This window comes from Comamonas thiooxydans (assembly GCF_000964545.1).
Taxonomy (GTDB): domain Bacteria; phylum Pseudomonadota; class Gammaproteobacteria; order Burkholderiales; family Burkholderiaceae_C; genus Comamonas; species Comamonas thiooxydans.
Map to the genome: position 1 here is coordinate 454,983 of NZ_BBVD01000007.1, position 111,662 is coordinate 566,644.

106 protein-coding genes (1 of these 106 only partly in view) are annotated in these 111,662 nt (G+C 62.9%); 67 read left to right on the forward strand and 39 right to left on the reverse strand.

From position 1 onward, the window contains the following. Positions 1-25 precede the first annotated feature (25 nt). The 4 genes from tcuB to Cth01_RS12730 all read right to left on the reverse strand — a co-directional run bounded on the left by tcuB (position 26) and on the right by Cth01_RS12730 (position 5,755). Positions 26-1,237 (reverse strand): tricarballylate utilization 4Fe-4S protein TcuB, encoded by a 1,212-nt coding sequence (tcuB, locus tag Cth01_RS12715; RefSeq protein ID WP_045839431.1) that lies wholly within the window; start codon positions 1,235-1,237, stop codon positions 26-28. Positions 1,238-1,392: 155 nt separating this feature from the next. Then, positions 1,393-2,838, reverse strand: coding sequence for an FAD-dependent tricarballylate dehydrogenase TcuA (gene tcuA, locus Cth01_RS12720; RefSeq protein WP_045839351.1), 1,446 nt, complete (start codon positions 2,836-2,838; stop codon positions 1,393-1,395). Between the two features lie 279 nt (positions 2,839-3,117). After that, a complete protein-coding gene (locus Cth01_RS12725; RefSeq protein WP_045839352.1) occupies positions 3,118-4,503 on the reverse strand; it encodes a GntP family permease in 1,386 nt (461 codons plus the stop codon). A 313-nt stretch (positions 4,504-4,816) separates the two neighbouring features. Next, positions 4,817-5,755 (reverse strand): LysR family transcriptional regulator, encoded by a 939-nt coding sequence (locus tag Cth01_RS12730; RefSeq protein WP_045839353.1) that lies wholly within the window; start codon positions 5,753-5,755, stop codon positions 4,817-4,819. A 53-nt stretch (positions 5,756-5,808) separates the two neighbouring features. On the opposite strand from Cth01_RS12730, the gene mnmA reads away from it, so the two are divergent. Continuing rightward, positions 5,809-6,939: a tRNA 2-thiouridine(34) synthase MnmA gene (gene mnmA / locus Cth01_RS12735; protein WP_034350952.1), complete on the forward strand. Its 1,131-nt coding sequence runs from the start codon at positions 5,809-5,811 to the stop codon at positions 6,937-6,939. 14 nt (positions 6,940-6,953) lie between these two features. Here mnmA and Cth01_RS12740 read toward each other — a convergent pair whose 3' ends face one another. From Cth01_RS12740 to Cth01_RS12755, 4 genes are all read right to left on the reverse strand, one after another. After that, positions 6,954-8,150, reverse strand: a complete 1,197-nt coding sequence (locus tag Cth01_RS12740) for a hypothetical protein (RefSeq protein WP_045839354.1) — start codon at positions 8,148-8,150, stop codon at positions 6,954-6,956. 18 nt (positions 8,151-8,168) lie between these two features. After that, positions 8,169-10,061: a sensor histidine kinase gene (locus tag Cth01_RS12745; protein ID WP_045839432.1), complete on the reverse strand. Its 1,893-nt coding sequence runs from the start codon at positions 10,059-10,061 to the stop codon at positions 8,169-8,171. 48 nt (positions 10,062-10,109) lie between these two features. Then, positions 10,110-10,802, reverse strand: coding sequence for a LuxR C-terminal-related transcriptional regulator (locus tag Cth01_RS12750; protein WP_034350946.1), 693 nt, complete (start codon positions 10,800-10,802; stop codon positions 10,110-10,112). A gap of 61 nt (positions 10,803-10,863) precedes the next feature. Next, positions 10,864-11,082, reverse strand: coding sequence for a hypothetical protein (locus tag Cth01_RS12755; protein WP_055477383.1), 219 nt, complete (start codon positions 11,080-11,082; stop codon positions 10,864-10,866). Here Cth01_RS12755 and Cth01_RS12760 point away from each other — a divergent pair. Beyond that, positions 11,081-11,773, forward strand: coding sequence for a TerC family protein (locus Cth01_RS12760; RefSeq protein WP_045839355.1), 693 nt, complete (start codon positions 11,081-11,083; stop codon positions 11,771-11,773). The genes Cth01_RS12755 and Cth01_RS12760 overlap by 2 nt on opposite strands. Positions 11,774-11,847: 74 nt before the next feature. Here Cth01_RS12760 and Cth01_RS12765 read toward each other — a convergent pair whose 3' ends face one another. The 4 genes from Cth01_RS12765 to Cth01_RS12780 all read right to left on the reverse strand — a co-directional run bounded on the left by Cth01_RS12765 (position 11,848) and on the right by Cth01_RS12780 (position 17,192). Next, positions 11,848-12,273 (reverse strand): barstar family protein, encoded by a 426-nt coding sequence (locus tag Cth01_RS12765; protein ID WP_003072350.1) that lies wholly within the window; start codon positions 12,271-12,273, stop codon positions 11,848-11,850. 142 nt (positions 12,274-12,415) lie between these two features. Further along, positions 12,416-12,835: a guanyl-specific ribonuclease gene (locus tag Cth01_RS12770; RefSeq protein ID WP_003066953.1), complete on the reverse strand. Its 420-nt coding sequence runs from the start codon at positions 12,833-12,835 to the stop codon at positions 12,416-12,418. A 177-nt stretch (positions 12,836-13,012) separates the two neighbouring features. Continuing rightward, the gene (gene putP, locus Cth01_RS12775; protein WP_174447070.1) at positions 13,013-14,503 is read right to left on the reverse strand and encodes a sodium/proline symporter PutP; all 1,491 of its coding nucleotides are present in this window, start codon (positions 14,501-14,503) and stop codon (positions 13,013-13,015) included. A gap of 160 nt (positions 14,504-14,663) precedes the next feature. After that, on the reverse strand, positions 14,664-17,192 hold the full coding sequence (locus Cth01_RS12780; protein ID WP_052703315.1) for a penicillin-binding protein 1A: 2,529 nt from the start codon (positions 17,190-17,192) through the stop codon (positions 14,664-14,666). 212 nt (positions 17,193-17,404) lie between these two features. On the opposite strand from Cth01_RS12780, the gene Cth01_RS12785 reads away from it, so the two are divergent. Then, complete coding sequence (locus Cth01_RS12785; protein ID WP_034374741.1) at positions 17,405-17,890, forward strand: glutathione peroxidase; 486 nt, start codon at positions 17,405-17,407, stop codon at positions 17,888-17,890. Positions 17,891-17,951: 61 nt separating this feature from the next. On the opposite strand, the gene Cth01_RS12790 is transcribed toward Cth01_RS12785, so the two are convergent. After that, positions 17,952-18,863 (reverse strand): LysR family transcriptional regulator, encoded by a 912-nt coding sequence (locus tag Cth01_RS12790; RefSeq protein WP_080747040.1) that lies wholly within the window; start codon positions 18,861-18,863, stop codon positions 17,952-17,954. A gap of 131 nt (positions 18,864-18,994) precedes the next feature. Between Cth01_RS12790 and Cth01_RS12795 the strand changes: the two genes are divergently transcribed. Together Cth01_RS12795 and ycaC are read left to right on the forward strand one after the other, a co-directional pair. Then, the gene (locus tag Cth01_RS12795; protein ID WP_034350940.1) at positions 18,995-19,903 is read left to right on the forward strand and encodes a pirin family protein; all 909 of its coding nucleotides are present in this window, start codon (positions 18,995-18,997) and stop codon (positions 19,901-19,903) included. An 82-nt stretch (positions 19,904-19,985) separates the two neighbouring features. After that, the gene (ycaC, locus tag Cth01_RS12800) at positions 19,986-20,615 is read left to right on the forward strand and encodes an isochorismate family cysteine hydrolase YcaC (RefSeq protein WP_034350937.1); all 630 of its coding nucleotides are present in this window, start codon (positions 19,986-19,988) and stop codon (positions 20,613-20,615) included. Positions 20,616-20,718: 103 nt separating this feature from the next. On the opposite strand, the gene Cth01_RS12805 is transcribed toward ycaC, so the two are convergent. After that, a complete protein-coding gene (locus Cth01_RS12805) occupies positions 20,719-21,123 on the reverse strand; it encodes a winged helix-turn-helix transcriptional regulator (RefSeq protein ID WP_278043680.1) in 405 nt (134 codons plus the stop codon). 157 nt (positions 21,124-21,280) lie between these two features. Between Cth01_RS12805 and Cth01_RS12810 the strand changes: the two genes are divergently transcribed. Then, entirely contained in the window at positions 21,281-22,288 is a 1,008-nt protein-coding gene (locus tag Cth01_RS12810) for a zinc-dependent alcohol dehydrogenase family protein (RefSeq protein WP_045839358.1), read from the forward strand. A 904-nt stretch (positions 22,289-23,192) separates the two neighbouring features. Here Cth01_RS12810 and Cth01_RS12815 read toward each other — a convergent pair. The 3 genes from Cth01_RS12815 to Cth01_RS12825 all read right to left on the reverse strand — a co-directional run bounded on the left by Cth01_RS12815 (position 23,193) and on the right by Cth01_RS12825 (position 25,889). Further along, positions 23,193-24,257 (reverse strand): sensor histidine kinase, encoded by a 1,065-nt coding sequence (locus Cth01_RS12815; RefSeq protein ID WP_045839359.1) that lies wholly within the window; start codon positions 24,255-24,257, stop codon positions 23,193-23,195. Continuing rightward, positions 24,250-25,068, reverse strand: a complete 819-nt coding sequence (locus Cth01_RS12820) for a hypothetical protein (RefSeq protein WP_045839360.1) — start codon at positions 25,066-25,068, stop codon at positions 24,250-24,252. Before Cth01_RS12820 ends, Cth01_RS12815 begins: the two co-directional genes overlap by 8 nt. A gap of 245 nt (positions 25,069-25,313) precedes the next feature. Then, positions 25,314-25,889: a flavin reductase family protein gene (locus Cth01_RS12825; protein ID WP_034405657.1), complete on the reverse strand. Its 576-nt coding sequence runs from the start codon at positions 25,887-25,889 to the stop codon at positions 25,314-25,316. Positions 25,890-25,992: 103 nt separating this feature from the next. On the opposite strand from Cth01_RS12825, the gene Cth01_RS12830 reads away from it, so the two are divergent. The 8 genes from Cth01_RS12830 (at position 25,993) to Cth01_RS12865 (ending at position 32,888) form a co-directional block, all read left to right on the forward strand. Further along, entirely contained in the window at positions 25,993-26,367 is a 375-nt protein-coding gene (locus Cth01_RS12830) for a VOC family protein (RefSeq protein ID WP_034350925.1), read from the forward strand. Positions 26,368-26,620: 253 nt separating this feature from the next. Beyond that, positions 26,621-26,863, forward strand: a complete 243-nt coding sequence (locus tag Cth01_RS12835) for a hypothetical protein (RefSeq protein ID WP_019042688.1) — start codon at positions 26,621-26,623, stop codon at positions 26,861-26,863. A gap of 162 nt (positions 26,864-27,025) precedes the next feature. Further along, entirely contained in the window at positions 27,026-27,637 is a 612-nt protein-coding gene (locus tag Cth01_RS12840; RefSeq protein WP_045839361.1) for a class I SAM-dependent methyltransferase, read from the forward strand. A 72-nt stretch (positions 27,638-27,709) separates the two neighbouring features. Next, the gene (locus Cth01_RS12845; RefSeq protein ID WP_045839433.1) at positions 27,710-28,492 is read left to right on the forward strand and encodes a hypothetical protein; all 783 of its coding nucleotides are present in this window, start codon (positions 27,710-27,712) and stop codon (positions 28,490-28,492) included. 81 nt (positions 28,493-28,573) lie between these two features. Continuing rightward, positions 28,574-29,410: a tRNA-uridine aminocarboxypropyltransferase gene (locus Cth01_RS12850; RefSeq protein ID WP_034405652.1), complete on the forward strand. Its 837-nt coding sequence runs from the start codon at positions 28,574-28,576 to the stop codon at positions 29,408-29,410. A 155-nt stretch (positions 29,411-29,565) separates the two neighbouring features. Beyond that, a complete protein-coding gene (locus Cth01_RS12855) occupies positions 29,566-30,528 on the forward strand; it encodes a transporter substrate-binding domain-containing protein (protein WP_052703317.1) in 963 nt (320 codons plus the stop codon). 50 nt (positions 30,529-30,578) lie between these two features. Further along, a complete protein-coding gene (locus Cth01_RS12860) occupies positions 30,579-31,349 on the forward strand; it encodes a sterol desaturase family protein (protein ID WP_034382332.1) in 771 nt (256 codons plus the stop codon). A gap of 435 nt (positions 31,350-31,784) precedes the next feature. Then, entirely contained in the window at positions 31,785-32,888 is a 1,104-nt protein-coding gene (locus Cth01_RS12865; RefSeq protein ID WP_034350912.1) for an acyltransferase family protein, read from the forward strand. Positions 32,889-32,893: 5 nt separating this feature from the next. Here the strand turns inward: Cth01_RS12865 and Cth01_RS12870 are convergent, their stop codons facing one another. Next, positions 32,894-33,565 carry a DUF924 family protein gene (locus Cth01_RS12870; RefSeq protein WP_174447072.1) on the reverse strand — a complete coding sequence of 224 codons (672 nt, stop codon included), beginning with the start codon at positions 33,563-33,565 and terminating at the stop codon, positions 32,894-32,896. 277 nt (positions 33,566-33,842) lie between these two features. On the opposite strand from Cth01_RS12870, the gene Cth01_RS12875 reads away from it, so the two are divergent. Next, positions 33,843-34,373: a hypothetical protein gene (locus tag Cth01_RS12875; RefSeq protein WP_003066992.1), complete on the forward strand. Its 531-nt coding sequence runs from the start codon at positions 33,843-33,845 to the stop codon at positions 34,371-34,373. Between the two features lie 67 nt (positions 34,374-34,440). Here the strand turns inward: Cth01_RS12875 and Cth01_RS12880 are convergent, their stop codons facing one another. Further along, a complete protein-coding gene (locus Cth01_RS12880) occupies positions 34,441-35,250 on the reverse strand; it encodes a substrate-binding domain-containing protein (protein WP_034350909.1) in 810 nt (269 codons plus the stop codon). Positions 35,251-35,413: 163 nt separating this feature from the next. Between Cth01_RS12880 and Cth01_RS12885 the strand changes: the two genes are divergently transcribed. From Cth01_RS12885 to Cth01_RS12895, 3 genes are all read left to right on the forward strand, one after another. Next, positions 35,414-36,298: a LysR family transcriptional regulator gene (locus Cth01_RS12885; protein ID WP_003066996.1), complete on the forward strand. Its 885-nt coding sequence runs from the start codon at positions 35,414-35,416 to the stop codon at positions 36,296-36,298. Positions 36,299-36,348: 50 nt separating this feature from the next. Then, entirely contained in the window at positions 36,349-37,065 is a 717-nt protein-coding gene (locus Cth01_RS12890) for a glutathione binding-like protein (RefSeq protein ID WP_034350907.1), read from the forward strand. Positions 37,066-37,212: 147 nt separating this feature from the next. Further along, positions 37,213-38,259, forward strand: a complete 1,047-nt coding sequence (locus tag Cth01_RS12895) for a pirin family protein (RefSeq protein WP_045839363.1) — start codon at positions 37,213-37,215, stop codon at positions 38,257-38,259. A 180-nt stretch (positions 38,260-38,439) separates the two neighbouring features. Here the strand turns inward: Cth01_RS12895 and Cth01_RS12900 are convergent, their stop codons facing one another. Then, positions 38,440-39,327, reverse strand: coding sequence for a LysR family transcriptional regulator (locus tag Cth01_RS12900; RefSeq protein ID WP_045839364.1), 888 nt, complete (start codon positions 39,325-39,327; stop codon positions 38,440-38,442). 127 nt (positions 39,328-39,454) lie between these two features. Here Cth01_RS12900 and Cth01_RS12905 point away from each other — a divergent pair, with 127 nt between their 5' ends. The 4 genes from Cth01_RS12905 (at position 39,455) to Cth01_RS12920 (ending at position 42,808) form a co-directional block, all read left to right on the forward strand. After that, entirely contained in the window at positions 39,455-40,816 is a 1,362-nt protein-coding gene (locus Cth01_RS12905; protein WP_045839365.1) for an acyclic terpene utilization AtuA family protein, read from the forward strand. A 15-nt stretch (positions 40,817-40,831) separates the two neighbouring features. Next, entirely contained in the window at positions 40,832-41,206 is a 375-nt protein-coding gene (locus Cth01_RS12910; RefSeq protein WP_034382323.1) for an AtuA-related protein, read from the forward strand. A gap of 67 nt (positions 41,207-41,273) precedes the next feature. Continuing rightward, positions 41,274-42,245: a Bug family tripartite tricarboxylate transporter substrate binding protein gene (locus tag Cth01_RS12915; protein WP_045839366.1), complete on the forward strand. Its 972-nt coding sequence runs from the start codon at positions 41,274-41,276 to the stop codon at positions 42,243-42,245. Between the two features lie 77 nt (positions 42,246-42,322). Continuing rightward, positions 42,323-42,808 carry an FKBP-type peptidyl-prolyl cis-trans isomerase gene (locus Cth01_RS12920; protein WP_034350897.1) on the forward strand — a complete coding sequence of 162 codons (486 nt, stop codon included), beginning with the start codon at positions 42,323-42,325 and terminating at the stop codon, positions 42,806-42,808. Positions 42,809-42,954: 146 nt separating this feature from the next. Here the strand turns inward: Cth01_RS12920 and Cth01_RS12925 are convergent, their stop codons facing one another. After that, positions 42,955-43,872: a phosphoribosylaminoimidazolesuccinocarboxamide synthase gene (locus tag Cth01_RS12925; protein ID WP_003067010.1), complete on the reverse strand. Its 918-nt coding sequence runs from the start codon at positions 43,870-43,872 to the stop codon at positions 42,955-42,957. 441 nt (positions 43,873-44,313) lie between these two features. Between Cth01_RS12925 and hpf the strand changes: the two genes are divergently transcribed. The 3 genes from hpf (at position 44,314) to hprK (ending at position 46,299) form a co-directional block, all read left to right on the forward strand. Further along, positions 44,314-44,673 (forward strand): ribosome hibernation-promoting factor, HPF/YfiA family, encoded by a 360-nt coding sequence (gene hpf / locus Cth01_RS12930; RefSeq protein WP_003067012.1) that lies wholly within the window; start codon positions 44,314-44,316, stop codon positions 44,671-44,673. A 156-nt stretch (positions 44,674-44,829) separates the two neighbouring features. Continuing rightward, positions 44,830-45,303 carry a PTS sugar transporter subunit IIA gene (locus Cth01_RS12935; protein ID WP_034347954.1) on the forward strand — a complete coding sequence of 158 codons (474 nt, stop codon included), beginning with the start codon at positions 44,830-44,832 and terminating at the stop codon, positions 45,301-45,303. A 36-nt stretch (positions 45,304-45,339) separates the two neighbouring features. Further along, positions 45,340-46,299 carry an HPr(Ser) kinase/phosphatase gene (hprK, locus tag Cth01_RS12940; RefSeq protein WP_034350896.1) on the forward strand — a complete coding sequence of 320 codons (960 nt, stop codon included), beginning with the start codon at positions 45,340-45,342 and terminating at the stop codon, positions 46,297-46,299. Here the strand turns inward: hprK and Cth01_RS12945 are convergent. From Cth01_RS12945 to fur, 3 genes are all read right to left on the reverse strand, one after another. Next, complete coding sequence (locus Cth01_RS12945; protein WP_045839367.1) at positions 46,296-47,516, reverse strand: DUF1501 domain-containing protein; 1,221 nt, start codon at positions 47,514-47,516, stop codon at positions 46,296-46,298. The two genes, hprK and Cth01_RS12945, sit on opposite strands and share 4 nt — an antisense overlap. Positions 47,517-47,527: 11 nt before the next feature. After that, complete coding sequence (locus tag Cth01_RS12950; RefSeq protein ID WP_034350890.1) at positions 47,528-49,123, reverse strand: DUF1800 domain-containing protein; 1,596 nt, start codon at positions 49,121-49,123, stop codon at positions 47,528-47,530. Positions 49,124-49,285: 162 nt separating this feature from the next. Further along, entirely contained in the window at positions 49,286-49,711 is a 426-nt protein-coding gene (gene fur, locus Cth01_RS12955; RefSeq protein ID WP_003060349.1) for a ferric iron uptake transcriptional regulator, read from the reverse strand. Positions 49,712-49,857: 146 nt separating this feature from the next. Here fur and Cth01_RS12960 point away from each other — a divergent pair, with 146 nt between their 5' ends. The 5 genes from Cth01_RS12960 (at position 49,858) to Cth01_RS12980 (ending at position 53,175) form a co-directional block, all read left to right on the forward strand. Next, the gene (locus Cth01_RS12960) at positions 49,858-50,403 is read left to right on the forward strand and encodes an outer membrane protein assembly factor BamE (protein ID WP_034350888.1); all 546 of its coding nucleotides are present in this window, start codon (positions 49,858-49,860) and stop codon (positions 50,401-50,403) included. A gap of 106 nt (positions 50,404-50,509) precedes the next feature. Continuing rightward, positions 50,510-51,343 carry a 4-hydroxy-tetrahydrodipicolinate reductase gene (gene dapB / locus Cth01_RS12965; RefSeq protein ID WP_045839368.1) on the forward strand — a complete coding sequence of 278 codons (834 nt, stop codon included), beginning with the start codon at positions 50,510-50,512 and terminating at the stop codon, positions 51,341-51,343. A 60-nt stretch (positions 51,344-51,403) separates the two neighbouring features. Beyond that, positions 51,404-52,063, forward strand: coding sequence for a MotA/TolQ/ExbB proton channel family protein (locus tag Cth01_RS12970; RefSeq protein WP_045839369.1), 660 nt, complete (start codon positions 51,404-51,406; stop codon positions 52,061-52,063). Between the two features lie 11 nt (positions 52,064-52,074). Continuing rightward, positions 52,075-52,518 carry an ExbD/TolR family protein gene (locus Cth01_RS12975; protein WP_034350882.1) on the forward strand — a complete coding sequence of 148 codons (444 nt, stop codon included), beginning with the start codon at positions 52,075-52,077 and terminating at the stop codon, positions 52,516-52,518. A gap of 279 nt (positions 52,519-52,797) precedes the next feature. Continuing rightward, a complete protein-coding gene (locus tag Cth01_RS12980; protein WP_045839370.1) occupies positions 52,798-53,175 on the forward strand; it encodes an HPF/RaiA family ribosome-associated protein in 378 nt (125 codons plus the stop codon). A 124-nt stretch (positions 53,176-53,299) separates the two neighbouring features. Here Cth01_RS12980 and Cth01_RS12985 read toward each other — a convergent pair whose 3' ends face one another. Then, entirely contained in the window at positions 53,300-54,700 is a 1,401-nt protein-coding gene (locus Cth01_RS12985; protein WP_034350879.1) for an aspartate ammonia-lyase, read from the reverse strand. 286 nt (positions 54,701-54,986) lie between these two features. Next, positions 54,987-55,919, reverse strand: coding sequence for a pirin family protein (locus Cth01_RS12990; protein WP_045839371.1), 933 nt, complete (start codon positions 55,917-55,919; stop codon positions 54,987-54,989). Between the two features lie 233 nt (positions 55,920-56,152). Between Cth01_RS12990 and Cth01_RS12995 the strand changes: the two genes are divergently transcribed. Continuing rightward, positions 56,153-56,434, forward strand: a complete 282-nt coding sequence (locus tag Cth01_RS12995; protein WP_045839372.1) for a hypothetical protein — start codon at positions 56,153-56,155, stop codon at positions 56,432-56,434. A gap of 136 nt (positions 56,435-56,570) precedes the next feature. Here Cth01_RS12995 and Cth01_RS13000 read toward each other — a convergent pair whose 3' ends face one another. Then, on the reverse strand, positions 56,571-56,987 hold the full coding sequence (locus Cth01_RS13000) for an OsmC family protein (RefSeq protein WP_045839435.1): 417 nt from the start codon (positions 56,985-56,987) through the stop codon (positions 56,571-56,573). A gap of 661 nt (positions 56,988-57,648) precedes the next feature. Here Cth01_RS13000 and Cth01_RS13005 point away from each other — a divergent pair. After that, a complete protein-coding gene (locus Cth01_RS13005) occupies positions 57,649-58,611 on the forward strand; it encodes a hypothetical protein (protein WP_233425162.1) in 963 nt (320 codons plus the stop codon). A 17-nt stretch (positions 58,612-58,628) separates the two neighbouring features. Here the strand turns inward: Cth01_RS13005 and Cth01_RS13010 are convergent, their stop codons facing one another. The 3 genes from Cth01_RS13010 to tkt all read right to left on the reverse strand — a co-directional run bounded on the left by Cth01_RS13010 (position 58,629) and on the right by tkt (position 63,529). Next, positions 58,629-60,131 carry a rhomboid family protein gene (locus Cth01_RS13010; protein ID WP_045839374.1) on the reverse strand — a complete coding sequence of 501 codons (1,503 nt, stop codon included), beginning with the start codon at positions 60,129-60,131 and terminating at the stop codon, positions 58,629-58,631. 208 nt (positions 60,132-60,339) lie between these two features. Then, positions 60,340-61,338 (reverse strand): type I glyceraldehyde-3-phosphate dehydrogenase, encoded by a 999-nt coding sequence (gap, locus tag Cth01_RS13015; RefSeq protein WP_003060372.1) that lies wholly within the window; start codon positions 61,336-61,338, stop codon positions 60,340-60,342. Between the two features lie 142 nt (positions 61,339-61,480). Beyond that, complete coding sequence (gene tkt, locus Cth01_RS13020; protein ID WP_034350865.1) at positions 61,481-63,529, reverse strand: transketolase; 2,049 nt, start codon at positions 63,527-63,529, stop codon at positions 61,481-61,483. A gap of 153 nt (positions 63,530-63,682) precedes the next feature. On the opposite strand from tkt, the gene Cth01_RS13025 reads away from it, so the two are divergent. The 6 genes from Cth01_RS13025 to pyk all read left to right on the forward strand — a co-directional run bounded on the left by Cth01_RS13025 (position 63,683) and on the right by pyk (position 70,472). Further along, positions 63,683-64,450, forward strand: a complete 768-nt coding sequence (locus tag Cth01_RS13025) for a nucleotidyltransferase family protein (RefSeq protein ID WP_045839375.1) — start codon at positions 63,683-63,685, stop codon at positions 64,448-64,450. 3 nt (positions 64,451-64,453) lie between these two features. After that, on the forward strand, positions 64,454-65,482 hold the full coding sequence (locus Cth01_RS13030; RefSeq protein ID WP_045839376.1) for a hypothetical protein: 1,029 nt from the start codon (positions 64,454-64,456) through the stop codon (positions 65,480-65,482). A gap of 172 nt (positions 65,483-65,654) precedes the next feature. After that, positions 65,655-66,482 carry a TSUP family transporter gene (locus Cth01_RS13035; RefSeq protein ID WP_045839377.1) on the forward strand — a complete coding sequence of 276 codons (828 nt, stop codon included), beginning with the start codon at positions 65,655-65,657 and terminating at the stop codon, positions 66,480-66,482. Positions 66,483-66,513: 31 nt separating this feature from the next. Next, positions 66,514-67,923, forward strand: a complete 1,410-nt coding sequence (locus Cth01_RS13040; protein ID WP_034382307.1) for an aminopeptidase P N-terminal domain-containing protein — start codon at positions 66,514-66,516, stop codon at positions 67,921-67,923. Between the two features lie 22 nt (positions 67,924-67,945). After that, the gene (locus tag Cth01_RS13045) at positions 67,946-68,725 is read left to right on the forward strand and encodes a CPBP family intramembrane metalloprotease (protein ID WP_034350846.1); all 780 of its coding nucleotides are present in this window, start codon (positions 67,946-67,948) and stop codon (positions 68,723-68,725) included. A 310-nt stretch (positions 68,726-69,035) separates the two neighbouring features. Beyond that, positions 69,036-70,472, forward strand: a complete 1,437-nt coding sequence (gene pyk / locus Cth01_RS13050; RefSeq protein WP_004340286.1) for a pyruvate kinase — start codon at positions 69,036-69,038, stop codon at positions 70,470-70,472. Between the two features lie 157 nt (positions 70,473-70,629). Here pyk and Cth01_RS13055 read toward each other — a convergent pair whose 3' ends face one another. From Cth01_RS13055 to Cth01_RS13065, 3 genes are read right to left on the reverse strand one after another with little or no spacing between them, the layout of a single operon-like run. Beyond that, positions 70,630-71,205, reverse strand: coding sequence for a phosphatase PAP2 family protein (locus Cth01_RS13055; protein ID WP_034350844.1), 576 nt, complete (start codon positions 71,203-71,205; stop codon positions 70,630-70,632). Between the two features lie 26 nt (positions 71,206-71,231). Next, positions 71,232-71,987 (reverse strand): phosphatase PAP2 family protein, encoded by a 756-nt coding sequence (locus tag Cth01_RS13060; RefSeq protein WP_034382306.1) that lies wholly within the window; start codon positions 71,985-71,987, stop codon positions 71,232-71,234. A 47-nt stretch (positions 71,988-72,034) separates the two neighbouring features. Next, positions 72,035-72,625, reverse strand: a complete 591-nt coding sequence (locus Cth01_RS13065) for a phosphatase PAP2 family protein (RefSeq protein ID WP_034382305.1) — start codon at positions 72,623-72,625, stop codon at positions 72,035-72,037. 155 nt (positions 72,626-72,780) lie between these two features. Between Cth01_RS13065 and Cth01_RS13070 the strand changes: the two genes are divergently transcribed. From Cth01_RS13070 to Cth01_RS13195, 26 genes are all read left to right on the forward strand, one after another. After that, positions 72,781-73,476: a response regulator transcription factor gene (locus Cth01_RS13070; protein WP_004340295.1), complete on the forward strand. Its 696-nt coding sequence runs from the start codon at positions 72,781-72,783 to the stop codon at positions 73,474-73,476. Next, positions 73,473-74,831 (forward strand): histidine kinase dimerization/phospho-acceptor domain-containing protein, encoded by a 1,359-nt coding sequence (locus Cth01_RS13075; protein WP_080747197.1) that lies wholly within the window; start codon positions 73,473-73,475, stop codon positions 74,829-74,831. The genes Cth01_RS13070 and Cth01_RS13075 overlap by 4 nt, the downstream gene beginning before the upstream one ends. Positions 74,832-74,961: 130 nt before the next feature. Further along, positions 74,962-76,026 (forward strand): class II fructose-bisphosphate aldolase, encoded by a 1,065-nt coding sequence (fba, locus tag Cth01_RS13080; RefSeq protein ID WP_004340312.1) that lies wholly within the window; start codon positions 74,962-74,964, stop codon positions 76,024-76,026. 213 nt (positions 76,027-76,239) lie between these two features. After that, a complete protein-coding gene (locus Cth01_RS13085; RefSeq protein ID WP_045839378.1) occupies positions 76,240-77,916 on the forward strand; it encodes a long-chain-fatty-acid--CoA ligase in 1,677 nt (558 codons plus the stop codon). Positions 77,917-78,177: 261 nt separating this feature from the next. Next, positions 78,178-78,711, forward strand: coding sequence for a cupin domain-containing protein (locus tag Cth01_RS13090; protein ID WP_003072476.1), 534 nt, complete (start codon positions 78,178-78,180; stop codon positions 78,709-78,711). An 8-nt stretch (positions 78,712-78,719) separates the two neighbouring features. Next, the gene (locus Cth01_RS13095) at positions 78,720-79,598 is read left to right on the forward strand and encodes an alpha/beta fold hydrolase (RefSeq protein ID WP_045839379.1); all 879 of its coding nucleotides are present in this window, start codon (positions 78,720-78,722) and stop codon (positions 79,596-79,598) included. A gap of 5 nt (positions 79,599-79,603) precedes the next feature. Beyond that, positions 79,604-80,410 (forward strand): IclR family transcriptional regulator, encoded by an 807-nt coding sequence (locus Cth01_RS13100; RefSeq protein WP_034351506.1) that lies wholly within the window; start codon positions 79,604-79,606, stop codon positions 80,408-80,410. Between the two features lie 42 nt (positions 80,411-80,452). Next, a complete protein-coding gene (locus Cth01_RS13105) occupies positions 80,453-81,253 on the forward strand; it encodes an aspartate dehydrogenase (protein WP_045839380.1) in 801 nt (266 codons plus the stop codon). 206 nt (positions 81,254-81,459) lie between these two features. Beyond that, complete coding sequence (locus Cth01_RS13110) at positions 81,460-82,458, forward strand: Bug family tripartite tricarboxylate transporter substrate binding protein (RefSeq protein WP_045839436.1); 999 nt, start codon at positions 81,460-81,462, stop codon at positions 82,456-82,458. 119 nt (positions 82,459-82,577) lie between these two features. Next, on the forward strand, positions 82,578-83,336 hold the full coding sequence (locus Cth01_RS13115) for a 5'-methylthioadenosine/adenosylhomocysteine nucleosidase (protein WP_034382298.1): 759 nt from the start codon (positions 82,578-82,580) through the stop codon (positions 83,334-83,336). Positions 83,337-83,650: 314 nt separating this feature from the next. Beyond that, complete coding sequence (locus Cth01_RS13120) at positions 83,651-84,427, forward strand: SDR family oxidoreductase (RefSeq protein WP_034350824.1); 777 nt, start codon at positions 83,651-83,653, stop codon at positions 84,425-84,427. Between the two features lie 157 nt (positions 84,428-84,584). Next, positions 84,585-85,460: an IclR family transcriptional regulator gene (locus Cth01_RS13125; protein WP_034382297.1), complete on the forward strand. Its 876-nt coding sequence runs from the start codon at positions 84,585-84,587 to the stop codon at positions 85,458-85,460. Further along, positions 85,453-86,253, forward strand: coding sequence for an SDR family oxidoreductase (locus Cth01_RS13130; protein WP_034382295.1), 801 nt, complete (start codon positions 85,453-85,455; stop codon positions 86,251-86,253). The genes Cth01_RS13125 and Cth01_RS13130 overlap by 8 nt, the downstream gene beginning before the upstream one ends. Further along, the gene (locus tag Cth01_RS13135) at positions 86,246-87,940 is read left to right on the forward strand and encodes a thiamine pyrophosphate-binding protein (protein ID WP_045839437.1); all 1,695 of its coding nucleotides are present in this window, start codon (positions 86,246-86,248) and stop codon (positions 87,938-87,940) included. The genes Cth01_RS13130 and Cth01_RS13135 overlap by 8 nt, the downstream gene beginning before the upstream one ends. 11 nt (positions 87,941-87,951) lie before the next feature. After that, positions 87,952-89,427, forward strand: coding sequence for an aldehyde dehydrogenase (locus tag Cth01_RS13140; protein ID WP_034382293.1), 1,476 nt, complete (start codon positions 87,952-87,954; stop codon positions 89,425-89,427). A gap of 11 nt (positions 89,428-89,438) precedes the next feature. Next, positions 89,439-90,398 (forward strand): VOC family protein, encoded by a 960-nt coding sequence (locus Cth01_RS13145; RefSeq protein ID WP_034382427.1) that lies wholly within the window; start codon positions 89,439-89,441, stop codon positions 90,396-90,398. A gap of 162 nt (positions 90,399-90,560) precedes the next feature. Continuing rightward, entirely contained in the window at positions 90,561-91,538 is a 978-nt protein-coding gene (locus tag Cth01_RS13150; RefSeq protein ID WP_034350813.1) for a Bug family tripartite tricarboxylate transporter substrate binding protein, read from the forward strand. Positions 91,539-91,674: 136 nt separating this feature from the next. Then, positions 91,675-91,896 (forward strand): recombinase-like helix-turn-helix domain-containing protein, encoded by a 222-nt coding sequence (locus Cth01_RS13155; protein WP_003060438.1) that lies wholly within the window; start codon positions 91,675-91,677, stop codon positions 91,894-91,896. A gap of 24 nt (positions 91,897-91,920) precedes the next feature. After that, positions 91,921-92,946, forward strand: coding sequence for a Rieske 2Fe-2S domain-containing protein (locus Cth01_RS13160; protein ID WP_034382290.1), 1,026 nt, complete (start codon positions 91,921-91,923; stop codon positions 92,944-92,946). Next, positions 92,943-93,902 carry a PDR/VanB family oxidoreductase gene (locus tag Cth01_RS13165; protein WP_034350807.1) on the forward strand — a complete coding sequence of 320 codons (960 nt, stop codon included), beginning with the start codon at positions 92,943-92,945 and terminating at the stop codon, positions 93,900-93,902. The genes Cth01_RS13160 and Cth01_RS13165 overlap by 4 nt, the downstream gene beginning before the upstream one ends. A gap of 196 nt (positions 93,903-94,098) precedes the next feature. Beyond that, positions 94,099-95,163, forward strand: a complete 1,065-nt coding sequence (locus Cth01_RS13170) for a porin (RefSeq protein WP_034382288.1) — start codon at positions 94,099-94,101, stop codon at positions 95,161-95,163. Between the two features lie 152 nt (positions 95,164-95,315). After that, entirely contained in the window at positions 95,316-96,584 is a 1,269-nt protein-coding gene (locus Cth01_RS13175; protein ID WP_034394644.1) for an MFS transporter, read from the forward strand. 766 nt (positions 96,585-97,350) lie between these two features. Beyond that, positions 97,351-98,295: a dihydrodipicolinate synthase family protein gene (locus tag Cth01_RS13180; RefSeq protein WP_034382285.1), complete on the forward strand. Its 945-nt coding sequence runs from the start codon at positions 97,351-97,353 to the stop codon at positions 98,293-98,295. A 212-nt stretch (positions 98,296-98,507) separates the two neighbouring features. Beyond that, positions 98,508-99,140 (forward strand): TRAP transporter small permease, encoded by a 633-nt coding sequence (locus tag Cth01_RS13185; RefSeq protein WP_034382283.1) that lies wholly within the window; start codon positions 98,508-98,510, stop codon positions 99,138-99,140. 1 nt (position 99,141) lies between these two features. Next, the gene (locus Cth01_RS13190) at positions 99,142-100,407 is read left to right on the forward strand and encodes a TRAP transporter large permease (RefSeq protein WP_034382281.1); all 1,266 of its coding nucleotides are present in this window, start codon (positions 99,142-99,144) and stop codon (positions 100,405-100,407) included. Between the two features lie 45 nt (positions 100,408-100,452). Then, positions 100,453-101,445 (forward strand): TRAP transporter substrate-binding protein, encoded by a 993-nt coding sequence (locus Cth01_RS13195; RefSeq protein ID WP_012840222.1) that lies wholly within the window; start codon positions 100,453-100,455, stop codon positions 101,443-101,445. A 78-nt stretch (positions 101,446-101,523) separates the two neighbouring features. On the opposite strand, the gene Cth01_RS13200 is transcribed toward Cth01_RS13195, so the two are convergent. Both Cth01_RS13200 and Cth01_RS13205 read right to left on the reverse strand, forming a co-directional pair. Then, positions 101,524-102,234, reverse strand: a complete 711-nt coding sequence (locus Cth01_RS13200; protein WP_012840221.1) for a GntR family transcriptional regulator — start codon at positions 102,232-102,234, stop codon at positions 101,524-101,526. A gap of 170 nt (positions 102,235-102,404) precedes the next feature. Next, positions 102,405-103,487: an Ldh family oxidoreductase gene (locus Cth01_RS13205; RefSeq protein WP_224649236.1), complete on the reverse strand. Its 1,083-nt coding sequence runs from the start codon at positions 103,485-103,487 to the stop codon at positions 102,405-102,407. Positions 103,488-103,733: 246 nt separating this feature from the next. Here Cth01_RS13205 and Cth01_RS13210 point away from each other — a divergent pair, with 246 nt between their 5' ends. Continuing rightward, the gene (locus Cth01_RS13210) at positions 103,734-105,320 is read left to right on the forward strand and encodes an aldehyde dehydrogenase (NADP(+)) (RefSeq protein ID WP_045839381.1); all 1,587 of its coding nucleotides are present in this window, start codon (positions 103,734-103,736) and stop codon (positions 105,318-105,320) included. A gap of 84 nt (positions 105,321-105,404) precedes the next feature. On the opposite strand, the gene corA is transcribed toward Cth01_RS13210, so the two are convergent. The 4 genes from corA to tsaB form a co-directional block, all read right to left on the reverse strand. Beyond that, the gene (gene corA / locus Cth01_RS13215; protein WP_034350790.1) at positions 105,405-106,391 is read right to left on the reverse strand and encodes a magnesium/cobalt transporter CorA; all 987 of its coding nucleotides are present in this window, start codon (positions 106,389-106,391) and stop codon (positions 105,405-105,407) included. Positions 106,392-106,603: 212 nt separating this feature from the next. Beyond that, on the reverse strand, positions 106,604-107,515 hold the full coding sequence (locus Cth01_RS13220; RefSeq protein ID WP_045839382.1) for a uracil-DNA glycosylase family protein: 912 nt from the start codon (positions 107,513-107,515) through the stop codon (positions 106,604-106,606). Beyond that, on the reverse strand, positions 107,506-108,018 hold the full coding sequence (gene rimI / locus Cth01_RS13225; RefSeq protein WP_045839383.1) for a ribosomal protein S18-alanine N-acetyltransferase: 513 nt from the start codon (positions 108,016-108,018) through the stop codon (positions 107,506-107,508). The genes Cth01_RS13220 and rimI overlap by 10 nt, the downstream gene beginning before the upstream one ends. A 7-nt stretch (positions 108,019-108,025) precedes the next feature. Next, complete coding sequence (gene tsaB / locus Cth01_RS13230; protein ID WP_045839384.1) at positions 108,026-108,742, reverse strand: tRNA (adenosine(37)-N6)-threonylcarbamoyltransferase complex dimerization subunit type 1 TsaB; 717 nt, start codon at positions 108,740-108,742, stop codon at positions 108,026-108,028. A gap of 163 nt (positions 108,743-108,905) precedes the next feature. On the opposite strand from tsaB, the gene dacB reads away from it, so the two are divergent. Beyond that, positions 108,906-110,354: a D-alanyl-D-alanine carboxypeptidase/D-alanyl-D-alanine endopeptidase gene (gene dacB / locus Cth01_RS13235; protein WP_045839385.1), complete on the forward strand. Its 1,449-nt coding sequence runs from the start codon at positions 108,906-108,908 to the stop codon at positions 110,352-110,354. Between the two features lie 225 nt (positions 110,355-110,579). Further along, a protein-coding gene (locus Cth01_RS13240) for an SGNH/GDSL hydrolase family protein (protein WP_034351499.1) crosses the window boundary here: on the forward strand, positions 110,580-111,662 show its 5' portion. 93 nt of this gene lie beyond the right edge of the window; only the first 1,083 of its 1,176 coding nucleotides appear in the window; it begins with the start codon at positions 110,580-110,582; its stop codon lies off the right edge, out of view.

The following is a 111,662-nucleotide window of genomic DNA, read 5'->3' on the forward strand; positions in this document are numbered from 1 at the left end:
GGGCGTGCCTGTCATGGGGCTTGGCTCAATCGGCGCCCAGGCCGATGGGGCTGGGCTCGCGCTTTTCGGTGTTGTGGCGCAGCAGCGCAGCCGTGCGGAACACGCCGTGGGCAAACTTGCCGTAGGGCAGGGTGGCAAACAGCGCAATCACGGCGCCCAGGTGCAGGCACAGCAGCAGTGCCAGCGCCGGCGTGGCGCGGCCCAGCCATAGCGCCAGACCGCTGGCAGCCACCAGGAACAGCAGGGCGATGAAGGCTAGGTCCATGGGCTTTTGCCTGGCGTCGCCATGCAGCGGGTGACGGGCGCGGTTCAGCATCCAGAGGCCGGCCGTGCCGATCATCAGGCTCACGCCGCCCAGGGCGCCCAGAATCTTGGGCAGACTGGGCAGCTCGTAAGGCGCAGGCAGATCGAAGACATAGTGATAGACCGTGGCCAGGCCCGTGGCTGCAAAGCACAGCATGAAGCCGTAGAAGGTCAGGTGGTGGAAGCGGCGGCGCTTGAGCGTGTACTCGTCGTCCTCGTTGTGGCAGCCGTCGCCATGGCCGCCGTCCAGGTATTTCAGGCGCAGCACTTCGTGCGTGGCTTCGGCAGCGGCCGGGCCGCTGACATCCACATTGCTGGTGGCGGGCTTCACATCCTTCCAGAAGCGGCGCACGCCCATGGACAGCGCAAACACCACGAACAGGAACACCGGCGCAAAGATGCCGACCAGCAAATTGTGCGGGAACAGGTTGTAGAAGTTGTTGCCTAGATTGCCGTTCCACAGCTGGCCAATGCCGCCTTGCGCCGCGACGGCCAGCGCCAGGAACAGGAAGAGGCCGGCCACCAGTGCCAGGGACAGGGTCAGGCCGTTCTTCTGGTACAGCCTGCCCATGGCGGGTGGCCAGGCATAGTCGGCATAGGTCTGGCCGCGCACTTCGGCCATGGCCTTGGGAATGTTGATGCCGAACTCGTGCGGCGGTGCGTACTGGCAGGCGTGCAGGCAGGCGCCGCAGTTGTGGCAGAGATTGGCCAGGTAATGCACATCGGCCTTGCCGAACTCCAGACGGCGCGTCATGGCCGGGAACACGGCGCAGAAACCTTCGCAATAGCGGCAGGCATTGCAGATCTGCATCACGCGCGCCACTTCGCCCTCGGCAGCGGTTTCCGTTGGGGCGGGGAGGATGGGAATCACCTTGCCGGTGGCCAGGGTCTGGGCTTCCTTGCCCAGTTCTTGCAGGGATTTCAGGGTTTGCATGTCAGTATCAATGACGTTGGGCGTGATTCGCAGCACTTGAAACTGGCGTGCTCCAAGTCAGAGACGCCGAGCAAGGGCCGCCCCGCAGCGAGGGCGTTGTCCCCCTCCCAAAGAGGGAGGGGGAAGCGGCGAAGCCGCTCAGGGGGTGTTTCATTTCAGTCCTTTACGGCGCCATGAATAGCGGGTTTGCCTGCAGCCGCGAGAGCGGCATTGCGCCCGGCAATACGGCCAAAGGCCGTGCCTATCGACATGCCCACGCCAGCCGTGTAGCCCTTGCCCAGCACATTGCCGGCCATCATTTCGCCGGCCACGAACAGGTTCTGGCTGGGTTGATCCTTGAAGCGCACGGCGGAGGTGTCGTCCACCTTCAGGCCCAGATAGGTGAAGGTCACGCCGGGGCGCAGCGCATAGGCGTAGTAAGGGCCGGTATCGAGCGGGCGTGCCCAGTGCGTCTTGGCCGGAGCCAGGCCTTCGGTGTGGCAGTCGTCCAGCGCGGTATGGTCGAAATGGCCGACCTTGCAGCTGCTGTTGTAGGCGTCGAGCGTGGCCATGAAGGTGTCCACGTCCAGCCCCAGCTTCTGCGCCAGCTCGGGCAGGGCGTCGGCCTTCACGCCAGGGAACACCGGCGGCATGAAGCGGCCTATGGCCTTGCTGTCGATGATGGAGTAGGCGATCTGGCCGGGCTGCTGGGCTACCAGACGGCCCCAGATCGCATAGCGCTTGGGCCAGAAGTCCTCGCCCTCGTCATAGAAGCGCTGGGCATCGCGGTTCACCACCACGCCCAGCGAGACGCAGTCGATACGCGTGCATATGCCGCCGTCGTACAGCGGGGCGCGGGCATCGATGGCCACCATGTGCGCTTGTGTGGGATCGCCCAGGCCGTCGGCCTGCTGCTCTTGCAGCATATGCTTGAGCAGTACGCCCTGGTTGAAGGCCGTGCCGCGGATGATGAAGTTGTCGGCCGGCCATTCGCCGCGCTCGTTCTGGCCCCAGGCCTCGCGCAGCCATTCGCGGTTGGACTCGAAGCCGCCCGCCGCCAGCACGCAGCTTTTGGCCGTGATGCGCTGGCTGCCATCCTTGGTCTTGACCCAGGCAGCCTGGAACCGGCCATTCTCGATTTCGAGCTTGTCCACGGGGGACTCGTAGCGGATTTCCACGCCCAGCTTTTCGGCGCTGCGGAAATAGGCGTTCACCAGCGCTTTGCCGCCGCCCATGAAGAAGGCATTGGTGCGCGCCACATGCAGCGCGCCCGACAGCGGCGGCTGGAAGTGCACGCCATGCCTGCGCATCCAGTTTCGGCAGGTCGAGGAGGCCCGGATCACCATGCGCGCCAGATGCTCGTTGGTGATGCCGCCCGTGACCTTGAGCAAGTCCTGCCAGTACTCTTCTTCGGGATAGGCCTCGACCAGCACGTCCTGGGGAGCGTCGTGCATGCAGCGCAGATTGCGGGTGTGGCCGGAGTTGCCGCCGCGCCATTCGCGCGGTGCGGATTCGAGCAGCAGCACGCGGCTGCCGGCTTCGCGCGCCATTAGCGCGGCGCACAGGGCGGCATTGCCACCACCGATGACGAGTACATCGGTGTCAAAGGCTTCAGTTTTCATGATGGGCTGCCACGGGTCGATGCCTGCAGCGGTTCAACGTGGGGAAATGTCCTCTGTCATCTCCGCTGCCGGAGCGCGGCTGACAGGGTCAGATTGGAGTTGAACGCCACTGTAGTGAGCACCGCCTGACTCGTGCAGCGGGGCTAGGGGATGGGGGTATCACCAATCGTGATGTATTGCTTGTGCCGCAGGCGGAAGCCGGCGCGATGCGGTCATGCGCCACGGCTTGCAACCCCGGAGGGAGGCACCAGGGCCGCTGCGCTGCAGCCCCGGCCAGCCTTAATGCACGGTGACGAGCGCGTTGAAGAGCAGCACCATGAGCAGGCCCACCACGGCCACGATGGACTGCACGACCGAGATGGTCTTGGTGGCTTCGCCCATGGTCATGCCGAAGGATTCCTTGACCATCCAGAAGCCGGCATGGTTGGCATAGTTGAAGAACAGCGAGCCGCAGCCGATGGACAGGGCCAGCAGGGGCAGGTTCAGGCTGGGGTCAGCCCCCGCCAGCGGCGCGAGCAGGCCGGCAGCGCCCACGATGCCCACGGTGGCCGAGCCGGTGGAGACGGACAGCAGCATGGCGATCAGCCAGCCCAGGATCAGGGGCGGGAAGGCGAACTGCTGGGTCAGATGGACGATGGCATCGCCGACCTTGGCGCTGGTCAGCATCTGCTGGAAGGCGCCGCCGCCGGCAATGATCATGATGATGGAGGCAATCGGCTTGAGGCTCTTGCCCAGCGCGTCGCGCAGCTTTTCGGTGTCGCCGCCACGGGCCATCACCAGGGACACGATGGCGAACAGCACGCCCAGCAGCATGGCGATCAGGGGATTGCCCAGAAAGCTGGCCACATGCATGGCTGCCGCATCCTTGGGCAGCAGCATCTCGGCGACGGCATGGATCAGCATCAGAATGGCGGGCAGCAGGGCCGCCAGCACGCCCAGGGCGATGCTGGGCTGAGGGCCGGCCGCGGCTTTCTCGGTGATGGTGAACTGGTCCAGCAAGGCCTGGTCGGGCTTGGTGCTCATGCGCGGGGCGATGAAGGCGCCGTAGAGCGGGCCGCCGAGAACCATGGCCGGAATGGCGGCCAGAAAGCCGTACAGCATGGTCGGGCCGACCGTGGTCTTGAGGGTGGCGATGGCGGTCAGGGGGCCGGGGTGGGGCGGCACCATGCCGTGCATGGCCGCCAGTGCCGAGATCACGGGCACGCCGACGTAGACATAGGCCGAGCCCTTGAAGCGGGCCTGGCCTTCCAGCTTGCGCGCCACGCTGAAGATCAGCGGCAGCATGACCACCAGGCCGACCTCGAAGAACATGGGGATGCCGACGATGAAGGCCACCAGGGTCATGGCCCAGGGGATCATGCGATCGGAGGAGTGCCTGAGAATGGCTTCGGCGATCTGCTCGGTGATGCCTGCATCGGCCAGGATCTTGCCCAGCATGGCGCCCAGCGCGATCACGACGCCTACGGCGCCCAGCGTTTTGCCCGCGCCATTGGTCAGCTGCTTGACGATGGCTTCCGGCTCCATGCCGGTGGCAAAGCCGACGCCGACCGAGACTATGAGCAGAGCCAGCAACGGGTGCAGCTTGATGCGTGAAACGATCAATGCAACCAGCACCAGCACGCTGACCAGGGCGGTCAGCAGCAGCTGAATATCGAGAGATGTCATAAATGAACCTTGGTTTTGGCTGGCTGTCCTGAAGCGCACTCCACATCCAGCACGAGGCAAGGCTCATATTAAAAAAAGCGCACTCGCACCCGCTGTAGGCTGGCGTCGTCGGCGTGGTGCAAGTTGGATGTCGAGATGCGACCCAGGGGACGCAACAGCAATGTTGTAATGAAGATCTAGGTTTGCCATGAGGTATGAGCTTCACATGGCAACAAAGTTGCTGTGGAAATTACGTAAGGCCTGAGCCTTGATTTCCCGACATCGCCTATGGCCGGCCAGCTTCGCATTCATCCTCTGCACGGAAGATGAGGACTCATTCCGTCAGCGATGCTCCCCGCCAGACTCCGGAATGCACCAGCTGGCGTGCGCAATCCATCAGCACTATGCGGGCGGCAAGAGCTGCTGGCGAGAGCTCATCGTCCGACAGGCTGCACAGCGCGGCTTTGCGCCGCACCGAGTCATCGGCGATTTGGGACCACTGAAAACGCTCGGCAGCATCACGGTACATGCCCACGGCCGACCAGGGCTGGACTGTGGCGCCCATGCCGGCAGCGACCGCTTCCATCAGCAGGGACAGCGAGTCGATTTCCATGGCCATCTGCGATTGGAAACCGGCGCTGGTGAACGAGGCCATGATGGAGCTGCGCAGGCCGTGGCTGCCCGAGGGCAGGATCAGCGGCACTTGCTGCAACTGCTCCAGGCTGATGGGCACTTCATGCCGAATCTGCGGCGCCACCGGTTGCTGGCGCGACTGAATCAGAAACAGCTGCTCTTCGAGCAGCGGCATCACGCTCCAGCGCCGGGCGCTCTGAGTATCGAAAAGGATAGCCAGATCCAGCTGTCTGGCGTTGAGAAGACTCGTCAGATGCCCCGAGAGGGCTGACACCATGTGCAGCCTCACATCGGGGTAGCGTTCGCGCATGGCTCGCATCAGCGGCAGGCCCAGCACATTGGCAATCGTGGGCGACAGTCCCATGCTGACAGCGCCCGACAGCCGCGCCTGCTGGGCCGCATGTATGGCCTGCTGGGCATGGCGCAGGGTCAGTTGGGCCTGGTGAAAAAAGGCCTGGCCGGCCTCGGTGGGGATGACTCCGCGTGGTGTGCGCTGCAGCAGCCGGGTCGAGAGTTCCGACTCCAGGCGGCTGATCTGCTGGCTCAGCGCCGATTGCACCATGTCCAGATCCAGCGCCGCCCGGCTCATGGAGCCCAGTTCAACAATTCGTACAAAGTAGCGCAGCTGGCGCAGTTCCATGGCAAATCCTCACGCCCGCAGCAGTTGACGGGCGCTGGGATAATCGCATACCTATGAGCAACAAGCAGCGTGTCGTGGTGGGTTTGTCGGGCGGTGTGGATTCCGCCGTCACCGCCTATCTTCTCAAACAGCAGGGCCATGAGGTCGTCGGCATCTTCATGAAGAACTGGGAAGATGACGACGACAGCGAGTACTGCTCGTCGAATATCGACTTTGTCGATGCGGCGGCCGTGGCCGACGTGATCGGCATCGAGATCGAGCACGTGAACTTCGCCGCCGACTACAAGGATCGCGTGTTTGCCGAGTTCCTGCGCGAGTACCAGGCCGGTCGCACGCCCAATCCGGACGTGCTGTGCAATGCGGAGATCAAGTTCAAGGCCTTCCTCGACCACGCCATGCGCCTGGGTGCCGAGAAGATCGCCACCGGCCACTATGCACGCGTGCGCCAGAATCCGTCCACCCAGCTGTTCGAGCTGCTCAAAGGCCTGGACAACAGCAAGGATCAGAGCTATTTCCTGCACCGGCTGAACCAGTCCCAGCTGTCCAAGGCCATGTTTCCCGTGGGCGAGCTGCACAAGACCGAGGTGCGCCGCATTGCCGAAGAGATTGGCCTGCCCAATGCCAGGAAGAAGGACTCGACGGGTATCTGCTTCATCGGCGAGCGCCCGTTCCGCGACTTCCTGAACCGCTACATCAGCAAGGAGCCGGGGCCTATCCTCGACGACCGCAACCGCAAGCTGGGCAAGCATGTGGGCCTGTCCTTCTACACGCTGGGCCAGCGTTCGGGTCTGGGCATTGGCGGCGTCAAGGAAAAGGGCGCCGCCCGTGGTGCGGGGGACCATGCGCCCTGGTTTGTGGCGCGCAAGGAAATGGACAAGAACATTCTGCGCGTGGTGCAGGGCCATGACCATCCGCTGCTTCAGTCGCATGCCCTGCTGGCCGATCAGGTCAGCTGGGTGGCCGGCCATGCTCCGGCTGAGGGCAAGGCCTACGGCTCCAAGACCCGCTACCGTCAGCCCGATTCGCCTGCGCTGATTTCCCAGGCCACGGATGCCGGCTTCCGTCTGGACTTTCCAGAAGCGCAGTGGGCTGTCACCCCTGGTCAGTCCGCCGTGCTCTATGACGGCGATGTCTGCCTGGGCGGCGGCATCATTGCGCAGGTCGATCCTGCGGCCACTAGGTAAGCGCTAGGTAGGCGCTAGTAATCGCGGTTTTCATCAAACCACTGCTGGGCCTGCTCATCCGTCAGCTTCAGTGACAGTGCCGCAGGCAGTTGTGCCAGTTGCTGCACGGCCAGCCCCAGGTCTTCACGTTCGCTGGTTTCAATGCCCTTGACCGTGTTGAAGCGGGCGGCAAAGGCCGTCAGTGCAGCTTGCACATGGCCAAGGCTGCTGGCAGTGCCGATTTCCTGCTCTGCCAGCTCATAAGCCGCATGCGCAATCCTGGCGCGGGCTGCGGGCCAGCCCGCAAATGGCCGCCCATATTCCTTGGCCCACCATTCGGGCTTGCGCAACTGGCTGACGGATGTGTAGTCAGCCCAGGGTCGTGCCTTGGCACGGTCCTTGAGTTGCTGGCGCAGGTGTTTGCCAGTGGCTTCTTCCACGTTGTAGGCGATGAAGAAGTCCAGCTCCGGCCAGGTTGGCAGCGCAGGCAGTCCCGACAGATGGCGCATAAAACGCAGTGATAGCGCCTTGAGCTGCGTACATGATGAAAGCTGAGCCAAATCGCTGTGGTTTCCCCACAGGGAGAGCGATTCCAGCTTCGAAAACTGCAGCAGGTTTTGCAGCGAAATGGGTTGCTTTCCCGCTCCATTGCTCAGCTCCAGCGTGGTGACCTGTTTCAGGCTGCCCATGTCGGGCAGCTGGAAGGCTTCGTCGGCAGGGTTCTTGCTGGTGGCCGGGCTCAAACTCAGGCTTTCAGGCAGGCCTGCGGTGATGGTGATTTGCTCCAGATTGCCATGCAGATGAAGGCGCATGCCCTGCTGCGGCAGCTTCAGGTGGATGTGGCCCTGATTGCCCGCTTGCAGATGAATGCTCAGTTCGCGAATCTGTGACTGGCTGGCGTCGATATGTACATCTTGCTGCAGCTGTGGGTACCAGCTGAAGTTTTCGATAGCACGCAGCTGCGCCCATGTGAAGAAGCCGCTGTCATTGCCCGTGTAGTAGAAGCTGCGTGGCCAGGGCGAGCCGGCGGGCGTGGCAAAGGGGTCAAAGCAGGACCAGAGCACGCAGGCGTCGACAGGCAGCCACAGGTCCGCTGTTTTCAACAGCGTCCTGGGGCCAAGGGTCAGGCTGCCCTGACCGGGGCTGGTTTTGAGTCTGTGCGGCGCGTCAGGAGTCAGCTGTAGGGTGAAGACGCCGTCTTCATGCGGTGTTCCGTCGATAAGCAGGGGCATGCAGAAAGCTTAGCGCAGTTACCAGATGCTCTGGGGAGACGGCATGGAGCTCTGTACATCGGTGTGGCGTTGCACCTTGCCGAACAGCGGCAGGCTGGCCCGCAGCTCGGTGCGGCCGGGGCGGGACTGTATGACCAGAGTGCCTTGCAGGCGCTCCAGTCGCGCCAGCATGCTGCGCATGCCCACGCCCATGCTGTTGATCTGTGTGCTATCCAAATCAAAGCCTGTGCCGTTGTCCTCGATCTGCAGCTGCAACTCCCTGGAGTCGGGAATCTCCAGCCGAACCTGGACTTGGCTGGCGCGGCTGTGCTTGATGACATTGGTCAATGCCTCTTCCAGCACGCGGGTCAGCGTCAGGCACTGAATGGGGCTGGGCGCGTGAGTCCAGTATTCGGGCAGACACCACTTCACCTGAATGTCCAGCTCCTCGAACAGTCGTGCAAAGCGGTGGCGCAGTGGAGCAAGCCACTGCATGGGTGTCTCGGGAACCTGGATGGCGGTGCTGGTGCCGGTATCAATCATCTGACGCAGGTCGTCACGCATGAGCTTGAGCATGGACAGCACCTGGGCATTGGGCAGCGGGGCGCTGCTTTGCTCGACCAGGGCAATGGAGCGCACCAGAGAGCCGCCCAGACCGTCGTGCAGATCCTGGGAAATGCGCAGACGTTCCTGCAGGCGGGAGTGGCTCAGAGCCAGATGATGCTCTCTCTCCAGGGTCTGGCTCAGGTCGTCGCAGGCCTGTGTGACGGTGAGACTGAGTTCGTGGTTGAAGTGCTCGATGCGGCGCATATTCCACACGACCTGCCGACCCAGCAACCACGCAATCACCAGCATGCTCAACAAGGTGGTGTAGGGAGTCAGCGTCAGATTGTGATCCAGGGTCTTGGTCAGCAGCAGCAGGTCGTGCACGCCGATGGCCAGGTAGAGCACGAAGCAGAGGCTGAAAGCGATGTGGGCTGGCGTGCGTGTCTGCAGCGCGCGCAGTGGAAACAGCAGGCAGACCAGAGCGCAAAGACAGAACATCAGCAGCCAGACGGCCTGGCTCAGCGCCATCTGTGCATCGGGGACAGACAGGGCGAATACAGCGCAGAGGCCGCATATGCCGGTCAGCGTACGTTCCAGACGCATGAGGCGTAATTCGGCAAAACGCAGGGTAAAAATGCAGAAAGTGTAGGTAAAGGCAATGAAAACCAGCAGATTTCCCTTGGCAAAGGCCGGCGTGCTGCTGAAGGGCCAGGGATCAGTCATGACCATAAAGCAGAGCATCAGTGCCCAGCACATCAGATTGAGTGCGTACCAGCCATAGAGTTTTTGATTGCGGTTGTGGAGCCAGGCAAACGAAAACAGCAGGCATAGCACTAGGCTGACCGTGATGCAGACCATATAAATGGTGCGCAGGTTCCAGGTGGCCTGTGCCGTCCATTGCTTGAGCTCGGCTGGATGGCCTATGCGCAGCCGCCCCAGGCCTGGCGTCTGGCTGCTGAGCCCGTGGACGCGCACCCAGATGCTGTTGCCCTGCTCCTTGAGCAGCGCCTTGGGCAGCAGCCAGTAGCGTGGCATATTCCAGCTGCGGCTCAGCGGCTCCACCAGCGATTGATCGCGCCAGATCAGTTCTGAATTCACGAACACTTCGCCCGCCATCACGATATTGACGACGGCCAGCGCCACGGGCTGATCGCGCCCGCAGGGGCTCTCCCAATCGATGCGGTACCAGGCTGCACCGTCATAGCCGGGCCAGCGTTGACTCCAGTCATCCAGCCCCGGCACATCCACCCATTTCAGCAAGGCCGCATCGGGTGGAGGCCCCTCGGGCAGTGCCTTGGCCGATTGGCGGGCCACAATGCGCGGTTCACAGAGCAGATCCTGAGGCCTGGGCTCCTGTGCCCAGGCCACGCCGCAACTCCAGCTCATGACGAGCGCAAATATCAGGCGGAGCAAGAGAGCCGACCGCTTGAACATTCAGCTCAGCAAACCGCGTGCCCGGGCCTCGCTGACCGCCTTGGTGCGCGAAGGCACGGCCAGCTTGCGGTAAATGTTCTTCACATGGCACTCCACGGTGTAGCGCGAGAGAAAGAGCGACTCTGCGATCTCCCGGTTGGTCATGCCGTCTGCGACCAGCTTGAGGATCTGGATTTCGCGGGCGCTGAGTATGGCTTCGGGCGGCATCTCCTTGTGCGCTTCCGTGGGCTGGGAGGGCTGCAACTCGGCAATGATGCGCCGTGCAATGAAAGGGTCGATGGGGGCGCCACCGCGCAGCACACTGCGTATGGACAGGGTGACCTCCAGGTCGTCGCGCTCCTTGAGCACATAGCCGTTGGCCCCGGCACGCAGCGCCGACAGAATGGCGTCCTCGGTGCTCCAGGCGGAGATGACCAGAATTCCCATGCCGGGATCGGCGGCGCGCAGCTGGCTGATCAGCTCTATGCCGCTGCCGTCGGGCAAGCCCAGGTCCACCAGTGCCATGGCGACTGGATGCTCCGCCAGCCGGGCGCGTGCCTGCCCCAGGGTTGCAGCAAAGATGAGGGCATCATCCGCATATCCGAGGCCATGCAAAATGTTTTCCAGCCGATTGCGGATCAACGGCTCATCCTCCACCACGATCAAGGGGCTGGGGAGAATGGACTCTGTAGGGAGGGAAAAAGTCTCTGCCATATTGTGTGAGGTGCCGCTGGTTTTCGTGTCCCACTGTTACCGAGATCAAGTCGCTTGGCTATCACTGAAAACTGGTAATTTGAGGTGCCTGCGGAGTCTGTCCCAAAACGGAAGCGAACTCCGCGGCCTGCAATTCCCATGACGTCAGAAGCAATACGCCGATAGCGGCTCCAAGAGGCAGTTGGCTAAACTTCCCTGCATTGATCACGCCTGGCTTTGCAATGCCGGGCGTTTGTCCGTTCAAGGTGCAATGGACAGAGAACTCAGGAATATTTTCCATGGATGCCATGCTCGGTGCCGATTTCTGGATCGGCTTGTTCAAGATCGTCTGGATCAACATCATTCTCTCGGGTGACAACGCGGTGGTCATTGCTCTGGCCGCACGTGGCCTGCCGCCGGAGCAGCAGAAAAAAGCGGTGCTGTTCGGCTCCGGTGCCGCCGTGGTGTTGCGTATTGTCCTGACGGTGGTGGCTGCCAAGCTGATGCAGCTGCCATTCGTCGAGGTGATCGGTGGCCTGCTGCTGCTGTGGATTGGCGTGGGCCTGCTCAAGGGCGAAGATGAAGAAGAGGATTCCGGCAGCGTGGCCAGGCAGGGCATGATGGCTGCCGTTCGCACCATTTTGCTCGCCGATCTGGTCATGAGCCTGGACAATGTGATCGCCGTGGCTGCGGCAGCGGGCGGCGATATGCTGCTGCTGATTCTGGGCCTTGCCATCAGCATTCCGCTGGTCATCTTTGGCTCCACGCTGATGATCAAGCTGATGGAGCGTTTTCCGGTCATCGTCACTTTGGGCGCGGCACTGATTGGCTGGGTGGCCGGCGAAACCATCACCAGCGACCATATGCTCGAAGGTTTTGTACGGATCAATCCCTGGGCGCATTACGCAGCGGCCGCCTGCGGCGCCGTGCTGGTGATTGCAATGGGCAAGTGGATGCAGCTCAAGGTCGCCACTCAGGACAGCACTGCCTGAGCCCTTGGTTCTGAAAGCAAAAACGCCCGCATTCAAGGCGGGCATTTTGTGTTGTGTGCGCCGCAGCAGCCGGCCTATAGGAATGAGTAAAAGCAGCGGAAGGGAATCTTGCGCTCTGCCCAGAAGTCCGCGGTATCGCGGAACACGTCCAGCAACTGCTCGCGCACTTCCTTGTCGAACTTGGGAGTGGTCGGAATCTGGTCGAGCACCACCACAAAACCGGGTTGCGGGCCGGATTTGTTGATCGGGTCGGTCATGCAGTCATACAGCGCATCCCAGTTCTTGCCAAAGTGTGCCGGCAGGTAGAACTGTGTGGACAGCAGCTCGAAAACATCGGCCTTGGTCTGGGCATGGGCCAGGTTGGCATAGAGGAAATGGGAGCCCAGCGCCTCTGCTGCTGCCTGAAGATCAGGAATGCGATAGGCGCGAATGGATTGCACGATGTTCGGGCGAACATTGCGCAACGGTGTTTCCGAGGGCTTACGAAGTGGCGTGTCCATCTCCGTGATTCTTTCTAAAAACATCAAAACTGGTGGCAGAGTCGGTACTGACAGCGCTGTAGGCTGTCTGCGCAAACCGCCGCTGCAGAATTCAAGAGGTCAAAAGCCGCTGTATGGCGGGCCTGGAGGGCGTCTTTTAACTTCATTGGACGATTTGCTGAAAGCTGTTGTAGTGGTCGCCCGTGTAGAAGCAGGCATCGGGCACCTGGGGCTGCAAGCCGCCACAGACTATGCGTCGCGCACCCCGGTTTTTCGCGCCTGGAGTGCGCACGGTGTATTCGCGGTAATAGCCTCTGGCCTGGCGCGGAAGTATGCGCTCACGGTTGCCGAAGACTGTGCCGTCCTTGTCGCTGGAGAACGGACCACCCTGGAGGATGCGACCATAGGTGGTGCGGCCTTCGCGCGGCAGTTCGGCCAGGCTCACGGTCTCAAAGCCGGGAACGGTAGCACCGACTTCGGGCGCTTTGCGCGCCAAAGCCGCAGGGGATGCCAGCGCAAAAGCGGCACCCAGCATCAACGCTAAACCCGTCTGATATACCTTGGCTGCAGCGGCCTTGAGCATTCACTAAACCTTTCAGAATCTCAGGTAATGCCTGAAATTTCGACCCGTAAGTGTGACGGATAGGCCTCGAAAATGCAAGTTGCGCCTATTTTTTGTGCAGTCTGTCGAGCGGTTTTCGACGACAAAAAAGCCCTGTCGGCATGGCCGGACAGGGCTTTGGCAGGGGCGTGGCAGCTTTTATTCGCCATGGGCAGCGATTTCAGCCTCCACCTCGCGGTGCTTGGCCATGATCGTGGCCGAAGGCGCTTTGTCCAGCAGGCTGACCACTATGATTGCGATAGCGGAAAACGCAAATCCGGGAACGATCTCATAGAGCTTGAACCACTGGTAATGCTGCCAGACCAGAACCGTGACCGCACCCACGACCATGCCGGCCAGTGCGCCGTTGCGTGTCATGCGGGCCCAGAGCAGCGATATCAGCACCAGCGGGCCGAAGGCGGCACCGAAGCCGGCCCAGGCATTGCTGACCATGCCCAGCACCTTGGCCTTGGGGTCCTGCGCAATGAGGATGGCGATCAAGGCAATGGCGAACACCATGGCGCGGCCAAACCAGACCAGCTGCTTCTGGCTGGCGTTCCTGTGCAAAAAGGTTTTGTAGATATCTTGCGTGAGGGCGCTGGAGCAGACCAGCAATTGGCAGGACAGGGTACTCATCACGGCCGCCAGCACGGCGGCCAGCAGCACACCGCTGATCCAGGGGTTGAACAGCAACTTGGCCACTTCCAGGAACACGAGTTCATGGTTGCCGTTGACGTTTGTCGCAATATCGGGGCGGCTGGCAAAGAAGGCAATGCCGAAGAAGCCCACGGCCACGGCGCCGCCCAGGCACAGCATCATCCAGCTCATGCCGATGCGGCGCGCGTTGGGAATGGTCTTGATCGACTCGGCCGCCATGAAGCGCACCAGAATGTGGGGCTGGCCGAAGTAGCCCAGACCCCAGGCCAGCAAAGAGATGATGGCAATCGCCCCCTGACCCTTGAACATGTCGAAGGCGCCGCTGCGGGCGGTTTCGATGATGGCTGCGCTGGCCCCAACGCCGCCATCGGCATAGATCACCATCAGCGGCGCCAGAATCAGCGCGGTGATCATCAGCGAGGCCTGGATGGTGTCGGTCCAGCTCACGGCCAGAAAGCCGCCGATGAACACATAGGCCATGGTGGCCACGGCACCCACCCACAGGGCTGTCTGGTAGTCCATGCCGAACATGGATTCGAACAGGCGGGCGCCCGCGACCACGCCGGAGGCGCAGTAGACGGTGAAGAACACCAGAATCACCAGCGCGGTGACGATGCGAAGCAGACTGCTGCCATCCTCGAAGCGGTTGGTGAAGTAATCGGGCAATGTCAGCGCATTGCCCACCTTTTCGGTATAGACGCGCAGGCGTGCCGCCACAAAGCGCCAGTTGAGCCAGGCACCGACGCACAGGCCGATGGCAATCCACGAGGCCGACAGGCCGGTGGCAAACACCGCCCCGGGCAGGCCCATGAGCAGCCAGCCGCTCATGTCCGATGCCCCGGCCGACAGGGCCGTGACCACCGAGCCCAGACTGCGCCCGCCCAGGATGTAGTCGGACAGGTTGGACGTGGCTTTGTATCCCGCCCAGCCGATGAGCAGCATGCCCAGCAGGTAGATGGCAAAGGTGACTATGGTTGGCGTATTGGCGGTCATGTCGGCTCCGGATCGGCGCAGCGCCATCGGCATGTGGGTTACATGCCCGGCGAAAACAAATCCGCCAGCGGCCTCCTGGTGGGAAACCTGCTGGCGGGTATCAGTCTGCAATTGGACCAGTTATTCGACAGCCCAGTGGGGTATGTGGCTGAAAACCGTGCTACTGGTTGTCCTGCGGCGCATTCAGTGGCGCCGCAGGCGGCAGTGGTGTGCCTACGTCGCTCCAGCTTGAAGGCGCGGGGGCTTTGCTCGGTGCAGGCGCAGACATCATCTCGCCGGGAGCCAGCCCGGGGCTGCTGTCGAGGTCAGGCGGCTGGGCGCTGCTGTCGGCTGGCGCGGGCTGGCCGCCTGTCGAGGGCGGTGCAGCGGGCGTACTCTCGATGATGTCCACCTCGCTGCCGTTGCTTCTGTTGGGCGCTGGATGGGCGGGAGCTGTCGGCGCTGTGCGATCAGGGTTGTTGCCCTCATCTGCGGGCCCGCTCCATTCCTGAACCTTGTCGCGCAGACGGCCCACCAGATCGCTCCACCAGTGGCTGGTGTTGGGCTCGGTGAACCGGGCCTTGGCATTGAGCAGCGGGCTGCGCATGGCGCGCGACATGAAGTCCCCCACCATGGGCAGGGCGCTGCGCGAACCCTGGCCCCACTGGTCGCTCTTGAGCGTGATGCGTGCATCGTTGAAGCCTGCCCAGGCACCGGCCACGATCTGCGGGTGCATGAGGATGAACCAGCCGTCGGCATTGCCCTGGGTGGTGCCGGTCTTGCCGGCCACGTCGGCGCGAATGCCATATTGCTTGCGAATCGCGCGGCCTGTGCCCTTGTCGATCACGGCGCGCATCATCTCCAGCAGACCGTAGTTCTCTTCCTCGTCCCAGACCTGATCGGGCTTGGGCGGGGTGAATTCGGCCAGCAGCTCGCCGTCGGCATTCTCGATACGGGTGACCAGCTGGGGCGGTATGTAGCGACCGGAGTTGGCAATGCTGCCGTAGGCGTTGACCATTTCCAGCAGCGTGACGGGGCTGGAGCCCAGTGCCAGCGAAGGCACGGACTCCAGCGGGCTCTGGCGCACGCCCAGGCCGCGGGCCAGCTTGATGACGCGGTCCATGCCCACTTCCTGACCCAGCTCGGCCGTGATGGTGTTCTTGGAATAGGCCAGCGCGTCGCCGAGTTTCATGGGCACGCCCGTGGGCTCGACGGCATCGCTGGGACGCCATACCTCGCCGCCAGGCAGCTGGATTTCCACGGCTTCGTCCTTGCGTGTGTCCTCGGGCCTGGCGCCACGCTGCAGGGCTGCGCCATAGACAAAGGGCTTGAAGGTGGAGCCGGGCTGGCGGCGTGCCTGGGCCACATGGTCGAATGCATCCTGGGCATAGTCGCGGCTGCCCACCCAGGCCAGTACGGCCGAGGTGCGCGGGTCTATGGCCAGAAAGCCGGCCTGCACGCGGGTCTTGTCCTCGCGCAGCTGCCTCATGAAGGTCTTGTCGGCCAGCAGCTTCTTGAGTGCCTCTTCCTCGCTGATGTCGGAAGGTTTGCCGCTTCTGGCGAGCTTGCGGAAGGCCTCCGTCTCGCGTACCAGCTGCAGCACCAGCGCGTTCTCTGCGCTCCAGCCGTCGCGGTGACTCCAGTTGTTGTTGGCAATGCCTTGCAGCGTATGCATCTGGCGGTTCACGGCCTGCTGCGCCCAGTTCTGCAGGCGCGAATCCAGGGTGGTGCGCACGACCAGGCCGTCGGTATAGATGTTGTAGTCGTGCTTGTCGGCCCAGGCGATCAGCCATTTGCGCAACTGCTGGGAAAAATGCGGCGCCATGCCTGTAGGTTCTTCCTGGCGCTCGAAGTCCAGACGCATGGGGCGTTTCCTGAGGCGCTCGAACTCATCGTCCTTGAGTTCGCCGCGCTTGACCATCTGGCTCAGCACGGTGTTGCGCCGCGCAATCGCGCGGTCGGGGTTGATCACCGGGTTGTAATAGGCATTGCCCTTGAGCATGCCCACCAGCGTGGCGCTTTCCAGCACCGTGAGCCTGGCCGCCGGTTTGTCGAAATAGGTGCGCGCCGCCATCTCTATGCCATAGGCGTTGTAGAGAAAGGGCACGGTGTTCAGATAGGTTTCGAGAATCTCGTCCTTGGTGTAGAGCGCTTCGATCTTGAAGGCCGTGATCGCCTCCTTGAGCTTGCGGTTCACATTGCGGGCGCGGCCGATTTCCGTGGGATAGAGATTGCGCGCCAGCTGCTGGGTGATGGTGGAGCCGCCCTGGGGATTGCCGCCCAGCGTGTGGATGGCCGACCCCACGGTGCGCGTGAAGTCCATGCCATGGTGCTCGTAGAAGCGGTGGTCTTCGGTGGCCACGAGGGCCTTGACCACGGCGGGCGAAATCTGCTCCAGCGGCACCCACTGGCGGTTGCTGCGCTTGAACTCGCCGATCAGCTTGCCGTCGGCGCTCAGGATCTGCGCGGGTTGCTCGAGCTTGGCCTTGCGGATGTCGCTGATGCTGGGCGTGAACGGAATCAGCAGCAGCACATAGACGACAAACAGCACCGGCAAGGCTGCGGCAAACCACAGCCATTCACGCCGCGTCGGCCAGCGACGCCACCAGGGCAGGGCCGCAATGCGCTGGCCAGCAGTACTGGCGCGAGCGCGCGTCCACAGAGCTGTGGCTTGAGCTACCCATTTTTCTTTCAATTCGTTCAAGGACAAACGCACGTTGCAAGGCAGCCCGCCAAGGGCCGCAAGAAGGCAAGACTGCGAAGAATGCCCAAAAAACAGGCGCTCTGCTTGCGGGGATCGGTTTTTCTATGGTCGCAGCCCCGGTATTGTCTCCGTGGCGCGGTTATGCAGGGTTGTTTCTAGCTGTGAGACAAGTTGCCGACTGCCTTAAGCTTGCGGCTTCGCATTGGCGGGAGAGCAGCATGGCAAACAGTGTTTATGACTTTGAAGCCACCGACATCCAGGGGCGCAGCGTCCCTCTGTCGCAGTACCAGGGCAAGGTGTTGCTGATCGTGAATACCGCCAGCGCCTGTGGTTTCACGCCCCAGTACAAGGGATTGCAGGCACTGCACGAACAGTATGCGGACCGGGGCCTGGTGGTGCTGGGCTTTCCCTGCAACCAGTTCGGTGCCCAGGAGAAAGGCTCGGATGACGAGATCGCGAGCTTTTGCGAGCTGAACTTCGGCGTCAGCTTCCCGCTCATGCACAAGATCGAGGTCAACGGTGACGGTGCGCATCCGCTGTACCGCTGGCTCACCTCCGAAGCGCCGGGTGTGCTGGGCACCAAGTCCATCAAATGGAATTTCACCAAATTCCTCGTGGGCCGCGACGGGCAGGTGATACGCCGCTACGCGCCTCAGGACAAGCCCGAGAAGCTGGCCGGAGATATCCAGGCGGCTCTGGGTTGATGGACTTGCAATCCATAGCTGCCAGCGCTTGCTGGATAAGCGCTGCAGCCGTTTTTGATGCTTAGTCCTCGGACAGGGCGCTGAAGGATTGGGCCAGATGGTCAAGCAGGGCGCGCACGGCAGGCAGCTGCCCGCGGCGCGAGGCATAGACGGCGTGGATGATCTCGGGCCGCGGCTGCCAGCCCGGCAACACCTGTACCAGCGTGCCGCTGCGCAGTTCCTCGCGCACAAACATATTGGGCAGCTGAACCACTCCGGCACCCAGCACGGCAGCGTCGCGCAGGGCCAGCAAGGACTGCGTCACCAGCCTTGGCTGGTGCCTGACCTCGGCGCGAACGGCGTCGGGGCCGTGCAGCACCCAGCGGTGGGTTTCCTGCACGCCGCCCATGTCCAGGCTGGGCCAGGCCGAGAGGTCCATGGGGCCGCCGGGCTGACCCAGGCGCTGCAGCAGCTCGGGTGCGGCCACCAGGCATTGCCGGCGCTCGGCCAGCGTGCGCAGCACCAGATCGCTGTCCTGCAGCGGCGGCGGGCGCACGCGCAGGGCCAGATCTAGGCCTTCGCCGACCACGTCCACGCGCCGGTTGGTCTCGTCCACCTGCAGCTCCACGCGCGGATACAGGCGCATGAATTCGCCCAGCATGCGGCCCACGCGTGAGGCCAGCAGGGCCACGGGGCAGCTCATGCGCACCTTGCCGCAGGGCTCGGAATGCACCAGCGCCACCGACTCTTCGGCGGCCTCGGCCTCGGTCAGCATGGCGCGGCAGTGCTGGTAGTAGCGCTTGCCCACCTCGGTCACGGCAAAGCTGCGCGTGGAACGCAGTAAAAGCTGCGCGCCCAGGCGCTCTTCGAGCAAGGCCACGCGGCGGCTGAGCTTGGACTTGGGCAGGCCCAGGGCGCGGCCTGCAGGCGCGAATCCACCATGCTCGACCACTTGGGCGAAGTAGTAGAGCTCGTTGAGATCTGGCAGCTTCATCGTTTTAAAAATAGAACTCTGAGACTGAATATTGTGGACTACTCAAGTTATCGTTCCAAATTCATACTTTCTCCATGTTCAACGCCTACGGTCTCCATAGGGACTGCAGGCCAGCCGCAAGGAGAAATGTCATGCTCAAGAAAATCCTGGGTGTCTACGAAGCTCCCCGTCCCCACTGGGTGGGCAACGGTTTTCCGGTGCGCTCGCTGTTCAGCTATGGCGACCACGGCAAGGCCCTGAGCCCTTTCTTGCTGCTCGATCACGCCGGTCCCCAGAGCTTCACGCCCACCACGGCGCGGCGCGGCGTAGGCACGCACCCGCACCGCGGCTTCGAAACCGTGACCATCGTCTATGAGGGCGAAGTGGCCCACCGCGACTCCACGGGCGCCGGCGGCACCATCGGCCCCGGCGATGTGCAGTGGATGACGGCGGCCTCGGGCATCCTGCACGAGGAGTACCACTCCGAAGCCTTTGCACGCAGCGGTGGACCGCTGGAGATGGTGCAGCTGTGGGTCAACCTGCCAGCCAGGGACAAGATGTCCGCCCCCGGCTACCAGAACCTGCTGAATGCCGACATCCCGCAGGTCGCTCTGCCCGATGACGCGGGTCATCTGCGCGTCATCGCCGGTGACTACCGTGGCAGCAAGGGGCCCGCCTATCGCGGCCCGGCGAAAACCTTCACGCCCATCAATGTCTGGGATGTGCGGCTGAACGCCGGGGCCGCGACCGAGCTGCAGGCCCGGGTCGGTCACACGCTGGCGCTGGTGGTGCTGCACGGCACGCTGCTGGTCAACGGACAGGAGATTGCCCGCGCCGGACAGCTGGTGCATATGGATCGCGCTGCGGACAGCGTGCATCTGGAAGCCAACAGCGACGTCACGCTGCTGTGGCTGTCGGGTGAACCGATTGACGAGCCCGTGGTCGGCTACGGCCCCTTCGTCATGAACAGCGACGAGGAAATCCAGCAGGCGCTGGAGGACTTCCGCAGCGGCCAGTTCGGCCGCATCCCGGCGGTCGAGCGCCATGGCGCTGCGGCCTGAGCAGGTCGCACGGTATCGAGTTTTCCCACCGGCGGGCGCGCCCGCCGGCTTTCACCCACCTCCACTCTTGAAGGAGATTCCCATGAGCCAAAAGCCTTACGTTCGCCTCGACAAAGACAATGCCGCCGTGCTGCTGGTCGACCACCAGACCGGTCTGCTGTCCCTGGTGCGCGATATCGACCCCGACAAGTTCAAGAACAATGTGCTGGCCTTGGCCGACATGGCCGAGTACTTCAAGCTGCCGACCATCCTGACCACCAGCTTCGAGAACGGCCCCAATGGCCCGCTGGTGCCCGAACTCAAGGAAAAATTCCCCACTGCCCCCTATATCGCGCGTCCCGGCCAGATCAATGCCTGGGACAACGAGGACTTCGTCAAGGCCGTCAAGGCCACGGGCAAGAAGCAGCTCATCGTGGCTGGCGTGGTGACCGAGGTCTGCGTGGCCTTCCCCGTGCTCTCGGCGCTGGCGGAAGGCTTCGAGGTGTTCGTCATTGCCGATGCATCGGGCACCTTCAACAGCATGACCCAGCAGGCTGCCTGGAGCCGCATGGAGCAGGCCGGCGCCCAGCTCATGACCTGGTTCGGCGCGGCCTGCGAGCTGCACCGCGACTGGCGCAACGACATCGAAGGTCTGGGGACTCTGTTCTCCAACCACATCCCCGACTACCGCAATCTGATCAACAGCTACACCACGCTGACCGCCGGCAAATAAGCCCTGCGGCTTCAGACCAAAGCCCGCAAGCTTTTGCAGCCTGCGGGCTTTTTGCTGTCGATTTATTGGAATTGATAGCTGCTGACGTTTGATGGGTAAGCGCTCAAGCCTGTTTTTGCTTCAAATCTGGCAGGCAGCTTGCGCTGTTCTGATCTGTGTCGTGCATGGGCTCGGCCTGAGCAAAGTTCTTGCTGTAGGCGATGCCCCAGTTGCGCATGGCGATCAGCACCGGCTGCAGGCTGCGGCCCAGCTCGGTCAGCGCATAGTCCACGCGCGGCGGCACTTCGGCATACACCGTGCGCTCGACGATGCCGGCTTCTTCCAGCTCGCGCAGCTGCAGTGTCAGCATGCGCTGGGTAATGCCGGGGATGGCACGGCTCAGCTCGCCAAAGCGCTTTTTTCCATGCAGCAGCTGAAACAGGATGATGGGCTTCCAGGTGCCACCCATGACGGACAGCGTCACCTCCACGGCGCAGCCGCTCTTGCTGTTCAATCGTTTCATGGGCACCTCGCTGCAGTTCCAAAGTGCAAGCATCCTAGCGTCAGCCCGCATTCATGCATTGCTTACATTTTTAATACTACCCAACAAATATGTTGGTACTGGTGGTGGCTGCGCATTGAAGGCACCATGCGCAGCATCTGTTTCACCTCTTGAGGAGCACTCCATGAAAGTCATGCAACTGGCCGCGCCCGGCGGTTTCGAAAACCTGAAGCTTGTCGAGCTGCCCGCACCTGCGGCGCCTGCTGCGGGCGAGATCCAGGTGCGCATTCACGCCAGCTCGCTCAACTACCATGACCTGGGTGTGGTGCGCCGTCCCGGCGCGGCGGCCGACGGCCGCATTCCCATGGCTGACGGCGCAGGCCTGGTCACGGCAGTGGGCGCAGGCGTGAAGGAATTTGCCGTGGGCGATGCCGTGGTCTCCACCTTCTTCCCGCAATGGCTGTCGGGCCGTCACGTGCCCTCCGACTTCCAGCTCGTGCCCGGCGACGGCGTGGACGGCTTTGCACGCGAATTCGTGAACCTGCCCGCCACCAGCTTTACCCATGCCCCCGAGGGTTGGAGCCATGCCGAGGCCGCCACGCTGACCACGGCCGGCCTCACGGCCTGGCGCGCGCTGGTGGTGGACGGCCATCTCAAGGCCGGCGACACTGTGCTGGTGCTGGGCACGGGCGGCGTCTCCATCTTTGCGCTGCAGATGGCCAAGAGCATGGGCGCCACCGTCATCGCCACCACCTCCAGCGCGGCCAAGGCCGAGCAGCTCAAGGCATTGGGAGCCGATCTGGTGATCAACTACAAGGACCAGCCCGAATGGGGCGACGCCGTGCTGGCAGCCACCGGCGGTCGCGGTGCCGATATCGTGGTCGAGGTCGGCGGCCCGGGCACTCTGCCCCAGTCCATTCGTGCCTGCGCCGTGGGCGGCCATATCGCGTTGATCGGCGTGTTGACCGGCTTTGCGGGCGCCGTGCCCACGGTGGAGATGATGCGCAAGCAGCAAACCCTCAAGGGCCTGATCGTCGGCAGCCGCGAGCAGCAGCAGGACATGGTGCGCGCGCTGGAGAACTTCGGCTGGAAGCCCGTGATCGACAGCCGCTATCCGCTGGAGCAGATGGTGGCGGCCTTCGAGCATCAGGCAGCGGGCAGGCATTTCGGCAAGATCTGCCTCGAGTATTGATCGCTGATGGCGCTTGGTCTGCCTTGGGGAAAGGCTGATTTGGCTTGAGTTTTTGCTTTTAACGACATGCCCGATTGATGGACAGAGGGCGGGTCTCGGCCCGCCTGCCGACTCACTTTCTTGCTTGTGACGGAAGGCCGCCCCCAAGAAAGTGAGCAAAGAACACAGCCCCTGCTGCCCACGTCCCCTTCGCTGCGCTACGGGGCAACCTGCGCCGTCAACCTCTTGCTGCTTGCGGCAAAACTCACTGCGCGCTTTCAGCGCTCCGTTCAAACAGATTGCCGCAGATTTGAAGTTGAAGCGTCTGCACTCTACGGTGCAGCCGCCAGCACCAAGAGGCCGCCATCACAGGCGTGGGTACAAGGGGCAATACCAAATGCGGAATAGCTTCTTTGTGCTTTTGATAGCTGCTTGCGTTTGCTGAATAAGCGTTACGGCCCGATTTGCTCATAGCTCTCGCAGGCCGCCCGCATCCACCCGTGTGTCTGCGCCTGCGGCACGCGGTTCGGGCTGCGGGCAACGCTGCCGCAGGACAGCGTTGCATCGTATTCTGACTTGCCGCCGTATGTGTGAGCGAAGCGGCATGCCGCGCAGCGAGTTGGGCGGCACCGCAGCGCGAATGGCGTGACGCAGGTTTGCCCGCAGCGAAGTGCAGGGCCGCAGACAGTCGGGCCACGTTCTTTGGTTACTTTCGTGCGTGAACACGAAAGTAACTCGCCAGCCGGGGCGAAATCCCGGCTCCTGTCGTTAACGACATAGCAAACGCTGTTTTGACAGCTGTCGGCACTTGAAGCGCAGGGACCCAGACAGCCGGGCCGAGACCCGCCCTCTGAACTCAAACCAAGCAAAGCGCTAAAAAGAATAGCTATAGCCGCAAGCTAGGCAAGTCCCATAGCCCAAAAACTCAATCCTCAGAACCCAACACCACCCGCGCCGTCAAAGCAGTCCGCCCCGGCGACGACTCAATCCCCAGCAGTCCGCCGACCCGCGCAATGCGCACGGCCATGGAGCGCATGCCCACGCCCAGACCCGATGCATCCACGGCCTGCACATCAAAGCCTACGCCGTCATCCTCGATCTCCAGCAGCAACTCCTGCGCCTGCGGTTGCACCAGGGACAGGCGCACATGGCGGGCCTGGCTGTGCTTGATGACATTGGTCAGTGCCTCTTCGATCAGCCGGGTCAGAGCCAGGTATTGCAGCGCGTTGGGCGGCTGACTCCAGCTTTGCGGAAACTGCCAGTCGCAGCGCACACCCAGGGCCTCGAACAGATCGTTGAAGCGGCGGCGCAAGGGGGCCAGCCATTCCTGTGGAGTGGCTGGCACGCGCACCTGGGCCGAGGCGTTGCTGTCTATGCTCTGGCGCAGATCGTTGCGGATGAGCTTGAGCATGGACAGCACCTGGGGCCGGGTCATGGCATCGCTGCCCTGCTCGACGGAAGCAATCATATGGACCAGCTCGCCGCCCAGGCCGTCGTGCAGGTCGTGGGTCAGGCGCAGGCGCTCCTGCAGGCGCGCGTTGGAGAGCTTCTGGGCCTCCAGCTCGGCGCGCAAATGTTCGGATTTTTTCTGCTCGGTGATGTCGAAGGTGAAGCCGATCAGCGCTGTGGGCTGGCCCTGTTCGTCGCAGAGCACATGCACCACTTCCTTGACCCAGACAAAGCGGTTGTCGCTGGTCAGCGCCCGGTACTCGGCCTCGTGATCCACACCCGCCAGGCACAGCTCCACGCAGCGCGAGACGGTTTGCTCGCGCTCGTCGGGGTGGATGCGTTCGGCCCAGTCGTTCACGGTCTCCCAGCTCTCGGGGCTCCAGCCCAGCAGATCAGCGATCTGCGGGCCGATATAGCTGTATTTCTTCGTGGTCCAGTCAATCTTGAACGGAATCGCCAGGGTGGATTCCAGCAGCGTCTGGTAGAGGCCGTTGTCCGTGTCGGGTTCAAGGGTGCGCAGGCGGGGGCGGGCTTCAAGCATGGGACGCTCCTGTCAGATCGAGAAGAGGGTGGGTGGTGGGCAGCTCGTTCCAGAACCAGTAGAAATAGCCGCCTTCGGTCTGCAGCAGGGTCTGGGTTTTGACGCTGGAACGCTCTATCCCGCGCCAGCAGGCCAGGGCCGAGTTGCGGTTGCCGTGCAGATCCAGGCAGGTCTGTCCGGGCAGGCTGGGCCGGGGCGGCACATACAAGGCCATGCCGCGCGGCAGCCAGAGGTCTGCCAGGCAGATTTTCTGTTGCTCCGGCCAGTACTTTCCCACCGAAATCACCAGCGGCAGGTGAGGGTCGATGGAGGCGAAGACATGCGGGAAATCGTGATGCTCAAGGTCGGTACAGATCTTGCCCAGCAAGCGGTAGCCGGTTCCCTCATAGGGCGAGCGGTGCCCGGCAAACATGCCGTACTCATAGTCGACCAGCGAAAGATGTGGCTGGGGGCTGGTGATGCGAACTCCCTGGCCTGGCTCGATCAGCGTCATGCCGAACGCCGCTGCAGTTTGATGCGTGACTGCAATGGCTTCGTACTCGACCTGATCGGCCTGGAACTCCAGTTTGGTCTGATTGCCGTACTTGGGGTCGGGGTGGGTGGTGGTCGCAGAAAGGACGCGGTATGCGTTGCCGATGACGGCCGTGGGGTCACTGGTTGCAGGCTCAAGCAGCTGCAAGCCTGTGGGCGGCTCCGCGCAATAGTGCGGGAACCCGTGGATATTGCAGAAAAACGGTGTCTGCGACAGATCGACCGACGTCGGCGCATCTTCTTTGATGAACAGCACGGGATCAAAAAACTCTTGCGCCATTGCCTGTCACTTCACGGTGATTGATGCAGAGACCGCTGCCCTGTGCGGCGGTACGGCACCTGCAGTCGTGGGTTGTTGATATGTCAGCCAGTGATGCAGTCTAAATCAAGGCGGTTACAAAGACCTGGGTGCGCAGGCGCTGCGGGCCAGGGCGCCTGAGGGTATCAGTGGCCGTTACGGCAAGGTGCGCATTATTTTGATAGCTGCCAGCGATTGATGCATAAGCGATACAGCCATGAGAGCTTCTATTTCACGAGCACCGATTCGCCAATCGCGAAGAACTGCCCGCCCGCCACATAGTGCAGGGTGCGCAGCTCGGCAGGCGCGGAGCCGAACTCCCAGTGTCCATTGCGGAACACGCGCTCGTCGGCCCAGGCGGCGACGACTTCGGCGATGAACAGGTCATAGCTTTGCTGGTTGTGCGGCTCGGGGATCAGCTTGCAGACCAGCCAGGCTGCGCAGCCTGCCACCAGCGGTACAGCTAAGCCCGGTGCGTCGAACAGTTGCACGCCATGTTTGACGAGTTTGTGGGGTTCGGTGACGGCGCTGTCCGTACCTATGCCCACCGTCAGCGCGGCCTGGGGTACGGTGGGCAGTTGCACGGCAAAGAGGCTGCTGCCCTCGACCAGCGCACGCGTGCGCGTGGCCTTGTCGAGCACCACGCTGATCTTGGGCGGTGCGAAATCGAGCGCGCAGGCCCAGGCAGCGCTCATGGCATTGCGCTCGCCCGCATGCTGGGCCGAGACGATGACTGTGGGGCCGTGGTTGAGCAGGCGGTAGGACTTGTCCAGGGGAACCGGGGTGAAATGGTCTGGCAGCATGGCGGGCTGAATATGGGAGACAGAAGAGGACGGCAAGCTCCCGTTACGATGGCTTGCTGATTTCCCATCTTCGCCCGAAACAGGGCTTTTCCAGGAGACAACCATGTTTAGCCACATCATGCTGGGTGTAAATGATCTGGAGTCCAGCAAGCGCTTTTACGACGCGCTGCTGGGTCAGCTGGGCATTGCGCCCGGCGTTGCCAACAAGAACCGCTTCTTCTACCGCAGCCCCACGGGCGTGTTTGCCATCTCCACGCCCATCAACGGCGAGTCGGCCAGCTCGGGCAATGGTGCGACCACGGGCTTTCTGGCCCAGTCCACCGATCAGGTGAATGCGGCCCATGCGGCAGGCCTGGCAGCGGGTGGTGTGTCGATCGAGGACGCGCCGGGCTGGCGCGGCGACTCCATGTATCTGGCCTATCTGCGCGACCCAGACGGCAACAAGATCTGCCTGGCCTATCGCCCCGCGAAGGTCTGATCCAGGCTGCCTGAACCAGGGCCGCGCAAGCGGCCTTTTTTATCTTCAGTGGAGGGGGATCAAAAACAGGAGCTGTCTGCGCTTGCAGGGCAAGGCCTTGAACCACGAACGGCAACATGGAGTGCGGTCATGCCCGACCTGCAAGCGGTGATGCTGTGCCCGCTGCCGGTGCAAAACCGGGGCAGGCGGCACAATGGCTGCTTTGCAGCGCGGGCGTATGTCCGGGGCCTGCACCACATTCAGTAGTTTTTTCATGACCAACACCACCACTCCTGCCGAAGACCATCTGTGCGACGCCTGTGCCGGCATTCAGCGCAACTGGCGCAAAGCCCCCGGCCATGCCGAACTGATGCAGCGCGGCAACCGCAAGGAGGAGCGCGGCTCGACTACGGCGACGGTGACCCGCTATGTCTGCGAGCGCTGCGGCACGGTGTGGGACTATGAGAACAACAAGCAGGACCAGCGCAAGGGCTGGTCCGTGGTCGGCAGAATTTAACTCCCCTGAGGCGCTGCGCGCCTTGCCCCGGCGGGGGACGAAAGCCATCGCTGCGGGGCGGCGGGGCCGCCCAGGCCCTTGCTGGCTGTCTCTTTCCTGAGTCAGCGTCGGTTTTTGAAGTTTCGGCGTCTTCGGGCGCCGTTTGTTTTTGAAGGAGGCTGCGTGCAATCAGCAAGCAACGAGTGGTTTGACGAGGCGTATTACCAGCGCTTTTACTTTGACAAGAAGACCAGCGTGATCGACCCCGAGCACGCGCGGCGGCTGGGTGCGTTTGTCTGCTCGTATCTTGCGTATCTGCGCGTGCCCGTGCAGCGGGTGCTTGATGTGGGCTGCGGCATAGGCCTGTGGCGCGAGGCGGTGCAAAAGCACTTTCCGGGCGTGCAGTATCAGGGCGTGGAGTTCAGTCCCTATCTGTGCGAGCGCTATGGCTGGGAGCAGGGCTCGGTGGTGGATTGGCAGCCCAAAGATTGCCAGCCTTTCGATCTGGTGATCTGCCAGGGCGTGCTGCCCTATCTGAGTCCGACTGACCTGAAAAAGGCGCTGGCCAATCTGGGCCGGCTGTCGCGCGGCGGGCTCTACATCGAGGCTGTGGCACGCGAGGACTACGAGCGCGACATCATCGACGAGGAACTGACCGACCCGCGCCTGTATCGCCACCGCGCTGAGCTGTACCGCCGCGGCCTGCAGCCTAACTTCAAGGAGCTGGGCGGCGGCGTATGGCTGAGTCGTCAGGCCGATATGCCGCTGTTCGAACTGGAGTGCGTTGGGGGCTGAAGCCTCTGGTTCTTGGTGATTTCGGGGCCTGCACCTATATTGCGGGGCTTGCGAACTCACAAGGATATGCAGATGCCTCATCGCTGGATCAAACGCTGCGGAGTCTGGACCGCTGCCATGGCTGGCGCTGCCCTGCTTCTGGCCTGCTCGGACTCCAAGACCGAGGGCGCCGCGCCCTCGGCACAGGCCCCCGCAACTGCGCCAGCCCCTGCGCCGGCACCGCCTGCCGCAGAAGCCAGGCGCGTGATCGACCAGTTGTTTAGCACCGAGACCATAGGCATGAATCTGGCCTATGCGCAGAAGATCGCCGGCCCGGCCATGCGCTCGGAATTCCACCGCCACCAGTTCCGCACCGACGGCTGCGATATCACCCTGGTCAGCGACGAGGCCGACAAGGTGATCGAGTCTGTCGAGATCGATATCGCACCCAGCTGCAATCTCTCGCTCAAGAGCGTGCTGAACGTGTCCGAGGGCCAGCCCGACATCAAGCTCGGCGACCTGACCTTTGGCAGCTTCGAGCCCTTGCTGGACAGCCGTTACTACGCCGACTGCCTGACGCTGTGCGGCAATGCCGCCGACCCCGTGGTCTATCTGGAGGCCAAGGGTTCGCGCCTGACCAACTTCATCAATTATTCGGTGCAGGCCCCCATGGTGGACGGCAAGGTGCTGGATGCGACTGTCGCCTGGCGCGATGCCATGGTCAAGGCAGAGTCCGACGACTATGTGCTGGACACGCGCTTCAACTGCGAGCCGGACCGCTTCAGGAATGTGATTTCCGCCGGACTCAGGAATGCCAGGCCCACGGTGTTCAGTTTTGGCCGTGGTCCGACCTTCGAGCAGGGCGACTGCGACTAAGCGGCGCTCCTGCAGCATCAGCACTGGATTTGGCAAAGGCGGGACAATCCGGGCATCTGTCCGAACCTGCTGGTGTCTGTCTTGCCCGCTTCCACGCCTTTGTCCTCCGCCACTCTGACTCCGCAGAAAAGCGTTGCCTCCACGCTGTCTCCGCATGCCGTCTCGCGCTTGCGCCAGGCGCGGCTGGCGCGCAGCACGCGTCCGTTTCTGGCGCGTGGCGGCCCCAAGGGCGAGCGCTGCGAGGGCTGCCGTTTGCGCCCCTCCCACTGCATGTGCGCGCTGCGCCCCGAGCTGGCCACGCGCGCGGCCTTCTGCCTGCTGATGCATGATGCCGAGCCGCTCAAGCCCAGCAACACGGGCTGGCTGATTGCCGACGTGGTGCAGGACACCCATGCCTTCGGCTGGTCGCGCACCGAGCTGGACCCCCAGCTGGAGGCCTTGCTGGCCGATCCGCAATGGCAGCCCTATGTGGTCTTCCCCGGTGAATATGCAGAGCCTGCAGAGCGTGTGCTGGAGACGCTGGACGGCGGCGACAGCCGTGCGCTGCAGCCCGGCAGACGCCCGCTGTTCATACTGCTGGACGCGACCTGGTCGGAGGCGCGCAAGATGTTTCGCAAAAGCCCGTATCTCGATGGCTTTCCCGTGCTCAGCCTGCACCCGGACCTGATCTCTCGCTACCAATTGCGCAGATCCAAGCGCGACGATCATTTCTGCACCAGCGAGGTGGCGGCGCTGTGCCTGGAGCTGGTGGGCGATGCCGGCGATGTGCAGGCCGGCCAGGTACTGGAGAGCTATCTGGGGGTGTTTACCGAGCGCTATCTGCAGGCCAAGCACCAGCAGCCGGTCGATGAGGCCAGCAGCGCCCACCAGCGCCTGCGTGAACTGATGGGGGCCGTCCCCGCCAAACGCGACGCATGAAGCGCTGTGCAGGCATAAGCATTCCACTCAAAGCAATAAGCGAACAAGGACAATCGGGCCAGGGCCTCATGACTGCATGAGGTGTGTGCCGGATCGGGTTGGTGATGAGCGCCGATGACCAGGGGTCTCGGCGCTTTTGTTTTTGGGAGTGGGTGATGGGCATGTCCTTGAGATGGGTTGGGCTGGCAGCAGCGCTGGTATGTGCGGGTTCGGCCATGGCTGCGGGCAAGACTGAAGCGGCGAGTTCCACTATCGGTGCCAATATCGACACGGCCGTGGATCTGTCCGCATCGCCCACGCTGCAGCGCTGGCAGGCCGGCGGCACCGTGGTGCTGGGCGTGCGCGAAGCCGCTGTCCCCATGTCCTACGCGATCGGTGCCAACGAGAAGTTCGTCGGCTATCACATGGACCTCTGCGAGCGCGTGGTGCAGGCGATCGCGCCCAAGGCCCAGATCAAGTACATGGTGCTGACGCCGCAGAACACCATGCCGCTGATCAACAACGGCACGGCCGATTTCAATTGCGCCAGCATGACCAACAACCTCACGCGCCAGAAGCAGGTGGCGTTTGGTTTGACCACCTATGTCAGCGAGGTGCGCATGGCCGTGCGTGCCGACTCGGGCATCACCTCCTTCAAGCAGCTGCAGGGGCGTAATGTGGGCGCCATCACGGGCACGACGGCGGTGCAGATTCTGCGCAAATACGCCAGCGACAACGAGTTGAACTTCAAGACGCTGATGAGCAAGGACCAGTTCGAGAGCTTTCTGATGCTGGAGTCGGGCCGCGTCGATGCCTTTGTGCTGGATGACAACATGCTGGCCGGCGTGATCGGTCAGAGCAAGAATCCCAAGGGCTACAAGATCGTGGGCGAGGTGATTGGTGCCGAGCCGATTGCCATCCAGTTCAGCAAGAACGACTCGCAGATCAAGAAGGCCGTGGACGGAGCCATCTTGCAGATGATCCGCTCGGGCGAGATGCACAAGCTCTACGCCAAGTGGTTCATGCAGCCCATTGCGCCCAAGAACGTGAATCTAAACCTGCCCATGGGCGAGGTGCTCAAGAAACAGCTGGCCGCGCCCAACGACACGCCGCTGGAGCAGTTCGTATTGCCCCAATAAAGCACTGGAGCGGCGCCAGTCGATAGACTGCATGGCAAACCTCAAGGGGAATGATTGCCGTGCTGGAGTACCTGGTCTATCCGCTGATTGCGCTGCTGTTCGTGGCAGTCTTCACGCGCGAGGTGATTGCGCCCGCCTCGCGCAATCTCTGCGACCGGCGCTGGCTGATCTACAGCAGCGCCCTGGGCGCGCTGACGCTGGTCTGCACGCTGGTTCTGGGCTGGTTGCTGGAGGAGCGCATTCGCCAGCATGCGCTTTTCGATGTGGGGGCACGCTGGAACCCGATGCTGGTGGGGCTGCTGAGTTTTTTCATCACCAGCTTTGTCTTTTACTGGTGGCACCGCGCCACCCATGCCTCGGATCTGCTGTGGCGCGTGTTCCACCAGCTGCATCACAGCGCGCGCCGCATCGAGGTGCTGACTTCGTTCTACGCCCACCCGCTGGACTCCTGCGCTGCCATGCTGCTGAGCGTGATCTCCAGCTACTGGGTGCTGGGTGCCAGCCCGGCGGCGGCGGCCGTGGCCCTGGGACTGACGGCGGCCTTCGACTTGTTCACCCATGCCGACATGCGCACGCCGCGCTGGCTTGGCTATGTGCTGCAGCGCCCGGAAATGCATACCGTGCACCATCAGCATGGCCACCATGCGCAGAACTACGGTCTGCCGCTGTGGGACATGCTGTTCGGCACCTGGACCAACCCCGCCGAGCGCGCGCAGAAGCTGGGCTTTGATGACGACAAGTCCGAGCGCGTGGCCGAGATGCTGCTGTGGCGCGATGTTCACCAGAGTGCGCCCGCCTGCGGGCGCCGCAAGTCATCCTGAAGCTTCGAATTTGATAGCTGATGATACCGATGGGTGGAGCTCGGCATGCTGTTTTTGTTCTTAATTGTTAACACAGCTTGCCAAGACCCTGCCAGAGCCCGGCAAGCTCTGCCCCTGGTTTGGGACGGCGGCAAAAATCTGTTCAAATTGGCCCGGTCTGTTCACCTGTCAACAGACGCCAAGCCGTCTGGCTGTGGGCATCCATAACAATCTGCCGTCTCACCGTCAGTGAGCTGAAGCAGACAAATCGCCTGCCAGGTTCCGGCACCCCCGAGCGCGTTTTCATGCGCTCAGTGACCCCCGGGTCGCTGCAAAGAGCTGTTACTGCCTCTTTGCTCAAACTCTGAATACTGCTTCAGCCATGTCTTGTGCATGGCTGTGATTGTTTGTCTGCAAGCCCGGCCCGTGCCTGGGCGAAAGGAAAGGTGTCCGGTTTTGGTGGAGTCGGCGTTCAAGCTGCGCTACAACCCAGCGCTCGATGGATTGAGAGGCATAGCCATTGTGCTGGTGCTGCTCTCGCATGCACATGCCCCGATGTTCGATGGCGCCTTCTTCGGCGTCGATCTGTTCTTCGTGCTCAGCGGTTTTTTGATCACCTCCTTGCTGCTGATGGAGTATCGGCAGCATGGCAAGCTCGATTACTGGCGCTTTTACCGTCGCCGCTTCTTCCGGCTCATGCCTGCGCTGGCGCTGTTCCTTGGAGCCTACTGTGTGTTCGCGCCTTTTATCTGGCCCGATCTCACGGACATCTATTCGGACGCCCTGGTCTCCATTCTCTATCTGGCCGATTACGGCATTGCCTTCTTCGACAGTCCGGACACGCTGCTGCACATGTGGTCGCTGTCGGTGGAGGAGCATTTCTATCTGATCTGGCCGCCGCTGCTGGTTCTGCTGCTGCGCAAGGCCACGCCTGGCCGAGTCTGGGCGCCGCTTGCGGCGCTGTGGCTGCTGAGTACGCTGTGGCGCATCTTCTGGGTGGTGCAGGGCCAGCAGTTCTACGAAATCTTTTTCCGCTTCGACACGCGGGCCTCGGGTCTGCTGGCCGGCGCCTTGCTAGCGGCGCTGATGATGGAGCGCCCGCAATGGGTAGAGCGTCTGCAGTCGCTGCGCGCCTACACCATGTGGTTTGTGCTGGCCGTACCGCTGATCATGGAGCTGGAGTGGGACAACCAGCACGCCATGGTCTGGGGCATCACGGTGGTGGAATGCGCGGCCCTGGTCGTGCTGCTGGCCGTGCAAAAGCCCGCGGGACTGGTCTATGAGATGTTGACGGCACCGGTGCTCATCAAGCTGGGCCAGCTGTCCTATGGCATCTACCTCTGGCATTACCCGGTGGTGCGCTATCTGCGCGCCGATTACTCCTGGCCCGTGACCGTGGTCGCAGGCCTGCTGATCTCTACCGCGCTGTCGGCACTGTCGTTCTACACGGTGGAGCGCTGGGCCATGCGCCACCGCGATCTGGGAGCGAGCAAGAAGCCTGAGCGCCAGCCTCAGGCGCGCCAGGAGCCCGCGCTGCGCGAGGCTACGCGCGGCTCGTGATTGCTCTAGAAGCCTGAGCCGGGCTGGGCCAGGTACTCGGCCTCTTGGGCGGTGCTGGCGCGGCCCAGAATGTGGTTGCGGTGCGGGAAGCGGCAAAAGCGCTCTATCACCACCTGATGGCGATGGGCGTAGTCCAGCGTGCCGGCCAGATATTCGCGCAATTCGGTGTCCGTGGCGCTCTGCAGCAAAGCCTCGAAGGCGGCCACGCTGCGTTGCTGCATGGCCGGGTCTTCGGCATGCTCCAGCGGCAGATACATAAAGACGCGGACCACCTCGGGCAGCAGCCGGTCGCTGCCGGCGTCGATTGCCTGCAGCGCCAGTGCCAGGGCCTGCGCGTCACCGGCAAAGCTCTTGGGAGTGTTGCGGTGGATATTGCGCGTGAACTGGTCCAGCAGGATCACCAATGCCAGCTGCTGCCATGGACCCTGGGTTGCCCAGTGCTGCAGTGCACCGCCCAGGGCGGCTTCCACGGCAGTGCCAAAGCGCTGGCGCAGCTCCTCGTCGAAGGCCGCCGATTTGGTGAACCACTGCGCCTTGTGCTTCAGGGCATCGGCATTGCCAGGCCTGGGGCTGCCGAACCACTGGGTCAGAACTTGGTCGGGCAGGCTGGTGTCCTGGGCGGCGGCGGTCAGCGCCTCATGGCTGACGGGAAGGGAATTTGCAGTCATGCAAATCATTGTGCATGCACTGCCGCTAGCGTTGACAGTCAACCCTGGATGGCGTCGGACGTTAGATAACAGTCTTTTACCTGCAGATTGCATCAGATAGGGAACTGCGAACACCCATCGAGACTCTGTGGAATAGCAGTCTCAGAGACAATGGATTGATCAAAAACCATAGCTGACAGCGTTGGTTTATCAAGTGTTTGCATGGGTTTTGAATCAGGTTTTACGGAGTTCGGTGGTCGTGATGAATCGGCGCGCATGGTTGGCGGTGACAGTGTTGGGATTGGGAATGGCTGCCACGGGCTGCTCGGGCAAGTCCGTGCCCAGCAGCGTGAGCGTGAGCCAGCAGAAGCTGCAGGAGATGCTGGCCAGGCGTTTCCCCAGGCAGTTCCCCGTGGCGGGTTTGCTGCAACTGGACCTGAAGGCGCCGCAGCTGAGCATGTTGCCCGAGCGCAATATGCTCAACGCCGTGATCCCGGCCGAGCTCAGCGGTAAGGTGCTCAAGGAGCAGTACAGCGGCCTGCTCAATGTCGATTTCGCACTGCGCTATGAGCCCACTGACCGCACCTTGCGCGCCTACCAGATCAAGGTCAACCAGCTCAGCATGGACGGGCTGTCGCCCGCGCTCAGCGATATGCTGGGGACCTATGCCACGGCATTGGCTGAGCAGGCCATGGGTCAGGTAGTGCTCTATCAGTTGCAGGACCAGGATCTGGCCCTGGTGGATGCGCTGGCCATGGAGCCTGGCGCCATCACCGTCACCGCCCAGGGACTGACAGTGGCCCTGGTGCAGAAGGCCAGTGCGGGCAGCAAGCGCTGAGCTGCCAGGTGACAAAAAAAGCCCGCAGGCGTCTGCCTGGCGGGCTTTTTTGCGGGAACTGCGGCGCTCAGCGGGGCTTGGCGACGGGCTCCAGGCCGGTGTCACGAATCGTCTTGGCGGCGGCGGGCGAGGTGTAGTACTTGAGCAGTTGCTCCAGCCCCTGCGGGTTGGTGGAGGTACTGGCCGTGCCGGCCGAGAAGATGGTGTAGTGCTGTACCGAATCGGGCAGGGTGCCGACATAGCTGATGCCCTCGATGGGCAGCAGTTCGCTGACCTGCTGCAGGCCGATTTCGGCTTCGCCTCGCGCCACGATGGTGCCCACGCGCTCGGTCACGATCTTCTTGCTCTTGGGCATGACCTGATCGTGAATGCCGAGTTTCTTGAGCATCTGGGTTTCGTAGTAAGTGCCGCTGGCGCTGGCCGAATAGGCAATGCTCTTGGCATTGAGCAGCACCTGACGCAGCTTGTCCTCGCTGCTGATGTCGGGGATGGGGGCACCCTTCTTCACAGCCACGCCCACGGCAGAGCGCACCAGGTCGATCTGGGTGCCGTTGCGCACCAGGCCCTTGGCGGCCAGATCGTCGAGCGCACCGCGCGCCAGAATCACCACATCGGCCTTCTCGCCCTTGCTCAGGCGATTGGGAATGGAGGTGGGCGAGGCCCCCATGGACGAGCCATAGGCCGACTCCACCGCCAGGCCGGTCTGGGTCGTGAACTGCGGTGCTAGCAGCTTGTGCGCTGCGGTGAAGCCGCCCGAGGTCATGAGACGCACAGGCTCCTTGGGCGTGCTGCCCGGTTGCTGGGCACAGCCTGCAGCCAGCGCCACAGCGCTGATCAGCAGGGCTCGGCGGACGGTGAAAAGAGGAAACGGCTTCATCAATGTCTCTCTGTATTGGGCGGGCGGGATAGGCCTTGAACCCTTTTGGAATCAACGCAGGCAGCTACTTTCGTCATGGCTGCTGCGGCTGACCGGATTGTGAAAAGCTGCGGTTATTGCGTCCAATACCGTTTGCGTCTGGACTTGATACGAAAATCGTCCTATGGATTTGCGCCGTCTGACCTGTTTTCTGGCTGTGGCCGAGGAGCTGAATTTCAGCCGTGCGGCCCAGCGCTTGCATATGAGCCAGCCCCCGCTGAGCCAGCAGATCCGTCTGCTGGAGCAGGAGATGGGGGCGCAGTTGTTCGAGCGCTCGCGCCGCGCCGTGGCGCTGACGCCGGCAGGCCTGCTGCTGCAGGACAAGGCGCGGCAGATCGTGGAGCTGCACCAGCAGGCGGGCGAGCTGGTGCGCATGGCGGCTCATGGCCTGGCGGGGCGGTTGCGCATCGCCTTCACGGCATCGGTGCCGCTGTTTGACGAGTTCTCCACCATGTTGCGCGACTTTCGCAGCCGCCACCCGCAGGTGGAGCTGGATCTGCAGCATATGACCACGGGCGAGCAGATCGCGGCATTGACGGCGGGGCAGATCGACATCGGCTTCATGCGTCCCTCGCCGACGTTTCGCATCCCCGTGCCGATTAGGGAGCAGACGCTGTGGCGCGATGAGCTGAAGCTGGCCCTGCCGGTGGCACATGCCAAGGCGGCTGCGGGCGAAGCACTGGCACTGAGCAGCCTGGCCGACCAGCCTTTTGTGCTGCACCCGGCCGTGCTCGGCGGCGGCCTGCACGAACATATTCTGGCGCTGTGCAGCGAGGCCGGCTTTGTGCCGCGCATCGCCCAGCCGGCGCGTGAGACCTCGACCATGCTGGCACTGGTGGCCGCCGGCCTGGGGCTATCCATCGTGCCCAGCGTCTATGAGCGCATCTGCCCGCCCGGCGTGGTGCTGCAACCGCTGGCCGATGCCGCGCGCCACTCGCGCATTGCGCTGGTCAGCATGCAGCAGGCACCATCACCTTGCGTGCAGATGTTCTGGCAGTTGCTGCGCTGAGCGGCCTCTGCCGTTACGATGCGGCAAACCCTTTTTCAGGAGCCAGCCGCATGACCCGCACACTTGCCGATTTTTCCGTGACCCGCAAATGGCCCGCGCAGCACCCCGAGCGCATCCAGCTGTATTCGCTGCCCACGCCCAACGGCGTGAAGGTGTCGATTGCGCTGGAGGAAATGCAGCTGCCCTACGAGGCGCATCTGGTCAGCTTCCAGACCAATGACCAGCTCACGCCAGAGTTTGTCGGCACCTTCCCCAACAACAAGATTCCCGCCATCATCGACCCGCAAGGCCCGGGCGGAAAACCACTGGCGCTGTTCGAGTCGGCGGCCATCCTGATCTATCTGGCCGAGAAGAGCAGCAGCCCGCTGCTGCCCGCCGACCCCGCGGCGCGTTACGAGACGCTGCAGTGGTTGATGTTCCAGATGGGCGGCGTGGGACCCATGTTCGGCCAGGTCGGCTTCTTCCACAAGTTCGCGGGCAAGGACTTCGAGGACAAGCGCCCGCGCGACCGCTATATCAACGAGTCCAAACGCCTGCTGGGCGTGCTGGAGCAGCGCATGCAGGGCCGCGAGTGGATCATGGGCGAGCAGCTCACGATTGCCGACATCGCCATCTGGCCCTGGGTGCGCAATATGGTCGACGAGAACGGCTACAACGCCGCCGAGCTGGTGGGCTGGAACGGGTTTCCAGAGCTGCAGCGCGTGCTCAAGGCCTTCATGGCCCGCCCGGCGACGCAAAAAGGCCTGAACATTCCGCCGCGCGGCTGAGCGCCGACCAGGGCAGTACGGGCTTGCCGCTGTTGCAAAAGCGGCAAGTACTGTCCCAGCGGTGATGTCTTTCAAACCCATGGTCTGGCCTTATCTTCGAGACTTAAGGCCCTGCAGCTGGCTGCGGCCTCTCAAGAGGAGAACTCCATGACCACGAATCGTCAACCCATTCTGGAAAGTGCCCCGCTGGGTCCGCGCTGGCCCTGCCTGGACCCCTTTCTGTTCTGCGCTCACCACGATGACAGCTATCCGGCCAGCAACGGAAAGATGGGCGTGCAGGCCGTGGAGTTCGAGGGGCGCGAGATGGGCAGCGACTTCAGCGCCCGCAACGGCTTCTCCATGTACCACGGCGAGCCGATTCCGGGCTTTCCGGGCCACCCGCATCGCGGCTTCGAGACCGTGACCCTGGTGCGCAAGGGCCGCATCGACCATGCGGACTCGCTGGGCGCGGCCGCGCGCTTCGGCGGCGGCGATGTGCAGTGGCTCACGGCCGGCAAGGGCATCCAGCACTCGGAGATGTTTCCGCTGCTGAACAGCGACAAGCCCAATCCGCTGGAGCTGTTCCAGATCTGGCTGAACCTGCCCGCCAGGAACAAGATGGTGGAGCCCCACTTCACCATGTTCTGGAACGAGCAGATCCCGCGCCTGAGCTTCAGCGATGCGGCGGGCCGCAAAACCACCGTGACCGTAGTGGCTGGTGCCCTGGACGGTGCGGACAAGGCCTTGCCGCCTCCGCCCGAATCCTGGGCCTCCCAGGCCGGCAGCGATGTGGCCATCTGGACGCTGGAGCTGGAGCCCGGTGCCCGCTGGAGCATGCCCAGGGCAGCAGGTGACCAAACTCACCGCATGCTCTACTTCTTCGTAGGCAAGAGCATGACTGTGGGTGGCGAAGCCGTGAACGGACATCTGGCCATGCATGTCGACGCTCAGCGCGAGCTGGAGCTGGTCAACACCGGCGATGTCAGTGCAGAACTGGTGCTGCTGCAGGGCAAGCCGATTGGCGAGAAGGTGGCGCAATACGGCCCCTTTGTGATGAACACGCAGGAGGAGATCATGCAGGCCATGCAGGACTACCGCAGCACCCAGTTCGGCGGCTGGCCCTGGAAGGACAACGATCCTGTGCATGGCACGGAGAACCGCCGCTTTGCGCGCTACCCGGGGGCCGAGGTCGAAGAGCTGCCTCCCGGCGCCTGATACGGCTCAGGGCCTGAAGCTGGCAGCCTCCGGTGTGCGGCCCAGTTCCCTGAGCACCGGCCATGCCGGTATTGTTCGTGTTCGCGCGCGCGGGCATGGACTGCGTCCCTGCGGGCGGTGCCCAGATCCAAGGGGGCGCAGCCTGCTTGAATGTGCGCGGCAATGCCTGGGGGCATCCGCTCAGCCGAACTCCCCTGCGAGGAAATCCACCACGGCGCGCACGCGCGGTGCCAGGGATCTGCCGCGCGGATACAGCAGATAGAAGTGGTCGTCCTCGCTGCGCTCCTGGAACTGCTGCAGCAGCGGCACCAGGGCTCCGCGCTCCAGGTCGGCGGCGATATGGAAGTGGGCCAGCCGCACCACGCCGTGGCCCAGCAGCGCCAGGCTGCGCAACAGCTCGCCCTGGTTGGCTCCGATGTGGCTGGGAATGTCTATGGTCTTGAGCCCGCCTTCCTCGTGGAAGGTCCAGCGGTTCCACTGCGTGCGTATGGTGAAGTTCAGGCAGCGGTGCTGCAGCAGGTCCTCGGGCTGCTCGGGATGGCCGAAGCGCTGGAGGTACTGCGGCGCTGCGGCTATCACCCAGGGCCTGAGCATCAGCGGGCGGCCGATCAGCGTCTGCTCCGTAGGCCTGCCGCTGTGGATGGCTACGTCTATGCCTTGACGCACGAAGTCGCCGCGCTCCGTGCCAAGGACGAAATCCAGGTGCAGGCGCGGGTGCCGGTCCATCAGCAGATGCAGACGCGGCGCCACCAGGTACTTGGCCGTGGTCAGCGCCGTATGGATGCGCACCGTGCCCGAGATTTCGGCATCGGCCACGCGCACACAGGCCTCAGCCTGCTCCATGGCCTGCACCACGCGCTGGCTGGCGATGCGAAAGTGCTCGCCTTCCTGGGTCAGGCGTATGGCTCCGGCAATCCGCTCGAACAGCCGCACGCCAAGGCGTGCCTCCAGGCGAGCGATGAGCTTGCTCACCGCCGAAGGCGACAGCTCTAGCCTTCTGCCGGCACCGGAAAAACTGCCTTCTTCGATCACGCGCAGGAATACCGTCATCTCGCCGAACTGGTCCATCTAAGGTCTTCGCCCCCTGTGAATTTGATTCACATGCGCTGTGCGCGCGCATGCGTTGTCTCTTGAAAAACGACTGTACAGAATGGTCTCAGCCCCCGGGTCTGGGGGAACAACGGAGACAAGCGCAATGAATGACAGCAAGATCCTGCGCATAGGCGCGGGAGCCGCCTGGTGGGGCGACCGGATCGAGCCCGCCGCCCTCAATGCCGAGCGTGGCCGGCTCGATTACCTGTGCTTCGAGACCATGGCCGAGGCCACGGTCTCGGCCGCGCAGGTCCGGTCCCGACGGGACCCGTCCTTCCCGGGCTACGACACCTATCTCGACGACCGCATGCGCGCCGTGCTGCCTGCCTGCATGCGCCAGGGCACGCGGATCATTTCCAATCAGGGGTGGATCAACCCGCAGGGCGCGGCACGGCGCATCGTCGAGCTGCTGCGCGAGCTGGGCATCACCGGCGTCAAGGTGGCGGCCGTGGGCGGCAGCCTGATCACCGACCGCGTGCTGTCGCTGGCCCCGACCATCCTGGAGACCGGTGCCCCCACGCAGAGCATTGCCCACTCGTTGATCTCGGCCGAAGCCTATCTCGGGGCCGCTCCCATCGTCGATGCTCTGGCGGAAGGTGCGCAGATCGTGGTCACGGGCCGCGTGGCCGACCCTTCGCTGTTCCTGGCTCCAATGGTGCATGAGTTCGGCTGGGACCTGCTGGACCATGAGCGCGTGGGTGCCGGCAGTGCGATAGGCCATCTGATGGAGTGCGGGGCTCAGGTCACCGGGGGGTATTTTGCGGACCCCGGCCTCAAGGACGTGCCCGAGCCTTGGAACCTGGCCTTTCCCATCGCCGAGGTCGATGCCGAAGGCGGCGTGACCCTGTCCAAGGTGGACGGCACGGGCGGCATGATCAGCCCGCAGACAGTCAAGGAACAGATGCTCTACGAGGTGCACGACCCGGCGAACTACATCACGCCTGATGTGGTGGTCGACTTCACGCAGGCCCGCATTGAGCAACTGGCGCCGGACCGCGTGCGCGTGACGGGGCTCACGGGCAAGCCACGCACACCCACGCTCAAGGTCTCCATGGGATGCACGGAGGGCTTCATCGGCGAGGACATGTTCTTCTACGCCGGCCCCGGCGCGCTGCGCCGCGCCCAACTGGCCAGGCGCATCCTGGAGGAGCGCTTGCGCATCGTGAAGCTCGATGCCGAGGAGGTACGCATCGACTTCCTGGGCCTGAATGCCGTGCATGGCGCTGCCACGCCGGTGGATGCGCCCGAGCCCTATGAAGTGGCCGTGCGCGTGGCGGCACGCACCCGTTCGCGCGAGGAGGCAGTCAAGGTGGGGCGGGAAGTGGACGGCATGGCGGTCTCGGGGATTGCCCACACCGGCAAGCGCGTGCCGCACCAGGAGCGCACGCGCGAGGTGATAGGCGTGTGGTCCTCACTGGTGCCGCGCGAGCAGGTGACGGCGCATATCGACTACTTCACGAGCTGAGCAGGGGAGCAAAGCATGCAGGACATGAACCAGGACATCCGGGTGCCGCTGGAGCAGGTGGCGCATACGCGCTCGGGCGACAAGGGCAATACTTCCAACATCGCGGTGTTTGCCTACGAGCCCGAGCTCTATGCGCTGCTCAAGCAGCAACTGAGCGCCGAACGCTTCAAGGCCTTCCATGGCCGGGTCATCACCGGCGAGGTGCTGCGCTACGAGGCCGATAACCTGCACGCGCTGAACTTCGTGGCGCACGGTGCGCTGGGCGGCGGCGTCTCGCGCAGCCTGTCGGTGGACAACTACGGCAAGGCGCTGTCGGCGGCCATCTTGGGCTTCGAACTGCTCGTGCCCGCAGTGCTGGCGCCGCTGCTGCGCCGCCGTGCGCCGGGCTGAACTGGCGCCGACATCCAGTACGGGCATCCGCCGCATATTCCATAAAACTCCACCAGGAGACACCGCAATGACCTTGCATCTGTTTCGCGCCGCCGCGCTGGCCATGGCGGCCTGCGCGGGCGTGGCCCTCGCGCAGGCCACGGCCTATCCCGCCAAGCCCGTTCGCATCATCGTGCCCTATCCGGCAGGAGGCACCACGGACATCATCGCACGGCTGGCGGCGGCCCAGCTGTCCGAGCGGCTGCGCCAGCCCTTCGTCGTCGAAAACCGGGCCGGCGCCAGCGGTGCCATAGGCTCGGTGGCCGTGGCCCAGGCCGCCGCCGACGGCTATACCCTGGTCATGGGAACGGCCAGCTCGCACGGCATCAACTCGGCGCTGCAGAAGAACCTGCCCTATGACGCCGTCAAGGACTTCGCGCCCGTTACCGTGGTGGCCAGCACGCCCAACATCATCGTGGTCCATCCCAGCGTCCCCGCGCGCACCCTGGGCGAGTTGCTGGCGCTGGCCAAGGCCAGGCCCGGGCAGATCAACTTCGGCTCGACCAGCCCCGGCGGCTCTCCGCACATGAGCGCCGAGCTGCTCAAGATGATGGCGGGCGTGGACATGACCCATGTGCCTTACAAGGGCGCATCGCCCATGCTCACCGATCTCATGGGCGGGCAGATACAGGCAGGCTTCGACAACCTGCCGTCCACCATCGCCTTCGTGCGCAGCGGCAAGCTGCGGGCGTTGGCTGTGACCACGACGCAGCGCTGGCCCGGGGCGGCAGACATTCCCTCCGTCGCCGAAAGCGTGCCCGGCTACGAGGTCTCGGGCTGGTTCGGCCTGCTGGCTCCGGCGGGAACGCCCAAGGCGGTGCTCGACACGCTGCAGACCGCAGTCGCCCAGGCCGTGCGGGACCCTGAGGTGACCCGGCAGCTGCGCAGCCTGGGCGCCGAGCCCGTGGCCAGCAGGCCCGAGGCCTTCGCGCAGCAGATCCGCGCCGACGTGGACAAATGGCGCGGCGTGGTTAAGGCCACGGGCGTGACACTGGAATAGCCCGAGTCACCGACAATGGCAGCTTTGCGCGGTGGCGGACTCGGGGTCAGACACCGCACCACTCGAAATCCATTGTCATGAACATCACCAAAGACACTGCCGTCACCATCAACTACAAGATTCACGAGCTGCTCGCGGGCGGCGTGGCCGTCAAACTGCTGGACAAGGGCGATGTGGCCTATCTGCACGGCGGCTATGACAACATTTTCGCCAAGGTCGAAGCCGCTCTGGACGGCAAGCAAAAAGGCGATACCGTGACCGTGGATCTGGCCGTGGCCGACGCCTTCGGCGAGCGCGACGAAAGCCTCAAGCGCACCATTCCCAAGGGTGAATTCCCTGCTGGCGTGAAGGTGGGCGGCCAGCTGCGCGGCACCAATGACCAGGGCCTGCCCCAGATCTACAACGTGGTGAAGATCAAGGGCCCCGTGGTGCTGCTGGATGGCAACCACCCTCTGGCCGGTTTTGCGCTGCGCTTCAGCGCGGTGGTCAACGAGGTGCGTGCGGCCTCCGAAGAAGAAATTGCCCACAAGCACGTGCACGGCGGCCACGGTCATCACCACTAAAAACATAGCTTCAAGCGTATGCAAATAAAGGATTTCAGCATTATTTTCAGCTGAAATCCTTTGTCTGAAGGCGCAAGCTGCTATCAAAACAAAAAGGCCCCCGGATTTCTGTTCCGGGGGCCTTTTGTCTGCTTGGGACCGCTCGTTCAGGCGGTCAGGCGATCCAGCGCTTCGCGGTACTTGGCCGCCGTCCTGTCGATCACTTCCTTGGGCAGGCGGGGCGCAGGAGCCTTCTTGTCCCAGGCCTTGCCGTTGACCTGGGCCTGCTCCAGCCAGTCACGCACGAACTGCTTGTCGTAGCTGGGAGGGTTCTCGCCCTTGGCCAGCGCGTCCTCGTAGCCTTCCACGGGCCAGTAGCGCGAGCTGTCGGGGGTCAGCACCTCGTCCATCAGCACCAGGGTGCCGTCTTCGGTCAGGCCGAACTCGAACTTGGTGTCGGCAATGATCATGCCCTTGGTCAGCGCGATCTCGGCCGCTTCCTTGTAGATGCGGATGGCGGTGTCACGGATCTGGGCCGCGAGCTGCTCGCCCACCATTTCCACGGTGCGCTCGTAGGTGATGTTCTCGTCGTGGTCACCCATTTCGGCCTTGGCCGCGGGGGTGTAGATGGGCTCGGGCAGCTTGGCCGCGTTGGTCAGGCCGGCAGGCAGCTTCACGCCGCAGACCGATTGCGATTCCTGATATTCCTTCCAGCCGCTGCCGGCCAGATAGCCGCGCACCACGGCTTCGATCAGCACGGGCTTGAGGCGCTTGACCAGCATGGAGCGGCCTTCGACCTGCTTGACTTCCTCGGGCTTGACCACGGACTCGGGCGCTTCGCCGGTCAGGTGGTTGGGGCAGATATGGCCCAGCTTGTCGAACCAGAACAGCGCCATCTGCGTCAGCAGCACGCCCTTGCCGGGAATGGGCTCGCCCATGATCACGTCAAAGGCGGACAGGCGGTCGGAGGCCACCATCAGGATGCGGTCGTCGCCCACGGCGTAGTTGTCGCGGACCTTGCCACGTGCGAGCAGGGGCAGCGAGGCAATGTTGGAGGTATGCAGGGCGGAGGGCTGGGTGGTCATGGTCGAGATAGGGCTGTCAGGCAATTCAGGCGTGCAGTCGGTCAGCAGGCGCCTGAAAGCCCAAGGGGCTGCCAGCGTCGCAGGCCCGAGAGGCGGCTGCGTAAAAACGCGATTTTAATGGCGCAGGCAGGGATTTGGACGGTCACGGTCTTTGCCAGTGCGCGCCTGCTGCGATCGAGGCCCTGGGGCATGCTGGCGTATCCCTTGCATGCGGGCCAAAGCCACTCATTGTGGCGTCAAAACCGCCTGTCATCAAACCGACAAACAAGGCCCCTGGCGAGCCTGCGCTATCACGGTCATTTCGTTGCCTTTGGCGTGGGGCGGGCGCATAGTGGGTTCACAGCAAAGACGAATGCGCATTCCGAACTGCCAGGCTGCGGCACAGCCATCAGGCGCTGTGAAACCGCAGTGATTTCACCGAGAGCTAAGGAGTGTTTTGTTATGAATTTGACGATTAGCGGGCATCACCTGGAGGTCACTCCCTCGCTGCGCAGCTATGTCATGGCCAAGCTGGAACGCATTCTCAGGCACTTCGATCAGGTTGTGGACGTGAAGGTACTGCTCACAGTCCACAAGCAAAAGGAAAAAGACAAACGACAGCGCGCCGGTTGCACGGTGCGCGTGAAAGGGCAAGACTTGTTCGTAGAGACGCAGCATTTCGACCTCTATGCCGCCGTGGACGCCCTGGCCGACAAACTCGACCGTGTGGTGATGCGCTACAAGACTCGTCAGCAAGGCCCGCGTGCCACAGCCAAGCGACTGGACTCCGGGGGCTTGCAGCTGGCGCAGGTGTCAGCTTGATGAAAGCGAGGCGCAAACCTAGCTTTTGCGCCGGTTTGTTGCAGGGCTGTAGCCTTGTTACAACGCTAAAAGCGCCGCCCTACGGGGCGGTTTTTGATGGTGATCAGGGTTTCCCCACGGTTTTCAGCGCTGCGGTGCATAATTGTTGATCACACCATGAATCGCCTAGCCTCTATCCTTCCCGCCGCTCAAGTGCTTGTGAGCGTTGATGTCACCAGCAAGAAACGCGCTTTCGAGGAAGCGGGTTTGCTCTTTGAGAGCTTGCATGGTCTGTCTCGTGCCCTGATCACCGATAGCCTGTTCGCACGCGAACGCCTGGGCTCTACCGGTCTGGGGCATGGAGTTGCCATTCCCCATGGCCGCATCAAGGGCCTGACGGCTCCCATGGCGGCAGTGTTCCAGCTGGCCAACCCCATCGGCTTCGATGCGCCCGATGAGCAGCCGGTCGGCCTGCTGATCTTTTTGCTGGTGCCCGAGGCGGCGACGCAAAAGCACCTGGAAATCCTCTCCGAGATCGCCGAGCTGCTCAGCGACAGCCAGTTGCGCGAGCGTCTGAAGTCGTCCACCGATGCGCAGCAGCTGCACGGCATGATCGACAGCTGGCAGTCCTCAATCACCTCCCAGGCCTGAGTCCTGGCCCTTCTTTTTGACTGACAGGGCCTTGCCATGAGACCCAGCGCCATCAGTGCCGACGTACTGTTCGAGGCATTTCGCAACTCCAGCCTGCGCTGGCAGTGGGTAGCGGGGCTGGGTGCCTCCGAGCGCCGCTTTGACGAGATGGCCGTGCGCTCGGCCCGCTCGGGTGCCGATCTGGTCGGCTACCTCAACTACATTCACCCCTACCGCCTGCAGGTGCTGGGTGAGCGTGAGATCGCCTATCTGACCAATGCCACCTCGCAGGACTGCCTGCGCCGCATTGCCCGCATCGTCACGCTGGAGCCGCCGGTGCTGGTGCTGGCCGATGGCCAGGACGCTCCCGACGAGCTGATCTCCATGTGCGAGCGCGCGCATATCCCGCTGTTCTCCACCAAGGAGCAGTCGGCCTTTGTCATCGACGTGCTGCGTGCCTATCTGTCCAAGCATTTCGCCGATCGCATCACCATGCACGGCGTGTTCATGGATATTTTGGGCATGGGGGTGCTGATCACGGGTGAATCGGGCCTGGGCAAGAGCGAGCTGGGGCTGGAGCTGGTCACGCGCGGCAACGGTCTGGTTGCCGACGATGCGGTGGACCTGTACCGCATCAACCAGACCACGGTCGAAGGCAAATGCCCCGAGCTGCTGCAGAACCTGCTTGAAGTGCGCGGCATCGGCCTGCTCGATATTCGCTCCATCTTTGGCGAGACGGCAGTGCGCCGCAAGATGCGGCTCAAGCTCATCGTGCACCTGGTGCGCAAGGAAACCATGGAGCGCGAATACGAGCGCCTGCCCGCCGAGCCGCTGACCCAGGATGTGCTGGGCGTGCCCGTGCGCAAGGTGGTGATCCAGGTGGTGGCGGGCCGAAACATCGCCGTGCTGGTGGAAGCCGCAGTGCGCAATGCCATTTTGCAGCTGCGCGGCATCGACACCTACCAGGAATTCGTGATGCGCCACCGCCGCGCCATGGAAAGCGGCGAGTCGTTCTAGACCAGCTGCAGCCTGCCTGGCTGGGACGTCGGAAAGATCTGCTGCAGCTGCGCTGCGTTCAAGCCGTACATGCGCGCAAACAGGCCGCCGAGCAGGGAGCGGTATTCGTTGAGCACGGGGTAGTCGCGGTTCTGGAACAGCGCTTTTTCGGTGACTTCGATCTGCTCGCCCAGCACCTTGCCGCCGGCCTGGGCCGAGAGGCCGCCGCCGAGAAACCAGTAAGCCGTGCCATGGCCGTGGTCCGTGCCCTTGTTGCCGTTTTCGCGGAAGGTGCGGCCGAACTCGCTGATCACCGCCACCACGGTATGGCGCCAGGTTTCGGCTCCCATGGCCTCGGCGAAAGTCGCCAGGCCCTGGCTCAGGTCGCCGAGCCGGTTGGCCAGATTGCCGCTGGCGGCGCCCTGGTTGACATGGGTGTCCCAGCCTCCGATATCGACAAAGCCCAGGTCGAACTGCTCGCGCATCAGATGCGCCATGCGCTGGGCTACCAGGCTGAAGCCCTTGGCACTGATGGCATTGCGCCCGGCCTGGTCCATTTCCTCCTGCATGCTGCGCTGCACGGCACGCTGTACCGCAAAGCCTTCGCGAACCGGCGTCTCCAGTGCCGAGCCCTGATACATGGAGGCAATGATCTGGCTGCGCTGCTCATCCACGGCCGTCTTGCGCACGGAGGCCAGCGCCATGTTCGCCACCTGGGCGCTGCCGCGCAGGCATAGAGGCAGCTGGGCGGTGAAGGCCATGGGGCTGAGGCTGAGCCGGCTCTGGCTGTCGGCCTGCAGCACCCGGGTCAGCCGGTTCAGAAAGCCGCTCTGATAGCTTTTCCCGCCTTCCTGGGGCTGGCCCAGCTCGATCGAGTCCTGGGTTTCGAAATGGCTGCGCGAGAGGTCGTGGCTGCCTGCAAACGGCACAAAACAGGCCTGGCCCTGCTCGTACAGCGGCAGCAGACTGCTTTGCAGCGCGGGATGCAGTCCCCATTGAGAGCTCAGGGCCAGAGCCCCGTCGGCCGATCCCGAGCGGGCAATGGCGATGTTGGGCCTGGCCTGATAGTAGAAGTCGCTATGGGTTGGCACCAGCAGGCTGTTGCTGTCGTAGGCGCCGCGCAGGAAGACCAGCAGAAAACGGGGCGAGCCGCTTTGCAAGGGGGCGGCCAGGCCTTGGCCCAGCTGGCAGAACAGCGGCAGGGCAGCGCCGAGGCTGAGAAATTGACGTCTTTGCATGGCTGCCCTCCTTAGCGGTACATCATTTCGGGGGCAGAGAGGAAAAAGCTGTTCCAGTCCGCCGGGTTCCTGGTCTGGGCCAGTGCGGCGCGTGTGGCGGCACCCAATGCCGGCACGCGAGCCTGGACGCTGCTGCGCTTGTCCAGGTCGGGATAGGGAGGCTTCTCCAGCGGCTGCTGCGCGCTGCTGCGGAACAGCAGCGCGCCGCGACTGCCAATCTGCCTTGCGACCTCGAAGCGGGCATTCATCTGGCCGGAGCTGGACCAGTCCGACTGCGTCACGGGGTAGCCGTCGGGAGTTTCGTGGCCGTACAGCGGCTGGCCCAACTGATTGAGCCAGTTCTGTACCGGTGACACGTCGCTGGCCACGCGCTGGTCATAGGCCAGGCGTGTGGCGCCCAGCACATAGTGGACCGGGTCCTTGAAGCCCTGGCCGAACTGCTGAGCCTGCGGGTCGCTCAGCAGGGCCGCCAGCGTGGCGGCAATATCGCCATGGCTGCGCTCGAAGGCCTGGGCCGTGCGCTCGACCACGGCCTGGGGCGGCTTGTCGCCGAGAAAATAGACGCAGAGCTTGCGTGCTATGAAGCGCGCAGTGACGGGCGAGGCCACGATGCGGTCTACCGCCTCATTGACCTGGGCCAGTCCGCTTTTTTCCAGCGGCCTGCCGAGCAAGACCTGGGGCGTGTAGTCGTGGCGATTGGGGTTGAATTCGAAGAAGCCATGGCGCAGATAGTCGCCCTGGCGTTCGGGGCGCAGCCTGGGTGGTGGGGCATCGGCTTCCCGGGTGGAGAAGCCCACACCGGTCAGCACATGGGCCATGGCCTGCACATCGGCCTGGGTGTAGCCGCTGCCCACGCCCATGGTGTGTAGCTCCAGCAGTTCGCGCGCGTAGTTTTCATTGATGCGCCCGGCGGCATTGCTGGCATTGTCCAGATACAGCAGCATGGCCGGGTGGCGCATGCTGGCAGTCAGCAGCTCGCGGAATTTTCCCAGCGCATGGGGGCGAATGGCCTGCTCCTCGTAGTCGCCCACCCACATGCGCACATCGCCCTTGCGGGTGCTGACGTTGAAGTGATTCATCCAGAACCAGGTCATTTGCTCCTGCAACTGGTGAGGCGAATAAAGCGCGCGCCAGATATGGCGTTTCTGGGCTTCGCCGCCCAGCTGATTGAGCTGGCGTTGCAGCTCGCTGCGCAGTTTGGCGGCTTCCTCGGGATCCTGGCTGTTGCGAATGGCCAGGCGCTGGTCGGCAATTTCGCGCTGGATCTGCGTCATGGGCTTCTGGCTGATGCCCAGGGCATCGATGTGCTGCTGCACCTCGGTCGGCATGGGCGCGGAGGAGGGACTGAGCTGGGCGGCCAGCCAGCGCTTGAGGCCTTGCTGCTGCAGCCGGGCCGCATCATGGTCGGTGGCGCCCCAGGTGACCCGGTCCAGCCATTGCTGGCTTTGCTGCGCGCTGGGCTTGTCGGGCAGGGCGCTGCTGTGCAGCGTCTGCAGCACCTCGGGGCTGGGGCGGCCCGATGAGGGGGCCAGCGGTGCGCAGGCGGTCAAGGCGAGGGCTGCCAGACAGAGCAGGCCCTGGACAGGTGAAAACGGTAGCAGCCGCATGAACCGGGTCTCCTCAAGCGCGGGAATGACTGCAGCATACGCAGTCCGGCTCGATATTGGCTTGAGGCTTGATGGAGCTATGTAAAGAAGTCCTCACCAAATGTAAAAAGGGCAAGACATCTGCATGTCCTGCCCCTGGGTTCACCGTCGCGTTTTGCGTTCTTACTTGGCCGCGCGTGTGGCGCATTCGGCGCACTGGCCGTAGAGCGCCATGGAGTGATCCTGGATCACCCAGCCTTTTTCCTTGGCGATCAGGTTCTGGCGCTTTTCGATTTCGGCGTCATAGAACTCTTCGACCTTGCCGCAGCTGGTGCAGACGAAGTGGTCGTGGTGCTGGCCCTCGTTGAGCTCGTAGACGGCCTTGCCGCTTTCGAAGTTGCTGCGGATCAGGATGCCGGCCTGCTCGAACTGGGTCAGCACGCGGTAAACCGTGGCCAGGCCAATATCCGAGCGCTCGTCCAGGAGCACCCGGAACACGTCTTCGGCCGTCATGTGGCGCTGGGCGCCCTTCTGGAAGATTTCCAGGATTTTCAGACGCGGCAAAGTGGCTTTGAGGCCCGTGCTTTTGAGTTCATCAATATTTTTCATGTCGGCTCTCTTGGTGGACTACGGGCACATGGAAGGCTGGACTCACTTGTTTAAGGAGAAGCTTTACACGCAGATAAAGGGAATCTCCAAGTGTCTCCGGGGCCTGCCGCTACAATGAACCCGATCATATCCCTATGCCATTACCCATGCATGTTCAAGCCCGTAGCCGCGCAGGTCTGGCCCTGACGTTGGCAATCGCAGCGGCACTGGCCGGCTGCAACAGTATCGATGGCGCCGCGCACCGTGTCGCCAATGCCGTCACTCCTTACAAGATTGATGTCGTGCAGGGCAACTTCGTGTCCAAGGAACAGGTCGAGGCCTTGCAGCCCGGCATGAGCCGTCAGCAGATTCGCGACATTCTGGGCACACCCCTCGTGACCAGCGTGTTCCACGGCGATCGCTGGGAATACGTGTTCACCATCAATCGCCCCGGCGTGGAGTCGCAGATCCGCAAGCTCACCGTCTTCTTCAATGGCGACGCCTTTGCGCGCGCCGAGGGTGACGAGATGCCTTCCGAGTCCGAGTTCGTGGCCAGCCTCAAAGGCATGAAGGGCACGCCCAAGGTTCCGCAGCTGGAAGCCAGCGAAGCCCAGCTGGCCAAATACCCTGCACGCAATAACGCCGAAGCCGAGCAGGCTGCGGCCAATCTGCCGCCCGCCGCCACCAGCTATCCATCGCTGGAATCGCGTTAAGCATCAGAACAGGCTGTTCCCCGCTTGCAGAAAGCGGTGGATGCTCTCTTTTTGTGACGGCGTGGATGTGATCCTGCCGTCTTTCATTTGATCGAGTGATAGCGCCATGACCGCATCCACCACCCATTCCTCCACCCCTCAGCGCGTTGCTGTGGCGGGTGCCTCCGGCCGCATGGGCCATATGCTGATCGAAGCGATTCTGAACAGCAGCGACTGCGTGCTGGCTGCGGCACTGGACCGCGCCGACAGCCCTGCCATCGGCACCGATCCTTCTGCATTTCTGGGTAAGCCCAGCGGGCTGAAGATCGAAAGCGATGTGCGCGCAGCCCTGTCGAAGGCCGACTGCCTGATCGACTTCACGCGCCCCGAAGGCACGATGGAGCACCTGGCCGTGGCGGCCGATTTAGGCGTGGGCGTGGTCATCGGCACCACAGGCTTCTCGGATGAGCAAAAGACGCAGATCGCCGAGTTTGCCCAAAAAACTTCCATCGTTTTCGCCCCCAATATGAGCGTGGGCGTGAACGTGACCTTCAAGCTGCTGGAGATGGCGGCCAAGGCCCTGCAGCAAGGCGACTACGACATCGAGATCGTCGAAGCCCACCACAAGCACAAGGTCGACGCACCCTCGGGCACGGCCCTGAAGATGGGCGAAGTGATTGCCGAAGCCCAGGGTACCAAGCTGGCCGACCGCGCCGTGTATGAGCGCTTCGGCCACACCGGCGAGCGCAAGGCCGACACCATTGGCTTTGCCACCGTGCGCGGCGGCGATATCGTGGGCGATCACACCGTGCTGTTTGCCGGTACCGGCGAGCGCATCGAGATCGCGCACAAATCCAGCAGCCGTGCCGGCTATGCCAACGGCAGCCTGCGCGCCGTGGCCTATCTGGCCGACAAAAAGACTGGCCAGTACGATATGTACGATGTGCTGAATCTGCGCTGACCGCGCAATTTGCAAAGGGGCCGTGACGGCCCCTTGCTATTTCTGGGAGCGAGGTGAGCGATGTCTGCAGGAATGTGGCAATGGCTGGCAGAGGGCGATGCGGTCACATGGGCGACGGCGGCCTTGATGCTGCTGATGTCCGTGCTCAGCTGGGTGGTCATCCTCTACAAGCTCTGGTTTATGGCTGTTGCGCGCCGCAGCGTGCCGCAGGCCGTGGCCGCGTTCTGGCAGATGCCCGATCTGGTCCAGGCTAGGGCGCAGGTCAAGGCGCTGGATAGGCAGGGGCTGGTGCAGGCCATGGCCGATGCCGTGGCGCAGGGCGGAATGGCTGCGCAAGGCTCTCTGGCACAAAGCGCGGCGCAGGGGCAGCGGCTGTTGCGCAGCCTGCGAGAGGCTCTGGGCCAGGCATCGACCCAATTGCAATGGGGTCAGACCTTGCTTGCGACCATTGGTGCAACGGCACCGTTTGTGGGCCTGTTGGGCACGGTCTGGGGCATTCACCATGCACTGGGAACGCTGGCGGGCAGCGGTCAGGTCGATGTCGCTCAGCTTGCCGGGCCTGTGGGTGAAGCTCTGGTCATGACGGCCGCCGGTCTGGCTGTCGCTTTGCCAGCCGTGCTGGCCTATAACCTGCTCGGGCGTTCGGCCAGCCAGCTGGAGGCTGTGCTGGAGGGGTTTGCCCATGATCTGCATGCCCAGTTCGGAGTGGATGCTTCATAAAGGATGGCGTCATGGCATTCGGTCGCATGAGCCGCCGTCAGGGGGCGGAAACTCCGATCAACACCATCAATGTCACGCCGCTGGTGGATGTGATGCTGGTGCTGGTGGTGATCTTCATTCTGGCTGCTCCCATGCTGGCTGCCACTTTGCGCGTGCAACTGCCCAAGGCGCAAACAGCAGTGCAGCAGACTGCCGTGAGCAAGAGCGATGCCTTGATGGTGGAGGTCAGCCCCGCCGGCGAAATCTGGATTCAGGGAGTCGTGGCGGACGATGCGGCAGTGCAGCAGCAACTGGAAGAGCTGGGGCGGCGCAATCCTCAGGCCGAGGTGCAGTTGCGTGCCGACACGAGCGTTCCCTATGGTCGCGTGGTGCAGGTCATGGGCTGGGCCCACGCAGCAGGCCTGACGCGCATCGGCTTTGTCGCGGAGCCTGAATCGAAGGCTGGCATTAACTGACGGCCCGAGGCGTAAAAACGCTTACTTTTTGCAAATTACCGGTCGGCACTTTTTGCTTTGGCTCAAGGGCAAAGCTCATAGAACCTACCCTTGTTGCTATCTCTTTCAAATCCGGGAGAAGCTGCCTCCACAATGGTCAAAGCCCCTGTCCTTTGCTGGCGTAACAAGCCCCGATGGGCAGAACAAGGTTCTGGCGTTACGATGTTTTCGCCTGCCTTTATGGCACCCCTACAGATTTCGCCGCAGCGGTTGCGGCATTTGGTGACTAGGAGGATTTGCATGCAAGTACAGGTTCATGCCGACGATTCCATCCAGGGTGGAGAGTCTCTGGCTCAATGGGCGCAGGAGGAGATCAATGCCAAGCTGGCCCGCCTGAAGGAGTATGTGGTGCGTGTGGAGGTCTTCCTCACGGGCGTTGATGCCCTCAAGACCACGGGCGGCCCAGGCAAACGCTGTGTGCTCGAAACCCGGGCCACAGGTCGCCCCCCCATCGCAGTGAATGCGGAAGCCGAAAAGGTCAAGGAGGCCTTCAGCGCGGCGATTGAAAAGCTCAAACGCGCGGTGGAGACCGATCTTGGCAAGCTCAAGGACAAAAATCTGCGTGAAAGCGTGCGCGGCGTGGATGACCCCAGTGACGAGAATGCCGCTGTGGTTTGAATATGAAGCGTTTTTGGCTTCCTGCCCTTTGAATACAGGCATAGCAAGCTATTAAAAGCATATCAACCAAAAAGGGCATGTTCATGGCGAACATGCCCTTTTGCATTGTCGATAAAGAGTGCGCTTATGCAGCGGTCAATGCGCCGGCCTGGGTCAGCTTGTCGGCGACCAGCAGCTTGTTCATCTCGGTCCGGCTCATGATGCCCAGTTCTTCCGCCACCACGGCAATCTGCTTGCCGTTGGCAATGGCGGTCTTGGCAATTTTGGCGGCCTTTTCGTAGCCGATCAGAGGGTTCAGCGCCGTCACCAGCGTCACCGACTCGGCAATGCGGGAATCCAGCAGCGCTTCATTGGCCACAATGCCCTCCACGCAGTTGACTTGCAGCGTCTTGCAGGCGCTGCTCAGGTGGCTCAGGCTTTTATGCAGAGCCCAGGCCATCAGCGGCTCGAAGGCGTTGAGCTGCAACTGGCCGGCTTCCACGGCCATGGTGATGGCGGCATCGTTGCCTATCACTTCAAAGCAGACCTGGTTCATTACCTCGGGAATCACGGGATTCACCTTGCCGGGCATGATGGATGAGCCGGCCTGGCGCGCCGGCAGCTTGATGTCTGCCACTCCTGCTTGAGGGCCCGAGGAGAGCAGGCGCAGGTCATTGCTGATCTTGGATAGCTTGACTGCAACACGCTTCAAGATGCCGGAAATGTCGGCAAAGGCGCCGGTATCTCCCGTGGCGGCGATCAGATCTCCGGCTTTGACGACGGGGACGCCAGAGATTTCTGCCAAGGCCTTGGTCACGGCGCCGGCGTAGCCTACGGGAGCGTTGATGCCGGTGCCGATGGCCGTGCCACCCATATTCACCTCGGTCATCAGATAGGCGGATTCGCGCAGACGCTTTTCATCGTCGGCGATCATGGCTGCAAAAGCGGAAAACTCCTGGCCCAAAGTCATGGGCACGGCATCTTGTAATTGTGTGCGGCCGATTTTCAGGATATGGGCGAATTCGCCGGCCTTTGCTTCGAAAGCAGAGCGCAACTCGGCCAGGGCGATCAACAGCTTCTGGATGCCAGCGTAGGTGGCAAGCTTGACGGCTGTGGGGTAGGAGTCGTTGGTGGACTGCGAAGCATTGACATGATCATTGGGGTGGATCACGTCGTAAGTGCCTTTGGGCAATCCCAGGTGCTCGAGTGCACGGTTGGCGATCACCTCATTGGCGTTCATATTCGTGGAGGTGCCGGCGCCGCCCTGGATCACATCGACTACAAACTGCTCGTGCAGCTGGCCGGAAATCAGATCATCGCAGGCTTGGGAGATGGCGGTGGCTTGTTTGAGATTGATGGCGCCAAACTGCAGATTGGCCTGGGCCGCTGCCTTTTTGACAAAGGCAAACGCGCGGATCAGCTCGGGCATGTGCGCGACCGAGTGACCGGTGATGGGGAAGTTTTCCACTGCGCGTGCGGAATGAACGCCCCAGTACGCGTCGGGAGGGATGGTTTTGATGCCAATGAAGTCATGTTCTTGACGCATTGATCGGCTTTCTTTGCAAAGTTGAGTTGGGCAGGACGTGGCAACGCCCCGGACGAAAAGCGGCGGTCGCATTCTCGTGGCCAGGGCGTTGGCTCGATTATGAAAGCTTGGCGTGCATGAGTCCAAACGTTTCATGCATAACGTCCGGATTGCCTTCTCTTGAATAGAGTGCGTTGCCTCTAAAAGCTTTCAAAATCCATCAAAACTTGCAAAGATGCTTTTATTTTTCTTTTTGAGAAATTCAATTCGCACCAATTTGGTGCGAATTGAATAAGCGCCGGCAGGATTATCTGGAGGCGCGCAGGCTGACGCCAGCCAGCGAGGGAGAGTGCAGCGACTTCAGAGGCGAGGCCACGGGCTTGCCAAAACGGCGTGGCTGGCCGTTGACGAGTTCCGCATCGGTGGCCGCCTCTGCCTCCCATTGCTGCCGGGCCTGTTGCATCTCTTCGGTGGTGCGGGCCACAAAGTTCCACCACAGCAAGATGGCTTCATCCATGGGTTCGCCCCCGATGATGATGAGGCGGCTGCCGGGCGTACATTCCAGCTGCACTTCCTGCGTGCCCACGGGCAGGTAGATCAGCTCCTGCGAGGGCAACACCTGGCCTTCAACCTTCACCTCGCCTGACAGGCTCATCACCGCATGCTCGAAGTCGGCGCGCAGCGGCATGGTGGCGCACGCTTGGCCAGCCGTGCCGCAGGCCAGAAGGTCCACGCCCATCAGCGGGGAGTGGACTTCTGCGGGGGCCGCCAGACCGAGGGCTTCACCGGCCAGCACGGTCACGGCAAAGTCGCCGACCTCGGTCCTGGGCAGGTCGGGGTAATGCTGGAAGCGGGGCGCGATATGGCGATGGCTGTCGGGCAGGGCAATCCACAACTGGGCTGCATGCACGCCCAGTGTCTGGGCTTCTTCGGAGTGGGCAATGCCGTGGCCGGCCGTCATCAGATTGACCTGGCCGGGGCGGATGATCTGCTCGCTGCCCAGGCTGTCGCGGTGCAGTACTTCTCCCTCGATCATCCAGGTGAAAGTCTGCAGGCCGATGTGAGGATGGGGCCCGACCTGCATGCCGGGTGGAGGGGGGACGGCCGGGCCGGCGTGGTCGAGGAAGCACCAGGCCCCCACTTTGCGCAGCGCGGCCTGAGGAATGGCTCGGTGGATGGGGATGCCGCCGACATCGGCTATACGGGTGGGCAGACGTTGTAAGTTCTTTGATTCACTCATGACAAATCCTGACGGCGAGGGGATTCGAGTGTCAGGGATATGCGGTATTCGCGCAATCAGACGGCAGAATGCAGCAACGCCTTGCACGCAGTTACATCACTGTGAGGATTCAGCCAATAGGCTGACACGGGCTCCGCCAGGAGTCGGCTAAGTTAAAGGCGTAGGCCGCTAGCAGTGGCTTTCACGTTGCGCAATTCGTGCGCAGCGACCTAACAACTGCAGGAGGAATAAACATGAACGAACACAGCACTCAAGGCAACCAGATCTCGGCAGTCGAGATCCAGCTGTATCCCGAGCACTTTGCCGCTCGCGTGACAGGCAAGGTGGAGCATCGTGTCGGAGATGGTCCGTCCGAGCAGATTCCCATGGGCATGGAGATGAAGGTCGATACCGCCATCGCAAGCTATGTGCTGTCCTGGGTTGACCCAGAGGACCAGCAACCCGAAACCGCATCTCTGGCCAAACGTGAGTTCGAACACTATGTGGAAGTGGGGGCGCTGGAAGTGACGGTGTAATCCAGTTACACACAACAGCGACCAAAGCCCTGCCGGTGACTGCAGGGCTTTTTTTATCGCCAGGCAGTTCCCAAGATGAAGGCGGCCCTCCCTAAGGAGGCGAGCACCACGCGGTGGGGGCGTGAGGTGCCTTCTTTCATGCCTGTGCGGCTTCGGTCAAGGCGGTGGGGATGGAAACCTTGCCTTCGAGCAGCTTGTGCACGGGGCAGGCATTGGCAATCTGCAGCAGGCGCTGGCGCTGCTCGTCATCGAGCTCGCCATGCAAGGTGATGCTGCGCGTGATCTGGTTGGCGTCCGCAGGCTTGCCTTCGGGGTTGAGCTGCAGATCCACATCGACATGGCTTAGCGGCCACTGCTTGCGACCCGCGTACATATGCAGGGTGATGGCCGTGCAGGCTCCCAGGGCCGAGAGCATGAGCTGCATGGGGTTGGGCGCGGTGTCGGCGCCGCCATCATTCACGGGTTCATCGGCATGCCAGATATGGCCTTGGGCATCGGTCAGAGTGATGCGGTACGGGGTGGGGCTGCTTTGTGCGTGTGCGCTGTGAATCATTCGCTGCTTCTCCATTAAACCTGGGCCACTTTAAGCGCTGCCTGCAATTCTTGCAGTCATATCCGTTATCGGTTCGATGAGGTTTGGCCAGCCAGCACGGCTGCAAAAGCGTTTGCGGGGTTTCTGGCAAGCGAAAAAAGCAATATGCCGGCTGTTTATCGGTATTTGGATTCAGGGCGAATTTCTACCGCAGAATTCCGCAATGACCCGATTTCAAAGAAAAATCGGGCAATACCAGAGCGGATTAGGTCACTGCAAGCGGGCTTGCAGATGATTCATCAAACCGAGAGTGGGAGAGCAGACATTGAATTCGATACGTGGTGTTCACCAAAAAGGTGATTCTTCCGAGTGGAAAATCCCTCCGTTCTGGCAAAAGCTCAATAGCTTTTTTCTGTTTCCTCTGCAGACCGAGCCTTTGCTCTATGCCTTGCTGTTGTCGGCATGCAGTTATGGCTTGATGTTCGGGTGGATTGGAGTCTTGTTTGTGGGTCTGGGCTTGATGCTGGCAGTCAGCCGTTATGCATTCAAGGTTTCGGCACTCGCATCTCGTGGAATTACTCATAGCTCCGATTTCCGGTCCAGTCAGGTCGATGAAGACTGGAAATGGTTGCCCTGGAAATTCTTCGGGGTACTCGTCGTTTTCGGGATATTTGTGGGCTTTATGGCGACCCGCAGCCTGACCTTGGGCGTGGTTGCCAATCTGTTGGTGGCCTTCCTGATTCCTGCTACCTGGATGGTGCTGATCAATACCAATAGCCTGAGCTCGGCCGTTAATCCCTTCGAGCTGCTGGCGACGATTTTCGGTATCGGCAAGTCCTATCTGCTGCTGTGCTTTTTTCTGTTTCTGCTGCAGCAGGGCTCGCCCATGGTTCTGGCGATGCTGCTCAAGGTTGCGGCGCCCGGATTGGTGCTGCCCCTGGTGAGCTTTGTGATGATTTATTTCAGCTGGGTGATGGCGGCCATGATCGGCTATGTCATGTACCAGCATCATGCGGCTCTGGATATCGATCCCGTACAGGCACCCGAGGGGCCTTCGACCGTGCAGATCGACCCTGCGGCCCTGGAAGCCAAGCGTCGCGATGCGCTGGTGGCCAGACTGGTGCAGGACAACAAGATGGACGAGGCTGTTAGCCAGGCGCGCGAATGGCAGCGGGAGGACTATGAGAGCCTGCCCGATTGCCGCCGTTACTTCCGGGTGCTCAAGCTGACCGAACGCGCGGATGCCCTGGCGGAGCTGGGCCAGCGTTTCATTCCCATGTTGCTCGCCCAGCAGCGCGCCAGCGAGGCCCTGGAAGCCTGGGTGAGCTGCGTCAAGCGCAAGCCGGACTTCAAGCCCGACTCGGCCCAGCTCAGTTACGAGTTGGCACAGCAGGCCTGGAAGGCCGGCAAGCCCAGGTATGTGTTGATCCTGGCCAAGGATTTTGAGAAGCGCTTTGCCGGCAGCAGTCTGATTCCATTCATGCTGGAGCTGGTGGTGCGCGCCTACAAGCAGGGCGTGGAGCAGCCCATGCAGGGGGTGGCCGTTTACATGCGCATGAAGCAGCTCTTTCCCGAGCACGAGAGCACCAAGGAGGCGCAGTGGGTGCTGCGTGATGAGCTGCAGGAGCTGGAAGCCAAGACCTGAGCGCGGCAAGGCGTTGGCTAGCGCTGTTGTGCCAGCCAGCGCGTGAGAGCTTCCTCAGGGGCCGATTGCTGCAGCACAGGCAGCCAGGCTTTGGCCTCCTGCACACGTCCGGCCTGGGCCATACCGTTGACCAGCAGCAGCAAGCTTGCCGGCCATTGGGGATGGTCCGCCAGCTTGTGCAGGGAGCGGCAGAGCTTTTCGGCCTCGGGCAGGGCGCCCAGGCGCACGAAGCTGCGCACCAGTCCATGCATGGTGTCGGCGCTCATGCGCATGCCGGGCTGTGCGCGCTGCTGATAGCTGCGATAGCTGGCCAGCTGAAGCTGGCGTTCGGCGTCCGTGGTGGCCGGCAGCTTGAAGATACGTCGCGCCGCAGCATGAAAGTCCTCGCTGGCGGGTTGATGGCGCGAGCTTTCAAACCAGGCCCGCAGAATGGCCGGGTCCGAGGGGGCCAGGCGTGCCGCTTCGCGCCAGGCCGGAGCGGCGCGGCCAAATTCCAGCGCATCGGTATGGCGCTGGGCCCGGGCCACGGCTTCGGCCAGCGGCCGGGCGGCGGCCAGGGCCTGCTCTTCTTCGTTGACTGGCGCCGCGACGGTCTGCAGACGCATATAGCTCCACATCAGCAGGGCACCCGTCAGCAGACCGCCAAAGTGCGCCATATAGGCCACCTGCTTGCCGCCCAGCAGATGCTGCAGCAGCTCCACGCCCATCCAGACCGGCAGCATGATCAGGGCCGGCCAGCGCGCGTAGTTGAAGTAGAACAGCAGCATGTAGAAGAAGCGGATGCGGCGCATGCGGTACATCACCGCATACATGGCCATGAGGGCCGAAATCGCGCCCGATGCCCCCAGGCCGTAACCGCCCATGCCGGCATAGAACATCAGCGCGAACAGCGAGGCGCCGATGCCGCCGATCACGTAAAAGGCCAGATAGGTGAAGGCTCCTAGAGCCAGCTCCAGGGTGAAGCCGAACAGGAACAGAAACACCATATTGCCCAGCAGATGGCCGGTGCTGCCATGCAGAAAGATGGAAGTGAAGGCCTGCAGGGGCTGCCAGCCGGCGCCATTCTCATAGCTCATGGACCATTGCTCGGTAAAGCTGCCGCGCGGCTCATGGGGCGCGAAGGCGGCACGTGCAGCCTGCCACTGCGCATGGCGTGGGTGGCTGACGGTGATGACTTGGCCGTCCAGCAGGCGCTGGCGGAATTTCTTCTCCTGCCACAGCAGCGCATAGAGCTGGGCATAGGCCTTGTGCTGATAGAGCTTTCGCACGGTCTGCAGCGTGTGCTGGTCGAAGCGCTTGCTGCCCTGGGCGGCTTGTTCCTCCAGATAGGTCAGGAACGGTGGCAGCTCCAGCATCGGCAAGGCGGTCTGGGCATATTGCTGGGCCGCTTTTTCCACGGCATGTTCCTCGGGTGCCTGCCAGCCCCAGAAGATCACGCAGTTGATGATGATGAGCAGCACCGTCATCCAGGGCGGCGAGTGCCAGGAAGGCTTGTTCTCAAGAGGAATCGCAATAAACATGGCGGCCTTGTCCGAGGAAGTGGCAGCGCTTCAGCTCTTGGGCGCCGGTGGCAGCTGCGTGTTACAAATGTATCCGAGACATGCTCTGGCCGGCTCCAGTCTTGCGGGATGAAAAAAAGCCAGCATGGCGTCCCATGCTGGCTTTTTGATAGCTTTCAGCGCTTATCTGATAAGCGATTGAGCCTGTTTTGGCATGTAATCGTGAAGATTACTTGGCCACCACGCGCACCATTTCCAGGCACTTGTTGGAATAGCCCCACTCGTTGTCATACCAGGACACGACCTTCACAAAGGTCTTGTCCAGGGCGATACCGGCTTCGGCATCGAACACGGAGGTGCAGGTCTCGCCGCGGAAGTCGGTGGCGACGACCTTGTCTTCGGTGTAACCCAGCACGCCCTTCAGAGCGCCTTGGGACTGGGCCTTCATTTCGGCGCAGATTTCTTCGTAGGTGGCTTCGCTGTTCAGCTCCACGGTCAGGTCAACCACGGACACGTCGGAAGTGGGCACGCGGAAGGACATGCCGGTCAGCTTCTTGTTCAGCTCGGGGATCACCACGCCCACGGCCTTGGCAGCGCCAGTGCTGGAGGGGATGATGTTTTCCAGAATGCCGCGACCGCCGCGCCAGTCCTTGTTGGAAGGGCCGTCCACGGTCTTTTGCGTGGCGGTCGCTGCGTGCACGGTGGTCATCAGGCCGCGCTTGATGCCCCACTTGTCGTTCAGCACCTTGGCCACGGGAGCCAGGCAGTTGGTGGTGCACGAAGCATTGGAGATGATGGCTTCGCCCTTGTAGGTGCCGTGGTTCACGCCGAACACGAACATGGGGGTGTCGTCCTTGGAAGGAGCGGACAGGATGACCTTCTTGGCGCCTGCGTCGATGTGCTTCTGGGCGGTTTCCTTGGTCAGGAACAGGCCGGTGGACTCGATCACGATGTCGGCGCCGACTTCGTTCCACTTCAGGTTCGCGGGATCGCGCTCTTGGGTCAGGCGGATCTTCTTGCCATTGACGACCAGGGTGTTGCCTTCGACAGAAACTTCACCGTCGAAACGACCGTGCACGCTGTCGTACTTCAGCATGTAAGCCAGGTAGTCGGGCTCCAGCAGGTCGTTGATGCCGACGATTTCGATGTCGGAGAAGTTTTGCACTGCGGAGCGCAGCACGTTGCGGCCAATGCGGCCGAAGCCGTTGATACCAACCTTGATCGTCATAGTTGCCTCGTAGATAGTGAGTAATGAAAAACCGGAGCGGATTGTGCCCGGACTCGGCACCCTGGGGCCTGGTCCGGATGGCTGAGGACTGCGGGTGAGCAAACTTCAGCCGGAAAAAAGGGGCACGAGGCCCCTTTTGCGCTTACTTGCCAGCGTTCTGCAGGGCGACCTGCACGGTGTCGGCCACATTCTCGGCGGTGAAGCCGAAGTGCTTGAACAGCACGCCTGCAGGAGCGGACTCACCGTAGGTGTCGATACCGACCACGGCGGCGCAGCCGTACTTCCACCAGAAGTCGGTCACGCCCATTTCCACGGCGATGCGGGGCAGGCCGGCGGGCAGCACGGCCTTCTTGTACTTCACATCCTGCTTGTCGAAGGTCGTGGTGCTGGGCATGGAGACCACGCGCACGGCGATCTTGCGTTCGGCCAGCTGCTTTTGGGCAGCCAGAGCCAGCTGCACTTCGGAGCCGGTGGCGATGATCACGGCCTGGGCCTTCTTGCCCTTCAGGCCCACATCCTTGGGCTCGGAGAGCACGTAGGCGCCGCAGGCGATGTCGTCCAGCGCGTCTTCGCTCTTGGGCGAGTAAGCCAGATTCTGGCGGCTCAGCAGCATGGCTGTGGGCTTGTTCTTCTGGCTCAGGGCCACGGTCCAGGCCACGGCGGTTTCCGTGGTGTCGGCGGGGCGCCACACGTCCAGACCGGGGATCAGGCGCAGGGAGGCAGCGTGCTCGATGGACTGGTGGGTGGGGCCGTCTTCGCCCAGGCCGATGGAGTCGTGCGTGAACACATGGATCACGCGCTGCTTCATCAGCGCGGCCATGCGGATGGCGTTGCGGCTGTAGTCGGAGAAGGTCAGGAAGGTGCCGCCGTAGGGGATGAAGCCGCCATGCAGCGCCACACCGTTCATGATGGCGGCCATGCCGAACTCGCGCACACCGTAGTTGATGTGGCGGCCGATCTGGCCTTCTTCGGTCTTGACCACGGCACCCTTGTCGTCCACGCGGAAAGAGGGGGTGGACTTGGTGTTGGTCAGGTTGGAGCCGGTCAGGTCGGCAGAGCCGCCCAGCAGCTCGGGCAGAGCGGCTGTCAGGCCTTCCAGAGCCAGCTGGCTGGCCTTGCGGCTGGCCACGGTGGCACCGGCGTCATGGGCGTCGGAGGCGATCTTGGCGGCGATTTCACCGAAGTTGGCGGGCAGATCACCAGCCATGCGGCGTGTGAACTCGGCGGCTTGCTCGGGGAAGGCAGCGGTGTAGGCTGCGAACTTTTCGTTCCAGGCCGCTTCGGCCTTGGTGCCCAGATCCTTGGCGTTCCAGTCAGTGTAGACCTCGGCAGGGATCTCGAAGGGGCCATGAGTCCAGCCCAGAGCCGCGCGGGTCAGTGCGATTTCTTCGGCGCCCAGAGGTTCGCCGTGGGCCTTGGCCGTGTCCTGACGGTTGGGCGAGCCCTTGCCGATATGGGTCTTGCAGCAGATCAGCGTGGGCTTGTCGGCGCTCTTCTTGGCGGCGGCGATGGCCTTGTCCAGGGCGTCCACGTTGTGGCCGTCCACGGCGCGGATCACGTTCCAGCCGTAGGCTTCGAAACGTTCGGGCGTGTTGTCGATGAACCAGGGGGCAACCTTGCCGTCGATGGAGATGCCGTTGTCGTCGTACAGGGCGATCAGCTTGTTCAGCTTCCAGGCGCCGGCCAGGGCAGCGGCTTCATGCGAGATGCCTTCCATCAGGCAGCCATCGCCCAGGAACACGTAAGTGTGGTGGTCGACGATCTCGTGCTTGTCCTTGTTGAACTCGGCAGCCAGCAGCTTTTCAGCCAGTGCGAAGCCCACGGCATTGGTGATGCCCTGGCCCAGAGGGCCGGTGGTGGTTTCCACGCCGACAGTGATGCCCACTTCGGGGTGGCCGGCAGTCTTGCTGTGCAGCTGACGGAAGTTCTTCAGCTCTTCGATGGGCAGGTCGTAGCCGCTCAGGTGCAGCAGCGCATAGATCAGCATGGAGCCGTGACCGTTCGACAGAATGAAGCGGTCGCGATTGGCCCAGTGAGGGTTCACAGGGTTGTGCTGGAGGTGGCGGCTCCACAGCGCTACGGCCATGTCGGCCATGCCCATGGGGGCACCGGGGTGGCCGGAATTGGCTTGTTGAACGGCATCCATTGCGAGTGCACGGATTGCATTCGCCATATTTTGAGTGTTGGCCATCAGGGCGCTCCGAAAAGGAGGGGTAATTCTGCTAAGCCCATCATTTTAATGGAGGCCCAATTTTCGCAGGCGGGATGCGGGTCAATGCTCTACAGTGCAACCCCAGAAACAGGTGTCTTGCGCACCTCAAACCGTGTTGAAAAGCTGATTGCAATGACTGTAGAAAACGCTGCCCCCCTCCTGGTGCAACCCCCTGCAATGCTGCTGGCCGCAGGCCGGGGCGAGCGCATGCGGCCTCTGACCGATATCACGCCCAAGCCGCTGCTCAAGGTGCAGGGCGTTCCGCTGCTGCAGCTGCACCTGCAGGCGCTGCAGGCTGCGGGCGTGGCACGGGCCGTCATCAATACCGGCTGGCTGGGGGCGCAGATTCCCGCGTATTTCGGCGATGAATTCGTGCCGCAACCCGATGGGGGAGCGAGCGCGAAGCTAGCGCTTTCCTATTCGGAGGAACCCGAGAAAGCCTTTGAAACCGCTGGCGGCATCAGCCGTGCCCTGCCTCAGCTGGGCCGGGTTTTCTGGCTGGCCGCAGGCGATGTCTATGCGCCGGATTTCTGCTTTGCGGTGCAGGATGCCCAGGCGTTTGCGCACAGCGATGAACTGGCCCATCTGTGGCTGGTGCCCAATCCTGCACACAATCCGCGTGGCGACTTTGGTCTGAGCGAGGACGGCAAGGCGCTGGATCTGTCTGCCGACGACGAACGCCCGCGCTATACCTACAGCACGATTGCGCTCTTGAAAGCCGAGCTGTTTGCAGCACCGTGGTTCGATGTGCTGCCCGGAAACCCCGAAGGCCTGCGCGCCCCGCTGGCCCCGCTGCTGCGCCGCGCCATGCAGGACGGCTGCGTGGGGGCCTCGCTCTACACCGGTCGCTGGGTCGATGTGGGCACGCCCGAGCGACTGGCCGAGCTGAATCAGGGCTGAGACATGAGCGCACGCAGCATCGACTGGCAAGGCCCGCACATCGTCCACGCCTGCACTGCGCAGGCTGGCTGGGGCCAGTTGCTGCTGCTGACCGGGGACGGCGGCTTGCATGCGTTGAAGCTGCCAAGCGGCCGGAATCAGCAACTGGCACAGCTGGATTTGCCTGAGCCGACACCGCCTGCGCCGCAGTGGCCGCATGGCTTCAAGGTGCATTGCGCGCTCAGTGGCGACTATGCGGTGATTGCAGATGATGGAGGCACATTTGGCGTGCTGGTGAATTTGCGTACGGGCGAGCGCGTCGTGCAGCTTTTTGGGGGCGACTACCACCCCAGGACCGTGCCTTTTTCCATCGCATTTGTCCAGCACCAGGGCCGCGATGTGCTGATTCACCGCACGCAGTGGAATCGGCTCGATGCCATGGATTGCGCGACGGGCGAGAACCTGACCGAGCGCGACGGGCTGGCGTTCGAGCAGCCGCACTATCTGGATTATTTTCATGGCCGTCTTCTGCCCAGCCCTTCGCAGCAATGGCTGCTGGACGACGGCTGGGTTTGGGCGCCCGTGGGCATTCCCGCCGTGTGGTCGCTGCCGGCCTGGCTGGATGGCAATCGCTGGGAGTCCGAGGACGGCCCCTCGCGCAAGCGGCTGGCGCAGGGCGAGGGCTGGGACCAGCCCTGCGTGTGGCTGGATGACTCGCGCGTCGCGATCTGGAACGTTGGCAACTGGGATGACGACGGCTTTGGCGACTGTCTGCATGCGCCGGGCGTGGTGATCTTCGATATCCATGCGCCTATGCCCGAGGAAGGCCATGCCGGCCAGCTCTGGCCCATGCCTGGCCTGCCGCGCGCCCGATATCTGCACTGCGTGAACGGTCGCTTGCTGGTGGTGGGCGAAGGGCAGAGCTGGCTCTGGGATATGCCAACCCGCGAGCTGCTTTGCCACTGGCCCGATTTCGCGCCCCAGGGCTGGCATGCGCAGCGTGGCGAGCTGGTCGAGTGGTCGGCGCAGCAGATAAAAATACTTACTCCCTAAACTGCTTTGGAACTCATGCCAGCAATGCGCACGAAGCTATGAGTTGAGGAGCTTCTCTGTGGATTGCACGAATGCTTGTCATGGCAAGCGTCTGCTATGCTTTTTAATTTTCTGACTGGCGCAACCGGATGCAAATCCACAGTTCCTCTTGTGGCCGTCATCGGGTGAGTGCATGCAAATCGTTTTCTTCATGGCTCTGGTGGGGCTGGCCGCGTTCTGCCAGAACCTCACGGGCTTCGCGTTCGGACTGATCTTTGTCGGCGTGGCAGGGGCCACGGGCCTGATGAATATTGCCGATGCGGCCAATGTGGCCTGTCTGCTGTCCATCATCAACGGCATCAGCTATATGCGCGCCTACCGCTTCGAGCCGGACTGGGTCATGCTCAAGCCCATGCTCATCAGCAGCGTGCTGGGCGTGGTCGGCGGGGTGCTGCTGCTGCACTGGCTCAGCGGCAATACGCTCAACGGCCTGCGCATGCTGCTGGGCCTGGTGATCGTGCTGTGCGCCATGTTGCTGCTGATGCAGAAGAAGGCGCTGGACCAGCCCTCGGGCCCTGTCTCGATGTGGGTGGCCGGCGTGTCGTCGGGGCTGCTCGGTGGCTTGTTTGCCACACCCGGCCCGCCCATGGTCTATCACCTCTACCGTCAGCCGCTGGATCGCATGCTGGTGCGCCACTGCCTGTTTGCCATGTTTGTCTCCTGCTCGTTGCTGCGCGCTGCCATGGTGGCTGTGGAGGGGCAACTGAACTGGGCGGTCATGGGCTGGACGGCACTGGCCTTTCCTGTCGTCACAGGCGTGACCTGGTGGAGCGCCAGACATCCGCCCGCCTGGCCCAAAAGGCTGGTGGAATGGCTGGTCTGCGGCCTGCTAATTCTGTCCGGGGCAAGCCTGCTCTGGTCGGGCTGGCGCGCGAGTCAGCCCGAGGCCCTGGTGCCCGGTGATGCGATGGCGCTGCTGGCCGCCGGGACTCAGACCGGCACAAGGGTCGGAGCGCAATAGCTGACATCCGCAGATGTAAGCTGATGTACAGATGCCCGGCCAGCATTACGATATGCCCATGACTTCTGTATATGCCCAACGCCGCGCACGCTTGGCCGCCCAGTTGGGCGACGGCGGTGTCGCCATCATCCCCACGGCTCCCGAGCTGCATCGCAACCGCGATACCGAGTATCTGTATCGCCACGACAGCTACTTCTACTACCTCACGGGCTTTTCCGAGCCCAATGCCTGCCTGGTGCTGACCAGCGACGGCAAGAGCGTGCTGTTCTGCCAGCCCAAGGATCTGGAGCGCGAGGTCTGGACCGGCTATCGCCTGGGTCCCGAGGCTGCCAAGACCAAGCTGGGCATGGCTCAGGCGTTCTCCAGCGATGAAATCAATTCCCGCCTGCCGCGCCTGCTGGAAAATCGTGAGCGCGTCTGGTTTCCCTTTGCCACCCACAAGGGCCTGGCCGAGCAGGTCGAAGGCTGGCTCAGCCAGGTGCGCGCCCGCTCGCGCTTTGGCGTGCTCTGTCCCACACAGCAGGGCGATGCCTGTGCGCTGCTCGATGAAATGCGTCTGGTCAAGGACACGCACGAGCAGGACATCATGCGCCGCGCCGCGCAGATCAGTGCTCAGGCCCATGTGCGTGCCATGCAGCGCTCGGCCCGCATGATCCGCAATGGCGAGGAGGTGCGCGAATACCATCTGGACGCCGAGCTGCTGCACGAGTTCCGCCAGCATGGCTCGCAGTACGTGGCCTACGGCTCCATCGTGGCCGCCGGTGCCAATGCCTGTGTGCTGCACTATCAGGCCGACAAGGCGCCGGTGCGCGCGGGCGAGCTGGTGCTGATCGACGCGGGCTGCGAGCTGGATGGTTATGCCAGCGATATCACGCGCACCTTCCCGGCCGACGGCAAGTTCAGCGGGGCGCAGCGTGCGCTGTACGACCTGGTACTGGCCAGCCAGGAAGCGGCGATTGCCGTCACCAGGGCCGGCAAGCGCTTCAACGACCCGCATGATGCCACCGTGGCCGTGCTGGCCCAGGGCATGCTGGACCTGGGGCTGCTCGACCGTACCAAGTACGGCACGGCCGAGGATGTGATCGAGTCGCGTGCCTACTTCCAGTTCTACATGCACCGCACCGGCCACTGGCTGGGCATGGATGTGCATGACTGCGGCAGCTATGTGGAACCCAGCGAGCTGGGCGTGGTCAGCGAGCGCAAGGACCCGATCTCGGGCGAAACCATTGCCAATCGCCCCAGCCGTATCCTGCGCCCCGGCATGGTCACGACGGTAGAGCCGGGCATCTATGTGCGTCCTGCGCCCGGCGTACCCGAGCAGTTCCACAACATCGGTATCCGCATCGAGGACGATGCCATCGTCACCGAGACCGGCTGCGAGCTCATCACCCGCGGCGTGCCGGTCAAGGCCGACGAGATCGAAGCGTTGATGCGTGACTGAGAGGCCTGAGCCAGGGTTCATCATGCCGCAGACCTTTACCCACCTGTCTCATCGCGCTGCGGCCAGGCCACAGTCTGCCGCGCGCATGGGCTTGCTGCTTTGGTTGCTGGGTCTGCCAGGCGTGGTGGCGCTGGCCTGGACGACGCCGCCTGCCTGGCTGGCCGCTCTGGCCAGTGGCGGCTCAGACATTGTGGTCGGCTGGGCCGCGACGGCGGGGTTGAGCGTCCTGCTGGCGCTGAGCGTGGGCCTCGGGGTCCGGCTGGGCCCGAGGCTGGGCTTGAGCGCACCATTGATTCATGCCGTGGCCGAGGGGCGCATGCCCTGGCGCGGCATGCGCGTGCTGAGCCTGCCTGGCGTGGCGGGCGGCGTGATCGGCGCGGCCTGGCTGGTGACGTTGGCCGTGGTCTGGCCCGAGAGCATGTCTTTTGTGGACCCGGTCTACGGCCTGCCGCTATGGCCCAAGCTGCTCTATGGCGCGATTACCGAAGAGTTGCTGTTGCGTCTTGGCATGCTGAGCGCCGTGATGTGGCTGCTGTGGAAGGCCTTTGGCAGCCCCAGGCAGCGCCCGGACTGGCGGCTGGGCTGGGCGGCGATTGCATTGGCTGCCTTGCTGTCCGGCTGCATTCCGGTGTTTCTGGGCTGGACCGTGGTCGGCGAGCTGTCGGCGCCGGTCGTACTGCAGCTGTTGGTGTGTGAAAGCGTCTACGGGTTGTTGGCGGGCATCATGTTCTGGCGCTACGGGCTCGAGGCCGCCATGCTCACGCATGTGGTGACCTATCTGCTCTCGCACGGGCTGATCTGAGGCCTGCACATTTGAACCTGCCGGGCAAAACTGTTTCGACGCGGTCTTTGATGCGCTGCAGCAGGCGCGCCGATTCGGGCGCGAGTTTCGCTCTTATGCTTCTGAATCAGTAGCTGCAAGCGCTTGAAATATAAACATTTCATGCTTGATATGACCTGAGTTCAGTAATGGACATGCGTAGGCAGCTACTGTTTTTGTGGTCCTGTGGCTGGCTTGTCGGGTGCGGCAGCCGCGTGCAAGATGCAGTCATGTAACCGCATTCGTGCCAGAATTGAAACCCGATTACATTCCATCGCGAGAGAGACATTTCATGCAAGTGAGTCGTGCTACCAAGATCGTCGCCACACTGGGCCCCGCTTCCAGCGATCCGCAACTGCTTGAACAAATGGTGCGCGAAGGCGTGAACGTCGTGCGCCTGAACTTCAGCCATGGCAAGGCGCAGGACCATATCGACCGTGCCACCATGGTGCGCGAGGCTGCCCAGCGTGCAGGCCGCGAAGTGGCCATCATGGCCGACCTGCAGGGTCCCAAGATCCGCGTCGGCAAGTTTGCCGAGGGCAAGGTCATGCTCGAGCCCGGCGAGCGCTTCGTGCTCGATGCATCGCGCACCGAACTGGGCGACATCAACGGCGTGGGCCTTGATTACAAGGAGCTGCCCCGTGACGTGAAGGCCGGCGATGTGCTGCTGCTCAACGACGGCCTGATCGTGCTGACCGTGGACGCAGTGCGCGGTGAAGAGGTACACACCGTCGTCAAGCTGGGTGGCGAGCTGTCCAACAACAAGGGCATCAACAAGCAAGGTGGCGGCCTGACGGCTCCCGCACTGACCGCCAAGGACATGGAAGACATCAAGACCGCGATGTCCTTCCAGGCCGACTACGTGGCCGTGAGCTTCCCCAAGAACGCCACCGACATGGAAATGGCGCGCCAGCTTTGCAATGTGGCCGCTGCCCAGTACGGCCACAAGCCCGGCCTGATCGCCAAGATCGAGCGTGCCGAGGCCATTCCGCGCCTGGAAGAGATTCTCAAGGTCTCCGACGGCATCATGGTTGCCCGTGGCGATCTGGCCGTGGAAGTGGGCAACGCTGCCGTGCCCGCGCTGCAAAAGAAGATGATCCGCATGGCGCGCGACATGGACAAGGTGGTGATCACCGCGACCCAGATGATGGAGTCCATGATCACCAACCCCGTGCCCACCCGTGCCGAAGTGAGCGACGTGGCCAATGCCGTGCTGGACGGCACCGATGCCGTGATGCTGAGCGCCGAAACCGCTGCCGGCAAGTACCCGCTGGAAACCGTGCGCGAAATGGCCGCCATCTGCGCCGCTGCGGAAGCGGCCGAAGACCGCGTCAAGGATGCCGACTTCAGCAACAGCCAGTTCAAGCGTACCGATCAGGCCATCGCCATCGGCGCGCTGTTCACCGCTCATCACCTGGGTGCCAAGGCCATCGTGGCGCTGACCGACTCCGGCTCGACCGCGCTGTGGATGAGCCGTCATCGCATCCATATTCCCATCTACGCTCTGACCCCCAAGCTGGCCACGCAGCGCAAGATGGCGCTGTACCGCAACGTGCGCCCTCTACTGATGGACACCAGCGCCGAGCGCGACATGGCGCTGGACCAGGCCAAGGGCCATTTGCTGGCCCGCGGCATCGTGCAGTCCGGTGATGTCTACGCCATCACCTGCGGAGAGCCCATGGGCCAGCCCGGTGGTACCAATATGCTCAAGATCTGCAGGGTGGAGTGAGCCCCCTGAGCGGCTATGCCGCTTCCCCCCGAGGGGGACGGCATCTTCGCTGCGAGGCGGCTCTTGCTTGATGTCTCTGACTTGAAGCATGCCTCATCAAAAAAGCTGCCAGCGCTTTATGCATAAGCGCTGGCAGCTTTTGTTTTGAGAGCGTGAATCAGCCGAGCAGGGGTTGCAGGCGGCGCTTGAGCTGTTTGCGACGCCGGGCTTGCTGGATCTGCAGGGCGCTGCGCCAGACCAGCACGGCGCTGGCGGCACCGACCAGCATGCCGGCCAGAACGTCCGAAGGGAAATGCACGCCCAGCACCACGCGGCTCAGTGCCACGCTGGTGGCGAGAAGCCATGCGACAACAACCAGCCAGCGCTGGTGTCTGCCCACTCCCAGGTTGATGCCCTGAGCCAGGGCAAAGGCGCCGGCGGCGTGCATGCTGGGAAAGCTGGCGCTGGCACCATGTGCTATCCACTGCATGCCCATGCCCAGTTGCGCCGGCCTGGGCATGGGCAGGCCCCAGCGAATCAGACGGCAGGCCACCCAGGCACATGCCATGGACAGCAAGGCCAGTTGCAGGCTGCGCCGCCAGCCCTTGCCAAGCGCCAGCATGGCGGCAATCACGGGCAGGGCGCACAGGCCGGGCAACCAGTTGGAGGCGAAGCGCGAGGCCTGAATCCACCACAGCGGGCTCTGGGTGTTGGCATTCAGAAAGTGAAATACGGGGGCATCGATAAGCAGCATGAATGGCCTTTGCGTGTGTGCTGCGCTCAGTCCTGGGCAAGCAGCTCGTCGAGGGGCAGGGCTGCATCCGCCGGTGCCTGGTGCGCCAGGCGGCGGGTGGTCAGCAGATCGCAAAACCAGCTGGCCGTCCAGCACAGCCAGGCGGTCCACAGCGTGTGGCTCATGAAGTGGGCGCCGCGCATCTGCTGCGCCAGACCCAGGGCCATACCGACCGCAAGGGCAGCGGCAAGCCACAGGCATGCAGTGCGCGGCAGCTCGTGGCGCAGCGCGAAGTAGCCGCTGATGAAGGCAAAGCCCGCCGAGGCATGACCGGCCGGAAAGCAGTGGCCGCCGCCGCCATCTATGACACCCCAGGCCCAGTGCGAGACATAGTGGCCCACGCCGCCGAAGTCGGCGAGGTCCCAGGGGCAGCTGGTCACGCTGATGCGTTTCATCAGCGCCATGATGATGAGCGAGACCAGTGCGCCCACGACCAGTTGTATCCGGCGTGGGTAAGACACTTTTCGCATCCAGCCTATGGGCCACCAGATCATCAGGCTCAGCCCCATGACGATGGCCCAGGCCAGTTTGCGCGCACCTTCATGGGCAATGTTGACCATGAACCAGTCGTTCTGCAGGGCAAAGCCCTGGCTGCTGCCAAACCAGTGCGCCATGGGCATGTCAAGGCTGCTCATGTCCCAGGCCAGTACGCAAGCCAGGGCAATGACAGTCCAGCTCAGCAGGGCTGGAGCGGAGGCTTGGCGAAGAGGAGGGAGGGGGCGCGAGGGGGCGGACGACTTCATGTCCGCCACGATAGAAAGCGCTGCTTAACAAGCGCTTAAGAGCAGGCTCAGTCCTGGGCCGCCCATGCGCCGCGCAGGCGCTTGAGATGCGGCACGACGCGCAGATGACGGCGGCGGCGCAGCTGGAAGGCGATGTGCCAGACGATGAGCGCGCCGCTGATGCCTACCAGCGCGCCGGCCATCAGATCGGACGCAAAGTGCACCCCCAGATGGACGCGGCTCCAGGCGATGCCGATGGCGGCTATCCAGGCCAGCCAGACAAGCGGCTTGCGGTGGCGGGTTGCGCCCAGGCTGAGGGCCATGGCCAGGGCAAAGGCTCCGCTGGCATGCAGGCTGGGAAAGCCGGCACGTCCTCCATGCTGGATCCATAGCGTGCCCAGATTGAGCTGGAACGGGCGCGGGGCCGGGAAGCCCCAGCGTATGAGTCTGGCGATCAGCCAGGCCGTGGCCATGGACAGCAGCAGCATCAACATGGTGCGGCGTGTTGCCGGTGAGCCGAACACCAGGGCGATGAGGACAAGAATGCCGCTGAGATTGGGCAGCCAGGCCGAGAGTGCACGTGCCAGCTGGATGCTGAACCAGTGCGTCTGGGCATCGGCATTGAACAGCGCAAACAGAAATGGATCGAAGAAGAACATGAAGGCGCTGCGGCAGATTGCGGCAATGGAAGGTGGCCGATGTTAAAGCGAAATGCTGGCTTGCGGATGTCAAGCCCATGAGCGATCAGGGGAGGTGGTTGCCGGCGTTGACCAGCCAGTTGAGCGGATTGCGGATTGCCGCGCACAATGCGTGCATGCGAATTCTGGTGGTCGAAGACAACGAAGGCATTGCAGCAGGGCTGCGAACCAATCTCATGCAGCGCGGCTATGCGGTGGACGTGTGCGCCAGCGTGGCCGAGGCCTGGCATGCCCTGAGTGCCGAGCGCTTCGATGCCGTGTTGCTGGATCTGGGTCTGCCCGACGGCGATGGCAGCGAGGTCGTGCGCCGCCTGCGTCTGCAGACAGGACGGCCCGGTGTGCCGCAACTGCCCGATCCGGCCACGCCGGTGCTGATCCTCACGGCACGCGATCAGGTGCAGGACCGGGTCGCGGGGCTCAATCTGGGCGCCGATGACTATCTGGTCAAACCCTTTGACATGGACGAACTGGAGGCACGCTTGCGCGCCATGATGCGCCGCGCGGCCGGTCAGGCATCGCCGGTGATCCGCCATGCAGATCTGGAGGTGGACCCGGCTGCCCGCACCATCAGGCAGGCGGGGCAGAAGGTGGAGGTATCACCGCGCGAATTTGCCGTGCTCTGGGCCTTGTTGCTTGCGCGCGGGCGGGTGCTGTCGCGCCCGCAAATCGAGGAGCATCTCTACAGCTGGGGCGATACGGTGGAGAGCAATGCCGTGGAGGTCTATGTCCACCATCTTCGCAAGAAGCTGGGCCAGAAGATCATTGTGACCATGCGCGGCGTGGGCTACTTCATGCCGCAGGAGCAGGAATGAAGGCCATGCCGCAGACCGGCATGCGCCGCAGCTCGCTGCAGCTGAATCTGCTGGCCTGGATGCTGGGCGCGCTGGCGCTGGTCTGGGGCAGCTTCGTCATCTGGGGCTACCAGACCGGAGTGCACGAGGCCGATGAGCTGACCGACGGGCACCTGGCCGGAGTGGCCGCGCTGACCTTGAACTGGCATGTGCAGGACGATGTGCCGGCCGGAGAGACCACGGCTGTCCAGCCGCCTGCAGGCCTGCACGCCCACGACTATCAGGAGTCGCTGAGCGTGGTGCTCTGGAATGCGCAAGGCCTGCTGATATCGCGCACCGGACAGGCGCCCTTGCCGGACTTCGACATCGAGCAGGGCTTTGCCACGATTGGTGCGGATGAACGCAAGGCCTGGCGCAGCTATACCCAGTGGAGCCACGACAAAACTGCCAAGGTCACGGTGATGATCGACCTGGCCGAGCGCGACAGTCTGGCCGATGACATCGCCATGCAGATGATAGAGCCGGGATTCTGGCTGCTGCCCGTGATCGTGATTGCGCTGGGTGTGGCCATGCGCCGCGGCATGCGTCCTCTCAATCAGCTCACGCAACGCGTGGAGGCACTGGATCTGGGCCGTGACCAGCGCCTCTCCGATGCCCATGTGCCGCGCGAGCTCTCGCCCATGGTCAGCTCGATCAACACCTTGCTCGACCGCCAGCAGGAGGCATTGGAGCGCGAGCGCAATCTGGCCAATGAAGTGGCCCATGAACTGCGCACGCCGCTGGCCTCCATCGCTTTGCAGGCCCAGGCGCTGAAGTCGGAGGGGCAGGCCGATACCGCTGTCATGCAGGCCGCGCTGCAGCGCATCGGCCAGGACGCCCTGCATGCCGGCCATGTGCTCGATCAGTTGCTGACCCTGGCCCGGGCTGGACGCGGCATGCTGGATGCGCCTTTGCAGACCGTGAACTGGGCCGATGTGGTGCGCAATGTGGCGGCGGCGCAGGCCCAGCATGCCTGGCAGCGTGAAGACATGATCTCCGTGGACGCCCCGCAGGAGCTGCCGGTGCGCGGCAATGCGCTGCTGCTTGATTCGGCCCTGCGCAATCTGGTGGAAAACGCCGTGCGCCACACGCCGACGGGCACGCAGATCGAGGTGCAGGCCGGCCTTGACAGCGTCCAGGAACGGGCCTGGGTGCAGGTCTGCGATGACGGCCGACGGGATGCCGCTCCGGACCATGTGCCGCCCGTGGACAGCCTGCATCTGGGCCATGAAATCGTCAGCCGTGTCATGCAGGCCCATGGCGGGCGCTTCATGGTGGCCGAGGCGCCGCAAGGCTTCACCACCTGCTATCGCATGGAATTACCGCTAGCCGGTTAAAATACCCGGTTACTAAGCGGTTACCGAAGCGTGGCCGCTGGTTTTTCCCCGGGCCACAGCTGTTGTGCGGCGCACTGCAGTGATTCATCGCCGGGGGCGTTGCCTCTCAAAACTTTGAACGGAACCCACCATGCCTTTGATCTCGATGCGCGAAATGCTGGACCATGCTGCTGAAAACGGCTATGGCATCCCCGCCTTCAACGTGAACAACCTGGAGCAGGTCCAGGCCGTGATGTCGGCGGCTGACGAAGTCGGCGCGCCCGTGATCCTGCAGGCCAGCGCCGGTGCCCGAAAGTACGCCGGTGAGCCCTTCATCAAGCACCTGATCCAGGCGGCTGCCGAGATGTATCCCCACATCCCCCTGGTGATGCACCAGGACCACGGCACCACGCCTGAAGTCTGTCAGGGCGCGCTGAACCTGGGCTTCGGCTCGGTGATGATGGACGGCTCGCTGATGAGCGACGGCAAGACACCTTCGTCCTTCGACTACAACGTGGACGTGACCCAGAAGGTGGTGGCCATGGCCCACCAGATCGGCGCCACCGTGGAAGGCGAGCTGGGCTGCCTGGGCAACCTCGAAACCGGCGAAGCCGGCGAAGAAGACGGCATCGGTGCCGAGGGCAAGCTGGACCACAGCCAGATGCTGACCGACCCCGAAGAAGCTGCCGTGTTCGTCAAGGCCACCCAGCTGGATGCGCTGGCGATCGCCATCGGCACCAGCCACGGCGCCTACAAGTTCAGCCGCAAGCCCACAGGCGACATCCTGGCGATCTCGCGCGTCAAGGAAATCCACGCCCGCATCCCCAACACCCATCTGGTGATGCATGGCTCCTCTTCCGTGCCCCAGGAGCTGCTGGCCATCATCAACCAGTACGGCGGCAAGATGAAGGAAACCTACGGCGTGCCCGTGGAAGAGATCCAGGAAGCCATCAAGTACGGCGTGCGCAAGATCAATATCGACACTGACATCCGTCTGGCGATGACCGGCGCCGTGCGCAAGTTCCTGGCCGAGAACCCCGACAAGTTCGACGCCCGCGAATGGCTCAAGCCTGCACGCGAAGCGGCCAAGCAAGTCTGCAAGGCCCGCTACATCGAGTTCGGCTGCGAAGGCCAGGGTGCCAAGATCAAGGGTTACAGCCTGGAGCAAATGGCCAAGAAGTACGCCGCCGGCGATCTGGCCCAGCTGGTCAAGTGAACTCAAGTTTGATAGCTGTCAGCGCTTTTCCAGTAAGCGCTGGAGGCTGAAAACACTCAAAGCCCGCAGCCTGATGCCTGCGGGCTTTTTTCATGGGCTTTGACTTCTGTTACCAAGGTGACCCGGCTTGTTTCCTAGGGTTACTACAGTATCGAACGACCGTGCTTTTTATCACAATGGCCGGATCAGACGATAAGACACGGAGACAGAAGAATGAGTGACCGTCCTTGGCTGAATGCATATCCAGAGGGAGTTCCTGCGGACATCGATGCGTCCCAGTATCCATCGCTGGTGGCCTTGATGGAAGAGGCATTTGCCAAGCATGCCGACAAGGTGGCCTATTCCTTCATGGGCAAGGAGCTGACCTTCGCCCAGGTCGATGCGCAGAGCAAGCTTTTTGCCGCCTATCTGCAAAGCCTGGGGCTGCAGCGCGGCGACCGTGTGGCGCTGATGATGCCCAATATTCCGCAGTACCCGGTGGCCGTGGCCGGGGTGCTGCGTGCCGGCTATGTACTGGTCAACGTCAACCCGCTCTACACGGCACGCGAGCTCGAGCATCAGCTCAAGGACTCGGGCGCCAAGGCCATCGTCATCATCGAGAACTTCGCCAAGACGCTGCAGGACGGCATGCATGGCAGCGCCGTGCAGCACATCGTGCTCTGTGCCATGGGCGACGAGTTGGGGCTTTTGAAGGGCATGCTGGTCAATTACGTGGTGCGCTCCGTCAAGAAGCTGGTGCCGCCCTTCAGCCTGCCCGGTGCCGTGCGCTTCAAGGATGCACTGGCCAAGGGGCGCGGTGCGACCTTGAACGCGCCGGTGCTCAAGGCCGACGACATGGCGCTGCTGCAATACACGGGTGGCACCACCGGCGTGAGCAAGGGGGCTGTGCTGCTGCACCGGAACATCATCGCCAACGTGCTGCAGTCCGAAGCCTGGAACGAGCCCGCCATGAAGAAGGTGCCGGCCGGCGAACAGCCCACCAGCATCTGCGCGCTGCCGCTCTATCACATCTTCGCGTTCACGGTGAACATGATGCTGGGCATGCGTACTGGCGGCAAGACCGTGCTGATTCCCAATCCGCGCGATCTCAAGGCCACGCTCAAGGAGCTGTCCAGACATCGTTTCCACAGCTTTCCGGCCGTGAACACCTTGTTCAACGGACTGGCCAACCACCCCGACTTCGGCACCGTGGATTGGAGCCACCTCAAGGTCTCGGTGGGCGGCGGCATGGCCGTGCAAAGTGCCGTGGCCGAGCTGTGGCTCAAGAAGACCGGCTGCCCTATCTGCGAGGGTTACGGCCTCTCGGAGACCAGTCCCTCGGTGACCTGCAATCCGGTCACGGCCACGGCTTACTCGGGCACCATAGGAGTGCCCCTGCCCAGCACCTATGTGAAGCTGGTCGGCAGCGACGGCCAGGACGTGAGCGAGCCGGGTCTGCCCGGTGAAGTCGCCGTGCTGGGCCCGCAGGTCATGGCCGGCTATTGGCAGCGCCCCGACGAAACCGCCAAGGTCATGACGGCCGATGGCTACTTCCTCACGGGTGACATCGGTACCATGGACGAGCGCGGCTTTGTGAAGATCGTGGACCGCAAAAAGGACATGGTCATCGTCAGCGGCTTCAATGTCTACCCCAACGAGGTCGAGGACGTGGTCTCCAACTGCCCCGGCGTGCTGGAGTGCGCGGTGGTCGGCGTGCCCGACGAAAAGTCCGGTGAGGCCATCAAGCTCGTCGTCGTCAAGAAAGACCCGGCACTGACCGAGCAGGCCATTCGCGATTACTGCCAAGCCAATCTGACCGGCTACAAGCGTCCGCGCCACATCGTCTTCCGCACCGATCTGCCCAAGACTCCCGTGGGCAAGATCCTGCGCAGGGAACTGCGCGACGCCTGAGAGTTTTTCATCTTGTCCTTCAAGGCGAGTTCACAGGAGCGCTTGGCGCTCCTTTTTTTATGCCTGTTTTCAGGCCCGTGCCTGTGTGAGCCGGGAGCAAAACGTCACGCCGATACCTGTCTCCACCGCAGCAACAAGGAAATGTGCTTGTTGATATCGGGCAAGTCTTCTTATAATTGTTTCGCCAAATGAACCTGGTTTTATTAGTAAAACAAAAAGCAAATCGCTTTTTGTGTTCTACAACGGTTTCAGGAGAGACATATGAGCGAGATCGCACAAGACAACAGCGCCCGTACTTGGGATCGCCCCGAAGGCTCCAGCTTTGAAGACTGGATGAGCACACGCATTGCGCGCTTTGCCACGCGCAAGTACGACTTCGATGCCCTGAAGTTCCAGGCCGACTTTGATCCCAAATATCGCCGCGGCCAGATGCGTTACATCGGCACGGGCGGCACGGGCGTGGCCTCCGACAGCAACACCATTCCGTCGGAAAACTTCACCTTCTCCACCATGGTGATTCCCGCCGGCCATGAAGGCCCTTCGCATCTGCACACCGATGTGGAAGAAGTGTTCTTCGTGATGCGCGGCAAGCTCAAGCTGGTGCTGGAAAAGGACGGCGAGCGTTTCGAGACCATCCTGACCGATCGCGATGTGGTTTCGGTGCCGCCCGGCGTCTACCGCGAAGAGATCAATGTCGGTGATGAGGATGCGCTGATGTGCGTGATGCTGGGCGCTAAAAAGCCCGTCACTCCGACTTATCCGCCCGAGCATCCTCTGGCCAAGATCAAGCGCTGAGCTTCGTCATGCACGAGGATTTGCTGTCGCTGAAACTGCAGCTGCTGCAGACCGGTTTTCCCGAGCGGCTGGTGAAGCTTCCCCAGGGCGCCCAGGTCGCCTGGCGTGAGGCAGGCGGCGCCAGCTCCGACTTTGCGGTGGTGCTGCTGCATGGCATCAGCTCCGGGGCTGCATCCTGGCTGGATGTGGCGCTGCAGCTGGCTGACAAAGTGCGTGTCCTGGCCTGGGATGCACCCGGTTATGGCGTGTCGACGCCGCTGGCACAGTCGGCGCCTGCCGATGCCGACTATGCGCAGGCGCTGGCCCAGTCGCTGCTGGTGCTGGGCGTGCGGCGCTGCATCCTGGTCGGGCACTCGCTGGGCGCCCTGATGGCAGCCAGGCTGGCTGCCATGGCCGCACCAGGACTGGTCGAGCAACTGGTGCTCATCAGCCCGGCGGGCGGCTACGGCGCTGAGGCCAAGGCCGAGCAGCAGGCCAAGGTGCGCGAGGGCCGGCTGGCGGCTCTGGCAGAGAAGGGCGTCGCCGGTCTGGCGGCCGTCATCGACCAGCGTCTGGTGTCCTCCGAGGCTCCTGAAGCCGTGCGTGCATGGGTGCGCTGGAATACGGCGCGCATGCAGCCGCAGGGCTATGCGCAGGCGGTCGAGTTGCTTTGCGGCAGCGATCTGGCACAGGCGCAGGGCAGGCTTGGCATGCCGGTCGAGGTCTGGGTCGGCGAGCACGATGTGGTGACCACACCTGCAGCTTGCAAGTCCTGGTCCGAAATGCTGGGCGCGCACTACGGTACGCTTGCGGCTGCCGGTCATGCTTCACCCGTGGAACAACCAATGGAGGTCGCGCATAGGCTGGCATCTTTGTTGAACCAAAGCTATTGCCCCAATACCAGCTGATTGCCATGAGCGAAACCTCCGAGATTTCAACCAACGAACAAGACCGTTACACCGTGCCCGCTCTGGACCGAGGACTGCGCCTGCTGGCCTGCTTTGGCCCGGCGCAACCGGTCTGGAGTGCACCCGAGCTGGCGCGCAGCCTCGAGCTGCCGCGCTCCACGGTGTTTCGCATGTTGACCACGCTTGAAAACTCGGGGTATCTGCAGCGCAGCGGCACCGAATACCGGCTCGGTCTGGCCGTGTTGCGCCTGGGCTATGACTACCTGTCCACCCAGCCGCTGGCGCAACTGGCCGAGCCTGTGCTGCAGGCCTTGTGCGATGAGCTGGGCATGACCAGCAATCTTGCATTGCGCGACGGCACTTCCGTGGTCTATGTGGCTCGCGTCACTCCGTCCGGAGCATTCCAGGGCGCTGTGCGTGTGGGATCGCGTCTGCCGGCGCATGCAACGGTGCTTGGACGGGCCCTGTTGCATGACATGGACGGCGCGCAGCTGCGCTCGGTGTTTGGTGGCGAGGAGCTGCCCCAGTTCTCCGAGAGCACGCCGCGCAATGTCGACGAGCTGCTGCGCCTGCTGGCCGAGGATCGCGAGCGTGGTTATGCCATGGGCGAGGGCTTTTACGAGCCTGGCGTTTCCAGTATTGCAGCGCCGGTGCGCGCCGCAGACGGGCAGGTGGTTGCGGGGCTGGCCATGGCCATTCCGTTTACCGAGCTGGGGCCCGAAAAAACCCAGCTCTGGGTGCAGAAGGTGCAGCAGGCGGCAGAAACTCTGTCCGCCCATTTGCGCCAGCAGCACCCGGACCATTTGCGCTGACCCCGATCACGCCGGGCCAGCGCATTTTTCAGGAGGCTAGAGATGAAAAATATTGCTTTGATTGGCTGCGGCGCGATTGGCTCCAGCGTGCTGGAGCTGTTGAGCGGAGATACCCGGTTGCAAGTGGGCTGGGTACTGGTTCCCGAGATCACGCCAGCCGTGCGCGAGACGGCTGCCCGCCTGGCGCCACAGGCGCAGCTGCTGCAGGCCCTGCCCGGCGATGCGGTGCCGGATCTTCTCGTGGAATGCGCAGGTCATGCAGCCATAGAGGAGCATGTGCTGCCGGCGCTGGCGCGCGGCATTCCTGCGGTCATCGCATCCATAGGCGCCTTGAGCGCACCGGGCATGGCCGAGCGCGTACAGGCTGCGGCCGAGGCCGGGAAGACGCAGGCCCAGCTGTTGTCGGGCGCCATCGGCGGCATTGATGCCCTGGCTGCGGCGCGTGTCGGCGGCCTGGAGACGGTGCTCTATACGGGCCGCAAGCCGCCCAAGGCATGGAGCGGCACCCCGGCCGAGCAGGTCTGCGATCTGGACGGCCTGACCGAGGCCTTCTGCATTTTTGAGGGTTCGGCGCGCGAGGCCGCACAGCTCTATCCCAAGAATGCGAATGTGGCGGCCACCTTGTCGCTGGCCGGACTGGGGCTGGACAAGACCATGGTGCGTCTGTTTGCCGATCCTGCCGTTCAGGAGAACGTGCACCAGGTCGAGGCGCGGGGTGCTTTCGGCGCCATGGAACTGACCATGCGCGGCAAGCCTCTGGCGGCCAATCCCAAGACCTCGGCACTGACCGTGTACAGCGTGGTGCGCGCCGTGCTCAACAACGTGGCTTCCCTGGCCATCTAACCCGGTACTGACCCGTTCCAGCCATGTGCCGTGCCGGTGGCATCGGTCTTGCTTGCGTGTTTGCAAAAGTGCGCGCCAGCACCGCCCATCTGAGCATGGCATCCATGGTGTCATGTCTTTGCCCGCCGGCCTTTGCGCTGCATCAAGCCTGGGGCGCATCGGCCTTTAGCCTTTTTGAAATTTCCGTTCTCCCAGGAGACAAGACCATGCAACGTTCCGCCTTCCTCAAGTCCTGCCTGGCGCTGGCCTGCACCGCTGCGCTCCCCGCCGCCATATCCCCGGCCTTCGCTGCCAGTGCCGCCGAACAGCTGTCCAGCGGTCAGTTCATCATCATTGCGCCGTTCCCCGCCGGCGGAGCGGTGGACATCCTGTCCCGCATCCTGGCCACGGGCCTGACTGAGGAGTACAAGCAGGCCTCCATCGTCGACAACCGCCCCGGTGCCAACGGCAACATCGGCATCGACATGGTCAAGCGCGCCAAGCCCGATGGCCATACCTTGCTGGTCGTGCCTCAGGGCAACCTGACCATCAATCCCACGCTGATGCCCAAGCTGCCCTACAACGTGTTCGGCGACTTCGTGCCCGTGGCCTCCATGGGGCGTGCGGCCAATGTCATCGTCGTCAATCCCCAGGTACCGGCCAAGACCATCCAGGAACTGGTGGCACTGTCCAAGTCCAAGCCCGATTCGATCAGCTATGCCTCGCCCGGCGTGGGCTCCAGCCTGCACCTGGCCGGCGAGTTGTTCAAGGACAAGTCGGGTGCCGACATCATGCACGTGGCCTACAAGGGCTCGGGGCAGGGCCTGAACGATGCCCTGGGCGGTACCATCCCCATGCTGATCGCCAACATGCCCACCGTGCTGCCCCATGTGCAGTCGGGCAAGCTACGCGCCCTGGCCGTGACCGATGCCACGCGCTCGAGCTTCCTGCCCAATGTGCCGACACTGGCCGAGGCTGGTGTTCCGGGTATTGCCGTTTCGTCCTGGTATGGCGTGCTGGCTCCGAAGAACACACCGCCCGAAGTGGTCAAGCAGCTGGCCGAGGACATCGACAAGGTCATGAAGACCCAGGCCGCGCAGAACCAGCTCAAGGCCCAGGGCATGACCCCCTGGGTGGTCAAGGGCGATGCCTTTGGCGAGCTGATCCGCAAGGAGACCGCGCTGTGGGCGCCCGTGGTCAAGAGCCACAATATCGTGGCGCAGTAAACCGTCATGCTCTAATCGCGCCTCTTGCGCTTCCCACAAAAGCGGCTCAGTGCCGCTTTTGTGCTTTCTTTTGTGCTTTCACCAGGGCCTAGAGGCCCATGTTTGGAGTATCCCCATCCATGACGCTTGCCATTCTCAGCGCTCTTGCCGAAGAACAATACGGCCTGGTCGACGCCATGCAGGACATGCAATGCCTGCGCCATGCCGGACGCGACTTCTGGCTGGGCCGGCTGCACGGGCATGAGGTGGTCTGCGCGCTGTCGGGCATAGGCAAGGTGGCCGCCGCCACCACCACCGCCGCGCTGATCGAGCGCTTTGGCGTGCGCGGCATTCTGTTCACCGGAGTGGCGGGCGGCATCGGCGCGGATGTGAACGTGGGCGATGTGGTGATCGCGCGGAGCTTTTTGCAGCATGACATGGATGCCTCGCCGATCTTTCCGCGCTGGCAGTTGCCCGGCTACGGTCGCAGCACCCTGGCCTGCGACGAAGCGGCGACGGACCGGCTGGTGCAGGCCGCCGACTCGGCGCTGCGCTCGGGCATCGTGGCTTCGTATGCTTCGGCCCGCGTCCATGAGGGCCTGATTGCCAGCGGCGATCAGTTTGTCAGCTCGCGCCAGGCCAGCGCACAGCTCAGAGCCGATCTGGAGGCCGCCGGCCATGCCGTGCTGGCCGTGGAGATGGAGGGCGCTGCCGTGGCCCAGACCTGCCTGGATTACGGCACGCCGTTTACTGCAATGCGCACCATCTCGGACCGGGCGGACGACAGCGCCCATGTGGATTTTTCGGATTTCGTGCGCACGGTGGCAAGCCGCTACGCGCAACGCGTGGTGCTGGACTTTCTGCGCCAGACGCCCGCGAAGAAGCAGGCTGTTTGCTAATCTTTTAATAGCTGTAAACGATTGATAAATATGAGTTTTAAGGTGTTTTAAGCCTAAACTCATTCACTGATAGGCGCTATAAGCTATTGATATTGATGACTTCGATCCAGCCTGCCGACAACTGCAGGCCGGATACCTTTTGTTGCCCCGTTTTCCTTTCAACCGCGCTTGTCGCGGTTTTTTTACGCCCGTATGTCGCTGTGGTGTGCTGACTACGGGTTTCTCCGGGTATTGACTCAAAAGAAGCTCACTAAACTGCAGTCTTGTTTCAAGAAAAAAGTGTCATTTCATATTTGAAACAAACAAGGTTTAAGATGACCCTCAACACCATGCCTTCCACCGGTCAGCTCGCTGGGCGCCGGATCCTTGTGACCGGCGCTGCCCGCGGCCTGGGTTTTGCTTTTGCTCAGACGCTGTGCCAACAGGGGGCACAGCTCGTCTTGGCCGATCTGCGCGCCGAATTGCTGAGCGAAGCCGTTGCCAAGCTGCGCGCCATGGGCTTCGAGGCTCACGGCATCGCCTTTGATGCGAGCAACCCGGCCTCCATAGAACAGTGTGCACAGCAGGCCGTGCAGACCCTGGGCGGTCTGGACGGCCTGGTCAACAACGCGGCCGTGACGGACTCCGGCGGCAAGGGCATGGACGACATCGCCCTGGAAAAGTGGGATCAGGTGATGAACGTCAATGTGCGTGGCGTCTGGCTGATGACCCGTGCCTGCCGTGCGGCGCTCAAGGACAGCGGGCGCGGCGCCATCGTCAATCTGGCCTCCGACACTGCCATGTGGGGTGCGCCCAACCTGATGGCCTATGTGGCGAGCAAGGGCGCCGTGATGGCCATGACGCGCTCCATGGCGCGCGAGCTGGGCGCGGATGCCATCACCATCAATGCCGTGGCTCCGGGTCTGGTGCTGGTCGAGGCCACCGAGTACGTGCCCGAGCATCGCCACCGCCTCTACATCGACCAGCGCGCGCTGCAGCGCGAGCAAGGGCCCGAGGATGTCTCGGGTGCCGTGTCCTATCTGCTGTCGGACGGCGCGCGCTTCGTGACGGGCCAGGTGCTGCCCGTCAACGGCGGCTTCGTCATGAACTGAAAAATGAAGAGCCCCCTGAGTCGCTTCGCGCCTTCCCGTTGCACGGCGCCCCCCAAAGGGGGACGACACCCTCGGTGCGGGGCGGCGCGGCCGGCCCAGGCCCTTCCTCGGTGTCCCCGGCTTCTGGCCACGCCTGCAACGAATTAAGGAGTTGGAGATGTCAGGTTCTTCCCCATCCGAGAACGCGATCGACAGCGTCGTCGACGGCGGCTCCGACAAGTACATGGTGCCCGCGCTGGAGCGCGGCCTGCGCCTGCTGCAGGAGTTCGGTCGCGGAAACGCCACGCTGGGCGCTCCCGAGCTGGCGCGCCGCTTGCAGCTGCCGCGCGCCACAGTGTTCCGTATGCTCAACACGCTGGAGAGCATGGGCTTTCTGCAGCGCGCCGAGGGCGGCAACGATTACCGGCTGGGCCTGTCCGTGCTGCGCCTGGGCTTCGAGTTCCTGTCCTCCATGGACCTGACCGAGCTGGGCCAGCCCGTGATCGCGCGGCTGTGCGAGGCAATCCGCTTCCCCTGCAACATCGTGGTGCGCGACGGCCGCTACATCGTCTATGTGGCCAAGGTCACGCCGCCGACACCGCTGACCAGCTCGGTGCGCGTGGGCACGCGGCTGCCCGCCCATGCCACGCTGCTGGGTCGAATCCTGCTGGCCGACCTGTCGCTGCCGGAGCTGCGTGCCCTCTATCCCGAAGAGCAACTGGAAGGCCATTCGCCCAATACGCCCAGGACCGTGATCGAGCTCTTCGACCTGGTTCAGTCCGATCGCGAGCGTGGCCATGTGGCCGGTGCGGGCTTCTACGAAAGCTCGATCTCCACCATCGCGGCGCCCGTGCGCGATCACAGCGGCCGAGTCATCGCAGCCCTTGGGGTGACCCTGGCCTCGGCCCAGATCGACCTCGAGCGCCAGACGGAGCTGGTGCCGCGTGTCTGTGCGGCGGCCACCGAACTGTCGGAGCTGCTCAACTACCGGCCGCAATCCAGCGCGCAGGTTCTGTCCATCACTTCAAGGCGCGCAGGAGGCGGCCATGCATGATTTCACACTCGACGCGACGGCCGTCGTCACCGGCGGCTCTTCGGGCATAGGCCTGGCCACGGTGGAGCTGCTGCTGGCCCAGGGCGCACGCGTGGCCCTGTGCGGCCGCAATCCAGAGCGCCTGGAGCAGGCCGTCAAGCAACTGCTGGAGCGCCATCCCGAGGCCAGCGCGCGCCTGTTCGCCCAGGCTTGCGACGTGCTCGATGCCGAGCAGGTGCAGCAGTTCGCCCGCGCCAGCGAAGCGGCTCTGGGCCCGGCTTCCATCCTCATCAACAACGCCGGTCAGGGACGTGTCTCCACCTTCGAGAACACCAGCGACGAAGCCTGGACCGAAGAGCTGCACCTGAAGTTCTTCTCGGTGCTGCATCCCACGCGCGCCTTTCTGCCGCAGCTTGAGCGCGGCGAAGGCTCGGCCATCGTCTGTGTGAACTCGCTGCTGGCTTCCCAGCCGGAGCCGCACATGGTCGCGACCTCGGCGGCGCGCGCCGGTCTCAAGAACCTGGTGCGCTCCATGGCCACCGAGTTCGCGCCCAAGGGCGTGCGCGTCAACGGCATCCTGGTCGGCCTCATCGAGTCAGGCCAGTGGCGCCGCCGCTTCGATGCCCGCGAGGACCGCAGCCAGACCTGGGAGCAGTGGAGCGCCGAGCTGGCCTCCAAGAAGTCCATTCCGCTGGGCCGCCTGGGATCACCCGCCGAAGCCGCGCGCGCCATTTTCTATCTCGCCACGCCGTTGTCGTCATACACGACCGGCAGCCATATCGATGTTTCCGGAGGCCTTTCCCGCCATGCCTAACGCAACCCAAATCACCGTCGGCGCCGTCATTGCCGAATTCCTCGAGCACTGCGACGTGAAGGCCGCCTTCGGGGTGATCTCCATCCACAACATGCCCATCCTCGACGCGATGTTTGCACGCGGCAAGGTGCGCTTTGTGATGGCGCGCGGCGAGGCTGGCGCCGGCAATATGGCCGACGCCTGCGCGCGTTCCACCTCCAGCCTGGGCGTGTGCATCACCAGCACCGGCCCGGCTTCGGGCAATATCGCCGGCAGCCTGGTGGAAGCCTATACGGCCGGCACGCCGCTCTTGCATATCACGGGCCAGATCGAGACCCAGTACCTGGACAAGAAGCTGTCGTACATCCACGAGGCGCCGGACCAGCTGACCATGCTGAAGTCCGTCTCCAAGGCCGCTTTCCGCGTGCTGAGCGCCGAGACCTGCTTGTCCACGCTCAAGGCCGCGGTGCAGGCCGCGATGACTGCCCCCACGGGCCCGGTCAGCGTGGAGATTCCCATCGACATCCAGCAGGCGCTGATAGACATGCCCGCCGATCTGTCGCCGCTGCCGGTGGCTGTGCTGGCACCCAGCGAGACCGCGCTCGATGCACTGGCCGACCAGTTGGCCAAGGCCAGGCGCCCGCTGCTGTGGCTGGGCGGCGGCGCCCGCCATGCCGTTGCCGCAGTGCAGCGCCTCAAAGCCATGGGCTTCGGCATCGTCAGCACCGGCCAGGGCCGCGGTATCGTGCCCGAGGACGATCCCGCATCGCTGGGCGCCTACAACATCCAGAAGCCCGTCGAGGCCTTCTACCAGCGCTGCGACGCCATGCTGGCCGTGGGCACGCGCCTGCGCAGCAACGAGACGCTGAAGTACGAACTCAAGCTGCCGCGCCCGCTGCTGCGCATCGATGTGGACGCCGCTCAGCAGGGCCGCTGCTATATGGATGACGGTTTTGTCTGCGGCGACTCGGCCCTGGCCCTGAACGGCCTGGCCGACCGCCTGGAAGCGCGCGGCTACCGGGCCGATCCCGAGCTGCTGGCCGATCTGCGCCAGGTGCACGACGAAGTCGTGGCCACCATGCGCGACGGCCTGGGCCCCTACAGTGCCCTGGTGCAGCAGCTGCAGCAGGCCGTGGGCCGCAACTTCAACTGGGTGCGTGACGTGACCGTCTCCAACAGCACCTGGGGCAACCGCGAGCTGCGCTTCTTCGAGCCCAACGCAGGCGTGCACGCCACGGGCGGCGGCATCGGCATGGGCATGCCCATGGCCATTGGCGCGGCCATCGGCGCGGCCGAAAGCGGCTCGGGCCGCAAGACGCTGGGCCTGGCCGGCGACGGCGGCTTCATCCTGAACCTGGGCGAGCTCGCCACTCTGGTGCAGGAAGAGTGCGACACCATGATCGTGTTGATGAACGACCAGCGCTATGGCGTGATCCAGAACATCCAGGACGCCTCCTACGGCGGCCGCCGCTGCTATGTGGAGCTGCACACGCCCGACTACGCCCAGCTGTGCGCGTCCATCAAGCTGCCCCATGCCCGCGTGAGCCATCTCGACGAGCTGCCTGCGGTGCTGGAAGGCGCCTGGGGCAAGAGGGGGCCTTTCCTGCTCGAGATCGACATGCGCGCCATCGGCAGCTTCAAGACCACGTTCTCGGGCCCGCCTGTGAACAAGCTGGACCAGATCCCGGCCACCACCAAGGCTCAATGAGGAGTTTCACCATGTCCAAGCTAGAACTGCTCCCCATCAATATCGCCGGCGAATGGCGCCTGGGCGGCGGCGACGAATCCGCCACGCTGTACCCCGCGACCGGCGAGGTGGTGGGCCGCCTGCGCGCCCCCAGCCTGGCCGATGTGGAAGAGGCCATCCAGAAGGCCGATCACGCCTTCCGCACCAGCGGCTGGGCGCAGAAAAAGCCGCACGAGCGCGCCGCCGTGCTGCATCGCGTGGCCCAACTGATCCGCGAACGCGCCGAGCCCCTGGCCCAGCTGCAGCGCCTCGATAACGGCAAGCCCATCAGCGAGACGCGCGCCCTGGTGGCTAGCGCCGCCGGCACCTTCCAGTTCTTCGCTGCGGCCTGCGAGACCATGGAAGAGACCATCACGCCGTCGCGTGGCGACTTCATGACCATGAGCGTCTACGAGCCCATGGGCGTGGTTGCGGCCATCACGCCGTGGAATTCGCCCATCGCCAGCGAGGCGCAAAAGCTCGCTCCCGCGCTGGCCGCAGGCAACGCGGTGGTGGTCAAGCCCGCAGAGGCCACGCCGCTGCTGGCGCTGGAGCTGGCGAAGATCTGCGAGGAAGCCGGTGTTCCGAAGGGCATCGTCAGCGTGCTGCCCGGTCGCGGCTCGGTGATCGGCGACGCCATCACCAAGCACCCGCTGGTCAAGCGCGTATCGTTCACCGGCGGCACTTCCACCGGCAAGCACATTGCCCGCATCGCGGCCGACAAGATGATGCCCGTCTCGCTGGAGCTGGGCGGCAAGTCGGCCACCATGGTGCTGGAAGACGCCGATCTCGACCATGCCGTCAACGGTGTGCTCTACGGCATCTTCAGCTCCTCGGGCGAGTCGTGCATCGCCGGCTCGCGCCTGTTCGTGGCGAGGAAGCTCTACGGCGACTTCATGGAACGCCTCACGGCCAAGGCCGCCGCCTTGCGCGTGGGCGATCCGGCAGACGAGCGCACCCAGATGGGCCCGCTGATCACCGCCAAGCACCGCGAATCCATCGAGAGCTATGTGCAGCTGGGCCTGTCCGAAGGCGGCCGGCTGCGCACCGGCGGTCACCGCCCCGAGGGAGCGCTGTACGAGCGCGGCTACTACTATCGCCCGACCATCCTCGAAGGCGTGACCAACAACGACCAGATCTGCCAGCAGGAGATCTTCGGCCCCGTGCTCGTGGCCATGCCCTTCGACGACGAAGAGGCGCTGCTGGAGCAGGCCAACGACAGCGTCTACGCGCTGGCCGCCGGCATCTGGACGCGCGACTACAAGGCCGCGTGGCGCATCGGCCGCGCGGTGCAGGCCGGCACCGTGTGGATCAACACCTACAAGCAGTTCTCCATCTCCACGCCCTTCGGCGGTTGGCGCGACAGCGGCCTGGGCCGCGAGAAGGGGCGGCTGGGAATACAGCAGTACATGGAGCAGAAAAGCATGTACTGGGGTTTGAACGAGAACCCCATCGCTTGGGCGAATTGAAGGAGCACGACATGAGCGTACTGGGCATTGACGAAATCAGCTACGGCGCCGACGACCTCGCGGCCTGCCGCCAGTTCTTCCTCGACTGGGGCCTGAGCCTGGCCGAGGAGCAGGCCGACCGGCTGGTGTTCGAGACACTGAACGGCTGCCGCGTGATCGTGGCCGCCACCAATCACCCCGATCTGCCGCCCGCCATCGAAGCCGGCCCCACGCTGCGCGAAGTGGTCTGGGGAGTGGAAAGCGAAGCCGACCTGGCTTTGTATGCAGATCGCATCCGCGCGCTTCCAGGCTTCGTCCAGGGCAATGGCCGCATCGGCTGCACCGACCCCAACGGCCTGGCCGTGCGCCTGCAGCTCACGAAAAAGCGCGATGTGCAGATGCAAAGTGCCGAGTACAACACCTGGGACCGCAAGGGTCGCATCAACCAGGCCAGCCCGGCCTACGAGCGCGCCCAGCCCATCGAGGTCGGCCATGTGGTGTTCTTCGTCAAGGACGTGCAGGCCTGCGAGCGCTTCTATGTGGAGAACTTCGGCTTTGCGGCCTCGGACCGCTATCCCGAGCGAGGCGCTTTTCTGCGCACCGCGCCCGATGGCGGCCACCACGACATCTTTTTGCTGCAGCGCCCCGACAAGCATGCGGGCCTGAACCATGTGGCCTTCACCGTGCGCGACATCCACGAAGTCTTCGGCGGCGGCATGCATATCTCGCGCTGCGGCTGGGACACCCAGCTTGGCCCGGGCCGCCACCCCGTGTCCTCGGCCTATTTCTGGTACTTCAAGAACCCGGCCGGCGCTCTGGTCGAGTACTACGCCGACGAGGACCAGCTGACAGCCGACTGGCAGCCGCGCGAGTTCGAGCCCGGCCCGACGGTGTTTGCCGAATGGGCCATCGACGGCGGCCTCGACGGCAATACGCGGCGCCAAAAGGGCGTGGGCGCTGCCGACGGCAAGTTCCTGACCGACAAGAAATGAAACACCCTCTGAGTCGCTTCGCGCCTTCCTCCTCTCTCGCTGCGCGGGAGGGGGACAACACCCTCGCTGCGGGGCGGCCCTTGCTCGGTGTCTCTGATGTGAGCGAATTCACCAGATCCTCTGGCTGGCTAGAGGCTTAACCACAACCCCACGGGCTATTTCATGAAAAACATTCGTCGCCAGGTAGTTATCTCTGCTGCATTGCTGGCTGCAGCCCAGATGTCCGGTTCCGCGCTGGCGCAAGCCTATCCGAGCAAGCCCATCACCATCGTCGTGGCCTATCCGGCCGGCGGCGATACCGATGCCATGGCGCGCCTGTATGCAGAGAAGCTGGGCCAGCGACTGGGCCAGCCCGTGGTGGTGGACAACCGGCCAGGTGCCAGCGGCACCATCGGCACCGTGCATGTGGCCAAGGCAGCACCCGACGGCTATACCTTGCTGCTGGCGCCCAATACCTTTGCCATTGCCCAGTTCGTGCTCAAGACCAACGCGGGTTCGAGCTATGACGTGCTTGGTGGCTTCACGCCCATCGTGCAGACCAGCGTGCAGCCCATGTTCGTGGCTGCCAGCCAGGGCTCGGGCATCAAGGACATCAAGACCCTGGCGAGCCAGGGCAAGCGCGACGGCCTGACCTATGCCAGCCCGGGCAGCGGCTCGCCCATGCACATCCTGGGCGAGATGTTCAACAAGGCCGCAGGCACCAAGCTGTCCCACATTCCCTACAAGGGCGTGGCGCCCGCAGTCAACGACCTGATCGGCGGCCATGTGCCCACGACCTTCATGACCTGGGGCCCCATCGCGCCCTACGCAGGCGGCAAGGTCAATGTGCTGGCCGTGGCCGATGCCCAGCGCAGCCCGCTGGCACCGAATGTGCCCACGCTGGCCGAGCAGGGCGTCAAGGATGTGGAAGTGTCGGCCTGGCAAGGCCTGTTCGGCCCCAAGGGCATGAAGCCCGAGACCGTCAAGCTGCTGAACACCCACCTCAATGAAATTCTGAGGATGCCGGACGTGGTTGCCAAGATGGCGGCCTTCGGCGCCCTGCCTGCGGGCGGCGAGCCGGCACGTCTGGAAAAGACCAATGCTGCCGACTACAACCGCTTCGGCAAGCTCATCAAGGACCTGGATATCCGGGCCGACTAAATGACCCCCCCCTGAGTCGCTTCGCGCCTTCCCGTTGCACGGCGCCCCCCAGGGGGGACGAGACCCTCGGTGTGGGGCGGCACTCAGGGCAATGAAGCAGAACCACGATTCAAGACAGTTTTCGAAGGAGAGAACCATGGCCGCTGATCGATATCTCGAGCCGCATCAGGCGCGCGAGCGCGCCTCCACCCTGTTTGAGGACCTGCTGGGCGACTCCATTGAGCGTGCCTTTGGCGAGGGCGTGCAGACGCTGCCCGAGCTGGTGGCCTACATCAACCGCAGCGGCCCCGCCGGCGAGAACGGCGAGCCCTGGACCGAAGACAGCTTTCAGGCGCTGATGGCCCGTCTGGGCTATTGAGACAGAACAGGACAGGAGTACCCCATGAACGTACAAACCATCACCATCGATCCGGTGGACCGTTTGCTCAACACGGGTCTGAAGAACCTCTGGTATGCGGTCTGCCCTTCGGATTTCGTCAAGACCGAGCCCGTCTCGCTGCGCCGCTTCGGCCGCAAGATCGCGCTGTGGCGCGATGCTGCCGGTCAGGTCCATGCGCTGGAAGACCATTGCCCGCACCGCGGCGCACCGCTGTCCCAGGGCGTGATCCTGGGCGACCGCCTGGCCTGCCCCTACCACGGCGTGGAAGTGCGCTGCGACGGCACGGTGACCAAGGTGCCCGGCAGCCCCGGCTGCAAGCTCGAAGGCTCGCGCGCCGCGCTGGCTTTCCATGTGCGCGAGATGCATGGCGCGATCTTTCTCTACAACAGCGACAAGCATGTGGACGAAGCTCCCGATTTCAGCTTGCCCGAGGAACTGAGCTCGCCCGAGTACTCGAACTTCCTGTGCTATGCCGAGTGGCGCAGCGACTACCGCTACGCGCTGGACAACGTCATGGACCCCATGCACGGCACCTTCCTGCACAAGCAGTCGCACTCCATGGCCGAGGGCGACAGCAAGGCCAGCTTCCAGGTGCGTGACACCGATCACGGCTTCGTGTTCGAGAAGGTCGGCCAGCGCGGCGTGAACTTCGACTGGACCGAATATGGCGAAACCGGCGTGCAGTGGATGCGCCTGGAGATTCCCTATCCCAAGACCGGCGGCCCCGGCGGCAACTTTGCCATCGTGGCCTGCGTCACGCCCATCAGCGCCGACCTGTGCGCCGTGTTCTTCTGGCGTGCGCGCAAGGTGCAGGGCTGGATGCGCGACACCTGGCGCTTCCTCTACCGCAACCGCCTCGAGGCACGCCACTGGGCCGTGCTGGAGCAGGACCGCATCATGATGGAGCAGATGGAAGCCGACGCCAACGAGCGCGAGAATCTCTACCAGCATGACATCGGCCTGGTGCGCCTGCGTCGCCACCTGCGTCGTCAGGCCCAGGAACAGATCGACGAAGGCATCGCATCATGAGCAACAGCTTGCAGGCATTTGTGCACACGCTGCGCTTCGAGGCCCAGGACACCATCAGCGTGGAGCTGCGCCCGGTCGATGGCGGCGAGTTCCCGGCCTTTACGGCCGGCTCGCACATCGATCTGCACCTGCCCAACGGGCTGGTGCGCAGCTATTCCCTGTCCAACGACAGCAGCGAGCGCCACCGCTACGTGGTCGGCGTGCTGCGCGACCGCGCCAGCCGCGGTGGCTCGCGCTGCGTGCACGAGTCGCTGCGCGTGGGCATGCCCATCACCATCTCCGAGCCGCGCAACCACTTCGCACTCGACGAGACAGCGACGCATTCGGTGCTGGTGGCCGGCGGCATAGGCATCACGCCCATGCTGTGCATGGCACGCCGGCTCAAGGCCCAGGGACATTCGTTCGAGATGCTGTACTTTGCGCGCGAGCGCAAGAGCGCGGCCTTCCTCGATGAGCTCACGGCATTGGGCATGCCGCTGCACCTGCACTTCGATGCCGAGGCGGGCGGGCCGCCCGACCTGAAGGCATTGCTGGCGCAGCGCGCACCCGATGCGGGCCTGCACCACTACTCCTGCGGCCCGACGCCCATGCTCGACGCTTTCGAGAAGTTCTGCGCCGAGCTCGGCCATGCCAACGCCCACATTGAGCGTTTCACGCCGGTGGAAGTCAAGGCCGCGTCCGATGCGCGCAGCAACTACACGGTGGAGCTCAAGCGCAGCGGCCGCTTCATCGAGATCACGCCCGACAAGTCCCTGCTGGACACGCTGCTGGACGCCGGTGTCGATGTGGACCACAGCTGCTGCGAAGGGGTCTGCGGCTCCTGCGAGACCCGCGTGCTGGAAGGTGTGCCCGACCACCGCGACTCGGTGCTCAGCCCCAAGGAGCGCGCCGCCAACAAGGTCATGATGGTCTGCGTCTCCGGCTGCAAGAGCGAGCGTTTAGTTCTGGATATATGACGCTCCGGGGTACGTGTCGTACCGGTGCTTCCCTGCTCGCTGCGCGAGTGAGGTGGCACCTTCGGTGCGACGCGACCGGCCCGGGCCCTTGCTCGGTATCCCTTGGCCGCGCCATGTTGAATTGACCAGCGCAGCACCGGACCAGCCACTGAATAAAAGCCACCGTCCCAAACCACCTCTTAGAGGAGACAAAACCATGAAGTCCATCCATACGCCGGCCCTCGGCGTGGCGCTAGCCTGTCTGGCGTCTTTGCCCGGTGCCGCTTCGGCACAGTCCAAGGTCGAGCTTTTCGGCGTCGTCGACGTCGGCGTTGCCCATCTGGGCGGCTCGGGAGCCTCCAAGACCGGTCTTTCCACAGGCGGTGCCAACATCAGCCGCCTGGGCTTTCGAGGCACAGAGGACCTGGGCGGCGGCCTTAAGGCGGGATTCTGGCTCGAGGCCGGCCTGGATGTGGACAGCGGCGCTGGCAAGGCCACGGGCGGCGGTCTGAGCTTCAACCGCCGCTCCACAGTCAGCCTGATGGGCAACTGGGGCGAGGTGCGCCTGGGGCGCGATGACTCGGCCACTTTTCTGAACACGCTGATCTTCGATCCCTTCCTGACCAACGGCGTCGGCGGCACGGGTGCCTTCACCATGCTGGGCATTCCGGGCATCCCTTCGACTGGCGGTGCGCCCATACAGATCAGCAATGCGGTGAGCTATTTCCTGCCCCAGAACCTGGGCGGCTTCTACGGCCAGGCACAGCTGGCATTCGGTGAGCAGCCCAGCGGTGCTCCCAACAAGCGCGAGGGCGACTACCGTGGCCTGCGCCTGGGTTACCGCCAGGGCGCTTTCAATGGTGCGCTGGCCACGGGCCGGCTCTACGGCAATACCAGCGACACCAATCTGACGGCGAACAACGTAGGCCTGTCCTACGACTTCGGCGTGGCCAAGCCCATGCTGCTTTGGGCCTCGGAAAAACGCGGCCCCACCAAGATCACGGCCGTGCAGCTGGGCGTGACGGCTCCCGTGGGCAATGGCGAGGCCCGTGCCTCCTTTGGCCACTACAACCTGTCCGGTAGCAATGCGGACTGGAACAAGATCAGCGTGGGCTATGGCTACAACCTCTCCAAGCGCACCCAGGTCTACGGCACTTATGCCTTCCTGAAGAACAAGGGCTCGGCGGCGAAGTCCATCGGCGTGCAGGGGCTGAGCGCTCCCGGTACCACGCCGGGCGGCAACTCCAATGGCCTGGAACTGGGCATCCGCCACTTCTTCTGATCCTGCCCCGCAGGGCCGGCCAAGGCCGGCCCCGGGGGTTTCGGCGGCAGCACGGCTGCCGAACCGCGCGCCCGCCAGGACGTGCGCCCTGGCGGGGCCGGCGAGTGCCGGTCCCGGCTTTTCTCTCTTCCAACGCTAGCCGGACCCATATCATGAAAGACTCACGCTCGTTGCGCTGGTGGGGCGTGGTCACGCTGTTCGTGATCGTCGCCATTTCCTACGTGGACCGGATCAATATCTCGGTCCTCATCACCGATCACGACTTTCTGTCGCACATCGGTCTCACATCCGACGATCGAACGCGTCAGGGCCTGCTGGCCACGGCCTTCATGGTCGGCTACGGTGTTTCGTCCTTTGTGCTCACGCCGTTCTGCGCGGCGCTGTTCGGCGTGCGCCGCAGCCTGTTCGCGGGGCTGCTGCTGTGGGGCGTGGTGACCTTTCTGTCGCCGGCCATGAACAGCTACGGGCTGCTGTTGGCCTCGCGCATTCTGCTGGGCGTGTCCGAGGGGCCGCTGTTCTCCCTGGCCGGCAGCTACATCAAGGCGCATTTCGAGAGCCGCGAGAACGGCAAACCCAACTCCCTGGTCAATATGGGCACCGGACTGGGCCTGGCGGTAGGCTATCCCTTTGTCGGCTACCTGGTCGTGGGCCACAACTGGGAGACCTCGTTCCATGTGCTGGGCCTGATCAACGTGCTGCTGGGCGTTCCCCTGGTCTGGGCCTTTGTGCGCATGCCCAAGGTGGAGACCGGCATGCCCAAGCCCCAGTCGATGGGCGAGGCCGTGGGCCAGGTCGGCCAGATCGTGCGCGGCGCCATGCACACGCGCTATCTGTGGCTGATCACCATTCTCACGGCGGCCTTTCTGTCCTATCTCTGGGGCAGCAGCAACTGGCTGCCCGCCTATCTCAAGGAATCGCGCGGCTTTTCCATGCGCGAGATGGGCTGGCTGGCTTCGCTGCCGCAATATGCGAGCGTGGCTGCGGTCTTCGTGGGCGGCATGATCATCGACCGCATCGCGCGCCGCCAGGTGCCGCTGATCTTTGTCTTCGGCAGCTTGGGCGTGGCGATTGCAGTGTGGCTGGCCATCCATATGGAAGACCGCTATGCGGCGGCCTATTGCCTGATTGCCGCCAACTTCTGCTGGGGACTGATGAGCCCGGCCATTCCCAGTACCGTGCAGCACTGCGCGCGGCCCGAGCATGTGGCCAGCGCCTATGGCGTGGTCAACGGCGCGGGCAGTCTGGTCGCGGGCTTCATGCCGGCCATCATGGGTGCGGTGATAGGCGCGCTGTCGGCACGCGGCGGCGTGAGTGCGGGATTCTTTGCGGGCTTCGCGGCGCTGATAGGCACGCAGGTGATCGTGATGCTGTGCGGCATCGTGCTCTGGGTGCGCGAGCGCGGTGAGGGTAGTGCAGCATAAGCTACCCTCAGACTGTTCAGTAGAAGCAGTCTCAGACCATCCTGACTTATGCATCTGTGATGCTGCTCAGACGATAGCTTCTGCAGTGCCGTGACCTTGTCTCTGCGACCTGTGGATTTTCAGTCCTGGGCCTGCGCTTGACTTCATCCCCGCTTGCATGGGGGCTGAGGTGGACCGCGTCAATGCACTTGGTACTTGGTGCTGGCAGACTGGAGCTGCGGTAATGAGCGATGGCGAACATCGCATTCAGCGCGTCCGCGACTATGTGGAACAAACGCGCGAACTCATCGAACTGGGATGCAAGAGGCAGTCCCGTCGCCATGCGACCGGGACCAGCGCAAAGCTGCCTCCATGAGCGGTTTGTGTGCCATACAACGATCACCTGTGCATCCTGACCCCGGCGCAGCGCCAGCGTGGCCCGGCGCCGGGTTTGACCGCAGCGCCGGGCAGTAACTGAAGGCGGTGCTTCTGCCGCGGTGGGGTCATGGTCGCAAGCGGACCGCTGCCTGGATGCAACGGAAGGGCGGTGACGATCTCGGCGAGGTATCCAGGAGAACCCTATTGCACAACGCCTAAGAACTACTTAGTCTTCGTCTCTGAATATTTCAAATATATTTACAGTCTATTTAAAGACGAAGTATTTCACCGCTCATCTGGATTCCGTGCGCTGATGCAGCGAGCGTTATCCCAACAAACGGTTTCGTGCAACGGACTTGCGCGGAACTGAAGGCGGTGTTCTTAGGTGGTTTTTTACAAGGGTAGTTTTATGGAAACGAACATCTTTACCGGCACCATTCCTGCACTCATGACTCCATGCACCGCACAAGGCACGCCAGATTACGACGCGCTGGTCGCCATGGGCAAAGAGCTCATGGCCGCAGGCATGAGCGCTGTTGTGTACTGTGGATCCATGGGGGATTGGCCTCTTCTCACGGCAGAGCAACGCCAAGAGGGCGTGGCCAGGCTGGTGGCCGCAGGTATCCCGACTATTGTGGGGACCGGCGCGGTGAACTCGAAGGAAGCCGTGGCTCATGCCGCCCACGCTGCGAAAGTGGGGGCACAGGGGTTGATGGTGATTCCTCGGGTGTTGTCGCGCGGCACTTCCCTGGCTGCGCAGAAAGCCCACTTCACTGCTATTTTGGAAGCCGCCCCGAAGCTGCCGGCCGTGATCTACAACAGCCCACACTATGGCTTTGCAACTCGCGCCGACATGTTCTTCGAGCTGCGCGCCAAGTACTCCAACCTGATCGGCTTCAAGGAGTTCGGCGGTGCAGAAGGCCTGCGCTATGCCGCTGAGCACATCACCTCGAAGGACAACGACGTCACATTGATGGCGGGTGTCGACACCCAGGTGTTTTACGGTTTTGTGAATTGCGGTGCTACGGGTTGCATTACGGGCATTGGCAATGCACTACCCAAGGAAGTTCTGCTCCTGGTTGAGCTGAGCAAAAAAGCAGCTCAGGGGGATGTCGTTGCTCGGCGTCAAGCTCAGGAGTTGGATGCTGCACTGGCCGTGCTGTCGTCCTTTGACGAAGGCACGGATCTGGTTCTGTACTACAAGCACCTGCTGGTCCTCAACGGCAAGAAGGAGTACACGCTGCACTTCAATGCAAGCGATGTATTGACCGACTCGCAACGCCGGTATGCCGAATCCCAGTATCAACTCTTTCGTAACTGGTATGCCGCCTGGTCCAAGGGTCTGAGTCATTGATCCAGCGTGAGTCAGCTCCCCGTGGGGAGCTTTTTTTGGGGCATCGATCCAGATCGGAAGCTTGCATCTTCCAGAAACCAGGGTTAGCAGTTTCGCCGGGTTTCCAGGCAAACACCTATTGGATCAATTGAAAAAACTTCTAATATATTTAATATATTTTTGAGATGTATTCAATCTTCTGCGCCTCATTTCGTCAAATCTAAAGAACCTATATGGACGATACAACCCGACCCGCTACCGCCATCAAGCAGCCGCCATGGATTGTGCGCTGGGTGCTGGATGCCTCTGATGCGCTGCTGCGCATGGAACGGTGGTTGCTCACCTTCGCGATGTGTTTTCTGACCGCACTCATTTTGCTCAATGTGGTGACACGCTACAGTGGCATGCCGCTGTACTGGGTGGATGAAGCGGCGGTGTACACCGTGGTCTGGCTCACCTTCATCGGTGCTTCGGTCATGACGCGCCTGCGACTGGATTTTGCAGTGACGATGCTCACCGATAAGCTGAGTCCTCGCAACGCGCGGCGTGCCAAGGTGATTGCCACGGTCGGAGTGCTGTTTTTTTCTTTGGCGCTCTTTGCGATGTGCTGGCGTTGGATGGATCCCATTGGTATTGCCAGCAAGGGGTTTGATGCCAAGGAATACGCGGCGGAGTCGTTTAACTTTCTCTATACCGAACAGACCCAGACGCTGGAGTGGCCGGTCTGGGTGCTGCAACTGATCATGCCGATCTTCGCAGTCTGTATGAGCCTGCATGCACTTGCCAATCTGTTGGAAGACATGAGCCTCGCACCCAAGCGCCAGCACCCTGGCTTTGCGGCAACCAACCCAGACGCGGTGAACTGACATGCTGACCTCCATTTTCTTCATCGCAATCATGATGGTGGGTGTTCCCATCGGCCTCTGTCTTTGCCTTTCGGGGATTTTTTATATCTACAACACCGAGAACACGGTGTTGCTGCAGTCCTTCCCTTCCCAGATGTTCGGGGGGGTGGACAGCTATGGCCTGATTGCCATACCGCTCTTTATCTTGATCGGTGAGGTCATGAACAGCGGCGGCATTACACGCCGACTGGTGGACTTGTCGATGGCGTTCGTGGGCTCCATCAAGGGCGGGCTTGCCTATGTGAATATCCTGGCCAACATGCTGGTGTCATCCATCATTGGCTCCGCAACGGCGCAGGTGGCCATCATGTCGCAGGTGATGGTGCCGGAGATGGAGAAGCAAGGCTATGACAAGACCTTTGCTGCAGGCCTGACCGTGTATGGCGGCATGCTGGGTCCGATCATTCCGCCGTCGGTGATGTTTGTGGTCTACAGCGTGCTGGCCCAGGTCGCGGTGGGCGATATGCTGATCGCAGGCATATTGCCAGGTGTTCTGTTGACGGTGCTGTTCTTTGCAGTCATTGCCTGTATGGGCGTGATCTACAACTATCCACGAAGCCCCAAGCGAACCTTGCTCGAACGGGCCAAGACCGTGCTGGTTTCCAGCCCGACACTGTTGATTCCGCTGGTCATTGTGGGTTCCATCCTCACCGGCTTCGCCAACCCCACGGAGGCTGCCGCTGTGGGTGCGATCAGCGCAGTGTTGGTCGGTCGCTATGTGACCCGTGAATTCAAATACTCAGACCTGGGCGCGATCATGCTGCGTTCGGGCATCTACTCGGCCATTGTGCTGTTTCTGGTTGCAGCAGCGGCAGTGTTCTCGTGGTTGTTGATATACGGCAAGGTGCCTCAGATGGTCGCTGCCTGGGTGCAGACCGTGGCGCATGACCCGATTACCTTCCTGCTGCTGGTCAACGTGATTTTGCTGGTCATTGGCACGGTGATCGACGGGATTCCCGGCTTGATCATGACCGCGCCGATTCTTCTGCCCATCGCCACCGAGATCTACCACATCGATCCCCGCCACTTTGGAGTGGTGATCGTCATCAACCTGGTGCTGGGATTGATGACGCCGCCGGTGGGGCTGAGCTTCTTCGTGGCTGCAGCGGTCACTGGTGCCAAGCCGGGTCCCATGTTCATCGTCACGTTGCCATTCTTCATCATCAGTTGCGTGGCACTTGTCATGCTCTCGCTGTTCCCCAGCTTGTCGTTGGGCTTGCTGAACTGATCCGATTCTTCGCCCTGCTTCGCCTTTCCCTCTACGGAGTTTTTCATGACACTCAATCGACGCCACTTTCTTCAGACCACGGCTGTTGCCGCTGCTCCACTGGCCTTTGTGACGCCTTCGCGTGCGGCTGCGGCCAAGGAACTGCGCTTAGGCGTCATCACGCCTGCTGGGCATTCGTGGAATCGCGCGGCGGTGCAGTTTGGAGAAGCTTTGGCGAAAGAAACCAATGGCAGGCTCAAGGTGACCGTCTTTCATTCGGGTCAATTGGGTAATGAGTCGGCCATGATGCAGCAGCTGCAATCGGGTGCGCTGGACATGGGGTGGATTCAGGCGGCAGAGCTGGGAACGCGTGTTCCGAGCGTAGCCTCGATCAATGCGCCATATCTTGTCCGATCCACTGCTGCTGTAGCGAAGCTGGTCAAGACGCCTGCAGCCTTGAAATTGCTGGATGTGCTGCCGCGCGAAACCGGCTGCATCGGTTTGGGCTGGGGCATCACCGGCATGCGTGTGGTGTTCTCGAACAAGGAGATCAAGACGCCCAATGACCTCAAGGGTATGAAGCTGCGTATTAATCCGACGCCGGTTTACCGTGACTTCTACCAGTATTTCGGCGCAGCGCCGACTCCGATTCCCACACCTGCGGTGTTCGATGCCATGACCAATGGGCAAGTGGATGGACTCGAGGCGGATATAGAGCTCTCTTGGAGCCAGCGCTTTGACAAGGTGTCGAAACTGATGATGCCCATGAACGCGCTGTTCATGCCTGTGGCACCACTGTTCTCGGGTCGTATCTGGGCTACGCTGGATGGGAAGGACCGTGACCTGATTCGCCAATTGACCAGCCAAGCCTTGGACGGCCAGATCAACGATATCGTGACGACAGAGGTTGGCCTGCTGGAGAAACTCAAGAAGGAGTCGATTGTCATTCGCGATATCAATGCCTTTGACAATAAGCCTGCGATTGATGCCTTCGACAAGATCTGGCTGCCCAAAGCGCCTCAGATTGCAGAACTGCGCGCGGTGGGAGCCAAGCTCTGATTGATGATCGGGGGGCGCCGATTGGGAGGCGCCATGAATATGCACAGCAGGCCGCTTCCCCTGGGAGCGGCCTGCTGTTTAGCTTTCGATAATGCGTCTGGCAAAAGCTTCCAGATAGTCCATCAGGCGGTTGGCGCCGGTAATGGCGGCCGCTTCATCCCCGGTAGAGATACCCTGAGCCAGCTCCAGATGAGCAAGTGCGCCTTCAAGGATATCGCCTTCATGCTGGTAGGCATACCAAAAACGTCTGCACTGCACGATCAGAGGCGTGACGCTTTTGACTGCTGAACGGTTGCGGCTGGCAGTATGGATGATGGCATCGAGCGCATGATCCTCATGCATGTACTCTTCCAGGTTGCCGCGCTTGGCTGCAGCGACCATCTGCTTGGCACATTGGAGGATATCTTTGCGCTGCTGTACCGAGGCTCGCCGGGCAGCGCAAGCCGCCAACAGATTCTCCAGAACCCTGCGTGTCTGGATGACGTCCAGGTGCTCTGCCAGATCGATGTTGGAAACCAGTAGTCCGCGGCGCGGCTGCTGGACGATCAAGTCGATGGAGATCATGCGCAGCAATGCCTCGCGCACAGGCGTCCGGCCCATGCCCGTGCGCTCTGCCAACTCCGCCTCCACGATGGGACTTCCAGGCTCAAGTTGCATGGTCGACAGCATGGTTTCAATGGCGTCGTAGGCAAGGTCTGCAGCACGGCGCTTCACCGTAGGCAAAGTCTTGGTTTTTGTTGCAGCGGCTTTTACACGTGCAGCTGGAGATTTCTTGGAAGTTGGCATCAAAAAAGCGTGCTGGCGCCATCGTGTCGCAAGAGCAGAGATGGCGGGGTTTTGATTATATTGATCCGATATTTAGAATACATCATGGGCTTGGCGCTTGGTGCAGCCTGTGACAAAACTCTTTATCTGGATCTTTCTCCTCAGCAGAGGCATGCGAGCATGTTCTCATGAGCCTAGTTCAACAACTGCTGGATGTCACGCAGCAAGGGCTCGGGGATCTGCACATATCCATTGGCTAGACTGCGGCTTCTTGCGATAAAGCGGCGTTGGGAAGGCAGGCGCGCCCCTTGGCCGGTAATACTCTCGAACAGCTTTTCAGCACGTTGACGCTCTTCGATGAAATTGCCTGGGCTGAAAAATTGGGGATCAAATGCGATAACGATTTCCCCATGACAAGGGGTTGCACCGGCACCGTCGTCGATGCGCAGTGATTCAGCACTGGTCATGTCGCCAATCAATGGCCCGGCCAGCAGCTCGATCATGGTCGACAGGGCAGAGCCTTTGTAGCCGCCAAAAGTCAGCATGGCGCCTTGTTGGAGTACGGTTGTGGCATCGGTACTTGGTAAGCCTTCGGCGTCGACCCCCCAGCCTTCGGGCAGTGCGCGACCGCTTCTTTGGTAGAGCTCAATTTCACCGCGGGCCACTGCGCTGGTCGCAAAGTCAAAAATGTAGGGGTGAGAACCGACCCTGGGCCAACCAAAGGCGATCGGGTTGGTTCCGAAAACAGGTCGGCTTCCGCCCGCAGGGGCCACCCAGGAATGGCTGGGGGTCATGGCTAAGGCCGCAACGCCATGCTCGACCAAGGCTTCGATTTCGGGCCACAGGGCTGAGAAGTGATAGCAGTTGTTGATGGCCAAGGCTGCGATCCCGGTTGTCCGGACCTTCTCGAGCAGTACTTTGCTGCCCACCTCGAAAGCGAGTTGTGAAAAGCCGCGCTGTGCATCGACGGTGACGACGCCAGGTCCGCGGTCGCTGATGATGGGTATGGCATCGCGCACGACAGCGCCATGCTGGAGCGTGCGAGCGCACGATAGAACCCGGTACATGCCATGCGAATGGCACTCGTCGCGCTCTCCCGCTGTGATCACGCGCGCAATGGCCTGCGCATGTTCAGCAGACAGGCCGAGGTGGGTAAATACGCGATAGGCCAGGTTGTGCACCTCATCCAGCGTTAGCGCAGTGTGGCCTGGTTTCGATGCGGTTGTTTGAGCACTTTGGCCAGGGTGGTTCAGGTCGATGTTTGGCATGAGTTCCATGGCGTGCTCCTGTGCTTGGTTATGGACTGCTTGTTGACGTGCCCTGGTTGCGCGGAATGGCAAAGAAGCCTGTCAAGATTGATGGAAAATTTCATAAGGATAATTTAAATATATTATCAAGATACTTTATGATTTTCAAAGGCGCTCATATTCCTGACGAGATCGTGCGTTATCCAGGCGTTGCTTGCACTTCCTGGTCGGCTGGAGCTCTGCCATTCCGATCCATAAACACATTAGGAGACAAAGATGCAAATTACTGGCGAAATGCTTATCGGCGCGAGTTCGGTGCGCGGCACAGAAGGACAGCAGCAAGCGTTCGATCCCTGCATGGATCAATTCATCGCAACGCCCACGTTCGGTATGGGAGGGCAGGCCGAAGTGGACAGGGCTGCCCAGTTGGCAGCGCAGGCATTTGATCCCTACCGTCAGCTGTCGCTTGCCAAGCGTGCAGAATTTCTGGAGCTGATTGCCGACAACATCATGGCTTTGGGCGATGCCCTGATCGAGCGCGCCATGGCCGAAAGCGGCCTGCCGCTGGTGCGCCTGCAAGGCGAGCGTGGGCGCACGGTTGGACAGTTGCGGCTGTTTGCCAAGGTGGTGCGCGATGGCCGTTTTATGAGCCCCGCCATCGACCACGCACAGCCCGAGCGCATGCCGCTGCCACGTGCCGACCTGCGTCTGGCCAAGATGGCACTGGGCCCGGTGGCGGTGTTCGGTGCGAGCAATTTTCCGCTGGCGTTCTCGGTGGCAGGGGGCGATACGGCGTCGGCCTTGGCTGCCGGTGCCCCTGTGGTCGTCAAGGCCCACAGCGCCCATCTAGGCACTTCCGAAATGGTGGGTCGAGCGATTCAGAAAGCGGTCAGAGATTTGGGGTTGCCCGAAGGGGTGTTTTCCCTGCTGATGGGCGCCGGGCGCAAGCTGGGTGAAGCATTGGTAGCACATCCTGCCATCAAGGCCGTTGGCTTTACCGGATCTCGCCAGGGAGGGCTTGCGTTGATGCGCATCGCCAACGCACGCCCGGAACCCATTCCCGTCTACGCGGAGATGAGCAGCATCAACCCGGTGTTTCTGATGCCGGCTGCCCTGGCCGCGCGTGCAGAGTCGATAGGGCGCGGTTTTGCCGATTCGCTGACGATGGGGGCGGGGCAGTTCTGCACCAATCCTGGGATGGTGGTGGTCATTGGTGACCGCAATGTGCAGCGCTTCATCGATGCCGCAAGCCAGGCGCTTGCCACCAAGCCGGCCCAGACCATGCTGACGCCGGGCATTCACCAGGCCTTTGATACCGGCGTTGCCAAGGTTGATGGCGTGGAAGGTGTGGAGAAAGTTGCACAAGGGCAGCCTGCGGATGGGTTGCACAATGCTGCGCAGGCCGCGCTGTATGTGACGGATGTGCAGCGCCTGTTGTCATCGCCTGTGCTGCAGGAGGAGATGTTTGGCCCGGCCTCTATTGTCATTCGGGCCAAGAATTTCGATGAGGTTCTTGAACTGGCTGAGCAACTGGAGGGCCAACTGACAGTGACGCTGCAGATCGATCCCGCAGACTATGCCGACGCGCAGCGCCTCATCCCCGTGCTGGAGCGCAAGGCGGGACGCATCTTGGCCAATGGTTTTCCGACCGGAGTCGAGGTATGCCACGCCATGGTGCATGGAGGTCCTTTCCCATCCACGTCCAACGCTATGTTCACTTCTGTGGGCGCCAGCGCCATTGACCGCTTTCTGCGCCCGGTGTGCTATCAGGATTTGCCGGATGTGCTGCTCCCAGCGGCTGTACAGCAAGCGAACCCGCAGGGACTTGCCCGAGTGATCAATGGCGATTTAGTGGCGCGTTGACTGGTGGCAAGCGCGCTCTTCGGCTCCAAGGAGAGGGCGCTTGCCTGTGTCGATGTGTGAGCGACCAGCTGTGCCGGGAATGTGTTATTTCAACCAGCCGCGTTTGCGGAAGTACAGCATGGGGCCGACGGCGCTCAGAATCATCAGGGCGACCACGTAGCCGTAGCCGAATTCCCACTCCAGCTCGGGCATGAACTTGAAGTTCATGCCGTAGACGCTGGCAATCAGCGTGGGCGGCAGCAGAGCCACGCTGGCCACCGAGAAGATCTTGATGATCTTGTTCTGATTGATGTTGATGAAGCCGACCGTGGCGTCCATCAGGAAGTTGATCTTGTCGAACAGAAAGGCCGTGTGACTGTCCAGCGACTCGATGTCGCGCAGAATCTGGCGAGCCTCCTCAAACTGCTCGGCGTTGAGCATCTTGGAGCGCATCAGAAAGCTCACGGCGCGGCGCGTGTCCATGACGTTGCGGCGGATGCGGCCGTTCAAGTCTTCCTGGCGGGCAATGGCACCCAGCACTTCCTTGGCCATCTCGTCGGTCACATCGCCGGACAGCACCATCTTGCTGGCTTTTTCCAGGTCGTCGTAAATGCGCTCCAGCGTGTCGGCAGAGTACTCGGCATCGGCGTCAAACAGCTTGAGCAGAACGTCCTTGGCATCGTCGATCAAGCCGGGCGCACGGCGCGCTCGCATGCGCAGCAGGCGAAAGACAGGCACATCCTCGTCGTGGATGGAGAACAGCACGCCATGGCTGCGCAGCGCTGCGTTGTGCTGGTTGACGATGAAGGCCACGCGCACCGAGCGGGGGTCTTCGTCGTCGTCGATCAGAAAGTCGCTGCGGATATGCAGCTCGCCATTGTCTTCTTCGTAAAAACGCGCCGATTCCTCGATGTCGTCGTCCATCGCATCCTCAGGGATGGACAGCTCGTAGTGCTGCTTGATCCAGCGCTTTTCTTCGAGGGTTGGCGATTCCAGATCGACCCAGACGGGGCGAAAGCGTTCAAGGTCTGCCAGGGACTCGATCTCTTCCTGAACGAGTCGACCATTGGCTAGCGTAAAGATGTTGAGCATCAGCTCACTCCCGGTTGTTCTTGAGGTTCTGCAGGGATCAGGGCGCTTTCAACCCCCACAGTCTTCACCGGGAGCTGAAAGCTACCAACTAGGGTAGGTTTCCACGGATGTCTTTCAGTAATTCGAAGCCAGTGATTATGCTACGTTGCACTGCAGCATGTCGCGTGCGTCATAGTTGGGCAAGTGGGTAAGCGGGGCTTGTCGCCCGCCTGTCACAGCCCCTTGGTAAACGCGTCGGCCTGCACCAGATCGGCCCAGGCTCCGGCCTTGGCCTGCGGCGCACGCAGCAGATAGTTGGGGTCGTAGGTCACCACCGTGGGCACGCCCGCAATGTGGTGCGGCTCGGCCCGCAGCCGGCCCAGCGCGTCATGGCGGCCCAGCACGGCGCGTGCACTGGCCAGGCCCAGAACCAGCACGCAGTCCGGGCGCAGCTCGCGCAGCAAAGTCTCCAGGGCGGGTTGCAGTGCCTGGGCATGGCTGAGATCGGCATCGGGTGGCGCGCGGTGCAGGGCGGCGCTGAAGACGCGCGGTTTTTCCTGCAGACCGAGGGCACGCAGCATATTGTCCAGCAGCTTGGCGGCATCGCCCTGCAGCGCCGTCTGGGCGCTGTCGGCCGCAGGCCTTTGCGCCGGGCTCAGCAGGGGCGGGTTGGCGGCAGGCTCCAGCAGGATCAACCAGCCGCCTTGCTCGGCGCTGTGCACATGCTGAGGCGCATGGGGGTAGACCAGCTGGGCGGGACTGATGGTCCAGCCGAGGCCAGGCTCGCCTGCCGGGCCTGCGGCGGGTTGCTGCACAAACTGACGAGGCTCGTGCGCCCAGTGCCCGGACAGATTCTGGGGTGGTGGGCTGGCGGGCCTGGCGGTCTGGGCGGGCGGCTGGGCCGGTGTTGGCGCTGCCTCGGCCGCAGGTGCAGCGGCCTGAGCCACGGGCGGGCTTACGGGGGCGGGCGGCGCCATGCGCACCACCGGCGCTGTGACGGGCAGGGGCTCCGCGACCGGCAATGGTGCGGCTGCGACTGCAGTGACTGCAGCCACTGCTGCGGGCTCCACGGGGTCGGGCAACCAGACGGTGATGCCCATGGCTTCCAGCATGGCCCGCTGGCGGGCGTCCAGATTCAGGGCCATAGTTTCAGACTCATGAGCACCGCATGTTCGCGCGGGCCGTTGGGGTTGGGGTAGTAGTTCTTGCGCAGCCCGACTTCGGCAAAGCCATGCCTGAGATAGACCTCGCGGGCGCGGGCATTGCTTTCGCGCACTTCCAGCCAGATCCATTGGGCGTTCTGCTGCCGCGACCACAAAGCCAGCGCATCGAGCAGCACGCGTGCCCAGCCCTGGCGCTGGCAGGCGGGGTTGACGGTGATATTGAGCAGATGCACCTCGTCCAGCGCCTGCATGGCGACAAAGTAGCCCAGCAACTGGTGACTGGCATCGACCAGCAGCTGTATCTGGTAGCCGGCCACCATGGCATCCTGGAAGTTGCCGCGCGTCCAGGGGTGGACATAGGCTTGCTCCTCGATTGGAAGCAGGGTGTCAAGCCAGAGCGCGGACAGCGGCTCGAAATGCACCAGAGATGCCGCATCCTGGGTGCTGGCGTCGGCGGCGAGTGTGGAGCTGCTGGGCAAGGTCATTGGGCGCTTATCGGGAGGCGATGCCGGTTGCATCGGGTGTGAGGGCTGCGGCGGCCTTTTCGGCTTCGCGCTCGGCCGTGGTTTTTGCCACTTTATCTCGGATATAGCGCGGCAGCGCCTCTTCGGCAGGCATCGCGCAGCCTTTTGCCAACAGTGCCGGTGCCAGGCGCAGCATGGCCGTGGCCGTGGGCATGGCGTGCACATGGCGGGCAGCGGGCGCCAGCAGCTCGGGGTAGACGGGCTGGGCATTGCCCGCCACGGTCCTGCCGGTTGCCGTCTGCAGAGCCTCGGGGGCGCACAGGCCGAAGTCCTCGGGCTCGATCCACTGGCCGTCCACATAGCAAAAGGCTGCGTGATAGACCTCGTGCATGCGCGCGTCGAGCACGGCCTCTACCTCGGTGCAGCCATGCAGATGACGGGCCTCTTCGGCCACAGTGAGCAGAGAGTCCACGGGCAGCACGGGAACCTTGGCGGCAAACGCCAGGCCCTGGGTGATGGCGCATGCCGTGCGCAGGCCCGTGAAGGAGCCGGGGCCGCGGCCGAAGGCAATGGCGTCCAGCTGCGTGAAACTCAGCCCCGCATCCTTCATGAGCTGGCGGATGGCCGGCAGCAACTGGGCCGACGACTGCTGCGCGCCCGGCCCGCTGTGCTGCCAGATGGCATCGCCACGCTGGACGGCAACAAACAAGGTATCGGTACTGGTGTCGATGGCGAGAAGATTCATGTTCGGCGGGGCGTCAGCCGCAGGCGGGCTGGAGCGCAATACGGAATGCACTGGGCTGCAACGGACGGCAGCGTAGCCCTGCATTATCGGACGCCCGCCGCCAGCTTGCCGCGGGCGCCGCCAATGCCCGGCATGGGCGCAGCCCGGCGTAGACTCTGGCCCCATGCTGCAGACCCCCTTCTTTCTTCGCAAGACCCTGAGCGCACTGGGCGCATCGTTGCTGGCGCTGCTGGCCCAGCCCGCGCTGGCGCAGTCCCTGCCTGCCGACACCCGCATTCCCGCCGCCGTGGACGCGGCGCTGCAACGCGCCAAGATTCCGCGCGATGCCGTATCGCTGCTGGTGATGAATGTGGATGGAAAATCGCCACCGAACCTGGCCTGGCGCACGCACCAGGCCATGAATCCGGCCTCGGTCATGAAGCTGGTCACCACCTATGCGGCGCTAGACCAGTTGGGCCCGGCCTACGTCTGGCGCACGCCCGTCTATCTGGGCGGCCCGGTGGCCGACGGCGCCTTGCGCGGCAATCTCTACATCCAGGGTCAGGGCGACCCCAAGCTGGTGTTGGAGCGCCTGTGGCTGATGCTGCGCCGCCTGCAAGGCATGGGCATCAAGGTCATCGTGGGCGATATCGTGCTGGACCGCAGCGCCTTTCAGCTGCCCACGCATGATGCGGCGGTCTTCGACAACGAGCCCTGGCGGCCCTACAACGCCTCGCCCGATGCGCTGCTGATCAACTACAAGGCCGTGGCGCTGAATATTGCTCCTGATACAGGAGCGGGTGTCGCTCGTATTCAATACGATCCACCAATGTTTGGCATGGAAAACCAGCAAACGGTTGCGCTGGCTGCTCCTACTTCTGATTGCGGCGACTGGCGCAGCAAAATGCAGCTGGACATGAACAATCCGCAGCGCATCGCCTTCAACGGCAGCTATCCGGCAAGCTGCGGCGACAAGAGCTGGTCCATCGCACCGGCGCAGCCCGAGCGCTTTGCGGCCAAGGCCATAGAAGGCATGTGGCGCGAGCTGGGCGGCAAGCTCACCGGCGCCGTGCGCGACGGCAGCGTGCCACAGGGCCTGCTGCCGGCCTTCCAGCTGGAGTCTCCGGCTCTGTCCGAGGTGGTGCGCGACATCAACAAATACAGCAACAACATCATGGCCCAGCATGTGCTGCTCACCCTGGGCATGCAGCGCACCGGCGTGGCCAGCTTCGACTCCGCGCGCCAGTCGCTGGCACAGTGGTGGGCCGCGCGCTGGGGCAATGCCGAGCAGCCCGTGGTGGACAACGGCGCAGGCCTGAGCCGCAATGCCAGCATCACGGCCAACGGACTGGGGCAGATGCTGCAGAACGCCTGGGTCTCGCCCGTGATGCCCGAGTTCGTCTCCTCCATGCCCATCGTCGGCGTGGACGGCACGCTGCGGCGCAGCAAGAGCCGGTTTGCAGGCGCCGCCCACCTCAAGACCGGCAGCTTGCGCGACTCGGCCGCGTTGGCCGGCTATGTCGACGGTGCCAGCGGCCAGCGCTATGTGCTGGTGGCCATGGCCAACCATGCCAATGCGGCCGCGGCGCGCACGGCCTGGGATGCGCTGGTGGACTGGACGGCGGCCCAGTAGCCGTCCGGGGGGCGCTCCATCACCGCCCTTTGCCCGCCTCGACAAACCGGACCCTGGTCCGGTTTTTTTGTTGCGTGACGGAACGATGACCAGGTTATTGGGCGTTGGATTTTTGTCCGACCATCGGTAATTGCCCGATAACCGCGCCAGGGTGACTGTCGCTAGGATGACGCTGATGAAAAAAGCACGACCGTGCTATTCATAACACATCAGGAGAACATCATCTTGGCAAGCAAACTCAAACTCTTGGCGGCTGCAATGGCTACGGTGGGCCTACTGGCGGCCTGCGGCGGCGGAGGCGGGGCCGATACCACCCCCAAGGCCAAGGTCACCTCGGTCAAGGTCATGGGCGACAGCCTCTCGGACAGCGGTACCTTCGGCTTCAAGTTCACGGTACAGGGCTCGGCGCCCACCGGTGCTGGCTCGACCATGATCTGGCCTGAGCGCATTGCCGACCAGTTCAGCCAGAGCTTGTGCGCCCACTTTCGTGCCGGTGACGAAAATCTCACGACTTATCAGGAAGTCGCCACCTGCACCAACTACGCAGTGGGTGGTGGCCGCGTGAACCCGCTGGATGCGCCGACATCGCCCAAGTCGGTTCTGGTGCAGATCCAGGCCGCATCCAAGGCTGGCTTCAGCGCCGATGATCTCGTCGTCATCGATGGCGGCGCCAACGATGCCGCCGACGTGATCGGGGCGCTGATTGCCGCAGCCAAGGGCAATTCGCAGCCGCTGAACGCCATGGTGGCCTGGCTGGATTCCAAGGCTCCGGGCACGTCCACGGCCCTGATGACCCAGGCCGGAGGCGATGCCTCCAAGTTTGCCGGCCTGGCGGCGGGTGCCTATCTGCAGACCCTGGCCAAGACTTTTGCCGGCTCCATTGCGCAGAATGTGGTCGCCAAGGGCGCCACGCGTGTGGCCGTGCTGAATGTTCCCGCCATTACCAAGACACCGCGCTTCCAGATGGTCCTGGCCAGCATTGCCAAGGCCGCAGGCGGCGGGGATCAGGGGGCTGCTGCGGCCGCCAAGCAGGAAGCGTCATTCGATGCCCTGGTACAGGTCTTCAACAACCAGCTGGCTGCCAGTCTGGCAGGCCAGTCCCAGGTGGTCCTGGTCGATTTCTACACCGAGTTCAAGAGCCAGATCAGCAACCCGGCCCAGTACGACTTCGATAACGTGAAGGACCCGGTCTGCCCGATCACTGGCGTGGACGCAAGCGGCCTGCCCACCTATACCTTCCCCACCTGCACGGCGGCGGCCTTGAGTGCCACACCCGGAAAATCCAGCCCTGACTGGTGGCAGCACCAT

What these genes read in the sequence shown, in the direction of transcription:
- tcuB (WP_045839431.1), bottom strand. Translation starts at nt 1,237, where the DNA reads ATGCAAACCCTGAAATCCCTGCAAGAACTGGGCAAGGAAGCCCAGACC.
- tcuA (WP_045839351.1), bottom strand. Translation starts at nt 2,838, where the DNA reads ATGAAAACTGAAGCCTTTGACACCGATGTACTCGTCATCGGTGGTGGC.
- Cth01_RS12725 (WP_045839352.1), bottom strand. Translation starts at nt 4,503, where the DNA reads ATGACATCTCTCGATATTCAGCTGCTGCTGACCGCCCTGGTCAGCGTG.
- Cth01_RS12730 (WP_045839353.1), bottom strand. Translation starts at nt 5,755, where the DNA reads ATGGAACTGCGCCAGCTGCGCTACTTTGTACGAATTGTTGAACTGGGC.
- mnmA (WP_034350952.1), top strand. Translation starts at nt 5,809, where the DNA reads ATGAGCAACAAGCAGCGTGTCGTGGTGGGTTTGTCGGGCGGTGTGGAT.
- Cth01_RS12740 (WP_045839354.1), bottom strand. Translation starts at nt 8,150, where the DNA reads ATGCCCCTGCTTATCGACGGAACACCGCATGAAGACGGCGTCTTCACC.
- Cth01_RS12745 (WP_045839432.1), bottom strand. Translation starts at nt 10,061, where the DNA reads ATGAGCTGGAGTTGCGGCGTGGCCTGGGCACAGGAGCCCAGGCCTCAG.
- Cth01_RS12750 (WP_034350946.1), bottom strand. Translation starts at nt 10,802, where the DNA reads ATGGCAGAGACTTTTTCCCTCCCTACAGAGTCCATTCTCCCCAGCCCC.
- Cth01_RS12760 (WP_045839355.1), top strand. Translation starts at nt 11,081, where the DNA reads ATGGATGCCATGCTCGGTGCCGATTTCTGGATCGGCTTGTTCAAGATC.
- Cth01_RS12755 (WP_055477383.1), bottom strand. Translation starts at nt 11,082, where the DNA reads ATGGAAAATATTCCTGAGTTCTCTGTCCATTGCACCTTGAACGGACAA.
- Cth01_RS12765 (WP_003072350.1), bottom strand. Translation starts at nt 12,273, where the DNA reads ATGGACACGCCACTTCGTAAGCCCTCGGAAACACCGTTGCGCAATGTT.
- Cth01_RS12770 (WP_003066953.1), bottom strand. Translation starts at nt 12,835, where the DNA reads ATGCTCAAGGCCGCTGCAGCCAAGGTATATCAGACGGGTTTAGCGTTG.
- putP (WP_174447070.1), bottom strand. Translation starts at nt 14,503, where the DNA reads ATGACCGCCAATACGCCAACCATAGTCACCTTTGCCATCTACCTGCTG.
- Cth01_RS12785 (WP_034374741.1), top strand. Translation starts at nt 17,405, where the DNA reads ATGGCAAACAGTGTTTATGACTTTGAAGCCACCGACATCCAGGGGCGC.
- Cth01_RS12790 (WP_080747040.1), bottom strand. Translation starts at nt 18,863, where the DNA reads ATGAAGCTGCCAGATCTCAACGAGCTCTACTACTTCGCCCAAGTGGTC.
- Cth01_RS12795 (WP_034350940.1), top strand. Translation starts at nt 18,995, where the DNA reads ATGCTCAAGAAAATCCTGGGTGTCTACGAAGCTCCCCGTCCCCACTGG.
- ycaC (WP_034350937.1), top strand. Translation starts at nt 19,986, where the DNA reads ATGAGCCAAAAGCCTTACGTTCGCCTCGACAAAGACAATGCCGCCGTG.
- Cth01_RS12810 (WP_045839358.1), top strand. Translation starts at nt 21,281, where the DNA reads ATGAAAGTCATGCAACTGGCCGCGCCCGGCGGTTTCGAAAACCTGAAG.
- Cth01_RS12815 (WP_045839359.1), bottom strand. Translation starts at nt 24,257, where the DNA reads ATGCTTGAAGCCCGCCCCCGCCTGCGCACCCTTGAACCCGACACGGAC.
- Cth01_RS12820 (WP_045839360.1), bottom strand. Translation starts at nt 25,068, where the DNA reads ATGGCGCAAGAGTTTTTTGATCCCGTGCTGTTCATCAAAGAAGATGCG.
- Cth01_RS12825 (WP_034405657.1), bottom strand. Translation starts at nt 25,889, where the DNA reads ATGCTGCCAGACCATTTCACCCCGGTTCCCCTGGACAAGTCCTACCGC.
- Cth01_RS12830 (WP_034350925.1), top strand. Translation starts at nt 25,993, where the DNA reads ATGTTTAGCCACATCATGCTGGGTGTAAATGATCTGGAGTCCAGCAAG.
- Cth01_RS12835 (WP_019042688.1), top strand. Translation starts at nt 26,621, where the DNA reads ATGACCAACACCACCACTCCTGCCGAAGACCATCTGTGCGACGCCTGT.
- Cth01_RS12845 (WP_045839433.1), top strand. Translation starts at nt 27,710, where the DNA reads ATGCCTCATCGCTGGATCAAACGCTGCGGAGTCTGGACCGCTGCCATG.
- Cth01_RS12855 (WP_052703317.1), top strand. Translation starts at nt 29,566, where the DNA reads ATGGGCATGTCCTTGAGATGGGTTGGGCTGGCAGCAGCGCTGGTATGT.
- Cth01_RS12860 (WP_034382332.1), top strand. Translation starts at nt 30,579, where the DNA reads ATGATTGCCGTGCTGGAGTACCTGGTCTATCCGCTGATTGCGCTGCTG.
- Cth01_RS12870 (WP_174447072.1), bottom strand. Translation starts at nt 33,565, where the DNA reads ATGATTTGCATGACTGCAAATTCCCTTCCCGTCAGCCATGAGGCGCTG.
- Cth01_RS12875 (WP_003066992.1), top strand. Translation starts at nt 33,843, where the DNA reads ATGGCTGCCACGGGCTGCTCGGGCAAGTCCGTGCCCAGCAGCGTGAGC.
- Cth01_RS12880 (WP_034350909.1), bottom strand. Translation starts at nt 35,250, where the DNA reads ATGAAGCCGTTTCCTCTTTTCACCGTCCGCCGAGCCCTGCTGATCAGC.
- Cth01_RS12885 (WP_003066996.1), top strand. Translation starts at nt 35,414, where the DNA reads ATGGATTTGCGCCGTCTGACCTGTTTTCTGGCTGTGGCCGAGGAGCTG.
- Cth01_RS12890 (WP_034350907.1), top strand. Translation starts at nt 36,349, where the DNA reads ATGACCCGCACACTTGCCGATTTTTCCGTGACCCGCAAATGGCCCGCG.
- Cth01_RS12895 (WP_045839363.1), top strand. Translation starts at nt 37,213, where the DNA reads ATGACCACGAATCGTCAACCCATTCTGGAAAGTGCCCCGCTGGGTCCG.
- Cth01_RS12900 (WP_045839364.1), bottom strand. Translation starts at nt 39,327, where the DNA reads ATGGACCAGTTCGGCGAGATGACGGTATTCCTGCGCGTGATCGAAGAA.
- Cth01_RS12905 (WP_045839365.1), top strand. Translation starts at nt 39,455, where the DNA reads ATGAATGACAGCAAGATCCTGCGCATAGGCGCGGGAGCCGCCTGGTGG.
- Cth01_RS12910 (WP_034382323.1), top strand. Translation starts at nt 40,832, where the DNA reads ATGCAGGACATGAACCAGGACATCCGGGTGCCGCTGGAGCAGGTGGCG.
- Cth01_RS12915 (WP_045839366.1), top strand. Translation starts at nt 41,274, where the DNA reads ATGACCTTGCATCTGTTTCGCGCCGCCGCGCTGGCCATGGCGGCCTGC.
- Cth01_RS12920 (WP_034350897.1), top strand. Translation starts at nt 42,323, where the DNA reads ATGAACATCACCAAAGACACTGCCGTCACCATCAACTACAAGATTCAC.
- Cth01_RS12925 (WP_003067010.1), bottom strand. Translation starts at nt 43,872, where the DNA reads ATGACCACCCAGCCCTCCGCCCTGCATACCTCCAACATTGCCTCGCTG.
- hpf (WP_003067012.1), top strand. Translation starts at nt 44,314, where the DNA reads ATGAATTTGACGATTAGCGGGCATCACCTGGAGGTCACTCCCTCGCTG.
- Cth01_RS12935 (WP_034347954.1), top strand. Translation starts at nt 44,830, where the DNA reads ATGAATCGCCTAGCCTCTATCCTTCCCGCCGCTCAAGTGCTTGTGAGC.
- hprK (WP_034350896.1), top strand. Translation starts at nt 45,340, where the DNA reads ATGAGACCCAGCGCCATCAGTGCCGACGTACTGTTCGAGGCATTTCGC.
- Cth01_RS12945 (WP_045839367.1), bottom strand. Translation starts at nt 47,516, where the DNA reads ATGCAAAGACGTCAATTTCTCAGCCTCGGCGCTGCCCTGCCGCTGTTC.
- Cth01_RS12950 (WP_034350890.1), bottom strand. Translation starts at nt 49,123, where the DNA reads ATGCGGCTGCTACCGTTTTCACCTGTCCAGGGCCTGCTCTGTCTGGCA.
- fur (WP_003060349.1), bottom strand. Translation starts at nt 49,711, where the DNA reads ATGAAAAATATTGATGAACTCAAAAGCACGGGCCTCAAAGCCACTTTG.
- Cth01_RS12960 (WP_034350888.1), top strand. Translation starts at nt 49,858, where the DNA reads ATGCATGTTCAAGCCCGTAGCCGCGCAGGTCTGGCCCTGACGTTGGCA.
- dapB (WP_045839368.1), top strand. Translation starts at nt 50,510, where the DNA reads ATGACCGCATCCACCACCCATTCCTCCACCCCTCAGCGCGTTGCTGTG.
- Cth01_RS12970 (WP_045839369.1), top strand. Translation starts at nt 51,404, where the DNA reads ATGTCTGCAGGAATGTGGCAATGGCTGGCAGAGGGCGATGCGGTCACA.
- Cth01_RS12975 (WP_034350882.1), top strand. Translation starts at nt 52,075, where the DNA reads ATGGCATTCGGTCGCATGAGCCGCCGTCAGGGGGCGGAAACTCCGATC.
- Cth01_RS12980 (WP_045839370.1), top strand. Translation starts at nt 52,798, where the DNA reads ATGCAAGTACAGGTTCATGCCGACGATTCCATCCAGGGTGGAGAGTCT.
- Cth01_RS12985 (WP_034350879.1), bottom strand. Translation starts at nt 54,700, where the DNA reads ATGCGTCAAGAACATGACTTCATTGGCATCAAAACCATCCCTCCCGAC.
- Cth01_RS12990 (WP_045839371.1), bottom strand. Translation starts at nt 55,919, where the DNA reads ATGAGTGAATCAAAGAACTTACAACGTCTGCCCACCCGTATAGCCGAT.
- Cth01_RS12995 (WP_045839372.1), top strand. Translation starts at nt 56,153, where the DNA reads ATGAACGAACACAGCACTCAAGGCAACCAGATCTCGGCAGTCGAGATC.
- Cth01_RS13000 (WP_045839435.1), bottom strand. Translation starts at nt 56,987, where the DNA reads ATGATTCACAGCGCACACGCACAAAGCAGCCCCACCCCGTACCGCATC.
- Cth01_RS13005 (WP_233425162.1), top strand. Translation starts at nt 57,649, where the DNA reads ATGGCGACCCGCAGCCTGACCTTGGGCGTGGTTGCCAATCTGTTGGTG.
- Cth01_RS13010 (WP_045839374.1), bottom strand. Translation starts at nt 60,131, where the DNA reads ATGTTTATTGCGATTCCTCTTGAGAACAAGCCTTCCTGGCACTCGCCG.
- gap (WP_003060372.1), bottom strand. Translation starts at nt 61,338, where the DNA reads ATGACGATCAAGGTTGGTATCAACGGCTTCGGCCGCATTGGCCGCAAC.
- tkt (WP_034350865.1), bottom strand. Translation starts at nt 63,529, where the DNA reads ATGGCCAACACTCAAAATATGGCGAATGCAATCCGTGCACTCGCAATG.
- Cth01_RS13025 (WP_045839375.1), top strand. Translation starts at nt 63,683, where the DNA reads ATGACTGTAGAAAACGCTGCCCCCCTCCTGGTGCAACCCCCTGCAATG.
- Cth01_RS13030 (WP_045839376.1), top strand. Translation starts at nt 64,454, where the DNA reads ATGAGCGCACGCAGCATCGACTGGCAAGGCCCGCACATCGTCCACGCC.
- Cth01_RS13035 (WP_045839377.1), top strand. Translation starts at nt 65,655, where the DNA reads ATGCAAATCGTTTTCTTCATGGCTCTGGTGGGGCTGGCCGCGTTCTGC.
- Cth01_RS13040 (WP_034382307.1), top strand. Translation starts at nt 66,514, where the DNA reads ATGCCCGGCCAGCATTACGATATGCCCATGACTTCTGTATATGCCCAA.
- Cth01_RS13045 (WP_034350846.1), top strand. Translation starts at nt 67,946, where the DNA reads ATGCCGCAGACCTTTACCCACCTGTCTCATCGCGCTGCGGCCAGGCCA.
- pyk (WP_004340286.1), top strand. Translation starts at nt 69,036, where the DNA reads ATGCAAGTGAGTCGTGCTACCAAGATCGTCGCCACACTGGGCCCCGCT.
- Cth01_RS13055 (WP_034350844.1), bottom strand. Translation starts at nt 71,205, where the DNA reads ATGCTGCTTATCGATGCCCCCGTATTTCACTTTCTGAATGCCAACACC.
- Cth01_RS13060 (WP_034382306.1), bottom strand. Translation starts at nt 71,987, where the DNA reads ATGAAGTCGTCCGCCCCCTCGCGCCCCCTCCCTCCTCTTCGCCAAGCC.
- Cth01_RS13065 (WP_034382305.1), bottom strand. Translation starts at nt 72,625, where the DNA reads ATGTTCTTCTTCGATCCATTTCTGTTTGCGCTGTTCAATGCCGATGCC.
- Cth01_RS13070 (WP_004340295.1), top strand. Translation starts at nt 72,781, where the DNA reads ATGCGAATTCTGGTGGTCGAAGACAACGAAGGCATTGCAGCAGGGCTG.
- Cth01_RS13075 (WP_080747197.1), top strand. Translation starts at nt 73,473, where the DNA reads ATGAAGGCCATGCCGCAGACCGGCATGCGCCGCAGCTCGCTGCAGCTG.
- fba (WP_004340312.1), top strand. Translation starts at nt 74,962, where the DNA reads ATGCCTTTGATCTCGATGCGCGAAATGCTGGACCATGCTGCTGAAAAC.
- Cth01_RS13085 (WP_045839378.1), top strand. Translation starts at nt 76,240, where the DNA reads ATGAGTGACCGTCCTTGGCTGAATGCATATCCAGAGGGAGTTCCTGCG.
- Cth01_RS13090 (WP_003072476.1), top strand. Translation starts at nt 78,178, where the DNA reads ATGAGCGAGATCGCACAAGACAACAGCGCCCGTACTTGGGATCGCCCC.
- Cth01_RS13095 (WP_045839379.1), top strand. Translation starts at nt 78,720, where the DNA reads ATGCACGAGGATTTGCTGTCGCTGAAACTGCAGCTGCTGCAGACCGGT.
- Cth01_RS13100 (WP_034351506.1), top strand. Translation starts at nt 79,604, where the DNA reads ATGAGCGAAACCTCCGAGATTTCAACCAACGAACAAGACCGTTACACC.
- Cth01_RS13105 (WP_045839380.1), top strand. Translation starts at nt 80,453, where the DNA reads ATGAAAAATATTGCTTTGATTGGCTGCGGCGCGATTGGCTCCAGCGTG.
- Cth01_RS13110 (WP_045839436.1), top strand. Translation starts at nt 81,460, where the DNA reads ATGCAACGTTCCGCCTTCCTCAAGTCCTGCCTGGCGCTGGCCTGCACC.
- Cth01_RS13115 (WP_034382298.1), top strand. Translation starts at nt 82,578, where the DNA reads ATGACGCTTGCCATTCTCAGCGCTCTTGCCGAAGAACAATACGGCCTG.
- Cth01_RS13120 (WP_034350824.1), top strand. Translation starts at nt 83,651, where the DNA reads ATGACCCTCAACACCATGCCTTCCACCGGTCAGCTCGCTGGGCGCCGG.
- Cth01_RS13125 (WP_034382297.1), top strand. Translation starts at nt 84,585, where the DNA reads ATGTCAGGTTCTTCCCCATCCGAGAACGCGATCGACAGCGTCGTCGAC.
- Cth01_RS13130 (WP_034382295.1), top strand. Translation starts at nt 85,453, where the DNA reads ATGCATGATTTCACACTCGACGCGACGGCCGTCGTCACCGGCGGCTCT.
- Cth01_RS13135 (WP_045839437.1), top strand. Translation starts at nt 86,246, where the DNA reads ATGCCTAACGCAACCCAAATCACCGTCGGCGCCGTCATTGCCGAATTC.
- Cth01_RS13140 (WP_034382293.1), top strand. Translation starts at nt 87,952, where the DNA reads ATGTCCAAGCTAGAACTGCTCCCCATCAATATCGCCGGCGAATGGCGC.
- Cth01_RS13145 (WP_034382427.1), top strand. Translation starts at nt 89,439, where the DNA reads ATGAGCGTACTGGGCATTGACGAAATCAGCTACGGCGCCGACGACCTC.
- Cth01_RS13150 (WP_034350813.1), top strand. Translation starts at nt 90,561, where the DNA reads ATGAAAAACATTCGTCGCCAGGTAGTTATCTCTGCTGCATTGCTGGCT.
- Cth01_RS13155 (WP_003060438.1), top strand. Translation starts at nt 91,675, where the DNA reads ATGGCCGCTGATCGATATCTCGAGCCGCATCAGGCGCGCGAGCGCGCC.
- Cth01_RS13160 (WP_034382290.1), top strand. Translation starts at nt 91,921, where the DNA reads ATGAACGTACAAACCATCACCATCGATCCGGTGGACCGTTTGCTCAAC.
- Cth01_RS13165 (WP_034350807.1), top strand. Translation starts at nt 92,943, where the DNA reads ATGAGCAACAGCTTGCAGGCATTTGTGCACACGCTGCGCTTCGAGGCC.
- Cth01_RS13170 (WP_034382288.1), top strand. Translation starts at nt 94,099, where the DNA reads ATGAAGTCCATCCATACGCCGGCCCTCGGCGTGGCGCTAGCCTGTCTG.
- Cth01_RS13175 (WP_034394644.1), top strand. Translation starts at nt 95,316, where the DNA reads ATGAAAGACTCACGCTCGTTGCGCTGGTGGGGCGTGGTCACGCTGTTC.
- Cth01_RS13180 (WP_034382285.1), top strand. Translation starts at nt 97,351, where the DNA reads ATGGAAACGAACATCTTTACCGGCACCATTCCTGCACTCATGACTCCA.
- Cth01_RS13185 (WP_034382283.1), top strand. Translation starts at nt 98,508, where the DNA reads ATGGACGATACAACCCGACCCGCTACCGCCATCAAGCAGCCGCCATGG.
- Cth01_RS13190 (WP_034382281.1), top strand. Translation starts at nt 99,142, where the DNA reads ATGCTGACCTCCATTTTCTTCATCGCAATCATGATGGTGGGTGTTCCC.
- Cth01_RS13195 (WP_012840222.1), top strand. Translation starts at nt 100,453, where the DNA reads ATGACACTCAATCGACGCCACTTTCTTCAGACCACGGCTGTTGCCGCT.
- Cth01_RS13205 (WP_224649236.1), bottom strand. Translation starts at nt 103,487, where the DNA reads ATGGAACTCATGCCAAACATCGACCTGAACCACCCTGGCCAAAGTGCT.
- Cth01_RS13210 (WP_045839381.1), top strand. Translation starts at nt 103,734, where the DNA reads ATGCAAATTACTGGCGAAATGCTTATCGGCGCGAGTTCGGTGCGCGGC.
- corA (WP_034350790.1), bottom strand. Translation starts at nt 106,391, where the DNA reads ATGCTCAACATCTTTACGCTAGCCAATGGTCGACTCGTTCAGGAAGAG.
- Cth01_RS13220 (WP_045839382.1), bottom strand. Translation starts at nt 107,515, where the DNA reads ATGGCCCTGAATCTGGACGCCCGCCAGCGGGCCATGCTGGAAGCCATG.
- rimI (WP_045839383.1), bottom strand. Translation starts at nt 108,018, where the DNA reads ATGACCTTGCCCAGCAGCTCCACACTCGCCGCCGACGCCAGCACCCAG.
- tsaB (WP_045839384.1), bottom strand. Translation starts at nt 108,742, where the DNA reads ATGAATCTTCTCGCCATCGACACCAGTACCGATACCTTGTTTGTTGCC.
- dacB (WP_045839385.1), top strand. Translation starts at nt 108,906, where the DNA reads ATGCTGCAGACCCCCTTCTTTCTTCGCAAGACCCTGAGCGCACTGGGC.